The 101,076-nt window shown below is 50.8% G+C and carries 90 protein-coding genes, 4 tRNA genes and 8 pseudogenes; 53 read left to right on the forward strand and 49 right to left on the reverse strand.

What is annotated here, in order from left to right; all coding sequences use genetic code 11:
- Positions 1 to 108: pseudogene (locus ACH0WD_RS18985) on the forward strand (IS110 family transposase); the annotation flags it as partial.
- A 140-nt stretch (positions 109 to 248) separates the two neighbouring features.
- Here ACH0WD_RS18985 and yjcO read toward each other — a convergent pair.
- The 6 genes from yjcO to ACH0WD_RS19015 all read right to left on the reverse strand — a co-directional run bounded on the left by yjcO (position 249) and on the right by ACH0WD_RS19015 (position 6,267).
- A complete protein-coding gene (gene yjcO / locus ACH0WD_RS18990) occupies positions 249 to 938 on the reverse strand; it encodes a Sel1 family TPR-like repeat protein YjcO (RefSeq protein ID WP_000771454.1) in 690 nt (229 codons plus the stop codon).
- A 176-nt stretch (positions 939 to 1,114) separates the two neighbouring features.
- Positions 1,115 to 3,262 carry a formate dehydrogenase H subunit alpha, selenocysteine-containing gene (locus ACH0WD_RS18995; protein ID WP_011233236.1) on the reverse strand — a complete coding sequence of 716 codons (2,148 nt, stop codon included), beginning with the start codon at positions 3,260 to 3,262 and terminating at the stop codon, positions 1,115 to 1,117.
- A 354-nt stretch (positions 3,263 to 3,616) separates the two neighbouring features.
- A complete protein-coding gene (gene lpxO / locus ACH0WD_RS19000) occupies positions 3,617 to 4,525 on the reverse strand; it encodes a lipid A hydroxylase LpxO (RefSeq protein ID WP_000457029.1) in 909 nt (302 codons plus the stop codon).
- A 257-nt stretch (positions 4,526 to 4,782) separates the two neighbouring features.
- Positions 4,783 to 5,217 (reverse strand): aminoalkylphosphonate N-acetyltransferase, encoded by a 435-nt coding sequence (gene phnO / locus ACH0WD_RS19005; RefSeq protein WP_001549776.1) that lies wholly within the window; start codon positions 5,215 to 5,217, stop codon positions 4,783 to 4,785.
- A gap of 151 nt (positions 5,218 to 5,368) precedes the next feature.
- Positions 5,369 to 5,812 (reverse strand): VOC family metalloprotein YjdN, encoded by a 444-nt coding sequence (gene yjdN, locus ACH0WD_RS19010; RefSeq protein WP_001131307.1) that lies wholly within the window; start codon positions 5,810 to 5,812, stop codon positions 5,369 to 5,371.
- Between the two features lie 119 nt (positions 5,813 to 5,931).
- Positions 5,932 to 6,267: a zinc ribbon domain-containing protein YjdM gene (locus ACH0WD_RS19015; RefSeq protein WP_000056482.1), complete on the reverse strand. Its 336-nt coding sequence runs from the start codon at positions 6,265 to 6,267 to the stop codon at positions 5,932 to 5,934.
- Positions 6,268 to 6,734: 467 nt separating this feature from the next.
- Between ACH0WD_RS19015 and proP the strand changes: the two genes are divergently transcribed.
- Complete coding sequence (gene proP, locus ACH0WD_RS19020; protein ID WP_000919710.1) at positions 6,735 to 8,237, forward strand: glycine betaine/L-proline transporter ProP; 1,503 nt, start codon at positions 6,735 to 6,737, stop codon at positions 8,235 to 8,237.
- 69 nt (positions 8,238 to 8,306) lie between these two features.
- Positions 8,307 to 8,396 carry an LpxT activity modulator PmrR gene (gene pmrR / locus ACH0WD_RS19025; protein ID WP_000844399.1) on the forward strand — a complete coding sequence of 30 codons (90 nt, stop codon included), beginning with the start codon at positions 8,307 to 8,309 and terminating at the stop codon, positions 8,394 to 8,396.
- 7 nt (positions 8,397 to 8,403) lie between these two features.
- Here pmrR and pmrB read toward each other — a convergent pair whose 3' ends face one another.
- From pmrB to melR, 7 genes are all read right to left on the reverse strand, one after another.
- Positions 8,404 to 9,474 carry a two-component system sensor histidine kinase PmrB gene (pmrB, locus tag ACH0WD_RS19030; RefSeq protein ID WP_001212189.1) on the reverse strand — a complete coding sequence of 357 codons (1,071 nt, stop codon included), beginning with the start codon at positions 9,472 to 9,474 and terminating at the stop codon, positions 8,404 to 8,406.
- Between the two features lie 9 nt (positions 9,475 to 9,483).
- Positions 9,484 to 10,152: a two-component system response regulator PmrA gene (gene pmrA / locus ACH0WD_RS19035; RefSeq protein ID WP_000697899.1), complete on the reverse strand. Its 669-nt coding sequence runs from the start codon at positions 10,150 to 10,152 to the stop codon at positions 9,484 to 9,486.
- Positions 10,149 to 11,792, reverse strand: a complete 1,644-nt coding sequence (gene eptA, locus ACH0WD_RS19040; RefSeq protein ID WP_000919294.1) for a phosphoethanolamine transferase EptA — start codon at positions 11,790 to 11,792, stop codon at positions 10,149 to 10,151. Before eptA ends, pmrA begins: the two co-directional genes overlap by 4 nt.
- 133 nt (positions 11,793 to 11,925) lie before the next feature.
- Positions 11,926 to 13,263: an arginine/agmatine antiporter gene (gene adiC, locus ACH0WD_RS19045; RefSeq protein WP_000093130.1), complete on the reverse strand. Its 1,338-nt coding sequence runs from the start codon at positions 13,261 to 13,263 to the stop codon at positions 11,926 to 11,928.
- A 139-nt stretch (positions 13,264 to 13,402) separates the two neighbouring features.
- Entirely contained in the window at positions 13,403 to 14,164 is a 762-nt protein-coding gene (locus ACH0WD_RS19050) for an AraC family transcriptional regulator (RefSeq protein ID WP_001217083.1), read from the reverse strand.
- A gap of 297 nt (positions 14,165 to 14,461) precedes the next feature.
- A complete protein-coding gene (adiA, locus tag ACH0WD_RS19055) occupies positions 14,462 to 16,729 on the reverse strand; it encodes an arginine decarboxylase (RefSeq protein WP_001542850.1) in 2,268 nt (755 codons plus the stop codon).
- Between the two features lie 232 nt (positions 16,730 to 16,961).
- Complete coding sequence (gene melR / locus ACH0WD_RS19060) at positions 16,962 to 17,894, reverse strand: transcriptional regulator MelR (RefSeq protein WP_000106992.1); 933 nt, start codon at positions 17,892 to 17,894, stop codon at positions 16,962 to 16,964.
- A 268-nt stretch (positions 17,895 to 18,162) separates the two neighbouring features.
- On the opposite strand from melR, the gene melA reads away from it, so the two are divergent.
- Entirely contained in the window at positions 18,163 to 19,518 is a 1,356-nt protein-coding gene (gene melA / locus ACH0WD_RS19065; RefSeq protein WP_001747720.1) for an alpha-galactosidase, read from the forward strand.
- Between the two features lie 83 nt (positions 19,519 to 19,601).
- Positions 19,602 to 21,032, forward strand: a complete 1,431-nt coding sequence (gene melB, locus ACH0WD_RS19070; RefSeq protein ID WP_000028070.1) for a melibiose:sodium transporter MelB — start codon at positions 19,602 to 19,604, stop codon at positions 21,030 to 21,032.
- Positions 21,033 to 21,129: 97 nt separating this feature from the next.
- Here melB and fumA read toward each other — a convergent pair whose 3' ends face one another.
- From fumA to ACH0WD_RS19095, 5 genes are all read right to left on the reverse strand, one after another.
- Positions 21,130 to 22,776 (reverse strand): class I fumarate hydratase FumA, encoded by a 1,647-nt coding sequence (fumA, locus tag ACH0WD_RS19075; protein WP_000037187.1) that lies wholly within the window; start codon positions 22,774 to 22,776, stop codon positions 21,130 to 21,132.
- A 95-nt stretch (positions 22,777 to 22,871) separates the two neighbouring features.
- A complete protein-coding gene (gene dcuB, locus ACH0WD_RS19080; protein ID WP_000899149.1) occupies positions 22,872 to 24,212 on the reverse strand; it encodes an anaerobic C4-dicarboxylate transporter DcuB in 1,341 nt (446 codons plus the stop codon).
- A 146-nt stretch (positions 24,213 to 24,358) separates the two neighbouring features.
- On the reverse strand, positions 24,359 to 24,625 hold the full coding sequence (locus tag ACH0WD_RS19085) for a hypothetical protein (RefSeq protein WP_001530565.1): 267 nt from the start codon (positions 24,623 to 24,625) through the stop codon (positions 24,359 to 24,361).
- Positions 24,626 to 24,941: 316 nt separating this feature from the next.
- Positions 24,942 to 25,661 (reverse strand): two-component system response regulator DcuR, encoded by a 720-nt coding sequence (gene dcuR, locus ACH0WD_RS19090; protein ID WP_000611307.1) that lies wholly within the window; start codon positions 25,659 to 25,661, stop codon positions 24,942 to 24,944.
- Positions 25,658 to 27,289, reverse strand: a complete 1,632-nt coding sequence (locus ACH0WD_RS19095; protein WP_000682912.1) for a sensor histidine kinase — start codon at positions 27,287 to 27,289, stop codon at positions 25,658 to 25,660. Before ACH0WD_RS19095 ends, dcuR begins: the two co-directional genes overlap by 4 nt.
- 374 nt (positions 27,290 to 27,663) lie before the next feature.
- Here ACH0WD_RS19095 and ACH0WD_RS19100 point away from each other — a divergent pair, with 374 nt between their 5' ends.
- From ACH0WD_RS19100 to ACH0WD_RS19115, 4 genes are all read left to right on the forward strand, one after another.
- On the forward strand, positions 27,664 to 30,093 hold the full coding sequence (locus ACH0WD_RS19100; RefSeq protein WP_000403490.1) for a DMSO/selenate family reductase complex A subunit: 2,430 nt from the start codon (positions 27,664 to 27,666) through the stop codon (positions 30,091 to 30,093).
- A gap of 13 nt (positions 30,094 to 30,106) precedes the next feature.
- Entirely contained in the window at positions 30,107 to 30,733 is a 627-nt protein-coding gene (locus ACH0WD_RS19105; protein WP_000816143.1) for a DMSO/selenate family reductase complex B subunit, read from the forward strand.
- Positions 30,726 to 31,499: a DmsC/YnfH family molybdoenzyme membrane anchor subunit gene (locus ACH0WD_RS19110; RefSeq protein WP_000544929.1), complete on the forward strand. Its 774-nt coding sequence runs from the start codon at positions 30,726 to 30,728 to the stop codon at positions 31,497 to 31,499. Before ACH0WD_RS19105 ends, ACH0WD_RS19110 begins: the two co-directional genes overlap by 8 nt.
- 75 nt (positions 31,500 to 31,574) lie before the next feature.
- Positions 31,575 to 32,168 carry a molecular chaperone gene (locus ACH0WD_RS19115; RefSeq protein ID WP_001519164.1) on the forward strand — a complete coding sequence of 198 codons (594 nt, stop codon included), beginning with the start codon at positions 31,575 to 31,577 and terminating at the stop codon, positions 32,166 to 32,168.
- Positions 32,169 to 32,251: 83 nt separating this feature from the next.
- On the opposite strand, the gene ACH0WD_RS19120 is transcribed toward ACH0WD_RS19115, so the two are convergent.
- Positions 32,252 to 33,652: a DUF1996 domain-containing protein gene (locus ACH0WD_RS19120; protein ID WP_000773799.1), complete on the reverse strand. Its 1,401-nt coding sequence runs from the start codon at positions 33,650 to 33,652 to the stop codon at positions 32,252 to 32,254.
- A gap of 303 nt (positions 33,653 to 33,955) precedes the next feature.
- On the opposite strand from ACH0WD_RS19120, the gene ACH0WD_RS19125 reads away from it, so the two are divergent.
- Positions 33,956 to 34,861, forward strand: a complete 906-nt coding sequence (locus ACH0WD_RS19125; RefSeq protein WP_001268195.1) for an SdiA-regulated domain-containing protein — start codon at positions 33,956 to 33,958, stop codon at positions 34,859 to 34,861.
- Positions 34,862 to 35,155: 294 nt separating this feature from the next.
- Here ACH0WD_RS19125 and ACH0WD_RS19130 read toward each other — a convergent pair.
- Positions 35,156 to 35,332: pseudogene (locus ACH0WD_RS19130) on the reverse strand (hypothetical protein); the annotation flags it as partial.
- Positions 35,333 to 35,397: 65 nt separating this feature from the next.
- Positions 35,398 to 35,497: pseudogene (locus ACH0WD_RS19135) on the reverse strand (hypothetical protein); the annotation flags it as partial.
- A 19-nt stretch (positions 35,498 to 35,516) separates the two neighbouring features.
- Here ACH0WD_RS19135 and ACH0WD_RS19140 point away from each other — a divergent pair.
- Positions 35,517 to 35,699, forward strand: coding sequence for an ATP-binding cassette domain-containing protein (locus ACH0WD_RS19140; RefSeq protein ID WP_001527266.1), 183 nt, complete (start codon positions 35,517 to 35,519; stop codon positions 35,697 to 35,699).
- Here the strand turns inward: ACH0WD_RS19140 and rtsB are convergent.
- The 3 genes from rtsB to ACH0WD_RS19155 all read right to left on the reverse strand — a co-directional run bounded on the left by rtsB (position 35,692) and on the right by ACH0WD_RS19155 (position 37,338).
- On the reverse strand, positions 35,692 to 35,979 hold the full coding sequence (gene rtsB / locus ACH0WD_RS19145) for a transcriptional regulator RtsB (protein ID WP_001269916.1): 288 nt from the start codon (positions 35,977 to 35,979) through the stop codon (positions 35,692 to 35,694). The genes ACH0WD_RS19140 and rtsB overlap by 8 nt on opposite strands.
- Entirely contained in the window at positions 35,976 to 36,851 is an 876-nt protein-coding gene (locus ACH0WD_RS19150; RefSeq protein WP_000921674.1) for an AraC family transcriptional regulator, read from the reverse strand. The genes rtsB and ACH0WD_RS19150 overlap by 4 nt, the downstream gene beginning before the upstream one ends.
- A 265-nt stretch (positions 36,852 to 37,116) precedes the next feature.
- The gene (locus tag ACH0WD_RS19155) at positions 37,117 to 37,338 is read right to left on the reverse strand and encodes a hypothetical protein (protein ID WP_001595143.1); all 222 of its coding nucleotides are present in this window, start codon (positions 37,336 to 37,338) and stop codon (positions 37,117 to 37,119) included.
- A gap of 116 nt (positions 37,339 to 37,454) precedes the next feature.
- Between ACH0WD_RS19155 and ACH0WD_RS19160 the strand changes: the two are divergent.
- Both ACH0WD_RS19160 and ACH0WD_RS19165 read left to right on the forward strand, forming a co-directional pair.
- Positions 37,455 to 38,338, forward strand: a pseudogene (locus tag ACH0WD_RS19160) (IS3 family transposase).
- 337 nt (positions 38,339 to 38,675) lie between these two features.
- Positions 38,676 to 39,677 (forward strand): DUF1202 family protein, encoded by a 1,002-nt coding sequence (locus ACH0WD_RS19165; protein WP_001013446.1) that lies wholly within the window; start codon positions 38,676 to 38,678, stop codon positions 39,675 to 39,677.
- Positions 39,678 to 39,765: 88 nt separating this feature from the next.
- Here the strand turns inward: ACH0WD_RS19165 and ACH0WD_RS19170 are convergent.
- The 3 genes and pseudogenes from ACH0WD_RS19170 to ACH0WD_RS19180 all read right to left on the reverse strand — a co-directional run.
- Positions 39,766 to 40,811: pseudogene (locus ACH0WD_RS19170) on the reverse strand (IS256 family transposase).
- A 142-nt stretch (positions 40,812 to 40,953) separates the two neighbouring features.
- A complete protein-coding gene (locus tag ACH0WD_RS19175) occupies positions 40,954 to 41,706 on the reverse strand; it encodes a non-specific acid phosphatase (protein ID WP_000842426.1) in 753 nt (250 codons plus the stop codon).
- 579 nt (positions 41,707 to 42,285) lie between these two features.
- Positions 42,286 to 43,098 (reverse strand): annotated as a pseudogene (locus ACH0WD_RS19180) (IS3 family transposase); the annotation flags it as partial.
- A gap of 268 nt (positions 43,099 to 43,366) precedes the next feature.
- Here ACH0WD_RS19180 and ACH0WD_RS19185 point away from each other — a divergent pair.
- The 8 genes from ACH0WD_RS19185 to alsE are packed head-to-tail and all read left to right on the forward strand — an operon-like array spanning position 43,367 to position 49,360.
- The gene (locus ACH0WD_RS19185) at positions 43,367 to 43,756 is read left to right on the forward strand and encodes a PTS sugar transporter subunit IIA (RefSeq protein ID WP_001747727.1); all 390 of its coding nucleotides are present in this window, start codon (positions 43,367 to 43,369) and stop codon (positions 43,754 to 43,756) included.
- A gap of 17 nt (positions 43,757 to 43,773) precedes the next feature.
- On the forward strand, positions 43,774 to 44,256 hold the full coding sequence (locus ACH0WD_RS19190; RefSeq protein WP_000108907.1) for a PTS sugar transporter subunit IIB: 483 nt from the start codon (positions 43,774 to 43,776) through the stop codon (positions 44,254 to 44,256).
- Positions 44,257 to 44,308: 52 nt separating this feature from the next.
- On the forward strand, positions 44,309 to 45,058 hold the full coding sequence (locus ACH0WD_RS19195) for a PTS sugar transporter subunit IIC (protein ID WP_001747728.1): 750 nt from the start codon (positions 44,309 to 44,311) through the stop codon (positions 45,056 to 45,058).
- 13 nt (positions 45,059 to 45,071) lie between these two features.
- Positions 45,072 to 45,944 carry a PTS system mannose/fructose/sorbose family transporter subunit IID gene (locus ACH0WD_RS19200; protein WP_000257248.1) on the forward strand — a complete coding sequence of 291 codons (873 nt, stop codon included), beginning with the start codon at positions 45,072 to 45,074 and terminating at the stop codon, positions 45,942 to 45,944.
- Between the two features lie 54 nt (positions 45,945 to 45,998).
- Positions 45,999 to 47,039: a galactitol-1-phosphate 5-dehydrogenase gene (locus tag ACH0WD_RS19205; RefSeq protein ID WP_000866539.1), complete on the forward strand. Its 1,041-nt coding sequence runs from the start codon at positions 45,999 to 46,001 to the stop codon at positions 47,037 to 47,039.
- Positions 47,040 to 47,603, forward strand: a complete 564-nt coding sequence (locus ACH0WD_RS19210) for an SIS domain-containing protein (RefSeq protein ID WP_000201885.1) — start codon at positions 47,040 to 47,042, stop codon at positions 47,601 to 47,603.
- A 28-nt stretch (positions 47,604 to 47,631) separates the two neighbouring features.
- Complete coding sequence (locus tag ACH0WD_RS19215) at positions 47,632 to 48,678, forward strand: galactitol-1-phosphate 5-dehydrogenase (RefSeq protein WP_000869376.1); 1,047 nt, start codon at positions 47,632 to 47,634, stop codon at positions 48,676 to 48,678.
- Between the two features lies 1 nt (position 48,679).
- A complete protein-coding gene (gene alsE, locus ACH0WD_RS19220) occupies positions 48,680 to 49,360 on the forward strand; it encodes a D-allulose 6-phosphate 3-epimerase (RefSeq protein WP_001651305.1) in 681 nt (226 codons plus the stop codon).
- A 41-nt stretch (positions 49,361 to 49,401) separates the two neighbouring features.
- Here the strand turns inward: alsE and ACH0WD_RS19225 are convergent, their stop codons facing one another.
- Complete coding sequence (locus tag ACH0WD_RS19225; RefSeq protein ID WP_001747729.1) at positions 49,402 to 52,122, reverse strand: sigma 54-interacting transcriptional regulator; 2,721 nt, start codon at positions 52,120 to 52,122, stop codon at positions 49,402 to 49,404.
- A 542-nt stretch (positions 52,123 to 52,664) separates the two neighbouring features.
- Here ACH0WD_RS19225 and ACH0WD_RS19230 point away from each other — a divergent pair.
- Both ACH0WD_RS19230 and ACH0WD_RS19235 read left to right on the forward strand, forming a co-directional pair.
- Positions 52,665 to 52,766, forward strand: a pseudogene (locus ACH0WD_RS19230) (hypothetical protein); the annotation flags it as partial.
- A 128-nt stretch (positions 52,767 to 52,894) separates the two neighbouring features.
- Positions 52,895 to 52,951 (forward strand): hypothetical protein, encoded by a 57-nt coding sequence (locus ACH0WD_RS19235; RefSeq protein ID WP_290369650.1) that lies wholly within the window; start codon positions 52,895 to 52,897, stop codon positions 52,949 to 52,951.
- A gap of 79 nt (positions 52,952 to 53,030) precedes the next feature.
- Here the strand turns inward: ACH0WD_RS19235 and ACH0WD_RS19240 are convergent.
- From ACH0WD_RS19240 to aspA, 6 genes are all read right to left on the reverse strand, one after another.
- Positions 53,031 to 53,106 (reverse strand) — tRNA-Phe (locus tag ACH0WD_RS19240).
- 115 nt (positions 53,107 to 53,221) lie between these two features.
- Positions 53,222 to 53,797 carry a transcriptional regulator gene (locus ACH0WD_RS19245; protein WP_001188512.1) on the reverse strand — a complete coding sequence of 192 codons (576 nt, stop codon included), beginning with the start codon at positions 53,795 to 53,797 and terminating at the stop codon, positions 53,222 to 53,224.
- A gap of 36 nt (positions 53,798 to 53,833) precedes the next feature.
- Positions 53,834 to 55,537: a protein-disulfide reductase DsbD gene (locus ACH0WD_RS19250; protein ID WP_000068883.1), complete on the reverse strand. Its 1,704-nt coding sequence runs from the start codon at positions 55,535 to 55,537 to the stop codon at positions 53,834 to 53,836.
- Entirely contained in the window at positions 55,513 to 55,860 is a 348-nt protein-coding gene (gene cutA, locus ACH0WD_RS19255) for a divalent cation tolerance protein CutA (RefSeq protein ID WP_000887832.1), read from the reverse strand. The genes ACH0WD_RS19250 and cutA overlap by 25 nt, the downstream gene beginning before the upstream one ends.
- A 120-nt stretch (positions 55,861 to 55,980) precedes the next feature.
- On the reverse strand, positions 55,981 to 57,282 hold the full coding sequence (gene dcuA / locus ACH0WD_RS19260) for an anaerobic C4-dicarboxylate transporter DcuA (protein WP_000637595.1): 1,302 nt from the start codon (positions 57,280 to 57,282) through the stop codon (positions 55,981 to 55,983).
- A 114-nt stretch (positions 57,283 to 57,396) separates the two neighbouring features.
- Positions 57,397 to 58,833: an aspartate ammonia-lyase gene (gene aspA / locus ACH0WD_RS19265; protein WP_000069440.1), complete on the reverse strand. Its 1,437-nt coding sequence runs from the start codon at positions 58,831 to 58,833 to the stop codon at positions 57,397 to 57,399.
- 340 nt (positions 58,834 to 59,173) lie between these two features.
- Between aspA and ACH0WD_RS19270 the strand changes: the two genes are divergently transcribed.
- Positions 59,174 to 59,650 (forward strand): FxsA family protein, encoded by a 477-nt coding sequence (locus ACH0WD_RS19270; RefSeq protein ID WP_001267291.1) that lies wholly within the window; start codon positions 59,174 to 59,176, stop codon positions 59,648 to 59,650.
- Between the two features lie 58 nt (positions 59,651 to 59,708).
- On the opposite strand, the gene yjeH is transcribed toward ACH0WD_RS19270, so the two are convergent.
- Positions 59,709 to 60,950 carry an L-methionine/branched-chain amino acid transporter gene (gene yjeH, locus ACH0WD_RS19275; RefSeq protein ID WP_001670701.1) on the reverse strand — a complete coding sequence of 414 codons (1,242 nt, stop codon included), beginning with the start codon at positions 60,948 to 60,950 and terminating at the stop codon, positions 59,709 to 59,711.
- Positions 60,951 to 61,225: 275 nt separating this feature from the next.
- Between yjeH and ACH0WD_RS19280 the strand changes: the two genes are divergently transcribed.
- The 3 genes from ACH0WD_RS19280 (at position 61,226) to ACH0WD_RS19290 (ending at position 63,797) form a co-directional block, all read left to right on the forward strand.
- The gene (locus ACH0WD_RS19280; RefSeq protein WP_000027827.1) at positions 61,226 to 61,519 is read left to right on the forward strand and encodes a co-chaperone GroES; all 294 of its coding nucleotides are present in this window, start codon (positions 61,226 to 61,228) and stop codon (positions 61,517 to 61,519) included.
- A 43-nt stretch (positions 61,520 to 61,562) separates the two neighbouring features.
- Positions 61,563 to 63,209, forward strand: a complete 1,647-nt coding sequence (gene groL, locus ACH0WD_RS19285) for a chaperonin GroEL (RefSeq protein ID WP_000729126.1) — start codon at positions 61,563 to 61,565, stop codon at positions 63,207 to 63,209.
- 234 nt (positions 63,210 to 63,443) lie between these two features.
- A complete protein-coding gene (locus ACH0WD_RS19290; RefSeq protein WP_000558210.1) occupies positions 63,444 to 63,797 on the forward strand; it encodes a DUF4156 domain-containing protein in 354 nt (117 codons plus the stop codon).
- A 47-nt stretch (positions 63,798 to 63,844) separates the two neighbouring features.
- On the opposite strand, the gene ACH0WD_RS19295 is transcribed toward ACH0WD_RS19290, so the two are convergent.
- Positions 63,845 to 64,702, reverse strand: coding sequence for a YjeJ family protein (locus tag ACH0WD_RS19295; protein WP_001229227.1), 858 nt, complete (start codon positions 64,700 to 64,702; stop codon positions 63,845 to 63,847).
- A gap of 281 nt (positions 64,703 to 64,983) precedes the next feature.
- Positions 64,984 to 66,012, reverse strand: coding sequence for an EF-P beta-lysylation protein EpmB (gene epmB, locus ACH0WD_RS19300; RefSeq protein ID WP_000940484.1), 1,029 nt, complete (start codon positions 66,010 to 66,012; stop codon positions 64,984 to 64,986).
- Positions 66,013 to 66,052: 40 nt separating this feature from the next.
- Here epmB and efp point away from each other — a divergent pair, with 40 nt between their 5' ends.
- The 3 genes from efp to ecnB all read left to right on the forward strand — a co-directional run bounded on the left by efp (position 66,053) and on the right by ecnB (position 67,068).
- Positions 66,053 to 66,619: an elongation factor P gene (gene efp / locus ACH0WD_RS19305; protein ID WP_000257282.1), complete on the forward strand. Its 567-nt coding sequence runs from the start codon at positions 66,053 to 66,055 to the stop codon at positions 66,617 to 66,619.
- Between the two features lie 60 nt (positions 66,620 to 66,679).
- Entirely contained in the window at positions 66,680 to 66,814 is a 135-nt protein-coding gene (locus ACH0WD_RS19310) for an entericidin A/B family lipoprotein (protein ID WP_000977686.1), read from the forward strand.
- Positions 66,815 to 66,921: 107 nt separating this feature from the next.
- On the forward strand, positions 66,922 to 67,068 hold the full coding sequence (ecnB, locus tag ACH0WD_RS19315; protein WP_000239598.1) for a lipoprotein toxin entericidin B: 147 nt from the start codon (positions 66,922 to 66,924) through the stop codon (positions 67,066 to 67,068).
- A gap of 30 nt (positions 67,069 to 67,098) precedes the next feature.
- On the opposite strand, the gene ACH0WD_RS19320 is transcribed toward ecnB, so the two are convergent.
- Positions 67,099 to 67,686 (reverse strand): LuxR C-terminal-related transcriptional regulator, encoded by a 588-nt coding sequence (locus ACH0WD_RS19320; RefSeq protein ID WP_000912959.1) that lies wholly within the window; start codon positions 67,684 to 67,686, stop codon positions 67,099 to 67,101.
- 256 nt (positions 67,687 to 67,942) lie between these two features.
- On the opposite strand from ACH0WD_RS19320, the gene sugE reads away from it, so the two are divergent.
- Positions 67,943 to 68,260, forward strand: coding sequence for a quaternary ammonium compound efflux SMR transporter SugE (sugE, locus tag ACH0WD_RS19325; RefSeq protein ID WP_000118469.1), 318 nt, complete (start codon positions 67,943 to 67,945; stop codon positions 68,258 to 68,260).
- Positions 68,261 to 68,276: 16 nt separating this feature from the next.
- Here the strand turns inward: sugE and ACH0WD_RS19330 are convergent, their stop codons facing one another.
- The 5 genes from ACH0WD_RS19330 to frdA all read right to left on the reverse strand — a co-directional run bounded on the left by ACH0WD_RS19330 (position 68,277) and on the right by frdA (position 72,215).
- Positions 68,277 to 68,810, reverse strand: coding sequence for a lipocalin family protein (locus tag ACH0WD_RS19330; protein WP_001238396.1), 534 nt, complete (start codon positions 68,808 to 68,810; stop codon positions 68,277 to 68,279).
- Between the two features lie 111 nt (positions 68,811 to 68,921).
- The gene (gene frdD / locus ACH0WD_RS19335; RefSeq protein ID WP_000609650.1) at positions 68,922 to 69,281 is read right to left on the reverse strand and encodes a fumarate reductase subunit FrdD; all 360 of its coding nucleotides are present in this window, start codon (positions 69,279 to 69,281) and stop codon (positions 68,922 to 68,924) included.
- A gap of 10 nt (positions 69,282 to 69,291) precedes the next feature.
- On the reverse strand, positions 69,292 to 69,687 hold the full coding sequence (gene frdC / locus ACH0WD_RS19340; RefSeq protein ID WP_000208749.1) for a fumarate reductase subunit FrdC: 396 nt from the start codon (positions 69,685 to 69,687) through the stop codon (positions 69,292 to 69,294).
- Positions 69,688 to 69,697: 10 nt separating this feature from the next.
- Positions 69,698 to 70,432 carry a fumarate reductase iron-sulfur protein gene (gene frdB, locus ACH0WD_RS19345; protein ID WP_000829509.1) on the reverse strand — a complete coding sequence of 245 codons (735 nt, stop codon included), beginning with the start codon at positions 70,430 to 70,432 and terminating at the stop codon, positions 69,698 to 69,700.
- Positions 70,425 to 72,215 carry a fumarate reductase (quinol) flavoprotein subunit gene (frdA, locus tag ACH0WD_RS19350; RefSeq protein ID WP_001192958.1) on the reverse strand — a complete coding sequence of 597 codons (1,791 nt, stop codon included), beginning with the start codon at positions 72,213 to 72,215 and terminating at the stop codon, positions 70,425 to 70,427. Before frdA ends, frdB begins: the two co-directional genes overlap by 8 nt.
- Positions 72,216 to 72,537: 322 nt before the next feature.
- On the opposite strand from frdA, the gene epmA reads away from it, so the two are divergent.
- The 3 genes from epmA to ACH0WD_RS19365 all read left to right on the forward strand — a co-directional run bounded on the left by epmA (position 72,538) and on the right by ACH0WD_RS19365 (position 75,609).
- On the forward strand, positions 72,538 to 73,515 hold the full coding sequence (gene epmA, locus ACH0WD_RS19355; protein ID WP_000004794.1) for an elongation factor P--(R)-beta-lysine ligase: 978 nt from the start codon (positions 72,538 to 72,540) through the stop codon (positions 73,513 to 73,515).
- Positions 73,516 to 73,740: 225 nt separating this feature from the next.
- Positions 73,741 to 75,243 (forward strand): glutamate/gamma-aminobutyrate family transporter YjeM, encoded by a 1,503-nt coding sequence (gene yjeM, locus ACH0WD_RS19360; protein WP_000149872.1) that lies wholly within the window; start codon positions 73,741 to 73,743, stop codon positions 75,241 to 75,243.
- 51 nt (positions 75,244 to 75,294) lie between these two features.
- A complete protein-coding gene (locus ACH0WD_RS19365; protein ID WP_000074655.1) occupies positions 75,295 to 75,609 on the forward strand; it encodes a YjeO family protein in 315 nt (104 codons plus the stop codon).
- A 66-nt stretch (positions 75,610 to 75,675) separates the two neighbouring features.
- On the opposite strand, the gene mscM is transcribed toward ACH0WD_RS19365, so the two are convergent.
- The 3 genes from mscM to rsgA all read right to left on the reverse strand — a co-directional run bounded on the left by mscM (position 75,676) and on the right by rsgA (position 81,133).
- Positions 75,676 to 79,002, reverse strand: a complete 3,327-nt coding sequence (mscM, locus tag ACH0WD_RS19370; protein WP_001236755.1) for a miniconductance mechanosensitive channel MscM — start codon at positions 79,000 to 79,002, stop codon at positions 75,676 to 75,678.
- Positions 79,003 to 79,020: 18 nt separating this feature from the next.
- Positions 79,021 to 79,989 carry an archaetidylserine decarboxylase gene (asd, locus tag ACH0WD_RS19375; protein ID WP_000934957.1) on the reverse strand — a complete coding sequence of 323 codons (969 nt, stop codon included), beginning with the start codon at positions 79,987 to 79,989 and terminating at the stop codon, positions 79,021 to 79,023.
- Between the two features lie 91 nt (positions 79,990 to 80,080).
- Complete coding sequence (gene rsgA, locus ACH0WD_RS19380) at positions 80,081 to 81,133, reverse strand: small ribosomal subunit biogenesis GTPase RsgA (protein ID WP_000041945.1); 1,053 nt, start codon at positions 81,131 to 81,133, stop codon at positions 80,081 to 80,083.
- Between the two features lie 106 nt (positions 81,134 to 81,239).
- On the opposite strand from rsgA, the gene orn reads away from it, so the two are divergent.
- A complete protein-coding gene (orn, locus tag ACH0WD_RS19385) occupies positions 81,240 to 81,785 on the forward strand; it encodes an oligoribonuclease (protein WP_001271546.1) in 546 nt (181 codons plus the stop codon).
- A gap of 61 nt (positions 81,786 to 81,846) precedes the next feature.
- Here orn and ACH0WD_RS19390 read toward each other — a convergent pair whose 3' ends face one another.
- Positions 81,847 to 82,587 (reverse strand): arginine ABC transporter substrate-binding protein, encoded by a 741-nt coding sequence (locus ACH0WD_RS19390; RefSeq protein ID WP_000727897.1) that lies wholly within the window; start codon positions 82,585 to 82,587, stop codon positions 81,847 to 81,849.
- A gap of 275 nt (positions 82,588 to 82,862) precedes the next feature.
- Between ACH0WD_RS19390 and ACH0WD_RS19395 the strand changes: the two genes are divergently transcribed.
- The 3 genes from ACH0WD_RS19395 (at position 82,863) to ACH0WD_RS19405 (ending at position 83,283) form a co-directional block, all read left to right on the forward strand.
- A tRNA-Gly gene (locus tag ACH0WD_RS19395) sits at positions 82,863 to 82,938 on the forward strand.
- A gap of 156 nt (positions 82,939 to 83,094) precedes the next feature.
- Positions 83,095 to 83,170 (forward strand) — tRNA-Gly (locus tag ACH0WD_RS19400).
- 37 nt (positions 83,171 to 83,207) lie between these two features.
- Positions 83,208 to 83,283, forward strand: a tRNA-Gly gene (locus tag ACH0WD_RS19405).
- A 269-nt stretch (positions 83,284 to 83,552) separates the two neighbouring features.
- Here the strand turns inward: ACH0WD_RS19405 and queG are convergent.
- Positions 83,553 to 84,692 carry a tRNA epoxyqueuosine(34) reductase QueG gene (gene queG, locus ACH0WD_RS19410; protein ID WP_001615111.1) on the reverse strand — a complete coding sequence of 380 codons (1,140 nt, stop codon included), beginning with the start codon at positions 84,690 to 84,692 and terminating at the stop codon, positions 83,553 to 83,555.
- On the opposite strand from queG, the gene nnr reads away from it, so the two are divergent.
- The 15 genes and pseudogenes from nnr to ACH0WD_RS19485 all read left to right on the forward strand — a co-directional run.
- A complete protein-coding gene (nnr, locus tag ACH0WD_RS19415) occupies positions 84,691 to 86,238 on the forward strand; it encodes a bifunctional ADP-dependent NAD(P)H-hydrate dehydratase/NAD(P)H-hydrate epimerase (RefSeq protein WP_000968675.1) in 1,548 nt (515 codons plus the stop codon). The two genes, queG and nnr, sit on opposite strands and share 2 nt — an antisense overlap.
- Positions 86,210 to 86,671: a tRNA (adenosine(37)-N6)-threonylcarbamoyltransferase complex ATPase subunit type 1 TsaE gene (gene tsaE / locus ACH0WD_RS19420; RefSeq protein ID WP_000981990.1), complete on the forward strand. Its 462-nt coding sequence runs from the start codon at positions 86,210 to 86,212 to the stop codon at positions 86,669 to 86,671. Before nnr ends, tsaE begins: the two co-directional genes overlap by 29 nt.
- A 16-nt stretch (positions 86,672 to 86,687) precedes the next feature.
- A complete protein-coding gene (gene amiB, locus ACH0WD_RS19425; RefSeq protein WP_000640354.1) occupies positions 86,688 to 88,010 on the forward strand; it encodes an N-acetylmuramoyl-L-alanine amidase AmiB in 1,323 nt (440 codons plus the stop codon).
- A 9-nt stretch (positions 88,011 to 88,019) separates the two neighbouring features.
- Positions 88,020 to 89,876 carry a DNA mismatch repair endonuclease MutL gene (gene mutL, locus ACH0WD_RS19430; protein ID WP_001122543.1) on the forward strand — a complete coding sequence of 619 codons (1,857 nt, stop codon included), beginning with the start codon at positions 88,020 to 88,022 and terminating at the stop codon, positions 89,874 to 89,876.
- Positions 89,869 to 90,819, forward strand: coding sequence for a tRNA (adenosine(37)-N6)-dimethylallyltransferase MiaA (gene miaA / locus ACH0WD_RS19435; RefSeq protein WP_001000730.1), 951 nt, complete (start codon positions 89,869 to 89,871; stop codon positions 90,817 to 90,819). Before mutL ends, miaA begins: the two co-directional genes overlap by 8 nt.
- A gap of 82 nt (positions 90,820 to 90,901) precedes the next feature.
- A complete protein-coding gene (gene hfq / locus ACH0WD_RS19440) occupies positions 90,902 to 91,210 on the forward strand; it encodes an RNA chaperone Hfq (protein ID WP_001051875.1) in 309 nt (102 codons plus the stop codon).
- Positions 91,211 to 91,281: 71 nt separating this feature from the next.
- Entirely contained in the window at positions 91,282 to 92,562 is a 1,281-nt protein-coding gene (gene hflX, locus ACH0WD_RS19445; protein ID WP_000460338.1) for a ribosome rescue GTPase HflX, read from the forward strand.
- A gap of 214 nt (positions 92,563 to 92,776) precedes the next feature.
- The gene (gene hflK, locus ACH0WD_RS19450) at positions 92,777 to 94,036 is read left to right on the forward strand and encodes an FtsH protease activity modulator HflK (protein WP_000312507.1); all 1,260 of its coding nucleotides are present in this window, start codon (positions 92,777 to 92,779) and stop codon (positions 94,034 to 94,036) included.
- A 2-nt stretch (positions 94,037 to 94,038) separates the two neighbouring features.
- Positions 94,039 to 95,043: a protease modulator HflC gene (hflC, locus tag ACH0WD_RS19455; RefSeq protein WP_001232417.1), complete on the forward strand. Its 1,005-nt coding sequence runs from the start codon at positions 94,039 to 94,041 to the stop codon at positions 95,041 to 95,043.
- A gap of 78 nt (positions 95,044 to 95,121) precedes the next feature.
- Entirely contained in the window at positions 95,122 to 95,319 is a 198-nt protein-coding gene (locus ACH0WD_RS19460; protein WP_001089290.1) for a DUF2065 family protein, read from the forward strand.
- 102 nt (positions 95,320 to 95,421) lie between these two features.
- The gene (gene purA, locus ACH0WD_RS19465; protein ID WP_000527965.1) at positions 95,422 to 96,720 is read left to right on the forward strand and encodes an adenylosuccinate synthase; all 1,299 of its coding nucleotides are present in this window, start codon (positions 95,422 to 95,424) and stop codon (positions 96,718 to 96,720) included.
- A gap of 207 nt (positions 96,721 to 96,927) precedes the next feature.
- Entirely contained in the window at positions 96,928 to 97,353 is a 426-nt protein-coding gene (gene nsrR / locus ACH0WD_RS19470) for a nitric oxide-sensing transcriptional repressor NsrR (RefSeq protein ID WP_001177632.1), read from the forward strand.
- Between the two features lie 37 nt (positions 97,354 to 97,390).
- Positions 97,391 to 99,829: a ribonuclease R gene (gene rnr, locus ACH0WD_RS19475; protein ID WP_000076357.1), complete on the forward strand. Its 2,439-nt coding sequence runs from the start codon at positions 97,391 to 97,393 to the stop codon at positions 99,827 to 99,829.
- A 90-nt stretch (positions 99,830 to 99,919) separates the two neighbouring features.
- Entirely contained in the window at positions 99,920 to 100,651 is a 732-nt protein-coding gene (rlmB, locus tag ACH0WD_RS19480; protein ID WP_001293275.1) for a 23S rRNA (guanosine(2251)-2'-O)-methyltransferase RlmB, read from the forward strand.
- A 131-nt stretch (positions 100,652 to 100,782) separates the two neighbouring features.
- Positions 100,783 to 100,950: pseudogene (locus tag ACH0WD_RS19485) on the forward strand (DUF2170 family protein); the annotation flags it as partial.
- Positions 100,951 to 100,965: 15 nt separating this feature from the next.
- Here the strand turns inward: ACH0WD_RS19485 and ACH0WD_RS19490 are convergent.
- On the reverse strand, positions 100,966 to 101,076 hold a 111-nt coding region (locus tag ACH0WD_RS19490; protein WP_001691633.1), incomplete at its 5' end, for an IS1 family transposase.

A 101,076-nucleotide genomic window follows, 5' to 3' on the forward strand; every position in this document is an offset into this window, starting at 1 on the left:
GCGAAGAAAGCCGCGCTGGGAGCTGTGATGCGCAAACTGGTACATTTATGCTTCGGCGTGTTGAAAACGCGGCTTCCGTGGGATGAAAATTATGTAGCTACCGCTTGACGTTCAAGACGGTAGCTACAGCGAAAGAGAATGTAGGCCGGATAAGGCGTTCACGCCGCCATCCGACAACCTGCTCCGGGTTGCCTGATGGCGCTACGCTTATCAGGCCTACAACGACTACGTTCATCAGGCAATAAACATCAGCCATTTGTTAGCGTTTCGAACTCTTCGCAACCGGTATCAAACCCTTCCAGACAGCTTAGATTCAACCAGTGCAACGCCTTCTGCTTATTCTTTTCAATAAAGCCCGGTTCACCGTTTAAAAACATCATTCCCGCCCAGTATTCTGAATAGCCGGTACGGGAAATGGCGGAACTGCGTTTGAAATACCAGGCGGCTTTTTCATCATCGGCGGCAATGCCCACGCCGTTGGCGTAAATCAGGCCAAGCAACATTTGCGCATCCACCGCGGAGTCGTTATCCAGATCTTCAGAGGCCTTTTGCAGCAGCGAGATGGCTTTTGGGTAGTCCGGACGCCCGGCCTGGGTGTTGACCAGGATCCGCGCCAGCGTAATTTCTCCCGCTTTACTGCCCGCGTTAGCCGCCTTTTCAGCCAGCTTTTTCGCGTCGGGATAATCCAGGCTTACCGGATTAGTGATTTTGATTTGCGCCAGTAGCGCACAGGCGTCGGCGTCGCCACTGTCGGCGGCTTTTTGCGCCCAGTATTCAGCTTTGTTCAAATCGCCATAGCTCAACCAACTGTCGGCCAGAAAATATTGTGCGCGTCTGTCACCTGCCTCTGCTGCCTGCAAATACTGGCTACCCGGCTCAGGATCTGCGGCATGGGCAAAGAATGTCATAAACAACATCAATGCAAGAAGTAGTTTCATTTTGAATTTTATTTAGGGTACGGAAAAGACAGTATAAAGAGATCGTATGGATAAAAAAACAGCCTCCGGGCGGAGGCTGTTATAGGGAAAATGCCTGATGGCGATGCTAATGCATCTTATCAGGCCTACAGTAGACGCAGGCCGAATAAAGCATTCTGATGCCGCCACCCGGCAGATCAACCCATTGCGCTTTCGCGCAGACGGGTTTTCAGCTTGTTGTACTCATCAATCACATACTGCTCGGCGGCTCGCTGATCGGCGATCGGCTCAACGCGTACGGCGCAGTATTTGTACTCCGGCGTTTTGGTAATCGGGCTGAGGTTTTCAGTCACCAGCTCGTTACAGGCGCCAATCCACCACTGGTAGGTCATGTAAATCGCCCCTTTGTTCGGGCGATCGCTGACCTGCGCGCGGGTGATGATTTTGCCTTTGCGCGAATGAACCCACACCAGCGCTTCATCTTCAATGCCCAGACGCGCGGCGTCGGCGGTATTGATTTGCGCATAGCCCGGTTCATCGGCCAGCGCGGCCAGCGCCGCACAGTTACCGGTCATTGAGCGGCAGGAGTAGTGGCCGACTTCGCGCACCGTCGACAGTACCATCGGGTACTCTTCGGTGAGTTTATCGATAGGCGCTACCCAGTCGCAGGTGAAGAACTGCGCCAGACCGTTGGGGGTATCGAACTTCTCTTTAAAGAGGTACGAGGTTCCCTGATCGGCATCCGACGTGTCGCGGCACGGCCACTGGATATACCCCAGCTCGCCCATTTTCTCGTAAGTGGCGCCGTAGAAATCCGGGCACAGATGACGCAACTCATCCCAGATCTCCTGGGTGTTGTTGTAGTGCATCGGATAGCCCATCCGGGTGGCGATTTCACTGATAATCTGCCAGTCGGTTTTCAGGTCCCACTTCGGCTCAACGGCTTTAAAGAAGCGCTGGAAGCCACGGTCAGCCGCAGAGAAGACGCCTTCATGCTCGCCCCATGAGGTAGAGGGTAAAATCACATCCGCCGCCGACGCGGTTTTGGTCATGAAGATATCCTGCACGATGACCAGTTCCAGATCCTCAAACGCTTTACGTACCGCAGAGAGCTCCGCATCGGTTTGCAGCGGATCTTCACCCATAATGTACGCCGCGCGCACTTCGCCATGCGCCGCACGGTGCGGCAGCTCGCTGATGCGATAGCCGGTATGCGCAGGCAGACTTTCTACGCCCCAGGCTTTAGCGAACTTCTCGCGGTTTTCCGGGAACTTAACGTACTGGTAGCCTGGATAAGTATCCGGGAGCGCGCCCATATCGCACGCGCCCTGAACGTTGTTCTGGCCGCGAACCGGGTTAACGCCCGCGCTTGGCTTGCCGAGGTTGCCGGTCAGCATCGCGAGGCTGGTCAGTGAACGCACGGTTTCCACACCCTGATAGAACTGGGTGACGCCCATACCCCACAAGATCGCTGCGCTTTTCGCGCTGGCATACATCCGCGCCGCCTGACGAATTTCCTGTGCGCTCACGCCAGTGATCTCTTCGACGGACTCCGGCGTATAGCCTTCGACAATCTTACTGTACTCTTCAAAACCTTCGGTACGGCTGGCGACAAACGCTTTGTCGTACAGGTTTTCTTCAATAATGACATGCCCCATGGCGTTGAGCAGCGCGATATTCGAGCCGTTTTTCAACGCGATATGCATGTCAGCGATGCGCGCGGTTTCAATTTTGCGCGGATCGCAGACGATAATTTTCGCCCCGTTGCGTTTAGCGTTAATCACATGATTCGCCACGATAGGGTGGGAATCCGCCGGGTTATACCCGAAGACGAACACTAAATCAGTGTTATCAATTTCGTTAATCGCATTACTCATTGCGCCGTTACCGACCGATTGGTGCAGACCTGCAACCGATGGGCCGTGTCAGACGCGAGCGCAGCAGTCAACGTTATTGGTACCAATAACGGCGCGTGCGAATTTTTGCATTACATAGTTGGTTTCATTTCCGGTACCGCGAGAGGAGCCGGTTGTCTGGATTGCATCCGGACCGTACTTCGCTTTGATGGCGCTCAAACGTTCAGCGACGTAATTGAGCGCTTCATCCCAGGAAACAGATTCCAGTTTGCCGCCACGCTGGCGACGGATCATTGGGGTTTTCAGGCGCGGGGTCAGGATCTGGGTATCATTAATAAAATCCCAGCCGTAGTAGCCCTTCAGACACAGGGTACCCTGGTTGGTTTTCCCCTGCGCCGCCTCAGCCCGGACGATTTTGCCGTTATCGACCACCAGATTGATTTTGCAACCTGATGCGCAATACGGGCAAACCGTGACGACTTTTTTCATCGGTTTCGCTCCAGTTAATCAAATCGCGCATACGCGCTGTCGCCCTCAGTATGCATGTTTTATGCCACTTTTTTAGTATGGGCTTTCCCTGATATTACGGGCGAATTTTGCTCAAAACCCTGACGAAAAACAGGCTATCGTCAGTTTTGACGTGTCGAAAGAAAATGCCGCATGACATTTATTATGGGGAGAAACGCGGAGCGCAGGCCAGATAAGGCGGAGCCGCCATCCGGCAATCTGCTCTGCCTGAAGTGGAAATTACCCGGATGGATAGATTCAAGGCCAGGGAACGCGTTGAGACTAACGCCAGGATAGAACAGGCCGCGGCAGGCAGTTTCATACCGCGGCCCGGCTTCAGAGGAGGCTGAAAAGGATTATCGCGGCAAAAATAGCGGCAATAACGAGATATTTCAGCGCGTAATAGAGAGTGCGGTTTTTCTTTTTCAGCCGTTGCCCGGCATCGCGTGCTGCGTGAACGTATTTAAAGATGCGATTAATCGCACCGGTGCGATCGTTCTCGTCGTTTGGCGAACTGGCGGCGGACATCAACGATGCGCCGACCCAGTGGTTTACGCTCTGCGCCCAGCGCCATTTCATTGGGCGCTCAATATCGCAAAAGAGGATAATACGCGTCTGCTCAGTTTTATTTTCCGCCCAATGAACGTAGGTTTCGTCGAAGATGACGGCTTCGCCGTCGCGCCAGCTATGGCGCTGTCGATCAACTTCAATAAAACAGCGGTCGTCATTCGGTGTGCTTAATCCAAGATGGTAACGTACTGAACCGGCATAGGGGTCGCGATGTTTTCCCAGATAGGCCCCGGGAGGCAACTCGGCGAACATCGCCGCTTTAATAGAGGGGATGCTGTTGACCAGCTTTGTCGTTATCGGGCATAACGTTTCCGCCGACGGGTGGGCATCGGAATACCATTTAAGGTAAAACCGTTTCCAGCCGCGCTTGAAAAAGGTGTTGAATCCGGCGTCGTTATTGGCCTGCGCGGCTTTTATGTGATGCTGAAGCCGTAGCGCCTCTTCACGAATCACCTGCCAGTTTTCCGTCAGCTTCTGCAGCTCTGGAAATGCCGTGGTATCAAAGTACGGCTGCTTTGCCGGTAACGTTGAGAAGCGAGTCATGAACATATTGATCGGCGCCATAAACGTCGAGTGGTCAAAGAGCTGACGGGAAAGTTTTTGTTTTTCCACCCCGCGTGAATGCGCATAAATGACGCTGATAATAAAAATACCGATAATGATTGCTGCGAACATAACGTCACTGTCCTTCTAAGAAAACCTCATCCCGGGATTTTCAGGCAACCCTCCCGGTGATGCCAAAGAGAAAAGTGTAGTTCGTTGACAATAAATTTACATTTCTACAACTTAAAAGGGCCATTTTTGCTAAAGAAGCGAGTCAGCTCGTTTAACCTTTATCCAGGCTTGTCGACAGTAGAATTGAGATGGCTCCGCTACTTCACCCGGTGACGGCTGATTACGTTATGCCTTATCTCCTGATGACGGCTGCCCGATCACAATGCTTTCGTAAACCGAAAATGACTTTGCTTGTAACCTTCGCGAAGATAAAAACGGTGTGCATCGCGGCGTTTAATATTTGTGGAAAGCTCCGTTAGCTCGGCGCCCGCCTGACGTGCTTCTTCTTCTGCCCAGGCCAGAAGCTGACTGCCAACTTTTTGTCCCCGCATCTGCGGTAATACCACCAGCTCCTGAATTTCGCCAATCCAGTTGGCATGATGGAGATGAAACTGCATATGCAGGCTGATCATGCCGACTACCTCTCCGTTGCGCAGCGCTAAACGATAATGAACGTTGGGGTCCAGTAAATTAGCGGCAAATCCATCCCTGAAAGCCTGATAATCAAGCTCATTTTTAAGTAACTCACAGATAAGCGCGTAAACAGAATCGGTATCCTCTGTTGTCGCGTGGCGTAATTCACAGACTGGCATAATGTCCTCCCGACGCTTCATCAGGATCAACCATCTTTCGACAGACTGTAGCAAACTACCGTCATTATTTATTCTATGGCAGTTAAACGGCGGATAACGTGCAGCCAAAGATCACTCTGATGGCAAGGGGGAGGGCGAGCCTCCCGGGGAGTTAGGTGGCAGGCTGATGTTTAACCACGTTAATCATCCACGGCACACCGAAACGATCGCTGACCTTGCCGAAACCCTGTGCCCAGAAGGTCTCCTGCCAGTCCATTTCGATTTGCCCTTGTGCGGCAAGGTTATCAAACCAGCGCTTCCCTTCTGCTACATCCTGGGTATCAAGCACCAGCGTAAAGCCGGAATAATGCGACGTTCCCGACGGGCTGGCATCACTCATCATGATATCGCTGCCGGCAATGCGCATGTTGGCGTGGGCGATAGCAGTATCGGGAAAGCGCACTCCTGACGGGCAGCCCTCTTCGTTATCCGCCGCCGAGGGGGGCATTTCACCGAAGCTGAGTTTATAAAGCAGTTCTGCGCCTAACGTTTGTTGATAATACGCGATGGCGTCGGCACAGTTGCCGGCAAAAGAGAGATAGGGACTTAACGGCATGATGGTTACCTCAGGTAAGAGATGCTCGTTAAGTGTAGTTCGAAATTGGCACAATATTGTCGGTGGCAGGGCCGCTCAGGCCCGGTAAGCGAGGCGCTACCGGGCAATGACACGGTAAATCAGTTCTTTTTCACGAACTCGGATTTCAGTTTCATCGGGCCAAAACCATCGATTTTGCAGTCGATGTTATGGTCGCCTTCAACCAGACGAATGTTCTTCACTTTGGTGCCGATTTTCAGCATGGAAGAGCTGCCTTTTACTTTCAGATCTTTCACGATGGTGACGCTATCGCCGTCCGCCAGCAGGTTGCCGTTGGCGTCTTTGACAATCAGCTCATCGCTCTCCTGAGCGGGTTCCGCATCGTTCCATTCGTGAGCGCATTCCGGGCAGATGAACATGCCGTTATCTTCGTAGGTATATTCGGAGTTACATTGCGGGCAGTGGGGTAATGACATGTTGGTATCCTCAAAAAGTCAGCGGGGGCAAACGCGCCCAAAAATGGCAGATCGCCGAAAAAGGCCGCAATTATACACAAAATCCTTAGCATTGTCGGGACTATTGCCGCTTTTATAAAAGGCTCTGCGCCACGCCAGTCAGCAATGGTTTACACTCAAATAACCGCTTTTTTACTGTCACCACAGCGCATTAGGGCGTCCTTATTTACACCTTTTGACCGAATTGACATATATGTGTGAAGTTGATCACATATTTAAACCCTGTTAGGGTAAAAAGGTCATTAACTGCCCATTCAGGCGTCAACAGGTTCGGTTGTACAGTCCGTAACCGGACAGTGTAAGTAAACCTGCTACGCTTGTATGAGGGATAGCGTTCGCGCCCCTCCCTCCGCTCGACGGCGACGCTGGCGCGGTATGCCAGTGCCCGCCGTATATAGCGCTACAGGGCTTAGCCTATGAGGACAGCTATGCTGAAAAGGAAAAAAATAAAACCGATTACACTGGGCGATGTGACCATCATTGATGATGGTAAACTTCGCAAAGCGATTACCGCCGCCTCGCTGGGCAACGCGATGGAGTGGTTTGATTTTGGTGTTTATGGATTTGTTGCCTACGCGTTGGGTAAAGTCTTTTTCCCCGGCGCCGATCCCAGCGTCCAGATGATTGCCGCGCTGGCCACGTTTTCCGTTCCCTTCCTGATTCGTCCGCTCGGCGGGTTATTCTTTGGTATGCTCGGCGATAAATACGGGCGCCAGAAGATCCTGGCGATCACGATTGTGATTATGTCGATCAGTACCTTCTGTATCGGGTTAATCCCCTCTTACGCGACGATCGGTATCTGGGCGCCAATACTGTTGTTGCTGTGTAAAATGGCGCAGGGCTTCTCGGTTGGCGGGGAATATACCGGCGCGTCGATCTTTGTCGCGGAATATTCGCCGGATCGTAAACGCGGATTTATGGGAAGCTGGCTGGATTTTGGTTCCATCGCCGGGTTCGTGCTGGGCGCGGGCGTGGTGGTCTTGATCTCAACGATTGTCGGCGAGGAGAATTTCCTTGAGTGGGGCTGGCGTATTCCGTTCTTTATCGCCCTGCCATTGGGGATTATTGGTCTCTACTTACGCCATGCGCTGGAGGAGACGCCAGCGTTTCAGCAGCACGTGGATAAACTGGAGCAGGGCGACCGCGAAGGGTTGCAGGATGGGCCGAAAGTCTCCTTTAAAGAGATTGCCACCAAACACTGGCGTAGTCTGTTGTCATGTATCGGTCTGGTGATTGCCACCAACGTGACCTACTACATGCTGCTCACCTACATGCCGAGCTATCTGTCGCATAACCTGCACTATTCTGAAGATCACGGCGTGTTGATTATCATCGCCATTATGATCGGGATGCTGTTTGTGCAGCCGGTGATGGGGCTGCTGAGCGACCGTTTCGGTCGTCGTCCGTTTGTGATTATGGGCAGCATTGCGCTGTTCGCGCTGGCGATCCCGGCCTTCATCCTGATTAACAGTAACGTTATTGGCCTGATTTTTGCCGGTTTGTTGATGCTGGCGGTGATTCTGAACTGCTTTACCGGGGTGATGGCCTCGACATTGCCGGCGATGTTTCCGACGCATATTCGTTACAGCGCGCTGGCGGCGGCTTTTAATATCTCTGTATTGATTGCCGGTCTGACGCCAACGCTGGCGGCCTGGCTGGTGGAAAGCTCGCAGGATCTGATGATGCCGGCGTATTATTTGATGGTCATCGCGGTGATAGGCTTGATTACCGGTATTTCCATGAAAGAGACGGCCAATCGTCCGCTAAAAGGCGCAACGCCAGCGGCGTCGGACATTCAGGAAGCGAAGGAAATTCTGGGCGAGCATTACGATAATATTGAGCAGAAAATCGACGACATCGATCAGGAAATTGCGGAGCTGCAGGTCAAACGTTCGCGTCTGGTACAGCAACATCCGCGTATCGATGAATAAATTTCGCGCTTAAGGTTCGCTTAATCTCTCGCGGGCATACTCTCCTCCATACCTTTGGAGGAGAGCGTCATGAAAAGCTATATTTATAAAAGTTTGACGACCCTGTGTAGTGTGCTGATTGTCAGCAGTTTTATCTATGTGTGGGTCACGACGTATTAAACGCCTGTTATGCCTTTTTCAACAGCACCCAGGCACGGGTGCCTGTTCTTTCCGTACGGTTTTGTAGGAAAAACTGCCCCTGATGTAGCTGGGTGATGCGGCTGACGATACTCAGCCCCAGGCCAATTCCGCCATAACGGCTGTCCATCCGCACGAACGCTTCGCTTAGCTTCCCGCATTTGCTTTCATCAATACCCGGCCCCTCGTCTTCGACCGCCATAATAGCGTCGGGGTCGGCGCTAATGTGGATAGTGATATGGGTTCCTTCAGGGCTATAGCGATGCGCGTTTTCCACCAGATTTCGCAGCAGCATACGCAGTAACGTCGCGTCACCGCGCACCACCACGTCCGCCGCGCTTTCCGGCAGCAACAGAGTTTGCTGGCGTGTTTCCAGCATGGTGTTCAGCTCATCGTAGGAGGGGAGGATCACATCTTCCAGCAGTTTTACTTCCTGATAATTCCCGGAAGAGAATGACTGGCCCACGCGCGCCAGTTGCAGAAGCTGGGAGACGCTATCCATCATCTGGTCAAGACGGGCGATAAGCGGCGCGACATCAACATTGTGGGTTTTTGACAATAATTCCAGATGCAAACGCACCCCCGACAGCGGCGTGCGTAGCTCATGGGCCACATCGGCGGTAAAAAGGCGTTCATTGTCGAGCGTGGTGGTCAAACGCGTAACCAGTTGATTGATCGCCGAGACGACGGACTCAATCTCAAGCGTGGAGCTGTGAATGGCGATCGGCGCCAGATTATCCGCCGTCCGCGCTTCCAGCTCTTTTTGCAGTTCGGCGAGCGGACGGGTAATACGCCGTACCGCCTGGTAACAAATTAGCAGCGTCAGGCTAACCATAAATACGCCGGGGACGATCAGGCTGGCGACCGCCTCGCGAATTTCGTGCATGATATGGCGATCGTTGTTGCGATTATCCCGCAGCGCCTGCTCGAACAATTGGATTTGCTCAGTGCTTTCATGCCATAACCAGAAGGTACTGATTAACTGGAACACCAGCAGAATAAGACCAATTGTCAGCATTAAACGCTGGCGAAGGGTCATCGCTCTTCGCTGAAAACGCATTAGGCTCACTTAGCTTTCCTCAGTGGCAACCAGCATGTAGCCAAACCCGCGAACCGTGCGAATGCGCGACTTGCCGACTTTGTCGCGCAAATTATGTATATGCACTTCCAGAGTGTTGGTCGAGGGTTCGTTATCCCAGTTGTAGATATCGTTATAAAGAATTTCCCGGTGCACCGGACTGCCTGCCTTGAGCATCAACCGTGAGAGCAACGCGTACTCCTTAGGCGTCAGGGTCAGTTCCTGTCCATCCCTCCATGCCTGATGGCGGCCTATATTGAGCGTCAGATTGCCAACCGTCAGTTCACTTTCACCCTGGTTATTATGGCGGCGCAGCAGCGCGCGGATGCGGGCGTGCAACTCCTCCAGGGCGAAGGGTTTAACCAGATAATCATCTGCGCCGACATCCAGCCCGGTAATGCGATCGTTGAGCGTATCGCGGGCGGTCAGAATGAGTACCGGCAGGGTGTATTTTTTCTGTCGGATTCGCGTCAGGAAATGCAGGCCATCCTCATCGGGCAGCCCTAAATCCAGCACCATCAGACTGTAATGACCAGACTCCAGACTATGCTCGGCGGCACGCGCTGTCGAAACGCCATCACACGCATAGCCTTCGGTTTGCGCGGCGAGTATTAACCCCTGTAATAATAGCGTGTCGTCTTCAACAATCAGTATCTTCATTCGCTTAGTCTCCTGCACGGTTGCAGAATATCATCTGCGGCCTGGTAATACGTCGTTTGTACGCCGGTTAATCCCAGCATGGTTGAGAAAAGATTGTCCTGTGAATAATCCAGCGTGCTCGCCCGTTTTTGCAGGCAGGCCTGATCCACCTGATAACGCTGTTGATAATCTTTAGAAAGCCAAATGAGCATCGGGACATGTTTTTGCGTATCCGGCGCAATGGAATACGGCAAACCGTGTAAATAAACGCCATTTTCACCCAATGATTCGCCGTGATCGGAAAGATAGACCAGGCTGGTGGTGAATTTATCCTGATGAGATTTCAGCAGGTTAATGGCTTTATCTACAATATAGTCCACGTACAGCACGGTATTATCATAGGTGTTGATCAACTGCTGTTGGGAACAGTTCTGAATTTCGTTAGTGTCACAGGTTGGGGTAAATTTTTTAAACTGCGGTGGATAACGGTTGTAATAGGTTGGGCCGTGGCTGCCGATGGTATGTAATACAATAACGCCATCGCCTTTCAAATGGTCGATATAGTCTTCCAGACCGTGAAATAACACTTCATCGTAGCACTCGCCGTCGATACATTGTCCGGGCAGGTTTAGCTCGGTGACATTTTGATGCGGAACGCGATCGCATGCGCCTTTACAGCCGCCGTCATTATCATTCCACAGTACGTTAATCCCCGCGCGCTGGATAATATCCAGCAACCCTTCCTGGTGATGTGCCAGCTCTTCGTCATAATGTTTGCGCGGCATATCAGAAAACATGCAGGGAACGGAGATCGCGGTCGCCGTACCGCAAGAGGTGGTATGCGGGAAGTAGATCACATCGTCTTTCGCCAGCCGCGGATTGGTGTCGCGCGGATAGCCGCCAAGAGAGAAATCATCGCCGCGCGAGGTTTCGCCAACGATGAGAATCGTCAGGTTTTTGCGATCGCCTTTCAGCATTAATGGATTGCGATGGGCATCCTCGCCAATGCGTACCAGCGGCAAATTCGCCAGCCGTTGATGCGAATACCATGACCAACTGGCGACAATACTGTTCGATGGGCTTAACGCTTTGATCAACTGTTTATTATTTCGAAATAGCGAGGCGTAATCTTTATAGAAAAAGGCGGCGACCAGAATAACTAATAAAATAGAGATCAGGACGCTGACCAGGCGGTAAAGCCCGCTACGTAAGCGCGGCGTCGCCGGACGGATTTTGACCCAGAAGGCAATCACGGCTGCCAGAACGCCGCTTAATCCCAGCGTCAGCACCATTTGCGGCGTCATCAGCGCAAAGGTTTCCGCGGGCGTGGTATCCATCATATTGGCGATCATGGAACGATCGATGATGATGCCGTAAGTCAAAATAAAATACTGCGCGGCAGCTCCGACCAGAATAAAAACGCAGGCCAGCAGTCGGTTTAGCCAAATAAATGAGGCCAGCGTCAGCACACTATTGACCACGCTAAACGCGACGACCGGCATGGAAATAAACACCAGCACATTGCGTAGCGAGTTTAACGGTAGGTCTTGTAGTACCTGCTTGTAGAACGCAATGTTCAGGCAGACGGCAATATAAAAGGAAAAAAGCAGAAGCCAGGCGATTTGCCCAAGAACAGGTCTTTTAAGAAAGCGCTTTAACATGTTGATGCGTCCATCGATTCGGTGACGCTAATCGTGACAAAGTAAAATTAAGTGAACCTTAAGAACTTAATGTTGGAGGTGGCCGGATAACCTGCGCTATCCGGCCTGTTGCGATAACATTAACTACACGTGGTCAATCCTGTTTAACCGGCGCATCCAGCGGATACGGGTTTTTGTGAATACGGTTGTAGTTCAACGCATACAGCGCGGTGATCACCATCAACGTGACGAACGACCACATCACTTCTTTGGCGCCGGAACCGATGACCGCCCAGATGCAATACACAAACGCGACGAAGGTGATCAGCAGATACAGCGGGCGCGCTTTACCAAAGTGACCGTGGCCCAACAGCAACAGCGCGGCACAGGTGTAAAGATAAGGCACCAGGGTGAAGATAACCGACACGGAGGAGACCAGACCAAACTCTTTCGCGGCGTTCGGCGACATACTGCTGAACTGGAAGATAGTCATCAGCACGCCGACGATAAGCAACCCAGCCACTGGCGTACCGGCTTTATTAACCCGCGCGAAGATTGGCGGGAAGAGACCATCGTCCGCCGCCGCTTTTGCGGTTTGACCGGCAAGCAGCGTCCAGCCGCCGAGAGAGCCCAGGCAACCTGCTGCCGCACAGAAGGAAACAATAGCCCCTGCGGTATCGCCCAGCGCCATACGCGCCGCGTCACCGAAAGGCGATGCCGACACACGCAGCGCCGCGTTGGGGATCATCCCCATAATCGCCGTTGTGGAGAGTACATAGCAGACGGCGGCGATCAGTACCCCGCCGATGGTGGCGATAGGCACGTTGCGTTTCGGGTTTTTGACCACACCGGCCGCAACGGAGGCGCTTTCTACCCCGATGAATGACCACAGCGTGACGTTCAACGTGCTTTGAATCGCCCCGAAGGTATTCATGCCGCTCACGTTCCAGGCCGCCATATAGGTTTCGCCTTTAAACCAGAACCAGCCGAAGACCGCAATCCCTACGATAGGCACCAGCGCCAGTACGGTGGCGACGGCCTGTACGCGGGTAATCATTTTCGGCCCGACGATGTTCAGCAGAACAAAAATCCACAGCACCGCGACGCAGGTAAGCGTTAATACCAGCGGATCTTTCAGAATCGGGAAGAAATAGCTCAGATAGCCGACGCCGATAACGACCATCGCGATATTACCGATCCAGCATGCCAGCCAGTACAGCACGTTCGTTTGATAGCCCAAAAACGGCCCGAAGCAGCGGCGTGCGTAGGCATAAGAACCGCCGGGACTGGGATCTAAGGACGACATTTTGGCATAAACCATCGACAGCGCCAGGGCGCCGATGATAGTGACCAGCCATCCGTAGATTGCAATCCCGCCAGTGGCCGCCAGGTTGGCAGGGAGTAAGAATACCCCTGAACCCATAATATTCCCCGATACCATTAAGGTGACGGGGATTAGGCCCACTTTGTGAGCATCAGCATCCGAAGACATAATTTGGACTCCTGAAAAGGTGACTTCGTTACGATAAATTACGTCGTATCATACCCCCTCAGAATGCCGCTGAATTATGTCGGAGACGGGTTATCGCCAATGCTGTTATTATCGTGTCTTATCGTTGAGTGTAGAAAAATTAGGCAGCCGATCGTTCCCGATGTTGGCTAACATAATGCAGGGGGGTCATACCATAAAACTCTTTAAACACGGAAATAAAGTACGATGTGCTGTTATACCCACACAGCTGTGAGACTTGAGAGATATTCTTTCCGTCCATTAATAATTGGTTTACGGCATAACGCATTCGGCAGGTCGTGATTATTTGGCTATAACTGGTATTCTCGTTTTTGAGCTTTTTCTTTAACAAGCTTGGACTCAGGCACAGGCAACTGGCAACGGCGCTCAGATTCCAGTCTTTATGAATATCGCTCTGAATGATGTGGTAAACGCTGTCACTGATACGGCTGCGCAGCATGTGCATTAACAAAGAAATAAATTTTTTGTGGTCAAGAAAGCGGGATAAAACGGTGAAAAGGAGCGCACGGGTACGTTCACTAACAATTTCATCTGGTGTTTCCATCGCGCTGTAGCGGGCGGCGACCCTGAAGATATCCGGCGTCAGACAGTTGGCGGTCAATAAGGGATCGGCGTTGCGTTGCCAGACGGGAAGGTGTGAGAGATCTTTATTCAGGAATTGTAAATAGTCTTTAATATTATTGCGACTCACTTGTATTACTAGCACGCTATTTAATGATGAAATGTCAATAACGTTATTTTCACAAGCCAGAATGGCCATATAATTCGCTTTTAAACTGATTGGCTCCTTACCATTTACTCGTAACCATGTATCTTTTTCGGTTAATAACACTATGCAAGGCTCGTTGCTGCAAATCCTCATACCCGAACTCCTGGAATATGAACATAAAAGACCGGATCTCGCCAAACGGGAGAGATAACGGGGACTGAGTCAATTGTGTGATGAATTGAAACTGCACTAAAATAACTTTCCTGAATAATATTACAATATTTGTACGATGAATTAGGGTGTACAAAAAGTTGTACGCGAGTGGCAACTTGTCATTTTTGTATAAAAAAAGCGCGGGATGGGGCCCGCGCAAAAAGGTATGACAGTATTATTGTTTTGCAGCAATACTCAGGGAATACATGCCATCCTCAAAAAAAAGACTCTTTGTAATTAGGCTTTCACGCACATAACGTGATATACGCCATCAATAATTTCCGTGCCTTCGGTTTCATGCTCAAAGCCAGGGAAGTGATGATCCCAGGATTGCAGTGAGCGTAAGTAACCCACCTGCGGACTGTTTTCATCGCCAAAGTTTTCACCGGAGAGCAGCATCGGGATGCCTGGCGGGTAAGGAATAACGGAGTTCGCCGCAATGCGACCCGGTAGATTTTCAATCGCCACCATTTCAATATTGTTGTTCACAATCGCGTTGTAGGCGTCGCGCGGGGTAATCTCCGCAACCGGCAGGGTGGAATAGGCGGCGTTGAGACGGGCGCCCGGGTTATTTTCACGTAGCCAGGCAAACATTTTATCGCCCAGGTCATGAATACCCATGTTCGCGTAAGTGTCAGGATAATCCTGCACCAGTTCCGGCATCACCTGCGCCAGCGGCGTATTCGCGTCGTAATGATGTTTGAAGGAGCACAGCGTGTTGATCAGCGTTCCCCATTTCCCGCGAGTTACCCCCATAGAGAACAGGAACATAATCTGAAAGTCGGTGGTGCGGGTCGGCACGATACCGTGGCGGCCAAGCCATGCTGTGACCAGCGCAGCAGGTACGCCGGATGCTTCCAGTTCGCCATCGTCGCCCATACCCGGCGCCAGGATACTGACTTTAATCGGGTCCAGCATACTCCAGTTATCCGGCAGGTCTTTAAAGCCGTGCCAGGTTTCCCCGGGGCGCATGACCCAGCAGTTCTGGTCGGTTGCCAGCAGTTTTGCCGGCGCGTCAGCGAAGTCATATGTTTTACCGGTTTGTGGATCGGTGACGACGTCTTTATTCCACGGTTTAAAGAACCAGTCGCCTTCATCGGTAAACTCTTTATAAAGACGCGCCATCGCCTGACGGAAATCAACCGCTTCGTCAATCACCTCTTGAGTCAGGGACAGACCGCTGTTACCGTCCATCATCGATACCGCCACATCGTTGGATGCGCAGATGGCATATAACGGAGAGGTGGTGGCATGCATCATATATGCCTGGTTGAAGCGGGAGAAATTCACCGCGCCACGGCCTTCACGGACGTGAATGTAGGAAGCTTGTGAAAGCGCATTCAGTAGTTTGTGCGTGGAGTGGGTGGCAAACACGGTCGGACCGTTATGGTCGCCTGGCTCGCCGCGCATCGCGTAGTGATCGCAATAAATCGGGTTGAAGCGCGCATAGCCGTACCATGCTTCGTCGAAGTGAATGCGATCGCTGGTTTTTGCCAGCAGATCTTGCGCCTCTTTGGCGTTATAGCATACGCCGTCATAGGTACAGTTGGTCACTACGCTGTAAGACGGTTTCTGTCCGGCTTTAGTTTTGGTCAGCGGGCTGGCGCTGATTTTTTTCTGCAAGGTTTCAGGCTGCATTTCCTGCGGGTAGATTGGCCCGATAATGCCGTAACGGTTACGGCTTGGCACCATATATACCGGTTTGGCCCCAGTGAGGATCAGCCCCTGCTCGATGGATTTATGGCAGTTACGATCCAGTACAACGACATCATTATCCGTCATACAGGCCTGCATAATAGTACGGTTAGAACCGGAGGTCCCGACAACCACGGACCAGGAGCGGTCAGCACCGAATACGCGGGCGGCATTTTTCTCGCTTTCGCCAAACGCGCCGGTATGGTCGAGGAGTGAACCGAGCGTGGTACGCTCAATCCCCATATCGCTGCGGAACAGGTTTTCGCCATAATAATCGTGATAAAAGCGACCGGCAGGCGTTTTAGTGAAACCGACGCCGCCCTGGTGTCCCGGCGCCGCCCATGAATATTCATGAATGTCGCTGTATTTCATCAACGCGTTAAACAGCGGCGGTAACAGTTGCTGACGATACCGGGTCATGGCGGCAACGGCGCGTCCGGCGATAAAGTCAGCGGTGTCTTCCAGAATCCAGGCGAATTCATCGACAAGCTCCAGCAGGTCGCGGTCCAGCGATGCCGTCGCTTTTTCCCTGTCGCCTAACAGGAAAACGGGCACGTTTTGCTGACGCTCGTGAAGCTTACCGATCAATTGCCTGACGCTCAGGTGCTCATCCGGTTGTTCCATTTGGTAGCTAAACATCAGACAGTCAATGGCTTCGTTCGCGGACAAGATGGCATAGCCGTCATCGAAGGATGTCGATTTAATGACGGTAACATTTTGTTGGCTCAAGGCATCCGCCAGACGCTCAACCGCGTTGCCAACCCAGGTGTCCTGATGCAGAAACTCACTTTCAACAATTAATACTTTCATCATCTTTTACCCGGTTGTGGAGGCCGTGCAATTTACGCCTTGCCGACCCGCCGTATGAATGTGACGTGGGCAAGTATTACCCCGTCAAATAGGGGGTGTAAAGTGATGGAATAATGGTCAGTTATTGATATTTATTTTTAATAAACAATGGGTTAATTATTGATAGCGAGCGATTTCACCCGCCGTTTATCGACAGGTGAATTATTTTTTTGGCTGATAGTGGTATCCGGCTTTAGCCGGGCATCGTCTGGCGTCGTTGCTGGCTTAGCTTGCGATATTGTTGCGGAGACATGCCGACAAATTTGCTGAAAGTACTGTAAAAACGGCTGCTGGATCGGAACCCGGCAGTCAGAGCGACATCGAGGATCGTTTTGTCAGTATCGCTCAATAAGGCACGTACGTGATTGATGCGCATCGCCGTGATGTACTGCTTCATCGTCAATTGCATAACCCGCTGGAATATCCCCATCGCGTAATTAGCATTGAGTTTGACATGCTCCGCGACGTCGTTAATGGTGAGCGCCTGATCGTAGTTATCGGCAATAAATCCCAGCATCTGGCTTACGTAAAACTGCGCATGGCGTGAGACGCTATTCTTGTGGGTGCGTGATGTTTTATTGAGCAAAATGGGCTGCCAGCCGGAAAGGCTAAAGCGTTTAAGCATCAAGCCGATTTCATCGATCGCCAACTGGCGAATTTGCTCATTCGGGCTGCTTGTTTCCTGCTGCCAGCGCAACACTTCAAAGGTGCTAAGCTGCTGGGTCGCCAGTGATTTAACCACCATCCCGTGCGTGACATGGTTGATAAGATCGCGATCCAGCGGCCAGGAGAGAAACAGGTGCATCGGCAAACTGAAAATCGCCATCTGGCGGCAGTTGCCGGGGCGGGTAAGCTGGTGTGGCGTACAGGCCCAAAACAGGGTGATATGCCCCTGCTTTATCTGCACGACTTCATTGTTGATTAAATACTCCACATCGCCGTCAAACGGAACATTCACTTCTACTTGCCCATGCCAGTGACTGCTGGCCATTCTGTGCGGCGGCCTCAGTTCAACGTCCAGTCGTTGATATTCGGAATAGAGCGACAGCGGGCTACGGGTTTGCTTTTCATCGCCGTTGCACATGTGCGGGTCGGGCGGGAGGAGGGATATTGCTTGCGTACTCATCGTCACTCCATTTCCTGAATTATCAGAATTATGCCCCTTTAGCCGGGAGGAAACCGGGAATCCGGACACAGAATCCGTCGATATTGTAGAGCGTAGCCTGACTATCAGGCCGAATACTCTGCTTTTTACGCCATTTTGTCCCAAAAACTCAGATCTTCCGCGTGTCAGCATACGATCTGAGTTTTCGGGAATGCTCATCGGGGAAGACGGAGGTTTTCACCGGGAACGCGTGCCACCATGAAGGTGTTCACTACTGTTCTGGAGAGTCATGATGACGGCACCCAAAATTACCTTTATCGGCGCAGGTTCTACGATTTTCGTCAAAAATATCCTCGGCGATGTGTTTCACCGCGAGGCGCTAAAGTCAGCGCATGTCGCCCTGATGGATATTGACGAAACCCGGCTGGAAGAGTCGCACATTGTGGTACGGAAACTGATGGACTCAGCGGGCGCTTCTGGCCGGATTACCTGCCATACCCACCAGAAAGCGGCGCTACAGGATGCGGATTTCGTGGTGGTCGCCTTTCAGATTGGCGGCTATGAACCCTGCACCGTGACCGATTTTGAGGTTTGTAAGCGTCATGGCCTGGAACAGACGATCGCCGATACGCTGGGGCCGGGCGGCATTATGCGCGCGCTGCGGACCATCCCGCATCTGTGGCGGATTTGCGAAGACATGACGGAAGTCTGTCCGAAGGCCACCATGCTCAATTACGTCAACCCGATGGCGATGAATACCTGGGCGATGTATGCCCGTTATCCGCATATCAAACAGGTCGGCCTGTGCCATTCGGTACAGGGAACGGCGGAAGAACTGGCGCGCGACCTGAATATCGATCCCGCCACGCTGCGCTACCGCTGCGCCGGCATTAACCACATGGCGTTTTACCTGGAACTGGAGCGCAAAACGGCTGACGGGACTTATGTCGATCTCTATCCTGAATTGCTGGCGGCCTATGACGCCGGACAGGCGCCGAAGCCCAATATTCACGGCAATGAACGCTGCCAGAACATTGTGCGCTATGAGATGTTCAAAAAGTTGGGCTACTTCGTCACCGAGTCATCAGAGCATTTTGCCGAGTACACGCCGTGGTTTATTAAACCGGGACGCGAGGATCTGATTGCGCGCTACAAGGTGCCGCTGGATGAATATCCGAAACGCTGCGTAGAACAACTGGCGAACTGGCATAAAGAGCTGGAGGAGTATAAAACCGCCGAGCGTATCGGCATCAAACCGTCCCGCGAGTACGCCAGCACCATTATGAACGCTCTGTGGACCGGCGAGCCGAGCGTGATTTACGGCAATGTGCGTAATGAGGGGCTGATTGATAACCTGCCGCAGGGAAGCTGCGTGGAAGTGGCTTGTCTGGTGGATGCCAACGGCATTCAACCGACGAAGGTGGGGACGATCCCTTCTCATCTGGCGGCGATGATGCAGACCAACATCAACGTGCAAACGCTGTTGACCGAAGCCATCCTCACGGAAAACCGCGATCGCGTGTATCACGCGGCGATGATGGACCCTCATACCGCAGCGGTGCTGGGTATCGAAGAAATCTATGCGTTGGTTGACGATCTGATCGCCGCGCATGGCGACTGGCTTCCGGCCTGGTTACGCCGTTAATCTCCAGCCGCGCTGGACGGCAGATCCGGCGTTTAACCTCTACTAACAGAAGGCGGGCGCTGGTAACAGCGACCCGGTACCCTATGAGCATCTCTCTGACAACAAAGCTGAGTTACGGGTTCGGTGCGTTTGGTAAGGATTTCGCCATCGGCATTGTGTATATGTACCTGATGTATTACTACACCGATGTGGTGGGACTCTCGGTCGGCCTCGTCGGCACCCTCTTTCTGGTCGCGCGAATCTGGGATGCGATAAACGATCCCATCATGGGCTGGATTGTCAACGCCACGCGTTCGCGGTGGGGGAAATTTAAGCCGTGGATATTGATCGGCACCTTAACCAATTCGCTGGTGCTTTTCCTGCTGTTCAGCGCCCATCTTTTTGAGGGAACCGCGCAGGTTGTATTTGTCTGCGTAACCTACATCCTGTGGGGCATGACGTATACCATTATGGATATCCCATTTTGGTCGCTGGTGCCGACCATTACGCTTGATAAGCGAGAACGCGAACAACTGGTGCCGTTCCCGCGTTTCTTCGCCAGCCTGGCTGGCTTCGTCACTGCCGGTATAACGCTGCCGTTTGTGAACTACGTTGGCGGAGCGGATCGTGGGTTCGGCTTTCAGATGTTTACGCTGGTACTGATTGCGTTTTTTATCGCCTCGACTATCGTGACATTACGCAACGTCCATGAGGTGTACTCCTCCGACAACGGTGTAACGGCGGGCCGCCCACATCTGACGTTAAAAACGATCGTTGGATTGATATACAAAAACGATCAGCTCTCTTGCCTGTTGGGAATGGCGCTGGCGTATAACATTGCCTCTAATATTATCAATGGCTTTGCGATCTACTACTTCACCTATGTGATTGGCGATGCCGATCTTTTTCCCTATTACCTTTCTTACGCCGGCGCGGCGAATCTGCTGACGCTGATTGTCTTCCCCCGGCTGGTGAAAATGTTATCGCGACGGATATTGTGGGCGGGCGCCTCCGTGATGCCCGTTCTGAGTTGCGCAGGGCTCTTCGCGATGGCGTTGGCGGATGTCCATAATGCCGCTTTAATCGTGGCGGCGGGTATTTTCCTGAATATCGGGACCGCGCTCTTTTGGGTGCTTCAGGTGATCATGGTGGCGGATACGGTCGATTATGGGGAATTTAAGCTCAATATTCGCTGCGAGAGTATCGCTTATTCCGTACAGACGATGGTTGTGAAGGGCGGCTCGGCGTTTGCGGCGTTCTTTATCGCTCTGGTGCTGGGGCTGATTGGCTACACGCCGAACGTGGCGCAGTCTGCGCAAACCCTGCAGGGGATGCAGTTTATTATGATTGTCCTGCCGGTACTGTTTTTCATGATGACGTTGGTTCTCTACTTCCGCTACTACCGTTTGAACGGCGACATGCTGCGCAAGATTCAGATCCACCTGCTGGATAAATACCGGAAAACGCCGCCATTCGTCGAACAGCCGGATAGCCCGGCGATTTCTGTGGTAGCGACCAGCGATGTAAAAGCGTGAGCATGGTCTCTCGTGCAGGCCGGATAAGCCGGATAAGCGTAGCGCCATCCGGCAATTAACCGATAACGCGGCCCGGGAGAACGCCGGGCCTGCCAGGTTATTTCGCGCAGTTAGCGCACTGTTTGCTGACAATCTGCTGGAAGAAATCGTTGCCTTTGTCATCCACCAGGATAAAGGCCGGGAAATCTTCTACTTCAATTTTCCAGATAGCTTCCATGCCGAGTTCCGGATACTCGACGCACTCCAGATGCTTAATGCTCTGCTGTGCCAGTACCGCCGCCGGGCCGCCGATACTGCCCAAATAAAAGCCGCCATGTTTTTTACAGGCATCCGTGACCTGCTGACTACGGTTGCCTTTCGCCAGCATGATCATACTGCCGCCGTGGGATTGCAGCAGATCTACATAAGAGTCCATTCGGCCTGCGGTGGTGGGGCCTAATGAGCCAGATGGATAACCTGCCGGAGTTTTTGCCGGACCTGCGTAATAGATGGGATGGTCTTTAATATACTGCGGCAGGTCTTCGCCGGATTCAATACGCTCTTTTAGCTTCGCGTGGGCGATATCGCGACCTACGATAATGGTGCCCGTCAGCGACAGGCGAGTCGAGACCGGGTACTGCGATAGCTGGGCGAGGATCTCTTTCATCGGACGGTTGAGATCGACTTTCACCGCGTCGCCTTCGCCCGCCTGACGCAGCGCTGGCGGAATATACTGGCCCGGATTGTGCTCCAGTTTTTCGATCCAGATGCCTTCGCGGTTGATTTTCGCTTTGATGTTACGGTCGGCCGAGCAGGAGACGCCCATCCCCACCGGACAGGAAGCGCCGTGACGCGGCAGGCGAATTACGCGAATATCGTGGGCGAAATATTTCCCGCCGAACTGGGCGCCGAGGCCAAGTTTATGCGCTTCTTCCAGCAGTTCCTGTTCCAGGTGGAGATCGCGGAATGCCTGGCCGTGCTCGTTACCTTCCGTCGGCAGCGCGTCGTAATAGTGGGTGCTGGCGAGTTTAACGGTTTTCAGCGTGCTTTCCGCCGAGGTGCCGCCAATGACAAAGGCGATATGGTATGGCGGACAGGCTGCGGTGCCCAGCGTGCGCATTTTCTCAACGAGGAAGTTTTTCAGCTTGCCTGGGGTGAGCAGCGCTTTGGTCTCCTGATAGAGATACGTTTTGTTTGCTGAACCGCCGCCTTTCGCCACGCAAAGGAACTTGTACTCGTCGCCGTCGACGGCATAGAGATCGATTTGCGCTGGCAGGTTGCTGCCGGTATTGACCTCTTTGTACATATCCAGCGGCGCGTTCTGCGAGTAGCGCAGGTTATCTTCGATATAGGTATTAAACACGCCTTTGGAGAGCGCGGCTTCATCGCCGCCGCCCGTCCAGACGCGTTGGCCTTTTTTACCCATGATAATCGCCGTGCCGGTATCCTGGCAGGTCGGCAGAATGCCTTTGGCGGCGATCTCGGAGTTTCTCAGGAATTGCAACGCCACATATTTGTCGTTTTCGCTGGCTTCGGGGTCATGGAGAATGGCGGCGACTTGCTGCTGGTGTTCAGGACGGAGCATAAAAGACGCATCATGGAAGGCCTGCTGAGCCAGCAACGTTAACGCCTGCGGCTCAACGTTGAGGATAGATTCTCCGTTGAATTCACTGACGCTGACATAATCGGAGGTGAGCAGATAATACTCTGTTTTGTCTTCTCCCATCGGGAAAGGCGCCTGATAGATAAACTCTTTTTTCGACATGTGCTTCCAGCCTAATAGTAAGAAAATGTATTAAGAACCTCATGGGCCAGGCTCTAAGTCGCGCGCCGCGCATAACCGGGCGGCGCGCGCGGCCATTACAGGAATCCGTACATTGCGGCAAAGATCCAGCCAAAGACGCAGGAGACGCTCACGCCAATCAAACCCGGCAGAATGAAGCTGTGGTTAATGACGAAGCGGCCAATACGGGTTGTGCCGGAACGGTCAAACTGAATCGCCGCCAGATCGCTTGGGTAGGTCGGCAAGATATAGTAGCCATAACATGCCGGCGCAGAGGCCACGATATACGCCGGATCGACACCGATAGCCAGCGCGACGGGAACAATCGCCGCCAGCGCCGCTGCCTGGGAGTTAACAAACTTGGAGACCAGAAGCAGAACGATGGCATAGGCCCACGGATACTCTTTGACCATTTCGCCCAGCACGCCCTGAATTTCCGACATATGCGCGCCGAACATGGTTTCCGCCATCCAGGCGATCCCGTATACCGCGACAATCGCAATCATACCGGAACGAAAAACTTCGTTTTTTGAGATAGACGCAGGATTGGTTTTGGTCAGGATGATAATGAGCGCCCCGGTCAGCAGCATAAACATCTGAATGACCAGCACCATCGACAACGGTTTGCCGCCGAAGGTTGGACGTAAGTCGGAGTCCGCGCCCAGGAGAGCGACCACGGCAATCGCCGCCAGGAAGATCCACATCGCCAGCCAGTTGCTTTTCGGCAGTTTTTTATCCAGCAGCGTCGCGGTATCGCCGTACACGTACTGACGGTTTTCCGGTACGGAAATAAATTTCTGAAACGCTTCGTCTTTATCCAGATCTTTACCGCGGAACCAACTAAAAATACCGATTGCCAGGATACCGAGCAGGGTAGACGGGATGGTGATCGACAGCAGATCGAGGAACTCCAGATGTTTTCCGTCAAATGTCACGTTGCCCAGCATCGCTACCAGAGAAACAACGGCGACGGAAACCGGACTGGCGATGATACCCATTTGCGCGCCGATAGAACTGGCCGCCATTGGACGTTCCGGACGGATATTATTCTTGATCGCCACGTCATAGATAATCGGCAAAATGGTGTAGACCACGTGGCCTGTCCCACACAGAATCGTCAGGGTACAGGTGACGAACGGCGCCACAATAGAGACGTATTTGGGGTTGCGACGCAGCAGCTTTTCGGCAATCTGCAGCATCACATCCAGCCCGCCTGATGCCTGCAACGTCGCCGACGCGGCGACTACCGCGATAATGACCAGCATTACGTCAACGGGCGGTTTACCTGGCTGGAGATGGAAAACAAACACCAGAATGACCAAACCGATACCGCCCAACAACCCGAGCGCGATGCCGCCCTTTCGGGCGCCATAAAACAGACATATTAATATTATGAGAAGCTGTATACTAAATAACATTTTTATTTATCCTCGCGATAAACCCAGTCAATTTTGATAAATGGATCACAGCCATCTTCTGATTTGTGTGAATGAGCATCAGGAAATGGCGAATATTCAATGCGCCAGTGGCGACGATTAACGATTAAGCTTTTTACAGAGTTGCTTTAAGTAATTATTTTCTTGCGATGGTGATGTTCAGAGGGGAGTACCCTCTGGCGATGGGCAGGTGGAGTCAGCGAGAGCAGTAAATTATGATTTGTCTGTTTTAAAAACAGGCGTTTATTCTTTAATTTTTGTGTCTCGCCATCAGGTAAATCACGAGATAAAGCGAACAGAATGTGACTTATGTGATCATTGTCACGCCATTTTTTTAAATTATTAGTATGGCGTGTGGAGACGCGTATCTGCTCACCAATATACGTATTGTCCATAGGCGTAGCACAAGCTCCATTGCTACAAACATAATTTTATTTAAGTGTCAGGAAAATTCCGGACAAATCCCTTTTTTAATAAAAATACACACTCTCGGCATGGGATAATACTTAATTAACTTTTGTTAGCGTTTTGAAATTAAAAACAGCGCAGAGCGCTGTAATAATAGAAAATAACGTTAACAGGCCTGGGTTGAGTATATTTGATCTGACACAATTTCCCAGGTTTGTTATTAATGTGATAGCGTTTTTATTGGCATTGTTATAATAAATGTTACCAGGATATAACGCTTCGCGTCGGCTTTATGCGGTATCCTTACTGACAATATTGTTTCAGTAAAGAGTAATGTTCCGGCTGAACGCGGTAGCGGTAAACCGGCCTGCCGGTCACGCCGTAATGAATACTGGTAAACAAGATATGGCAATTCACCAGCCAGATGAGATATTTACGGCAGGAGACGCGCGAGATATTCACTTCGTTGGCCAACTCGTCGGTAGAAAATTCCTGCTCCTGATGCGCATCAATCCACTGACATAAGGTGCGTAGCGTTTGCTGCGTCAGCCCTTTTGGCAGCCGGCGAGGCTCCTGCTCGCTGGATGAATTACCGTGAATGAGCAGGTCAAGCTCAGACTGTTCGTAATACTGGCGTTTTTCCATCGCCGTTTTCTTACGTAGCCAGCCGGTCAGCGCTTCTTCAAAGCGCGTGGCCTGAAAAGGCTTGATCAGATAATCCACCACGCCGTAGTGAAGCGAATCTTTAATGGTGGCGGCGTCAGCGGCAGAAGAAATGACAATAACGTCACTTTTGCAGCCTGCGCTGTGCAGGACAGGCAGCAGATCCAATCCGTTTTCCTGCTGCATGTAGATATCCAGCAGGATTAGGTCAATGTGATTTTCACTGTTGAAGATAAACTCTTTCGCTTTTTCCAGCGTCGAAGCGGTTCCACAACAATGAAAACCGGAGATTTGCGCGACATAGCGGCGATTTAACTCCGCGACCATCGCATCGTCATCGACAATTAATACATTGATCATAGGCTGGTCCTTTTTCCATCCCAGGGTAACTGTACAAAAAATTGTGTGAAGATCCCAGGCTCGGACTCCACGGAAATTACGCCGCCAAGCGCTTCAACCTGCTGTTTAACCAGCACTAAACCGACGCCGCGTTCGGCGCCTTTCGACGAGACGCCTTTTTCAAAAATCGCCTCGATGCGCTCAGGTTCGATACCCGGACCGTCATCGCTCACTTCGCAATGCAGCCAGCCATGACGGTAGTGTAACGAGACGCTGATTTCGCCGCCGGATTCCTGGCTCAACGCTTCCAGCGCGTTTTCAATCAAATTACCCAGCGCCGTAATCAGCACCGTAACCTGATCTTCATTGTTATTATCCGGTAACTGGCTGTCGCTGCTTATCACCAGGCTGTGCCCGAAATCAGAGGCGCGAGTAATCTTACTGAGCAAAAAGCCAGCGATAATCGGCGACTTTATTTTACCCAGCAACAAACCGATCTCTTCCTGATAGTTATTGGCCGTCTTGATAATATACGCTTCAAGCTGCTTATAACTCTTCAGGTGCAATAATCCCAGAATCACATGTAATTTGTTCATGAATTCGTGGGATCGTTCACGGAGCGCATCCGCGTAGTTCACCATCCCGTCCAACCGCTGCATCAGTTGGCGAACTTCTGTTTTATCCCTGAAGGTGGATATCGCGCCGATAATTTCGCCGTTGCTGCGCACCGGAACGGTATTCACCAGCAGCAGGCGGCCTTTGACGATGATCTCTTCATCGCGGCGCGGCGTACCGTCACGCAACACTTCGCTAATGTCCACCACCTGCGACCAGGCATGACTCAGGGTGGATAATCTGGCGTCATCCTGCGTTTTTCGATAATCGAGCAGCGCCTGCGCCGCATGGTTAATCAACGTGACTTCGCCGCTATCATCCACGGCGATAACGCCCTCTTTGATTGACTGCAGCATCGCCTGGCGTTGTTCAAACAGGGTTGAGATCTCATAGGGTTCGAGGCCAAACAGGATACGTTTCAGCACCTTGACCAGCGCATACGTGCCTAATAACCCCACCAGAGCGCCGAACAGAATGGACCAGATAATACTGCCGCGGCTATTGTTGATCTGCTGCGTAACGTGACTGAGTTCCAGGCCAATCGCTACCACGCCGATCTGCCGGTGATGTTCATCATAAACCGGTGTGAAAACGCGCAGCGCTTTGGCAAGAAAGCCGCGATTAATGGCAACGTTTTCCTTTCCCTGCAGCGCGAGCAGAATGTCATCGCCTTTGAACGGTTGGCCGATTCGCTGCGTTTCTGGGTGTGAATAACGGATGCCCTGCATGTTGGTCACCACAATAAACAAAAAGCCATTATGCTGGCTCACCGCTTCGGCGAGCGTCTGAATGCCGCTTTCCGCAGGCGGTTTTTTCAGCCCCTCGCGAACTGCCGGAGAGTCCGCCAGCGAGCGAGCCACCGCCAGCGCTTTATCTGCCAGCGCGTCGCGCGTCATGCTGCTGATTTGCGAAAAATAGATCAGATGGACCACAACGAGCACCGAAAACAGAACGGCGCTGACCATCAGAATGACGGTGGTGCCGAGTTTCATGGGGCGTTTGCGTAACGCCCGGCATGGCAGGGAGTGTTTCATAGTGGACCTGAGCGGACGAATCGTAAGGTTATTATCCCTGATGAGGCGTCTAATTCAAAGGCATAGGCGATGTTGCTCCAGTGTTGAAAAGCCCGTCTTGCCTTGCAGGGGGCGCTACCTGCTCATGTCGACTGGCAAACGTCATGTCGTTAATTAATATCGCCGGATACCGTGATTGGTAATTTATTTTCATCAGAATTACATAAAATAATTTTTCATTAATTTTTATAATAACGTATGCGGTATCACATTTTATTTTTACTGACGTTCAGAATGCGTTTGATCACAATCAATCAGCACAAATATTTAATCTATTATGATTAGTTTTCATTACATATTATTAATAATTATGGAAGCAATGTGAGAAATAAAAAATGGAAATAAAAAAATGGCTGAACACAACCATAACCCGACGTGATGCTATTGTCGCTACTGCAAAAGTAGGGGCGGCGGTGACGCTAAGCCAGGCGATTACGCTGCCTTTTGCTACCACTGCCCAGGCGCAGGATACCCCGATACCGAAGGATGCCAACGGCGAAACCGTCAGGCACAGCGCCTGTCTGGTCAACTGTGGCAGTCGATGCCCGCTTAAGGTTATCGTGAAAAATGATCGCATTGTGCGTATTGAACCGGAAGACGCGAAAGATGACGCGGTATTCGGCGAGCATCAGATTCGTCCCTGCCTGCGTGGGCGTTCCAGTCGCTGGCGCGTCTATAGCCCGGATCGCATTAAGTATCCGATGAAAAGAGTGGGAAAACGCGGTGAAGGAAAATTTAAACGTATTTCATGGGATGAGGCTACGGCCTTTATTGCGGCGGAATTAACGCGTGTTAGCGAACAATATGGCCGGGAAGCTATTTATTATAATTATCAATCCGGCGCGTATTATCACACGCAGGGATCGCCCGCATGGAAACGATTGTTAAATCTCACCGGCGGCTATTTAAATTACCATAATACCTACTCGACCGCGCAAATCGCGACGGCAACGCCCTATATGCATGGTACCTATGTCGGTAGCCATTTTACGCAGATCGCGCATTCCGATCTGGTGGTGCTATTTGGCCTGAATCTCTCAGAAACGCGGATGTCCGGCGGCGGTCAGGTTGAAGAGCTGCGCCGGGCGCTGGAAACCTCGAAAGCCCGAGTCATTATTATCGATCCACGCTATACCGATTCGGTGATTACCGAACACGCCGAATGGCTACCGATTCGCCCAACCACGGACGCTGCGTTAGTCGCCGGCATCGCGCATACGCTGATTACCGAACAGCTTCTCGACGAGGCGCTGGTAAACCGCTATTGCGTCGGCTATGACCGTAGCACCTTGCCGGACACGGCTGCGCCTAACGCCAGCTATAAAGATTATGTTCTTGGCACGGGCGATGATGGTATCGCGAAAACCCCGGAATGGGCGGCGGATATCACCGGTATTCCGGCAACGCGTATTCGCCAACTGGCGCGCGAAATCGCCTCGGCGCGCGCCTGCTATATTTGCCAGGGCTGGGGGCCGCAGCGTCATGCCAACGGCGAACAAACCGTGCGTGCTATTCAGACGCTGCCAGCGTTAACCGGCCACTTCGGGCGGCCCGGCACCAACAATGGCAACTGGCCTTACGGTACGCCGTATGGCGTGCCATTGTTGCCCGTCGGTAAGAATCCGATCACAACCTCTATTCCTTGCTATCTGTGGACGGACGCCATTCAGCATCCGGAGAAAATGACCGCGACGACAATGGGTGTGAAAGGCGCGGACAGGCTAAAAACCGGAATTAAGCTGTTTTTCAACCAGGCCGGTAATACCTTGCTGAATCAGCACGGCGAAACGAACCGCACCCGACAAATTCTCGCGGATGAATCGCTGTGTGAAACCATTATCGTGATTGAAAACCATATGACGCCCAGCGCGATGTATGCGGATCTGCTGTTGCCGGAGACCAGCTATCTTGAGGCGGAAGACCTGGTGGACAGCTCCTATGCGGCGGGATCGCATAACTATATGATTGCGATTCAGAAAACCGTTAAACCGATGTGGGAAGTGCGCAGCACGTATGACATCTGCGCGGATATCGCCGGGCATCTTGGACTGCGCGAGCAATATACCGAGGGCCGAACTCAGGCGCAGTGGGCGGAGATGCACTATCAGCAGATCCGTGAAAAACGTCCATACCTGCCGGAGTGGAGCGTGGCGAAAGAGATGGGCGTGATTGACCAGCGTATCGCTACCGAGCAGCAGAGCCTTGCGTTTGCCGATTTCCGCGCCGACGCCGAGGCTAATCCACTCTCCACGCCGTCGGGCAAAATTGAAATTTACTCCCAGGCGCTGGCGGATCTGGCGCAAGCGTGGACGTTGCCAGAAGGCGAGCGAATTCCCGCATTGCCGGAATTTTGTCCGGCGAAAGAGTCGCATCTTAACAAAGCGCTGACGGCGAAGTATCCGTTGCAGTTAAGCGGCTTCCATACCAAAGGGCATACCCACTCGACCTACAGCAATGTGCTGATGCTACATGAGGCGGTGCCGGATGAAGTCTGGATTAACCCGATTGACGCCAGCGCTCGCCAATTGAAGTCCGGCGATCGGGTGCATGTATTCAATGACCGCGGCGTGGTGGAGCTTCCCTGTAAAGTGACCCAGCGCATTTTACCCGGCGTGGCGGCGATGCCGCAGGGCGCGTGGACGCGGCTTGACGGCAACGGCGTTGATGTCGGCGGCTGTATCAATACGCTGACCAGCCACCACCCTTCGCCGCTGGCGAAAGGCAATCCGCAGCATACCAATCTGGTTGAAATTAAACGCGCTTAAGGAGTGATGTACGATGAAACAGTATGGCTTTTATGTTGACTCCTCGCGCTGTTCAGGCTGTAAAACCTGCCAGGTAAGCTGCAAGGATAATAAAGATCTGGATGTCGGTCCGAAACTGCGCCGCGTCTATGAATATGGCGGCGGAAGCTGGGTGAAAGAGGGGGAAAGCTGGCATCACGACACCTTTACCTACTACCTCTCTATTGCTTGTAACCATTGCGATGAGCCGGTATGTGTCTCCGGCTGTCCGACCGGGGCGATGCATAAACGCAAAGAAGATGGTCTGGTCGTGGTGGATGACAGCGTATGCGTCGGCTGTCGCTATTGTGAAATGCGTTGCCCCTACGGCGCGCCGCAGTTTGATACGCAAGCGAACGTGATGCGTAAATGCGACGGTTGTCTTGACCGACTGGAGAACAATCTGCGCCCTATCTGTGTGGATTCTTGCCCGCAGCGAGCGCTGGATTTCGGCCCTGTCGATGAATTACGGGCAAAATATGGCACGGAGAATCAAATCGCGCCGCTGCCTTCAGCGTCGTTCACCCATCCTAACCTCATTATTAAACCGCATCCGAAAGCGAGACCCACGGGCGATACGGAAGGCGCAATCATGAACATTCGGGAGGTGCGCCATGCATGAGTTACCGCTGGTCTTTTTTACGGTCTTTACCCAGAGCGCGGTCGGCGCATTTATTCTGCTGCTGATTGGCGGCGCAATGGGGCTGGTCGCGCCGCGGCGCAAGGCTATTGGTCTGTTCTCGGTGATGTGCCTGTTTGGGCTTGGCGTCATTGTCGGCACCTTCCACGTCGGGCAACCGCTGCGTGCGCTGAATATGCTGCTGCGCGTCGGACATTCGCCGATGAGTAACGAGATTGTCTTGTCGGCGGCTTTTGCGGCGCTCGGCGGGCTGGGGGCGCTCGGTTTGTTGCTGAACCGGGCGACGCCGCTGTGTAACGCGTTGGTATGGTTGGCGGCGATAGTCGGAGTTGTCTTCTTATACGCCGTTCCGCAGATTTACCAACTGCCGACGGTGGCGACCTGGCGTTCATCTTACACCACGGCAATGATGATATTGACGCCGTTGATTGGCGGCGGCGCGTTGGCGGCATTGTTTGGCGTGCGCCGTCTGGGGCTACTGGTCAGCGTGTTGGCGATTTTGGTGAGCTTTTGTCTGCGCCCGGGCTATATGGCGACGCTGATGAGCGCCGATAGCGCTCTGACCGCCGCGCAGCATAGCTGGTTTACCGCCCAGGCGATATTGCTGGCGGCGGGCGTGGTCGGGGTGGTGGTCTGCGCGCGCCTGAAATCGAGCGCTGCGGTGCTGGCCATGACGGCTGTGGTGGTTATCGCGGCGGAGTTGGCGGGTAGGATTGCGTTTTACAATCTGTGGACGCTGCCAATGTAGTTTTTTGCCCGGTTTATGCCATGTAAGCCTGATCAGCGTAGCGTCATCAGGCGAAATATTTCAGGAGCTATTGCTATGCTTTCCCGTGCTGTTTTGCCGCGTATCCTCGGCGCACTGTTTTACTACTCCCCTGAGAGGCCGGAGGTGAAAGCGTTGTTCGATTGTTTGCCAACGTTGCCTGAGCTTTACCCCTGGCGCGATCGCGGACCTATTGAATCACTGTGTGCGTCATGGTCGCTACCGGATGATGATGCGCTTACATGGCAATTTTCTGTGTTGTTTGAAGGCCAGGGAAAGATGCCCGTCCCGCCCTGGGGATCGGTCTATCTGGAAAAAGATAATTTGCTGATGGGGGAAACCACCGCCGATTATCGAGCTTTTTTACAGTCGCAGGGAATGGTATTCACTGACCGTGAACGCGAGCCGGAAGATCAGTTTGGCCTGATGCTATTGGCCTGTAGCGATCTGCTGGCACGAGGCGACAACGTGGCGGCCAACCGGTTACTGGAGGCGCATCTGCTGCCCTGGGGATTCCGCTATCTGGAATTGCTGCAACGCAATACCGTTAGCGCCTTCTATGCCCGGCTTGCCGTCGTAGCGACCTGTTATCTGCAGGATGTTCAGCAGCAACAGGGACTACAGCCTGAGAATAAACGGTTGTTTTTCTGAGGTATTGGTCGGGTTTTGATGGCGTGCCGTAATACTTGTGCCGCCATCGTGCCCGCTGTTGCGTCAGCGGGCACAGTTTACTATTACAGCTCCGGCGTCTTTTTGAAACCGGTCAGCATCAGCACCAGGCTCTGTTTTGAGTCCGCTGGCGTGAAGTCGTAGTGATTTCCCTGACGGTCGCCGCCGATATACCAGGATATTTCCGTTTTCCCTTCCGCCAGCGCTTTGCGCACCGCTTTATCGACATCAACCATGCGATACTCATGTGAATGGTCCAGATATAACACGGCATCGGAACGGTAGTTGATCGCCGGTTTATTGTTCCAGGACACGGTACTGACGTGCCAGTCACTGCTGGTCGGGTAAAAGAAAATTTGATCGGCGCCGTTCGTTTCCGTTTTGCCGCCAAAAAGGCGAATACGGTATTTGAATAGCGAAGCGTCCATATTGGCAGGCAGGGGCGGGATCTTAAATTTCACCAGCGTGAGCGTTTCCGGGTGCTGCGTGCGTCCGCCATTTGTCCAGTCATCCTGTACGTACAAGGTATCGACGCTGGCATGAGGCTTGTCATCTTCGCTGCTTACCCAGGTATTTTCTTCCGCTTTACTGTAGGCGTAAGGAACCGTAGTGCCGCAATCCAGTCCCTGATTCATACACAGATCCGTCATAAACTGCGCGCCATCTTCCGTCCAGCCATTCATAAAATCGGCATGGGCGGTATAAAGACTTCCCCAGCGCTCTTCCCGGGTTTCGCCATGCATTACCGGGTCCATCGACAATTCTACTTTGGACGTATCCAGCGAGGAGATCTGCGGGAGTACCCAGGCGATGTTCATATTAACCGTCGGGATTTTGACCGGATAGTCTGCGGAACATTTCCCGTGGTCGGCATAGATAGCGTTATTGTGGCTATGGGTTGGTTTCAGGTTGACGCCATCCCAACAGTTGGGGAAAGCGATCCCGATATTAAACTGGACGGCATCGCCCGCTTTACGCAGGCCGCATATTTCGCCTACCTTGTTGGTGTAACCTTTGCCGTTGGCACATAAAAAGGTGATTGCGGAACTGGGGCCAGTACCGTGATGATCGCCTGCCAGTAACTCCAGCCCGGCCGGGAATGGATGGAGCGGATATTGCGCTACATTTGTGGATTGATAATAGGTCTTTTGGTAGGCCGGATTTACGATTTCACCATCAGGTAATTTCATGGACGGCGCCCAGTAAGCGGAGCTGTCGGCTTTATTATCACAGGTGGTATCTGGTTGCGCGCGCAACGTCTGGTAGGTAGAGACCGCGTCGGTGTGGGTGTTGCCAAAAAAGTCATGCCACATCGCCTGATTCGATTTACCAAACATCATAATCGCGTCATCGCCCAGCGTGTGGTGATAGCCGCACACGACATGCGCCTGAGGACCGGCATGGGCCGGGAATGCGCCAGCGGCAACGAGCGTAGCCAGGCTGACGGTAATAAGGTTGAGTTTCATTTTTTTGCTGCCCGGTTGAATAGAAGTGGGAGCAGCAATAGCAGATCAGATTGCGGTGTTACATCTCATTAATTATCACTTTTTGTCATTTGCCCTGCATACAGGGGCGAATTTGCAGACGTACTATTTAAATAATTAGCCGAAACTACCCTCCTCTTGATTATGTCAATTTACAAAAAAGGGACGTTAGTGATTAAAATCGGGCTTTTTGTGATAACCCTCACTATTTCATTTTGCCTATGCTAATGGCGCTCGCCATAACCGAATAACGATTCTATCGGACATCGGCTTTATTTTTAAGAAATGCGTTACGACATCAGTCGTGACGCGATCTGCTATGGATTTTTTATGAGATTACTAAAACGCGTTATTGTGGTTGTACTCTTGGGCGTGATTTTATTTATGGTCAGGGACGATATACGCTATGTTTATCAACTGATCCTCAAATATGGTGATAAACCCTCGGCGCTAGCACTGAGTAGCTATAAAGCGGTTATTCAGCAAAAACCAGTCGCAGGAGTTAAGAGTAACCTTTCAGGTTTGACCTACTCCGCCGAAGACAGGATGCTTTTCGCCGTTATTAATAATCCCCCTGAACTGGTCTGGTTAACGACAGAAGGGCAGCTGGTAGGGCGGATGCCGCTGCAGGGCATCCACGACCCGGAGTCTATTGCATGGAGTGGGGGCAACCAGTTCCAGATAGGCAGTGAGAAAGATGGCGCGGTCTATAAAACACAGGTGGATATTCAGCGCGGCGCCATGCAGATAATCTCCATGGTGAAGCTTGAGGGCTATGACAAAGCAAAAAATAAAGGGCTGGAAGGTACGGCATGGGATGCGAAAAATGAGAGATTATATGCCGCCAAAGAAAGAAAACCCATAATGATCAAAGAAGTAGAGATGAGCAAAAATGGTATCACCAGAGCGTTGCCTTCTGCCATCACTGCAAGTGTGAGCGATGTCTCCGGACTTGAATACCATGCCCCAACGGATTCGCTGCTGGTGTTGTCGGACGAGTCAAAAATGATTCTGGAAGTCAGTTCCGAGTGGCGGGTGCGCGATCGATTGTTCCTGACGGCGGAGTGGTCAGGGCTCAGAGACGATATCCCCCAACCAGAAGGGATAGCCATGGATAATGAAAATAATTTGTATATTGTGAGTGAACCAAATCTGTTTTATAAATTTTCGTGTGATATACAGAATGACTAAAATCTATTTTTACTGTCACAGTATGCTAAAACAGAACAAGGTTATTAATACCATGATTTGACGATTGTTTGATTCGTTGATTCATTGTTGGGGATATTTATGTTTTACTTACCTCAGTAACGGATTACTTTGTGGTGTAGCGTAACGGTAATTGTCCTCCTCATATTTGCGGCAGCGTAGTCTGCCGCTTTTTTTTATAAATTAACTCTCCCTGTAATAATTAACAGACAATAAATATTACTCTGTTTTTTTCAGGAGGCCTTCGAAGAGACCTCGCAGGGTGATGTTTAGTTATCAGGCATAATATTCTTCATCAACACTTACCGAATGCCATGTCGCCTCGCTAAGCGAAATCATTTCATCTACGCCGGAACTCTTGTTAACCGGGGTTTCCGTCGGCGATGTGCCTGTAGATGTTCCATTGGCGGTGGCGCTATTACCGGCGGGATCGTTGGCCGTAATGGTGTACTGATTTGCCCCCGACAGAATAGCGGATTGCGGAACAGAAACATGCCAGTTACCGGTATCGTTATCAACACTGGCGGAGTAGAGTCGATCGTCAGCCAGCCGATAGACAGCGAAGAATTACCCCATAGCGTTTGCGGAACGAACACTGATTGAACAGCTTTCATTCACTGCTGTTCCCGGAGATTTTATGGGTATTATCGGTACATCAGGTTCAGGTAAATCTTCTTTAATCAAAGCACTATCAAATTCCAGTCATTGCTATACGGGAACAGTTAAATTAAACAACGTAGATATCACACCGATCTCTGAAGATGATATCCAGAATTGCCTTGCCTACCACTTTGGCAACATTTTAGAAAAAATTACGTAATATCGACTGATATGTAAAACTCATTCAGCATCAAATGGATTAATTCAACATCAGTAGTAATATCCATTTTTTTATAGGCTGATCTCTTTTGTGTTGAAATCGTTTTTATATTTCGATCTAATAAATTTGAGCAACTTTTAACAGATAATCCTGCTGCCACGTAATAAATAACTTTTTTCTCGCTCAGTGTTAGGTCGAATTTTTTAGCGAGCAACAGAATCCCATCTCTTATATTAATATGTTTTGCTTTGTTCTTATACTGCATTGTCAGATATCTCAATTAACATATTGATGACGAGAGGAAGATAAAAACGCTAAAAATTCCGATGGTGTAGTTTTGAAATGTTTTTTAAAAACGCATGTAAAATAAGAAGCACTATCATAACCACACATATAAGCCACTCGAGTAATATTATATTCACTATTGCGTAGAAGTTTTGTCGCTTTATTCATTCGCGCATTAAGGTAAACTTCGCTGAATGAGGTGTGCTCTTGTTTCAATTTCCTTTTTAATGTGGAACAACTCATATAGAGTGAGTCAGAAATATCCTTGAGCGCCCATTTTCGACTTATGTCGCTTATAATAATATTATAGATGTTTTCGGCTAATGTATTTTGCGATAGTTCTCTGAAGAGAGCAAATGCTTCGGGTTCATAGATGAATTCTGAAAGTAGAAATCTTATTAAATATTCCTTTTTATCTTGGGATAGTTTCTGGCTTTTATTTGAAGAGTGTAAGAGGTTGAATACTCTTGCTACGCCTGTTTCTATTGGCGCTAACAGATGTTTTGTCGTCGGTTTTGTTAATGGGGCCGAAAAGTCTGCATGTTCATACAGAAAAAAATTATAAGCATTTTTTATTGACGCAGAATCTAATTCAATTAAATTATAATTTAACTGTTCATGAGTCTCTTCCATAGTGATATGAATAGTTTGATCTTTAGCTAAAAATATTAACATTGGCCCTGATGCCGTAATATACTCCCCGGACGATGTCGTAATTGAAATTTTACCCGTGGTGAGCTTGATGAGTACGGACTGCAGTAAATTTAATCCCTGAAGTGATAAGGATTTCCTCTGCCAGTTTTGCGCTGATTGTAAACATTCAATACTCCCCACCTGGACAGGTGAGGGATTAAATACTTTTAGCATGATAATTTCCTTTTATTAAATGTGCGTGTAAATCAAAAATTATTCTGAAAAATATTTCAAAAGAAAACTAATATATAGCTATATAATTATTTGCGAACTTAAGGTATCAGGTGGCGATCTTTTCATTTTCTATGGAAAATGCTATTTTATATTGCATTTCTACATATTATAGTATCGTTAAAAAACTATGTCGCGTATAAAAAAAAGATGGAAATTTACAAGAATTGGCTCATGTTATTATCAATTTATCTCTTTAAAATTTGAATTAAGTAATAATTGCCTTTAATCTTTTAGAGAATAGCTCTTTAATTTCATGGGGGTAGTTAGCATGAGGTCTAAGATCTGATGTTAATTTGTGATAAGGTTTATCCTGGAGGTAAATATTAACGCTCTCGGCCAGGAAAGGCATACAACGCGGTAAATATATACGGCGGCGGGTAGATGGCGTAGCGATATCCGGAAGTTTGAGGGGAGGGGAAGCATTCAATCGTATGGTTGGCTTTATGAAAAACGGTGTAACACGTTATTGAGGATCTTTGATCTTACCCAGCAATAGTGGTCACGTGACTAAGTGAGTAAACTCTCAAGCAAGAGGTGACTCATATGAAAAAACCAGCATCAACCACCAAAAAGCCACGCAAGCAGCACAGCCTGAATTTCGTCAGGAAGCCCTGAAACTGGCTGAACGCATTGGGGTGGCCGCTACCGTCCGCGAGCTTAACCTGTATGAATCACAACTCTATAACTGACGAAGCAAACAGCAAAATCAGCTCTCTTCTTCTGACCGCGAACAGGCGATGCCCGCAGAGATCGCCCATCTAAAACGTCCACTGGCAGAAGGGGATGAGGAACTGGCCATTCTCCAGAAGGCCGCGGCATACTTCGCGAAGCGCCTGAAATGAAGTATGTCTTCATCGAAAAACATCAGGCTGAATTCAGTATCAAAGCCATGTGCCGTGTACTTCAGGTTGCCCGTAGTGGCTGGTACGTCTGGCATCAGCGTCGTCATCAGATAAACCAGCGTCAGCAGTTCCGCCTTGTCTGTGATAACGTCGTCCGGGAGGCATTCAGTGACGCAAACAGCGCTATGGTGCGCCACGCCTGACGGATGTATAACATAAAAACCGTGGCGGCCAGCCTGCGATGCGTTACAGATGGTGCAATGGCGGCGTAAACGACTGGGAAAAGTCAGCGTGCATACAGACAGAGGTGGTCAGTACTATTCAACGGATTAGCAGAGCTTACTGAAACGACATAATCTGCGGGGGAGTATGAGCGCCAGAGGCTGTTGTTATGACAATGCCTGTGCAGAAAGCTTCTTTCACACGCTGAAGGTGGAATGTATTCACGGAGAGGACTTTGCCAGCTGGGAAATAATGCGGACAGCAGTGTTTAATGATATCGAGTGTGATTACAATCAATGGCGTCGTCACAGTGCCTGTGGCAGTCTCAGTCCGGAACAATTTGAAAACCAGAACCTCGCTTAGGGTTGTGCCCATATTACGCGGGTAGGATCAGTCCATTTCTGTAGTCTGCCTGTTGTTCTTCATCGTCAGTTGAAGTAACAGCTTTACCTCCGGCTACAGTAAGGATGATTGAAAAAATCATTTTAATGGCTTCAGCCAGCCCATTAAAAAATTACTTTCCAACTATCTGATTTATTAGAGGTATTGTCTTTCATTAAGATAGCGAGTCCCGGTGGTTTAAAAATAAAGACACAGTATTATAATGAAAATAACACATCATTAAATATTGAATTTGCTAACTCGTTGTGTGATGCTGAAATGATTTTATTGCATATTATTAATTTCTGGGATGAATGTTATGAATGGAAAATTTTTGTGTGGTTTATTGGTTTCGCTATTAATTAGCGGATGCGGTGACGATAACACCCCTACAGAGAAAGTCTTGAAAGAACAATTTAGTAATCAATTTCATGGGCGTCTTATCCTTGATTCAATTGATATCAAGGAAACATCGGTTGATGGAAATAAGAGAACATATGCTGCTGATGGCTTACTTTCTACTGGCTACGATCTATATACGCCAGTTGCCTCGTTAACTGATTATATTGTTGTTCAAAAATCGTGGGATAAAGGCAAAGATATTAAATTCTCAGCAACTTTGAACAGTCTTGGTAATAAAGATACTGGATGGAAAACAATATTTTCTTCATTACAAATGTCAGAAACACCAAAAGGCAATCCAATTCCTAATGTTGAAACTGACGGTAAATATATCATCATGGATGGAGCAGGTTTTGATGATAAAATAAATGCAATTAAAGATGAATATGCCAGGAAGAAATCAAAACTAAACGAATTAAATAATGATATCGCAAAAATTAAAACTAATATATTAGTTATTAATAAAGAAATCGATGAGTATTGGGGGAAAGGGGAAGATGGAAAAACACAAAGCCGTTATTTTGTTCAGCGTGATTTGAATAAAGAGCTGGAACTCTTTAATAAAGAAAATGCTCCTTATTATTTTGAGAAGAAGTACAATACTGAAGTTTTCGACCCAGCAATGAAGGCTCGCCGGGAAAAATTAAAGAATTACAGATTGAGTGATTTTGATGACATAAGGGCGGAGAAACGTGCTGTATTAGAAAAACATAAAGAAGAATACTCCGTAAAATATAATGAAATTAATGAGAAGATAAAAGCGAAAATGAAGGTGCTCGATGATGGTTTACAAGAGTTGATAGCAAAGAAACGTGGTCTCATACAGCAGCAATCAACCATCTCAGACGAGATTCGCAATCTTGATTATCAATATAAAAATTGGGTAAATTTTATGGAAGAGCTAAATAAAAGAAAATAACTGACTATTATTATGAGTGATAAAAAAGAGACTGAAATCTGGTCTCTTTTTTTGAGCCTGTCAGTAATTCTATATAACTGCCAATATATTAAAGGTGATTGCTCAGGCGGTCACCGAATTCGATAATAAAGCGGCCCATCGCCAGTCGCCAGTTCTGGATCGGCATACTCCATTTTTTTGATGCATCCTTGATTGCCAGATAAATAACTTTTCGTACCGAGTCATCCGTCGGGAACACTTTGCGTTTCTTAATCGTGGCACGGATCACGCTGTTCAGGGATTCGACTGCGTTTGTAGTGTAGATGGTAGATGGTCTTGCGGATATCCGGCGGATAACTGAAGAGCGTATTGAGGTTTTCCCAGTGCGCACGCCAGCTTTTGCTGATTTGCGGATATTTCGGGAAGACGCTGTTTATCGCATCCGGGAAGCCCTTCAGACCGTCCACACAGGCAATCAGGATGTCCTGAAGGCCCCGCTTTTTCAGCTCCGTCAGCACGCTTAGCCAGAACTTTGTGCCTTCATTTCCGGACAGCCACATGCCGGCAACGCTTTCTGACCTTCGGTATTGATCCCCAGCGCAGGGAAAACTGCTTTGTTTATCACACTGCCATTCTGATGAACTTTGACAACATACAGTCCATATAAACAAAGGGATACAGCGTATCCATTTGTCGGTTTTGCCACTCAGTGACCTGCTCTTTTACGGCGTCGGTGACTTTAGATATCAGCGTTGGCGACACATTGGAGTCGTACATTTCTTTGAAGGTGGCAACGATTTCGCGGGTAGTCATGCCTTTGGCGCAGAGGGATAAAATCTGGCTTTCCATCTGCGTAATGCGCGTCTGGTGCTTCTTAATCAGCTGTGGTTCGAAGGTATTTTCACGGTCACGCGGCGTGTTCAGTTCGATCTCGCTGTTATTGCATAACACCGTTTTTGACGAGTAGCCATTGCGGGTGTTTGAGCCTGTTTTGGGCGCATTTTTCTCATACCCGGGGTGGTCAGCCAGCTCCGCATTGAGCACTGTTTCGACGGTAAGCTTCGTCAACATGCGGGAAAAAGCATGGAGATCGGCTTCGGTTTTAAGGCCTTCAGCCACTTCAGCCGCAAGGGCTTTAAGTTTCTTTTCGTCCATAATTGCCTGTCTCTGTTGTTGGAGTGAACATATCAAAAACAGGCAATTACACAATTTTAATTACAGTCTCACGCCCGGTCGTCCCTACGCAGTTGCACTTCCTTTCATTTGCTGTGGCCAGTTTGCGGGAAGACTTTCACCTTCAGTAATTAAGTTCGGGGCGTTCTTCTTTACTCAATAAATTATTTTTGTCGTTCAGCTCCTCACGGACTTTTGCCAGTGACTTCTGAAAAGCCGGGATTGTTTGCAGCCTTGCAAACTCTACTGCTCCCACATAACGGCCAGCATCAACATCGCTTTGCCAGTGAGCACCGCATATCACTCTGCTTTGCCCGAACTCCCATCCTCGTCTGGCGAGCTCCTGCGCGCGTTCCGGTCTGGCCTGGGATAATACTAATGCCAGAAGTGTACCATAAGCAGTATGCCCGGAAGGGTAAGAGCCATCTTTTCGCAAAGTATTCTCATCTTCAGGACGGCAGGTGGAATGATTAAATAAGACAAAGGGACGAGTACGCATATAATATTTTTTTGCCGAAGCAGTAGCGTAGTAGCCGCCCATTGTCAGAAGATTCTTTAACATATTCCAGGTTTCTGGCGTATCTTTGGGGTTAATTTTAGCACCCACTACTGGCGAGAATATTCTGGCTATATTTTCCACGCTTACATCTGCATCCTCAGCAGCTTGTTTCCATCGCGGGGAACCCTTTATCGCATAGCCCTTAAAATAAGCCTCCTTATCATAGCGGAAAGCCGGATCATCATTACCTGGCGGTGGTGGTAAGTAGAACTGACTGTTCACTGATTCTTCAGGAGAATGAAAGGGTTGCACTGTTTCTGCTGATGTATATTTAGCTACGATCAGTGGTAGAAAAAATACTAAATAACGACTTTTCATAAAGACTCACTCCGGATCAGGCAATAATAAACAGATGTAATCCTATAATGATTTATTGCAATGGTTATTCAACATACAGGTAAAAAAGCAGGACGCTGCACTGGTATTATTGTCTGTCCATACCGGACTGACTGCAGCGGACAACAGAACAATACTGGTATTTCCGGCTAACAGCATTTTGTTTAACTTTTCTCCCCGGTTATTTTTTATCTGCGTGCCTGACTGACACGCATTAGGTTAAAATGTTTCCGCAATAACAAACTATGAATAAGTATTTTAAATTATGTGCCCTATTACCCCGACAACTACCATCAGTCATGATGTGCTGAGTATTAATTTATGATTATGAACAAGAGTCGGAAACAGTATTTAAGAATAAAGAAACCGACAAAGAAAAAATGCCAAAATTGGCGAAGGGATTATTGTTGTCAGTGATGGAAAAGTTCATGGCGGAAATATTGGATTCACTTGTCGAGGCTAGCGAACCGTCAGATGGAGTGATACGCGTTATTACTGATAATAATCTCCCTGTAGCTAAGTAAGCTTTTGACCCTGGCCCAAATTCAGTACAGTGCTAAATCAGAGATCTTCGTCTTTCCGGAGACTTCGGATAAATTCAGCCGGAGTCATGTCATTTAATGATGAATGCGTTCTCTCATGATTGTATTCCCTGCGCCAGTTGTCGGGTTTTTCCTGCGCATCTTCCAGTGACAGGAACCAGTGAATGTTCAGGCATTCATCCCGCAGACTGCCGTTAAATGATTCAATAAACAGGTTATCTGTCGGCTTTCCGGGGCGCGAGAAGTCCATTGTGACGCCGTGTTCATACGCCCATTTATCCGGACTTTTTGAGATAAACTCGCTGCCGTTATCCGTCTGGATACGTACCGGCAGCCGCTTATCCGGCACCCGCAGTGCCTCCATTATTCTGACCACATCCTCGCCTTTTAACTATTTTCCGGCATGGATCGCCAGGCATTCCCGACTAAAATTATCCACTACAGTCAGCGCCCAAAAACGCCGCCCGTTAAACAGATTATCTGGCACAAAATCCATACTCCAGCACTGATCGACATGCGTCAGGACCGGGCGCTGCTGACGGCGTGCTACACTGACATGTCTGCGGGGGCGTTTTCTGCGCAGGTTCAGGCCTTCCGGACAATAAATCCGGTGGGTTTTCTTGTGGTTAACAGGCCATCCCTCCCGGCGCAACTGAATATGGATACGCGGGCAACCGTAGCGTATCCGGGGTTCCGCTATTTCCCGGATACGCAGGGTTATCGCCCGATCGTCACGCTGGCTCTGCCAGTGGTAAACGATTCTGCTCTGCATCAGCAACCCGCATCCCCGCCGGACGCTGATACGGTAAGCCTCCAGCAAAAATGTCACCACGACCCGCTACTCTCTGACCCTAAAAGGATTCTTCGTTATTGCTATCAACCAAATCAGTTATGAGGTGATACAAAACTGTCGAAACACTGTCATCTAGCCAAGTGATACACAAAATACACAGTGAAACACTAACTCGTATCTATATGATAAATATAAAAATAAAAAAGTTGGCACGCATAATGCTGAACAGCATGTAACAGTATCTTTTGCCATAGACCATCAATTAAATGAGTCAGGTAAAGTAGAGACAGATAAAGAGGGCATTAGAATGGATTGTACGGTAATTGTGGCAACTCATGGAAAGCTGGCAAACGAATTGATTGAAACAGTCGCAATGCTGGTAGGGCGTTATGAAGACGTTAGGACGCTTGATTTTATGCCCGGAGAAAATGTTGAAGGTCTTATTTTAAAAATGAAACGTGTGGTGGATGCCGTTCCCGGGGATATGCCAGTTTTGTTTGTGGTAGATATGTTCTCAGGGAGTCCGTTTAATGCATCTACTTACTTTGTTAAGCAACGAAAAAATACCAGGGTTGTCGCAGGTGTAAATATTCCTATGCTTGTTAATATTTTTCTTGAACGTCAGGAGTCTACATCGCTTGATCACCTCGTGGATATTGCCATCACCGTGGGACAAACTTCAATTAAACCATTGTAAAACCAAGAGGCCAGAAAATGTCTACTGTATCCTTACTTCGCATTGATGACAGATTAATTCACGGCCAGGTAATGACTGGCTGGGTAAAACATATCAATGCAACTAAAATTATTATTATTGATGATGAGCTCGTCCATGATGATTTTATGATTTCTGTATTGGAAATGGCTGTACCCAACCATATGACACTGAACATTTTTAATGTTGCCCAGGCAATCGACGTGCTGAGTAATGTTAAAGACGATGGCGAAGATGACAAAATTATTATTCTTGTAAAAAGTCCGATTCCGGTACTGGCACTACTACAAGGCGGTGTTAATTTTGAAGAATTAATCGTTGGTGGCATGGGTGTAAATGAAAAGCGCTCTCGACTATATCGTAATCTGGCAGCGTCAGACGTTGAACGTGCGGCATTTAGAGAAATCAATCAGTTAGGAGTACCAATTAATATAAAGGTATTGCCCAGCGATGCCCCAATGGAGCTAATACCTTACTTATAAGTACGATCATAATAACGCAAATATACTCTACAAATATAAAGGATAATATATTATGCTTCTCTCAGCTATTTTAGTCGCCCTCATTGCTATTCTCAGCAATTGGTGGGTTAGCCATTTGCTGACTCGTTCGTGGCTTTATCCAATTATATCGGGTTTTCTTGTCGCACTTGCACTTGGTTCCCCTATCGAGGGGATGAAAGCCGCGGCCTACATTAACCTTGCCTACCTCGGGTGGATGACAGTGGGCGGTACGATGCCCGGTAACCTGCCGGTAGCATCGGTTTTTGGTACGGCGATGACCATTTTAAGTGGTGCCGCGCCTTCAACCGCAGTGGTATTTGCCGTCCCATTTTCTCTGCTGGGGATCCTGACTTTTCAGGCATCGATGAGTTTTAACGCCCTGTGGGTTCACAAAGCAGAAGCGATGCTGGATCGCGGCAATATTACCGGTATGCGGATGATGAACTATATCCCATCCTTTTTTGTAAATATGGTGCTGGTCGGTATTCCTGCATTCTGCATGGTCTATTTTGGCGCGGATTTTATGAAGAACATGCTGACGATGATTCCGCAGAGCCTGGTTAATGCATTTGAGGTTATCGGCGGTATTATGCCAGCGCTGGGTATTGCAATGCTGGTCTCTTTCCTCGGTAAAAAACGTCTGATGCCATTCTTCTTTCTTGGTTTCTTCCTGGTTGCATATCTGAATCTGGGAATCATGGCAATTGCTGTATTTGCGGTTATCGCTGCGGTGATTATGAACATCAATGCTGAACAAAAAGTTTCTGCAACGAAGGGATAAGGGAGAAATTAAAATGGCAACATATCAGACTCTAAATGAATCTCAGCCCAACGAAACTCCAAATACCTCTACGCTTACCCGTAAAGAGTTGCTTAAAACATGGGCTTTAAACTATTCATCCGAAACCTGTTATAACTATGAACGTTTACAGGCTCTTGGACAAACCAGCGCCATGGTGCCGGTTATCCGTAAACTGTATCCAAATGACAAAGCCAGGCAAGTACAAGAGTTAAAAAAGTATCTTAACTTTTTTAATACCGAGCCTTCATTTTGTGGTCATGTGATCACCGGTGTTTCAGTTGCAATGGAAGAACAACGGGCCAATGGTGCCCAGCTACCACCAGAGGCCATTACGTCACTACGCTCAGGCTTAATGGGGCCGGTAGCCGGTATTGGTGATACTCTGCAAGCAATCGTATATTCCATTCTGGCGGCCATTGCCTGTAATCTTGCTATACAGGGAAATATAGCGGGTCCGATACTGTTTGAAGTTTTCTATAAATTCATCATGATATTCTGTAGCCTGAATATGTTCTTTCTGGGATACAGTAAAGGTCGTACCGTTATCCTTGATATTCTGAAAAAAGGATTAATGGATAAATTAACCGACGCATTTGGACTCATTGGTCTGATGGTGGTTGGTGGTATGGCGGCATCCAGAGTTAATATTATCACTCCGGCCTCAATTAACTTAAACGGAGTTACGGTAGTCTTCCAAGATATTTTAAATACATTGCTGCCATCGCTGATTCCATTATTGATAACGCTAGGTATCCTGAAAATGGTAAATAGAAAAATGAAGCCTAATACTGTAATCGCGGTTATCTTTATTGTCGGTATTATCTCCTCTTATCTGGGGATACTGGCAGTGCCTGTTACAAAATAATTGATTACTACTAATACTAGTGCCTGCGGGCACTAGTCTCTGAGGAAAAAAAGTATGAAAGTGTTATCATTAACTGAACTCGGTAAATTCGAGTTGCAGGAAAGAGCTATTCCTACGCCAGGAGCTGGAGAGGTTTTAGTTAAAATAGGTGCGGCAGGTATCTGTGGATCTGATATTCCAAGAGCATTTGTCAATGGTCCTTATCATTATCCTATTGTTTTGGGGCACGAATTTTCTGGTCATATTGTGGCAGTCGGCGAAGGGGTTAAAGAGGATCTGGTCGGTCGTAAAACTGCTATTTTCCCACTTATTCCTTGTAATGAATGTGCATTTTGTAAAGAGCGTTACTATGCGAAATGTACACATTACAGCTATTTTGGCTCACGTCAGGATGGTGGGTTTAGCGAATACCTCAGCGTGCCTGAATTTAACCTGGTATTGCTTGATGATGATGCAGATTTACGTGAAGCCGCTATGCTCGAACCGGCTGTTGTTGGTTTACATGTAATGCGTCGCGCGCATCTGGATCTTAATGATAGCGTCGTGATTTATGGCATGGGGCCAATCGGGATTATGATTGCACGCTGGGCGGCGATCTATGGTGCTAAGAAAGTATTGCTGGTTGATATTGACCAGAAGAAAATAGAGTTTTGTCGCGCCCTGGGATTCACAGATATCTGCGACGCAAGCCAGACAGATCCTGTCGAGTGGGTGATGCAACAGACAGAAGGCTATGGTGCTGATGTCTGTATTGAGGGCAGTGGCTCCTCCTCGGGATTCATTAACTCTCTGATGTCCTGTCGGGTATTTGGCAAAGTATTGATGCTGGGGAACCCACACGCTGACGTCAATATTCCGCGCGAAATCTACGATAAATTTATGCGTAAAGAAGCGCAGATTATGGGCGTCTTTAACTCTATTTATTCACAACGGCCACATGATGAGTGGAAAGATGCTGCTGCGGCTATTCAGTCCGGCAAGCTAAAAGTGAGCGATCTGATCACCCATGCCGTTCCGATGGAAGAGTTGTCTGCCTTATTTAATCTTATTCGCGACAGTAAAGTCCCCTTTTGTAAGGGAATGATGGTGATGTAAATGGCAACGAAAAATTATCGTGAAAATGTCGGAATAATCGAAAAAGAACTCTCAATGGTTCTGAGCAGAATTGATGAACGGCAAATTGATGAATATATTTCAACACTATTGCAGGCTGAAAAAGTTTTCTTTGTTGGCGTAGGGCGCGTTTTACTCGCACTTGAAATGACCGTCAAGCGTCTTAACCATCTGGGCATCAACGCCTGTGTCGTTGGGGCAGTTAATGAACCCCCTATTGGACCTAAAGATATTTTGGTAGTGGGCTCGGGGTCTGGTGAATCAATCTTTCCAAAGCATATTACTGCCTGTGCTAAACGCTATGATGCAAAAATTGTTCATCTGACTTCCAGCCCGACAAGTTCAATTGCTCAGCTTGCGGACGTTATTGTCGATTTTCACTGTGGCTCAAAAGGTGGAACAGGGGAATATATTTCGATTCAACCAATGACCACACTATTTGAACAATCTTTGGTCCTGTTTGGCGATCTTGTTTGTCTTGAGATTATGGCTATCAAGCAATTATCGCTGGCTAATGTGAAGCTTAATCATGCAAACCTTGAATAGTCGCCGTTGAAAACGGAGGAGAAGCAGAATGAAAGTAGTTGCATTGACGGCCATTGGTCACCTCGAGTTACAGGAACGTAACATGCCAGTCCCTCAAGCGGGTGAGGTATTGCTGAAAGTGATGGCTTCCGGGTTGTGTGGTTCGGATGTGCCAAGGGCGTATCAAACAGGCACGCTGAGTTTTCCGCGCGTACTGGGGCATGAGTTCGCCGGTCGGGTTGAGGCGGTTGGTTTGGGCGGCGATCCTGCATTGATTGGCAAGCGGATGGCCGTATTCCCAATTGTACCGTGCATGACGTGCGAGTTTTGCCAGCAGCACCACTATCCTCGCTGCCTGAACTACAGCTCTTACGGTTCCCGTCGTGACGGTGGTTTTAGTGAATATTTAACGGTTCCGGAATTTAATCTCGTCGAATTCCCTGATCATGTCAGCTACAGCGCAGTGGCCATGCTTGAACCGGCTACCATTGCTTTGCATGTCATACGGCGTGCTAACCTGGATCTGAATGACAGTATCGTCATTATTGGCGCAGGTCCGATAGGGCTAATGGCAGCGCGTTGGGCGACGATTTACGGTGCGCAAAAAGTCATGCTGATTGATGTGGATTCGAAAAAAGTCGAGTTCTGCCGCGAACTGGGATTCGAACATGTGTGCCTCGCCACTGAAGAGGATGCGGTTGAGTGGGTGTTGAAAGAGACTGATGGTTTTGGTGCGCATGTCACGATTGAAGGAAGTGGTTCATGCGCCGGATTAACCCAGGCGCTGTTAGCCTGTCGTGTTTACGGCAAAGTGATGCTGATGGGCAATCCGCATGGTGATATGCAAATTCCACGTGAAGTATATGACAAAGTAATGCGTAAAGAAGCGGTTATCGCCAGTGTTTATAACTCAGTTTATAAACAAATGCCGCACGACGAATGGGCTGATGCAGCCGCCGCGATTAGTTCAGGGAAATTACAGGTCAATGACTTAATTTCTCATCAGGTAGAAATCGACAGCGTTATAGATCTTTTTGACACATTCCACCATCGTCGTGGTTTTACCTGTAAAGGTATGATGGTTACAAAGGAGTAATATGATGAAATCCCCTTTAATCGCCCCCTCGCTAATGTGCATGGATTTATTACGGCTTGAAGAGCAAGTTAGTTTTCTGAACGATAAAATCGGTTATTTCCATGTCGATATTATGGATGGTCACTATGTTCCAAATTTGACACTATCGCCGTTTTTTGTATCGCAGATGAAGCGGGTGGCAAGCGCCCCCATTGATTGCCATCTCATGGTGACTAACCCGCAAGATTATATCAGTACCCTGGCCGACGCCGGCGCATCCATGGTGAGCTTTCATGCTGAAACGGCAAATGGGCAGGCATTCCGTCTGATTGACAATATTCGCTCAGCGGGAATGAAATGTGGATTAGTTGTAAACCCGGAAACCCAACTCGACATCGTTACGTTATATCTGGATCGTGTGGATAAAGTGACTATTATGACGGTGGATCCGGGTTTTGCCGGACAAGCATTTATATCCGCAATGCTGAAAAAGATTGCTGCCTTTGCAGAATATCGGCAGCAGCATCAACTGGAATTTTTAATTGAAGTTGACGGCTCTTGTAATAAAAACACCTATAGTGCATTAGTGGAAGCCGGGGCTGATGTGCTGATTGTCGGTTCCAGCGGTCTTTTCGGTCACTCAGAAGATATTGGTGAAGCCTGGCAGATTATGCAACGAGATCTGGCAGAAGCGCTGGCATAAGGCTCTAACAGGCGTTGGCATCCCGACGCCTGATAATCTTTTTACTCTTTTTCCAGCATATCAATAATGAAAAGTAGCTCGTCATCATTGAGTTTGACATCAAGTTTATCCTCCAGTATCTCATTGGCCTTTTGATATATTTTAAATAATTCGCTCATCAAGTATGCTTCCCGATTAAGTTTGTTATACGTTATGGTTTCATTACGAACCGAACGCTCTATCGCAACGCAGGTATGCACAATCATATTGAGTAAATTGGAACCGAATTCATCAAAGTGACGTTGTTCTTTCAACTGCTGCAGAAAAAGCATGACGATGGGCACGATTTTTTTCGGATTCAGGTAAGTTAAAAACTCTTGTAGGTATTGTTCAGCCAGTTTAGTAAGCGTTACCGGGTTTTTATTTTCAACCATCACCGGAAAAGCCCCACCGATGATGGTCTGGAATGTCAATTCACCTTTTGGTGAAAAGAAATCTGGCAGTGAAATATAGGGTACATCCAGTCCGGGGTTAATCACGCCAATTGAAAGCAACACCTGATATTCAGTAGTGATTTTATGCTTCGTATTGAGCACCTCTTCAACCGACAGGTTAATGATATGGATATCTTTACGATTCATCTCTTCCAGTACTGAGCTTAATAAATTTTTAAGTTTCCGGGCAATCCCTTCGCCAGAAGAGCAAATAGCCAGTACTGCCAATGGTTTATTGCCAGTAACTACCGCATTGTGTTCACTGACGCCGTAACCTTTGAAATGTTGCAGGCTCAAATAAATGTCATCCAGATCGGCATCCAGCAGTGCCGAGCGTCTAAGTGCTTCAATCACTAAGGGAGTAGAAACCATGTCCAGAGTTCTGACGGGGACATTACACTCTTGTGATAAGAGATATCCCGCCTGGATGAGCGATCCCATATCCACTAATAATAAAAATCCTTTTGCATTTGAGTAAGCTGTGATGGTTTGCTTGATTTGCGCAATGGCCTGGTTCGGGCGGATATCCAACGGCATATTGACGGCTGATATATTATCTTCAGCAATTAATATTTTTGCTATGTCGACCATGTTGCTGGCGATCATATCGCCATGGGTCGCAACGATAACGTGGATATGCTTATCACGTTCACGAACCACCAGCGAGGCCAAAAGAATGGTCAGATAGACAACTTCATCATCATTAATATCAATATCAAATTCTTTATACAGTCGTTTTTTGATTGTCAGCGCAGATTCATATTCTTCAAGGTTATCAACGCGATAATGTCTTATCCAGGTATTCGTGCGTGAGCGGGTTCTTTTTTGTATAATATTATTCAAATGGTACCCCAAAGACAGCAGAAATCCATGGCTGAACTCTTTATTCAACTGAAGCTCTAATTCATTTTTTAACGACTGACAGAAGACTAGTGTCGCATTCGGTAAACCGTGATCAACATGTTCAAGCTTTTTGGGTAAACTCAAGTCGATATACTGGTTGATTTCAGAAGTGATGTAATTATTTATATCAGTATCTGAAAACTTTTGCTCCAGCATGAATTGGATTTTCTTATCAATAACATCATAGACCTGAAAAGGAGTATTATGTTTATTTACATCAATATCTGTGTATAAGTCCAGGCCCGAATGTGAGTTATCAGGCATGATCGTGATAGTACCAGCCAGTGCATGCTGCAACCCAACCAGATAATCGTTGTCACGCGCCAGATTAAAAATTCCCACTTTGATATCAGAGATGAGTTTATCGTAAGTAATATTAAGCTGGTTAGGATTATTATCTTCGATAAAAAAGTGGGCGCATACGGACTGGATAGTCGATTTTAATTTACCCACGTTACCAGAGAAAGACGAGCCGATGATTGCTTTAGCACTGTCGGTATCAATAGTTATGGCGCAGTTGATTTTTCTGGCTTCGATTTCCAGCAGATATTTTAACAGATCGACCTGATCGCCAGGTGAACGTTCGGCAAGATTAGGAATATTGATTTTGATTGGGATACGCCGCAGAAAAGTGGAAAGCAGCGTAGAATTAGGCTCTTCGGTGGTGGCGCAAATAAGTAATATTTGTGCCTTACGACTACGCTGTGTCTCCCCTAGCAACCCATAAGTGCCTGTATCCATAAAATAAAATATCATTTCTTGCCCTTCAGGCGGCAAGCGATGAACTTCATCAAGAAATAACATTCCACCATCTGCTTCACTGAGTAGGCCAAATTTATCTCTGGTAGCACCGGTAAAAGCGCCTTTTACATGGCCAAAGATATGAGAAACCAATAATTGCGGATTACTGGCATAATCAGCACAGTTAAAAACGATAAACGGTGAATTTTTATCAAGCGCATTCTGATAAACAGCGTAATTATACATCAGACTGGCAAAAAGACTTTTCCCTACACCAGTGTCCCCCGTTAACAGCGTATGCAATCCATGCGGAGGATACATAACAGCAGCTTTAGCCTGATTGATTTGTTTTTTAATACTTCCGTTATACCCCAGAAAATACTGGAAAGGCTCTTTTTGTACATCAGGCACAGGCAGATTAGCACTCTGATGAATGGTTTTAAGGTTTTCTTTTTTGATAGAGTAAAGTACTGGGCGAGTGCCGGATTTGACTATTTTATTCTCTTTAATAAATTGATTTAAATAATTACTAACATTGGGCCTGGCAATATTTGTATATAGTGCAATCTGCTCAGTTGTCAATCCATTAGGAAAAGTGATACAAAGCTCACAAACTGCCTGAAATATTTTCTCTTTTCTGTTCATCGGAGATCACATTTTTTATAGGGTATTATGTTTGGCGCGCGCTTTTGTGTTGTTTTAGCGCAATTTCTATATTGAGCACGCCAATCGTGTAAACGGGAATGATATACATTGTTATAATCAACAACCGATCATTTCATAACAATGAAACGAATAAGTTGATGCTACATACCACAACCACATTGAAAGCGGCACTTCGTTTCAATGGGATTTCTACAATAGATATACACCTAAAGAGGAATTTTTACTATGACAATCAGTCTGCTATTTTCTTGTTGCTGGTAGGTAAGGTTGCAATAACCCGGCGCAACTAAAACGTTTCGCTTCTTCCCGGACCAATTACTTCTTGATGAACAATAGAACATAGCAAAAAAACGAGTTAATAAAATAGTAATACTGATCTCTTAAATCCTGTCAGTAGCACTGAGTACCTTTCAGACACAAATAAATCATTGTGATCGCGCTCGCATCGTGAACAATGTTGAGCCATGAGTTATATCAATATCAATGAAATCGATAGTTTTATTGAAGTTATGGGATGGACAATGGACAGCAATACTCAGGGATTCACTTCATACTGGCGTAATAGCTTAGCTGATGCCGAGTCTGGAAAAGGGGCATTCGAGCGTAAAGATGAAGATTCATTCAATGACCTGACGGTCAACCTTTACAAACTCTGGAACCGAATGGCATCCGGGAGCTACTTCCCACCGCCAGTTCGGCGGGTGGAAATTCCCAAAAGTGGTGGTGACCCAGGCCCAAAGATGAGCGGCTGATCGCCGAAGCGCTGGGCGTTGCGCCAGAGAAAATCTGGCCTTCTGGTTATAGCTAGTCAGGCCGGAGATGGGGGCTACGGATTTCCATTCCCAGAAAAGCAAAAACCCAGCCATAGGCTGGGTTTTCTGAATAAGTGGTGCCCGGACTCGGAATCGAACCAAGGACACGGGGATTTTCAATCCCCTGCTCTACCGACTGAGCTATCCGGGCAACGGGGCGCATTAAACCGTAAAGGGGCGCGGTCGTCAACGGCTTTACACGAAAAAAGTGATAAAAGCGCGCTGACTGCCTGCTTTTCAGGCAAAATGCATAAAATCAGTACCCGTCAGGTGAGCGCGCCACCCTGACGGCACTGTGCAAAACGCAGAATATCTTCCGCCAACCGCTGAGCGGTATCTACATCAGCCTGACTGCGGTTGACCAGCATTCGGCTGAGACAACCTTCCAGCACCAGCTCCATTTGCCTTGCAACCATCGCCGGATCGTCAATTTCCAGCGTGGTCAGTAGCTCATGGGTAAAATCATGTGCCGCGCGTTTTTGTTGATTAGCCAGTTGGTGAATAGGATGGGTTGAGTCGGGATAAAACGTACAGGCGGCAATGAACAAGCAACCAGGATAACGGTTATTACTGACACATTCCGAAAGCGCGCTGTAGCGTGCCAGTAGCTTTTGTTCAGCAGAAAGCGTCTCATCAAGAAGAAGCTGGCGTCGCCAGATATCTACCTGCTGACTCAGATAACGTAGCGCGTCATATAAAATGGCTTCTTTATCTGGCCAGAAACGCTGTAATGTGTCGAGTGGGCGATTTACGCGCTCCGCCACCATTTCCAGTGTAGTATCGGCTATCCCTTGCGTCTCCAGTAATTTCAGGGCTTCTCCCAGAATATCTTCACGTTGCACGGTATTCTCCTCCGTCTTTGCTTTTGCAAGTGTCGCTCACGGTTGGCGATCGTGCAAATGCGCGCTAAAGGTGGCGGCGTCCATAAAGCCGGTGACTCGCGCTTGCGGCTGTTCCTGGCCTTGGGCATCAAAGAACAGAATGGTGGGCAGCCCGAGAACTTGCAGATGCTTTAACAGCGCGACGTCCTGCGCATTGTTAGCGGTGACGTTAGCCTGCAAGAGCACCGTGTCGCCGAGCGCCTGCTGAACCCGCGGATCGCTGAAGGTATACTTTTCAAACTCTTTACAGGCCACACACCAGTCGGCGTAGAAATCCAGCATAACGGGTTTGCCTTTGGCCTGCGCCAGCGCCTGATTGAGCTCGTCCACGGTAGAAATAGCCGTGAAATTGAGGTGCGCTGGAGCTTGCGCGGATGGCGATCCGAACGCCCAATCCTGTAGAGGCCGCACGCTAATGAGCGCTGCCGCCAGTAGGATAATCTGTACGATACGCATCCACGCTCGTCTGGCCTGAAGGCTGGTGATAAAGGCCCAACCAAAGAAAGCGACGCCCAGCAGCGACCACAGACGTAAACCCCAAGCCTCGCCAATAATCCGCTCCAGTAAAAAGACCGGTAACGCGAGGATCACGAAACCAAAAGCGGTTTTAACATGCGCCATCCACGGGCCGCTTTTCGGTAGCAGACGGTTGCCAAACACGGTGACCAGCATTAGCGGCAGACCCATACCTAATGCATACAAATACAGCGTACCGCCGCCCAGCCACATGTTGCCGCTCTGAGCGATATAAAGCAGGATCGCGCTTAATGGCGCTGTGGTACAGGGCGAGCAAATTAATCCGGCAATCGCTCCCATAACAAAAACACCGCCGGGCGAACCGCCTTGCTGACGATTACTCATTAATGTCAGCCGGGTTTGCAGTGAGGAGGGGAGCTGTAGTGTGAACAGGCCAAACATCGACAACGCAAGCAGGGTGAACACGATGGCAAGGCCGATTAACACATAAGGGTGCTGCAGCGCCGCCTGAAACTGTAATCCCGCTGCGGCGACGACCAGACCCAGTGCGGTATAGGTCAGCGCCATCCCTTGTACATAGATAAAGGCCAGCAGCAGTGCGCGCCCCGTCGACAAACGTTGCCTTCCCCCCAGGACAATACCGGAAATCAGCGGATACATGGGTAAAACGCAGGGCGTAAAGGCGATACCGATGCCGATCAGCAGCGCCCAGAGCGCGGAAAAAGGTAGCTGGGCGGCGGGTTTTGACGTCTCACTCGTCTGGGTGACAGCAGGCGTCGGCGTGGCGTCTATTGCCGCGGCGACTTCACTTAGCGGCACCGTTTTCGTTTCCGGCGGATAACAGAATCCCGCATCGGCGCACCCCTGGTACGTTATCGTTAATGTCGCGCCAGCCGCCGCCTGGTTAACCGTTACCGGAACGTTTAGCCGCTTACGGTAGATTTCGCTTTTCCCGTAGAACTCATCTTCATGCCAGACGCCTGCCGGGAGTTGGACTGCGGCGATATCCGCTTTCGTCGGCGTGATACTGATTTGTTTACGGTAAAGGTAGTAACCCTCTTTTACCTGCCAGGAGAGGGTAAGATCGTGTTGATTTTGCTGAAAATCAAAAACAAACGCCCGGTCGGCAGGGACGAACTGCGAGCGACCCGGCGCGTCGAATAATCCGGCGAAGGCGGATGTGCTGCACAGCAGCAGGATCAGCGTAAAGATGCGTTGAGCCATGAGAGGTAATCAGTATCTCCGTGAGTAACAGGTAAAACCAGAAGTTCAGGCGTTTGATACGGGTGATGAGACTTCAGGCAGTCGATAAGCGCTTGCTGATGTGAAACGGTGGTTTTTAAGATCATTTGAACTTCATACTCCTGCTCCAGTTTGCCTTCCCAGTAGTACAGCGATGTCGCGCCGGGGAGGAGGGTGGCGCAGGCGGCCAGTTTTTCCGCCAGCACTTTGGCGGCCAGATCCTGGGCGGTAGCTTCATCCGGGGCGGTACAAAGCACCACAACGGCCTCGGGGATGGAAATATCCTGACTCTTAACATCAAGCATAAACACCTCGAAAGAACAAAAAGACCCGCAAGTGAACGGTCACTATACAACGGACGAGGGCAGGATGTTAGTCAAAGGGCGGGAGAATGCGGGGCGTGATACGCCCCGCGGGTGAAACACTTACAGCATAAAGCTGCCCAGCAGGAAGCCGAAGCAGACAGCCAGAACGACGCCCAGGGTGCCTGGGATGAAGAACGGGTGGTTAAAGACGAATTTACCGATACGGGTTGTACCGGTGTCATCCATCTGTACCGCCGCAACCAGAGTCGGGTAGGTCGGCAAAATGAACAGGCCGGAAACGGCGGCGAAGGAAGCGACTGCCGTCAGCGGAGAGACGTTCAGCGCCAGCGCCATCGGCATCAGCGCTTTCGCCGTTGCCGCCTGAGAGTAGAGCAGCGCGGAAGCAAAGAAGAAGATGACGGCCAGCAGCCACGGATGCCCCTGGATGACGCTACCCGCAGTGTCTTTGATCCAGTCGATGTTAGCGGATACGAAAGTATCGCCCAGCCACGCCACGCCCAGAATACAGATACAGGCGCTCATCCCTGCTTTAAAGGTACTGGAGTTGAGGATGGCGTCAGTTTCCACTTTACACAGGATGGTGGTCAGCGTTGCGACGCTCAACATGATGATCAAAATAGCGTTGGTGGTGTTCATCAGCGGTTTCTCAACCAGGCCGAGGCTCGGACTGTTAACAATCGCATAAACAACCACGCAAATAACGCCCAGCAGGAACAGCCAGACGGAATTTTTTGCCATCGGTTTGATTTCAATCTGCTTTTCACCACGCAGTTCAATCAGCCCTTCTTCCAGACGCTTGCGGTAAATCGGGTCGTCAGACAGTTTGGAGTTGAACAGCATCGTGACCAGGAAGGACATCACCAGCACCGCCAGCAGCGTAGAGGGGATAACTACGGACAGCAGGTGAATGTAGCTAATGCCATGACCTTCCATAACAGAAGACATATACACCACGGCCGCAGAAATCGGCGAGGCGGTAATCGCAATCTGCGCGGATACCACGGCGGTCGAGAGCGGACGGCAAGGTTTGATTCCCTGCTCCTTCGCGACTTCAGCAATAACCGGCAGCGTTGCCAGGGAAATGTTCCCGGTACCAGCAAAAATAGTCAGGAAATAGGTCACAATCGGTGCGAGGATAGTGATGTATTTCGGGTTCTTACGCAGCAGTTTTTCCGTCTGGTTTACCAAATAATCCAGACCGCCCGCGACCTGCATAGCAGAGATCGCGGCGATAACCGCCATGATGATGGAAATGACATCGAATGGAATTGTCCCTGGCTTCACGCCGATGGCGGCAAGTACCAGAACACCCAGCCCACCTGCGAATCCAATACCGATGCCCCCAAGTCTGGCGCCCAAAAAGATTGCCAGCAAAACAATGATAAGTTCGACAACTATCATATTAGCCTTCCTTGTTGTTTAACAAGTTGATATTAAATTGTTGTTATTTGGTAACTTCTTGTAAGAAAAAAGGCACGTCATCGTGACGTGCCTCTTTGGTACTACCCTGTACGATTACTGTTCGCTTTCATCAGTATAACGTTTAGCTTTATAAGCCGGGTGCATCAAGTTCTGTACGGAGAAAATATCGTCCAGCTCGGCTTCCGTTAACAGGCCGCGCTCCAGCACAACTTCACGTACGCTCTTACCGGTTTCAGCACAGATTTTACCGACGATGTCGCCGTTGTGGTGGCCGATGAACGGGTTGAGGTAAGTGACGATACCGATGGAGTTATAAACGTACCCTTCGCACACTTCTTTATTCGCGGTAATGCCGTTAACGCATTTTTCCAGCAGGTTGTAGCACGCGTTGCTCAGAATGTGGATGGATTCGAACATCGCCTGGCCGATAACCGGTTCCATAACGTTCAACTGCAACTGACCGGCTTCCGCCGCCATCGTAACGGTGGTGTCGTTACCGATGACTTTAAAGCATACCTGGTTTACGACTTCCGGTACAACCGGGTTCACTTTGGCTGGCATGATGGAAGAGCCCGCCTGCAGTTCCGGCAGGTTGATCTCGTTCAGGCCGGCACGAGGACCAGAAGAGAGCAAGCGCAGGTCGTTACAGATTTTGGACATCTTCACTGCCAGACGTTTCAGCGCGCTGTGAACCATAACATATGCGCCACAGTCAGACGTCGCCTCAATCAGATCTTCAGCCGGAACACAGGCGAAACCAGTGACTTCAGCCAGTTTTTTCACCGCCAGCGGAGAGTATTCTTTCGGCGTGTTCAGACCAGTACCGATTGCCGTTGCGCCAAGGTTGACTTCCAGCAGCAGCTCAGCAGTACGCTCGATGCTTTTCACTTCTTCTTTCAGCAGGATGCTGAACGCACGGAATTCTTGACCAAGCGTCATCGGTACGGCGTCCTGCAACTGGGTACGACCCATTTTCAGGATGTCCTGGAATTCAACCGCTTTACGTTCGAAACCTTCACGCAACTGGTTGATGGCATCGATCAGTTTGACGATAGAGGCGTAAACCGCTACACGGAAGCCTGTCGGATAGGCGTCGTTAGTGGATTGACATTTATTCACGTGGTCGTTCGGGTTCAGGTACTGATATTCACCTTTCTGATGACCCATCAGTTCCAGCCCGATGTTGGCCAGCACTTCGTTGGTATTCATGTTGACGGAAGTGCCCGCGCCGCCCTGATAGACATCTACCGGGAACTGGTCCATGCACTTACCGTTGTTAAGGACTTCATCACATGCGGCAATGATGGCGTTCGCCACACTCTTAGGAATGGTTTGCAGCTCTTTGTTGGCCAGCGCCGCCGCTTTTTTTACCATAACCATGCCACGCACAAATTCAGGGATGTCGCTGATTTTGTTATTGCTAATGTAGAAGTTTTCAATCGCTCTCAGAGTGTGAACACCATAGTAGGCTTCAGCTGGAACTTCCCTGGTACCCAACAGATCTTCTTCGATACGAATGTTGTTTGACATGTGAACCTTCTTTTTCAAGCTGCCAATGATTTTTACTTTAAAACACACAGGATATATGTGATTTCGAATGTTTTCTGACCGACGATTATCCCCTCCATCGGCCTGATAAACGAGATCATATGCTGGTTCAGAATTCCTACCGTAATCTGGATCACTTAAAGTGTGGGAATTTACCCCTTATTTATTATTTTGTGAAATAGGTCACCGCTTTAGTATTACTACCTAAAATAGGTGTACAAACCACTTGAAATTTTGCTACGCACCACCATATCGAATCGATGCGAATCGCAACCCCATTCAAATGGTCGTCGCAGACGGCCATGACTTACAGGAGAGTCCTTTGCGCTGGATACCCTTTTTAGCTGTCTTTCTCTATGTTTACATTGAGATTTCTATCTTTATCCAGGTCGCCCATGTGCTTGGCGTCCTGATGACGTTAATCCTGGTGATTTTTACGTCTGTTATCGGTATGTCGCTGGTACGTAACCAGGGTTTTAAAAACTTTTTGCTGATGCAACAAAAAATGGCGGCCGGTGAGAGCCCGGCGGCAGAAATGATTAAGAGTGTATCGCTGATCATCGCTGGCTTACTGCTCCTGTTGCCGGGATTTTTCACCGATTTTCTCGGCCTTCTCCTTTTGTTACCGCCAGTGCAAAAACATTTGACGCTGAAGTTGCTGCCGCATTTACGTTTTTCCCGGATGCCGGGCGGCGGGTTTAGCGCGGGTACTGGCGGTGGCGAAACATTTGACGGCGAGTATCAGCGTAAAGATGACGATCGCGATCGTATTGAACATAAAGACGATCGTCGGGATTAAAGGTAGAGATGCTGGCCGGATAAGTCGCGTGAGGCGTTATCCGGCCAACAGATACGTCTTACGCCATGCGTTTTCGCTTCGGTAAAAACAGCCATAATGCTGCCAGCATGATAATGGCATATAAGCTTTTCCACCCCAGCATTACCAGCAATAACAGGCACAGTAGACAACCCGTCACCGCCAGTGCATAGCAGCGCCCTTTCAATAGTCGACAGCCCGCCAGCATACAAAGCAGATAGAGCATAATAAAAATACCGTTAGCATAGACGATCAGCGCATTGAGGTTAATCTTCAGGGCGTAGACGACCAGGGAACTCACGCAACAACAGGCCAGAATAACGTTTAACGCGTGCAAGGGAAGGCGCCCGGGAGAGAGTTGAGCCAGATAGTGATCGGGCTGATATTGCATTTGCGTCCATATCAGACGCGCAAAACTCTGAGCATACACATTCAGGCTGGCAAAGCAGGTGAGATAACCAATAATGCAGGCTATCCACAACGCCTGGATACCGAAGAGATGAACAATAATAAGCGGTAGCGATGCTGTTGCCGCTATCTTGTCGCTATAGACGCCAAAATGCAGCACCACGGCGGTACAGGTCCAATAAATGGAGCCGGCCAGCATCAGGCCAATGATCAATGCGCGCGGAAAATCACGTTCAGGATTTTTAAATTCAGACGACAAATGCGTAAAAGCCTCAATTCCCACAAATCCCCAGAACATGATCGCCAGGGCGGTACACAGCCGGGAAAAGGTGATTTCGTTTGCGGCTGGGAAGGTGATATCTGCAGGTTTAATCGCGCCTTTCCACAGAATGGCGGCAATAAGCGCGATAATTAATCCAGCGATAATGGCTTGCAGGTTGGCGCTGGAGCTGGCGCCGCGCGATCCCATAAACCATAGTAAACCTAGAGTACCCAGCTCCCCAAATAAGAGCTGTTCGCTTTGCCAGCCAAACAGCGCCTGGCCGAAACCCACCGCAATATGCAAGGCTGCGGGAAAACTAACAGGAATGACTGATAAAAACAGCCAACTGATCACTCGTTGCAGACGCGGGCCAAATGCCATCCCGACAAAATGCGCTACGCCGCCAGCGTGTGGAAAGTGACGCCCCAGCACAGCAAAGACAATCGCAATAGGGAAAATCAAAATAATGAGCAGCGGCCATGCCCAAAGGCTGATGTCGCCTGCCGCCAGCGCAGCCAGCTCCGGAAGCGCAAAAACGCCAGTCCCTAATAATGATGTGGTTAACAAGATAACGCCCTGAACCAACCCAAGCTCTTTTTTTAGTTCATTCATCAGCTCATTATCCGGCGGCATTGTAACGTCAGGTGACGACAGACATTTTTAAGCGTATCACACACGCCTTTTCTTATAGCAGGATGTTCTAAACCTTGGGTAAACGTGAGATAAGTAGCGTTTTTACCGCTTTTTTCGCTCAGAAGAATTTTTTTTCATCTCCCCCCTTGAAGGGGCAAAACCCCATCCCCATCTCTCTGGTCACCAGCCGGGAAACCGTTTACGGGCCGGCGTCACCCATAACTGATAATGACTTTCTCAAAGGAGAGCTATCAATGAGTATTCGTCCGTTACATGATCGTGTGATCGTCAAACGTAAAGAAGTTGAGTCTAAATCTGCTGGCGGCATCGTACTGACCGGTTCCGCAGCGGGTAAATCAACTCGTGGCGAAATCATCGCTGTCGGTAAGGGTCGCATCCTGGACAACGGTACTGTACAGCCGCTGGACGTGAAAGTTGGCGACATCGTTATTTTTAACGATGGCTACGGTGTGAAATCTGAAAAGATCGACAATGAAGAAGTGTTGATCATGTCTGAAAGCGACATTCTGGCAATTGTTGAAGCGTAATCCGCGAACGACACTGAACATACGAATTTAAGGGAAAGAGAAAATGGCAGCTAAAGACGTAAAATTCGGTAACGACGCTCGTGTGAAAATGCTGCGCGGCGTAAACGTACTGGCAGATGCAGTGAAAGTAACCCTCGGTCCGAAAGGCCGTAACGTGGTTCTGGATAAATCTTTCGGTGCGCCGACTATCACTAAAGATGGTGTTTCCGTAGCGCGTGAAATCGAACTGGAAGACAAGTTTGAAAACATGGGCGCGCAGATGGTGAAAGAAGTTGCCTCTAAAGCGAACGATGCTGCAGGCGACGGCACCACCACCGCGACCGTACTGGCGCAGTCCATCATTACCGAAGGCTTGAAAGCCGTTGCTGCGGGCATGAACCCGATGGACCTGAAACGTGGTATCGACAAAGCGGTTGCTGCGGCGGTTGAAGAGCTGAAAGCCCTGTCCGTACCGTGCTCCGACTCTAAAGCGATTGCTCAGGTAGGTACTATCTCCGCTAACTCCGACGAAACCGTAGGTAAACTGATTGCGGAAGCGATGGATAAAGTCGGTAAAGAAGGCGTCATCACCGTTGAAGACGGTACCGGTCTGCAGGACGAACTGGACGTGGTTGAAGGTATGCAGTTTGACCGCGGCTACCTGTCTCCTTACTTCATCAACAAGCCGGAAACTGGCGCAGTAGAGCTGGAAAGCCCGTTCATCCTGCTGGCTGATAAGAAAATCTCCAACATCCGCGAAATGCTGCCGGTTCTGGAAGCCGTTGCAAAAGCAGGCAAACCGCTGCTGATCATCGCTGAAGATGTTGAAGGCGAAGCGCTGGCTACCCTGGTAGTGAACACCATGCGTGGCATCGTGAAAGTGGCTGCTGTTAAGGCACCGGGCTTCGGCGATCGTCGTAAGGCGATGCTGCAGGATATCGCTACCCTGACCGGCGGTACCGTAATCTCTGAAGAGATCGGTATGGAGCTGGAAAAAGCAACCCTGGAAGACCTGGGTCAGGCGAAACGTGTTGTGATCAACAAAGACACCACCACCATCATCGATGGCGTGGGTGAAGAAGCTGCCATCCAGGGCCGTGTTGCTCAGATCCGTCAGCAGATTGAAGAAGCGACCTCCGACTACGATCGTGAAAAACTGCAGGAGCGCGTAGCGAAACTGGCAGGCGGCGTTGCGGTTATCAAAGTTGGCGCTGCGACCGAAGTTGAAATGAAAGAGAAGAAAGCCCGCGTTGAAGATGCCCTGCACGCGACCCGTGCTGCGGTAGAAGAAGGCGTGGTTGCTGGTGGTGGCGTTGCGCTGATCCGCGTTGCTTCTAAAATTGCTGACCTGAAAGGCCAGAACGAAGACCAGAACGTGGGTATCAAAGTTGCGCTGCGCGCAATGGAAGCTCCGCTGCGTCAGATCGTGCTGAACTGCGGCGAAGAGCCGTCTGTTGTCGCTAACACCGTTAAAGGCGGCGACGGTAACTACGGTTACAACGCAGCAACTGAAGAATACGGCAACATGATCGATATGGGTATCCTGGACCCAACCAAAGTTACCCGTTCTGCGCTGCAGTACGCGGCTTCTGTGGCTGGTCTGATGATCACTACCGAGTGCATGGTGACCGACCTGCCGAAAAGCGATGCTCCTGATTTAGGCGCTGCTGGCGGCATGGGGGGTATGGGTGGTATGGGCGGCATGATGTAATTGCCCACACCCTGCATCCTTCAGGCTGCAGATGCGTTGGCTAACCCCAGTCACTTACTTGAGTAAGTGACTGGGGATTACCGCCTTCCTGCAACCAGAATGATTTGGATGTTTATCTCCCAGAATTGAGAAACCCCCGGGCAGAAATGACCGGGGGTTTTTCTTTTAGTCATCTTTTTAGTATAAGATTCAGATACGGACAAAACGTCCAGCTCATTGATTATGGGGAATAACATGCACGTGAAATATTTAGCAGGGATCGTTGGCGCCGCGCTGCTGATGGCGGGTTGTAGCTCCAGCAACGAACTCACCGCTGCCGGCCAAAATGTACGCTTTGTCGAAGATAAGCCAGGCGCGGAATGCCAGCTAATTGGTACGGCAACCGGTAAACAGAGTAACTGGTTTTCAGGCCAGCACGGCGAAGAGGGTGGCTCAATGCGTGGCGCAGCGAACGATCTGCGTAATCAGGCAGCCGCGATGGGTGGAAACGTGCTGTATGGCGTAAGTAGTCCGTCGCAGGGCATGTTGTCCAGTTTTGTCCCGACGGCCAGCGAGATGAACGGCCAGGTTTATAAATGTCCGAATTGATATGTCTGAATCGTAACGCCCTCTGAAAGATTCAGAGGGCGATATGGTTAGCGTTTTTCCTGCGATGATGCCATGCGTAGATTATGCAACGCGCGCATGCATTGATCTTGCGTCAGACGCGCTGCTTTACCGGTTCCAAGCGTTCTGACAAAAACCTTACACGGTTTTCCTTCCAGCTTTTTAAGACGCGGGCTGAAATTCAGCAAGCGGCGTGATATCGCTTCAGCTTCTTTAGAGCCTGACTGACTACGGGTCTTAATGATGGTGCCGCAATCATGCGATTGTCCTGCCTCATCCGTATAACGATAAACGAGCGCTAAATAATGGTTATACAGATTATGTTTCCAGTCAGGCTGGTTATAGGTATCGAATTCGATATTACCGTTTTCCAGGCAGTCAGCATCGTATAATGGTAAAAAGTCCAGCATTGAAGAAATACGCAATGCGAGCTCACGCATTTCGGCATTATTAATGGCGTGAATAATAGCCATCACCAGAACTTCAACCTGCCACTCACCGACCTGTAAATCAAGATGGCTACCATTGTGCAGCTTTAACGTAAAGGTTAATACTTTTTCTGTATTATCGCTCAACGCTAAAGATTCAACACGCTGATTAACATCGGCGTTTTCCAGCTCTTCACGGAGTATTGCCGGAATATTCTCATGCATTTTAAGCACATGACTGCTTTTGGCTTTCTGGCGTTTTTCCTGCTCTTGTTCCGGCAGCGAGTGTTGTAAATAAAGCCGGTGTTCAAGGCCGATCAACAAGTCTCGCAGCGCGAGCACAGGAAAGAAAAGCAGTGTTTCTTTATTTCTCAGTGACTTCACCTTAAGCGCCAGCGCGATAAACTTATCATTGTGACGAATAACGCCGGTATTTAGTCCCTTAATCGTTAAGGCCATGTCAATTCTCCACAAATATAAAATAATTAAATGTTTTACTGCAATGTATTTGATATATAAATTGTTTATGCCGTCCTATAAAAAGGAGAACCAGTATAATTCGAAAATGCAGTACACGCTAAGCGAGTCCTAAAACGGACTTTATTGAAAAGAGAGGACCGGAAAGGTGTATTTAACGAAGGTTAGTTTATCCTCGCCAAAGGGTGAGGAGAATCGCGGGGGAGTCTCCTCGTAATATTGCGCGGTAATATTTTTCGTCGTCCCTGACGCGCCCGCGAGGATTAGCACTGCCGAAGCTGTAAATCCAGCGGTGTTTTGCTCGGTTCGCCGCCGATTTCACGCGCCAGTCTTGGCACCATATAGCCGGATACCAGCGTGAGCAGTTCGCGCATGATTTGCCGGGCTTCGTCATCGGTGACCATAAAATGCGCGGCGCCCTGCACTTTATCCAGCACATGCAGGTAATAGGGCATCACGCCGGCGTCAAATAGCGCGTTGCTCAGATTCGCCAGCGTTCGCGCGTTATCATTCACGCCACGCAGCAGGACGCTCTGGTTGAGAAGCGTGACGCCCACGTGGCGCAGTTTCTTCATCGCCAGGCCGAACGCCTCGTCCACTTCATTAGCGTGGTTGATATGGTTCACCAACAAAATTTGCAGACGTGACTGGTCAAAGCGGGCGACCAGTTCGTCAGTAATGCGTGCCGGGATGACGATAGGCAACCGACTGTGGATGCGTAGCCGCTTGACGTGCTTAATGGCTTCCAGTTGCGTGAGCAGCCAGTCCAGCTCATGATCTTTCGCCATCAGCGGATCGCCGCCGGAAAAGATGATCTCATCCAGTTCCGGGTGTGCGGCGATATACTCCAGCGCGACTGTCCAGTTGCGCTTATTGCCTTGATTCTCCGCATACGGGAAGTGACGACGGAAACAGTAGCGGCAATTTACCGCACATCCGCCTTTTACCAGCAATAGCGCCCGGTTTTGGTATTTATGCAATAATCCTGGCACCACGCTGTGTTGCTCTTCCAGCGGGTCGGTGGAGAAACCGGGGGCGACAATAAATTCATCCCGGGACGTCAGTACTTGACGTAAAAGAGGATCGTCAGGGTTGCCCTTCTCCATGCGCGCAATAAAAGCGCGCGGCACGCGGAGGGCAAACAAGCGCCTGGCGTCCTGTCCTGCCCGGAGGTTTTCATCAGCTTCAATCTGTAAAAGATGCAGCAGTTCGTCGGGATTGGTCACAACATCGGCAAGTTGCGCTAACCAATCTTCTCGCAATGGGGTATTTAGGGTTACAATATGCGCCATTTTGTGGCTTAGCTACCAGTTAACAATTTCAGAGGGCCTTATGGCGACTTACTATAGCAACGATTTTCGTTCCGGTCTTAAAATCATGTTGGATGGCGAACCTTATGCGGTTGAATCCAGTGAATTCGTGAAACCGGGTAAAGGCCAGGCGTTTGCCCGCGTTAAGCTGCGCCGTCTGCTGACCGGCACGCGCGTTGAGAAAACCTTCAAATCGACCGATTCCGCTGAAGGCGCGGATGTAGTCGATATGAACCTGACTTACCTGTACAACGACGGTGAGTTCTGGCATTTCATGAACAACGAAACCTTCGAGCAGCTGTCTGCAGATGCCAAGGCTATCGGCGACAACGCAAAATGGCTGTTGGATCAGGCGGAATGCATCGTAACCCTGTGGAACGGTCAGCCTATCTCTGTCACTCCGCCGAACTTTGTTGAACTGGAAATTGTTGATACCGACCCAGGTTTGAAGGGCGATACCGCAGGTACTGGCGGCAAACCAGCCACGCTGTCTACTGGCGCAGTGGTTAAAGTTCCGCTGTTCGTGCAGATTGGCGAAGTGATCAAAGTCGATACCCGTTCCGGCGAATACGTATCCCGCGTAAAATAATTTACGTTATCGGGAAAAATGGTGCAGCGTATGCTGCGCCATCCTATTTTTCGCGCCTCAATGATGAAACGCTTTATCGGTCTTGTCGCGCTGGTTCTTCTTACCGGCACATTATTAACGGCATGTAATACCGCCCGCGGCTTCGGCGAAGATATTCAGCATCTTGGCCACGCCATCTCCCGCGCAGCCAGCTAATCGCTTCTCGTCTTCCTAAAATTAGTCGATCGCCCGTCATTTTCTGGGATGTTGTCTATTATTAAGTTGCTATACACAAACAACATTGGCTAGAAAAGGAAGACATTATGGTTAAAAAGACAATTGCAGCGATCTTTTCTGTTTTGGTACTTTCCACTGTATTAACTGCTTGTAATACCACGCGCGGCGTGGGCGAGGACATCTCGGACGGTGGTAGTGCGATCTCTGGCGCTGCAACCAGAGCTCAGCAGTAATCATCAACGGTACGGCATGGCGTCGTACCGTTAATCGATTTTCTCCGGAAGCATAAGAAAGGGAGAATACCGGTTATCCATATGAAGTTTCATACGGATATTACGTTTATAGGTGTAAACCGTTTTCCCGTGAATGCCAAGCGCATACGCAATCTCTTTATTGCTGGTGCCTTCCGTCCACATCGCGAGCACTTTTTCCTCCTGCGGAGAGAGCAATGGCGTGGCGCTTTCCGGCGCTTCCTGCAGTGGATGAGTATATAGCGCTCCTTTAATTCGTTGTGCAAGCTCATGTAAAGGCGTGTGTTTAGATAACACCGCATGACTGGCATATTGCGGTCTGTACGGCATATTCCCTGACTGTAATAATACCAACGGCGTCATCCTGCAGGCGGCAAAAAATGCATTGATAGGCTGTTCGGGTAAGGCATCGTTGAGAAAACCATATAAATCAGCGATAACCAGGTGGGGCTTCCATTGCAGAATATGTTCTTTCGCCAGTATAAGGTTATTCATCCCGGATACCAGCAGTGAAGAACTGAGCACATCAGTGTGATTAAGCCAGGCCTCCATGCCCGTACGGGTAAAGTGGCATCGGTCTATCACTAAAATTTTCAACATAGTTTTTTGCACCCGGAAGTAGATAAAGCACTTTCTTTCCCAGAAGGCGTTCCATCATAGAGAACTCCTGTGGGCGCTAAATGCGAAAACTACGCGGCTTAAAAGGGCCAATTCCCGCCTTTAGACGGAAAAAAATAAAAAGGTTGAAATTCATTTTCTCTCAGGCAAGAATGGCTTTTCATCCGTATACGTTACAGGACGACCTGTAAACGCTATTCTCACCGGGGACGGCCCCATTAATTATCTGGAGCCTGCTATGTCCTGGATCATTCTATTAATCGCTGGTTTACTTGAAGTGGTATGGGCTGTCGGCCTGAAGTATACCCACGGTTTTTCTCGTCTGACCCCCAGTATTATCACCATTACGGCCATGGTTATCAGTATGGCGTTACTTTCCTGGGCAATGAAAACGCTGCCTGTTGGAACGGCGTACGCCATCTGGACCGGCATCGGCGCCGTTGGGGCGGCAATCACTGGTATCCTTCTGCTGGGCGAGTCTGCCTCACCGGCGCGTTTGCTCAGTCTTGGCTTGATCGTCGCGGGTATCATTGGGCTAAAACTCAGTGCGCATTAATTCGTCGCTGATATTGCTACGAACCTGATTGTTTTACCCAAATTAATTTATTGACGTCAAACCCCTCCCGGGTCGCGACGGCCAGCATTTGCTGTTTTATTTCCTCAGAAAGCGTTGGCGTGCGAGAGAGTATCCACAGATAGTCGCGATCCGGGCCGCACACCAGCGCATGACGGTATTCCCGGTCAAGCGCAATCACGTTATAGCCGCCGTAGAACGGGCCGAAAAAAGAGACCTTGAGCGCGGCGCGGTTTGGACTACCGGTAAAATACGCTTTGCCTTCTGTTTTTTGCCACATTTCCCGATCCGGGTTATAGCCTTTATTGATGACATTAATCCCGCCATCGTCACGCAGACTATAGGTGGCCGTGACTTGTTCCAGTCCACGTTCAAATCGATGATCGAGGCGTGCGATCTCATACCAGGTGCCGAGGTAACGTTTGGCATCAAAGTTATTTACCACGGTAACGCCTTTAGGCGGGGTAGGCGAACTACAGGCGACAACCAAAAATGCCGCAGTAACCGCAGCAACGACGGGCAGCAAGCGCATAGCGTTTTTCCTTCCAGTGTTTTTTCTAAGTGTAGAACCTGGCGGGAAAATGAGAGGCAGGAAAAGAAAAAATGCCCTCTTATCGGGTAGATAAGAGGGCGTCGTGGCAACTTAGAGAGTGATAACGCCAATCGCCGTCACAACGGTCAGGATTGCCGCCAGACCGTAGAAGACCCATTTGCCCGCAGGCACGTGGATTTTCAGGTCATGCATCGCGTGGTGCATACGGTGTAGGCCACACCATAGCGGCAGCACGATCATCAGGAATAGAAAAACGCGACCAATAAAGCTTTGGGCGAACGTCAGTACGCGCTCAAAACTCAGGGCATCGCCCGGAAATAGCCCCAGCGGCAGCATGATGCCAACCAGTAGCACGATCACCGGCGCGATGATCGCGCCCCACATACCGCCTGCGCCAAACAGTCCCCAGAATACGGGTTCATCAGAACGTTTTGGGTTTGGATTAATCATCCGGGACTCCTTACCAGAACAGGGCAACATACAGAATGACTACGGTGACTACCGCAGTGACCACCCAAAGCCCTTTGATGATTGGCTCTGGCCCCATTTTTTCGTCTTTTACAATGATATTGGCCGCCTTCGGCGCCAGTTCAAACCAGGTTTTGGTGTGCAGCAGCGCGGCCGCCAGAGTGATCAGGTTTAAGATCACTACCACCGGGTTTTGTAAAAAGCCGACGAATCCCATCCAGGATTCCGCGCCGTGTTTGAGCGCAAACAGACCGAAAATCAGTTCAATACTGAACCAGACTGCCGGCACCGCTGTGCCTTCGCGCAGCATATAAAAGCGATAAAACGGCAGTTTTTTCCACCAGGTGGACGTCATCGGCCGCACATAGGGTTTGCGTTTAGTCGTCATGTTGCACTCCTTAGCGTGGTTTCAGGGTGGCGATAAGAAAGTCTTTCGAGCTTTCCACTTTACCCTGCTGAATGGCCGCAGCCGGATCGACATGTTTTGGACAGACTTCGGAGCAGTAGCCCACGAAAGTACAGGTCCATACGCCGTTCGGACTGTTCAACTGCGCCATACGCTCCTTCTTACCGTGATCGCGGCTATCTTCGTTATAGCGATGCGCCAGCGTAATCGCAGCCGGTCCGATAAACTCAGGATTCAGACCGAACTGCGGGCACGCGGCGTAGCACAGACCACAGTTGATGCAACCGGAGAACTGGTGATACTTCGCCATTTGCGCCGGGGTCTGGACATTCGGCCCCTGATCTGGCGTGCGAGAGTTGCCAATAATGTACGGTTTAATCGCTTCCAGGCTTTCGATAAAGTGCGTCATATCGACAACCAGATCGCGCTCAATCGGGAAGTTCGCCAGCGCTTCCACCTTCATACCGTTGGTGTAATCGCGCAGGAAGGTTTTACACGCCAGTTTAGGGACGTTGTTGACCATCATGCCGCAAGAGCCGCAGATCGCCATACGGCAGGACCAGCGGTAGCTCAGGTCTGGCGACAGGTTATCTTTGATGTAGCCCAACGCGTCCAGTAGCGATGTTGTTTCATCATAAGGAACTTCATAGAAAGCACTGTGCGGCGCGGTATCGGTTTCCGGGTTATAGCGCACCACCTCAACTTTCAGGTTTTTCATCTCAGCCATTCGCCTTCTCCTTCTTATCGGCTGCTTCCGCTTCACCGCCGTAAACACGTTTGGCTGGCGGCAGGGTGGTGATTTTCACGTCGCTGTATTCCAGACGGGTCGTGCCATCAGCATCGCGGAAGGCGAGGGTGTGCTTGAGGAAGTTCACATCGTCGCGCTCGGTACAGCCTTCATCCAGACGCTGATGCGCTCCGCGGGACTCTTTACGCGCCAGCGCAGAGTGCGCCATACATTCCGCTACGTTCAGACCATGACCCAGTTCGATGGTATACAGCAGGTCAGTGTTGAACACGCTGGAGGTATCGGAGATACGTACGCGCTTGAAGCGCTCCTGAAGCTCGGCCAGTTTATCAACGGTTTTCTGCATCAGTTCCGGGGTACGGTAAATACCGCAACCTTCTTCCATAGACAGACCCATCTCATCGCGGATCTTCGACCAGTTTTCGTTGCCTTCCTGGTTCACCAGATTTTTCAGACGCTGTTCAATATCGGCAACCTGGGCGTCGAGCGCGGCGCTATTTGCGGTGCCTGCCGTAGCAGCGCGTTCCATTGCTTGTTCGCCAGCCAGACGACCAAACACCACCAGTTCCGCTAGTGAGTTGGAACCGAGGCGGTTCGCGCCATGCAGGCCAACAGAGGAGCATTCGCCAACGGCAAACAGCCCTTTGACACGGCTTTCACAGTTCTGGTCGGTTTCAATGCCGCCCATGGTGTAGTGCGCGGTCGGACGTACTGGAATCGGTTCTTTAACCGGATCGACGCCGACATAGGCTTTCGCCAGTTCGCAAATGAACGGCAGACGTTCATGCAGTTTCTTCTCGCCGAGATGACGCAGGTCGAGGTGAACCACATCGCCGCGCGGCGTGGAGATGGTGTTGCCTTTACGCCATTCGTGCCAGAAAGCCTGGGATACTTTGTCGCGTGGCCCCAGTTCCATATATTTGTTTTTCGGCTCGCCCAGCGGCGTTTCGGGGCCCATGCCGTAGTCTTGCAGGTAACGGTAGCCATTTTTATTGACCAGAATACCGCCTTCGCCGCGGCAACCTTCGGTCATCAGGATACCGGAACCTGGCAGGCCGGTCGGGTGATACTGAACGAATTCCATATCACGCAGCGGAACGCCGTGGCTCAGCGCCATGCCCATCCCGTCGCCGGTGACGATGCCGCCATTGGTGTTATAGCGGTATACGCGGCCTGCGCCGCCTGTCGCCATGACCACGGCGTTGGCACGGATTTGCACCAGCGTGCCTTCCATCATGTTCATTGCCACCAGGCCGCGCGCATGGTTGTCATCAACCAGAATATCCAGCACGAAATGTTCGTCAAAGCGCTGGATTTGTGGGAACTGCAGGGAAGTCTGGAACAGGGTATGCAGCATATGGAAGCCGGTTTTATCCGCGGCGAACCAGGTACGCTCGATTTTCATACCACCGAAGCGACGCACGTTAACGCTACCGTCCGGACGGCGGCTCCACGGGCAGCCCCATTGCTCCAGCTGCGTCATCTCAGTGGGACAATGGTGGACAAAGTAATCCACGACATCCTGCTCACACAGCCAGTCTCCGCCTGCTACCGTATCGTGAAAATGGTAGTCAAAGCTGTCATGATCCTGGGCGACAGCGGCTGAACCCCCTTCGGCAGCGACGGTGTGGCTGCGCATCGGGTACACTTTTGAGATCAGTGCGATTTTAGCATTGGGATTCGCCTGTGCGGCAGCAATTGCAGCACGTAATCCCGCGCCACCGGCGCCTATAATGGCAAGATCGGCTTGAAAGGTTTGCACGACATTCCTCCAGATTATTGTAATTTCACCCTCGCGCAGCCAGATAAAGCCTCTGGGTTCTGCGAAGTATGAATGCGTTTCCACTGCTCCTTTATGGGTACAACAGTATAGTCTCAGGGATGTGAGGGAAATTTGACGTGTTCGATTTTTTTAGCGTATCAGAGGGATGAATTATCATTGATTTTGATTAATTTAATTACTAAACCATCTGAAATCACTTTTTTTACCCTCCAGAAGGCGCCCGATACGCCTGCGCAAAATTTGTTTCGCCCGCGCGTTGCGAGTAGACTTCGTGACCTTGTCTTAAACTGGAGAAAGAATCATGAGCGAAACGGCAACCTGGCAGCCGAGCGCGTCCATCCCCAATTTATTAAAACGTGCGGCGATTATGGCGGAAATCCGTCGTTTCTTTGCCGATCGTGGAGTGCTTGAGGTTGAGACGCCCTGCATGAGTCAGGCGACGGTCACAGACATTCATCTGTTCCCGTTCGAAACGCGTTTCGTCGGACCTGGCCATTCCCAGGGGATCAACCTCTATTTAATGACCAGTCCGGAATACCATATGAAACGCCTGCTGGCGGCAGGGTGCGGTCCGGTTTTCCAGCTATGCCGCAGTTTCCGTAATGAAGAGATGGGACGACATCATAATCCGGAATTCACCATGCTGGAGTGGTATCGCCCGCATTACGATATGTACCGCCTGATGAATGAAGTGGATGATTTGCTTCAGCAAGTGCTGGATTGTCAACCTGCGGAAAGTCTCTCCTATCAACAGGCGTTTCAGCGCCATCTGGAGATTGACCCGTTATCAGCAGATAAAACGCAACTGCGTGAGGCGGCGGCAAAGCTTGATTTAAGCAATATCGCCGATACGGAAGAAGACCGTGATACGTTGCTGCAACTGTTGTTCACGATGGGGGTTGAGCCGCATATAGGTAAAGAAAAGCCGACCTTTATTTATCACTTTCCGGCAAGTCAGGCATCGCTGGCACAAATCAGTACCGAGGATCATCGCGTCGCCGAGCGCTTTGAGGTGTACTACAAAGGTATTGAGCTGGCGAATGGTTTCCACGAACTGACGGACGCACGTGAGCAACAACAGCGCTTTGAACAGGACAATCGTAAGCGCGCCGCTCGCGGTCTGCCGCAGCAGCCGATTGACCAAAATCTGCTGGATGCGCTGGCCGCCGGTCTACCGGATTGTTCCGGCGTGGCGCTGGGTGTCGATCGTCTGGTGATGCTGGCACTGGGAGCAGAAAGCCTGGCGGACGTGATTGCTTTTACGGTCGATCGGGCGTAAATCTGAAATTCACTCTTTCGCGAGATAAAATGGCGCAATAAGCGCCATTTTGTAGCATATTTTTTCAATTATCCTCTATTTGCCACAACATAAGGCTGGAACTTTGATGCCATTTAGGTATCAATCCTGTGTTGATTTTTTTATCGCTGACCTTTGTAAAAAAGAAGGCGGCGTCAATCGGTGAGCGGCGTCTGGCAAACGCGCTCGAGAGTAAGGGATGGTTGAATGACCCACACGATAAAAAAGATGAGCCTTATTGGGCTTATCCTGATGATTTTTACTTCTGTTTTTGGTTTTGCGAATAGCCCGTCGGCGTTTTATTTAATGGGGTATAGCGCAATCCCGTGGTATATATTTTCTGCCTTGCTGTTTTTTATTCCATTCGCCTTAATGATGGCTGAAATGGGTTCCGCTTATCGCAAAGAAGAGGGCGGGATCTATTCGTGGATGAATAATAGCGTGGGGCCGCGTTACGCGTTTATTGGCACGTTTATGTGGTTTTCATCGTATGTCATATGGATGGTAAGTACGGCGGCAAAAATTTGGGTACCGTTTTCTACTTTTGTTTTTGGTGCCGATATGACGCAGCACTGGCGTATTGCGGGGCTTGAGCCTACGCAGGTTGTCGGGCTGCTCGCCGTTGGCTGGATGATTCTGGTGACGTGTGTCGCCGCCAGAGGGATCAATAAAATTGCGCGAATTACGGCGGTCGGAGGTATTGCCGTAATGTGTCTTAATTTAGTTTTATTGTTAGTGAGTGTCGCTATTTTGTTATTAAATGGTGGGCATTTTGCACAAGAAATTAATTTTACCTCGTCACCGAATCCGGGTTATCACTCCGGCCTGGCAATGTTGTCATTTGTGGTATTTGCTATTTTTGCTTATGGCGGTATTGAGGCTGTCGGCGGACTGGTGGATAAAACCGAGAAACCGGAAAAGAATTTTGCGAAAGGTATTGTTTTCGCGGCTATTGTGATTTCAATTGGTTATTCTTTGGCGATCTTTTTATGGGGCGTCAGCACTAACTGGCAACAGATATTAAGTAATAGCGCCGTTAACTTAGGGAATATTACCTACATTTTGATGTCGAGTTTAGGCACGACATTAGGTAACGCGTTAAACCTTTCTCCGGACGCAGCGATGACGGTGGGCGTCTGGTTTGCGCGTATCACCGGCCTTTCTATGTTTCTGGCTTATACCGGCGCGTTTTTTACGTTGAGCTATTCACCGCTGAAAGCCATTATTCAGGGGACGCCAAAAGCGTTGTGGCCCGCGCCGATGACGACACTGAACGCTAACGGTATGCCGGCGACCGCTATGTGGCTACAGTGCGTGCTGGTGAGTCTGTTTATTTTGCTGGTCTCTTTTGGCGGTGACACTGCATCGGCGTTTTATAACAAACTCACGCTGATGGCGAACGTCTCAATGACCTTGCCATACCTGTTCCTTGCGCTGGCATTTCCCTTCTTTAAAGCGCGTCAGGATCTGGAGCGGCCATTTGTTCTCTTTAAAACCAAAGCCTCTACCCTGGTCGCGACGGGTGTTGTGGTGCTGGTGGTGACGTTTGCCAACGTCTTTACCATCATCCAGCCGGTGATTGAAGCTGGGGACTGGGACAGTGCCTTGTGGATGATCGGCGGCCCGATCTTCTTCTCGCTGCTGGCGATGGCGATTTATCAGAATTACAGCAGCCGCATGAGCGCTGATCCGGAGTGGGCGGCGGAGTAATCTTTGTCCGGATAGCGTTAGCTCATCAGCTTTATGAAAAGGATATTTATAATGAGTCCGAAAATGTTTGCATTGTGCGCTATCTGGATTTTACTGGCTATCCCACTCATCGCTGTATTTTCAGTCCTGGATAAAGAGTGGATGATTGGCGAGAGTGGGATAAACAACATTTGTGATGTGATGAGAACTGTCGAAAATGATGATTCCAGAGGTTTTGGCGCGATGATGACGCTGCCCCTGTTTTTCCCGTTTTTTTACGTTACTGTGTATAAGAAAATACGTAGTTGGTTTTTGTACTGTGTCGCGTTGGTGATATTTGCTTACTGGTCCTGGCAATTCTTCCTGCGCTATCAGTTTTGTGTGTGATCTATGCTAAAAGACCTGATAAGCCTATGTCATCGAGTCTTTTAGCGTCATCCGGCGCCATTGCGTTTACAAACTGCCCGCCGGGCGGCTGGTTTTACCCGCTGACGTTAACGTTCTCCCCGTTTGTTTACCGCCGAGGCTCTCCAGACGCATCTGGAACGGCGGAAACGGCATATCAATACCGTGCTCGCGGAAGCCCGCCAGAATCAATTGGTGGATCTCATGGCGTAATGGCATACGGTGTCCCATTTCCGCGGCATAGATACGCAGTTCGAAAATTTGAATACCCTGCTGGAGATCCACCAGAAAGATTTCAGGCGGCGGGTTGTCCAGCACCAAAGAACAGCGCTGCGCCGCCGTCAGCAGAATTTGCGTCACCTCTTCGCTATTGGCATCCGCTGGCGCCGGGATGGTTAACACCACGCGCGTAACGGAGTCAGACAGCGACCAGTTGATAAACTGTTCGGTGATAAAGGCTTTATTCGGCACGATAATCTCTTTACGATCCCAGTCGCTGATGGTGGTGGCGCGGGTATTGATTTTGGTCACGCTGCCGGTGAGATCGCGAATGGTCACCGTATCGCCGATACGAATCGGCTTTTCAAACAAAATAATCAGGCCGGAGATAAAGTTAGCGAAAATTTCTTGCAGGCCAAAACCAAGCCCAACGCCGAGCGCGGCAACCAGCCATTGTAGCTTCGACCACTCAATGCCGATCATCGAGAAACCGACCAGTCCGCCAATCAGCATTAACAGATATTTGGTGATGGTCGTGATGGCGTAACCGGTACCAGGCGTTAAATCGAGATGCTGTAATAACGCCAGTTCCAGCAGCGCAGGCAGATTACGCACCAACTGCGTGGTGATGATAAAGACCAGAATCGCAATGAGCACCGCCCCGAGGGTAATCGGCTCCAGGCTTTCCACGCCTTGCACCGTAGAGGTGACATCCCACAGCGAAATATTCTCCAGGAAGCCGAATGCCGAGTGGATTTCCGACCACAGTACAATTACCGATAGCAGGGCGATAAGCATCAGAATTGAGCGGACCAGACGCAGCGACTGAGCGCTAATAGCGTCAAGATCGATTTCACTTTCATCGATGTCGACCGCGCCTTCCAGGCTGGAGGAGTGCGCCGGTTCTTCTTCGCCGCGCGCGCGCTGCGCCAGCATTTCCGCCCGACGATGTTTGGCGCGGTCAAAAGCCAGTCGGCGTCGTTGGATCAGCATCCAGCGGCGAATGACGTGATAGATGACCAGCAACAGGAACCAGATGGCGACCGAGGTTTCCAGTCTCGCCAGTAGCGCCTGCGCCGTGGCCAGATAACCCACCGCCGCCGCCAGAATCGCGATAAGCGGCGCGCCCATCAGCATATTCCACAGCAGGCTGTTGACCATGTTGTCGCCGTTGCCTTCTTTATCAAGATAGAGCGGGATGCCCGCTTTTTTCAGACTCAGCGTGACCAGCGCCAGCGCGCCGCATATCAGGATGAAGCAAAGGCGGCCCAACGAGCCGGAAAACTCCCGATCGTTAAGATTATCAAACATGATCACTGCCATGATGAGCGGCACGATCAGCCCAATGCTCATCAGGTAGTAGCGCATCGCTTTCGCTACCCGGTTTCGCGGCCAGCCGAAATGCGCCACAAACAGGCCATTAGGGCGGGCAAACGCGGCGCAAATCATGACTACCCACAACAGCGGTACTGTCGCCGTCACGCCATCGCCGATGGCGACGGCCAGCGGATACGGCCAGGCTTCCTGCAGACCATAGCCGAGCGTCGCCCACAAGACGGGCAGCGGCGAGGCGACCAGAATCGACCAGAACACCGTTCGCAGCGTCAGCGAGAAGTGATCCTGGGTGACTTTCCCGACGCGCGAGGCCGAGCGCTCAAGGAACCGGTTGAAGTGTTGGCGTGAATAGAGGCTAAACCCGACCAGCGCCAGCGCGCCGAATAACGGCAGCAGCGTCTCTTTGCTGGTCAGCATCATGATGCTGGCTTTACCTAACTGATTAAACGTATCTAATGAGATAAGCCGACGTAAATCCTGAACCAAATCAACAGGCCAGGAGAGCGATAGCGGGCTAACGTCAGCGGTCCAGAACAGATAACGGTGGGTCGCTTCATTAACCTCTTTAAGCGCATCCTCCAGTTGGCTGTTGGAGACTTTCAGTTTGGTCAGCTCCAGGATCAGCGTATCGCCGCCCTGTAACAACGAGTTGAGCAGCTCGCGCTGAGTGCGAAGCTGGGCGTCAAGAATCTGGTTTTGCTCGGCGGTCAGCGGCTGTCCATTGGCCTGACGTATTTGCCGTAGCTGCGGCTGCTTATTGAGTAACTCTTCATAGCGCATACGGTGAACGCGTAGCTGCGCCATTTCCGTATCAAGCTGCTGCGGTTTAGGCATCTCTGGCAGACGGGCGACCTGCGCGCGCAGCGCTTCGCCAAGCATGTTGGACACGCCAAGCCATTGCGACTGCTCCCGCAGCGTATTGAGCGCCTGGCGCACCTGTAACGTTTGGCTGGTGGCCTGTCGCTGCTGCGAGGCGACCAGATCCATCCGCTGCGCTTGTTGATTGAGCGCCTGTGACAGCTCGCGGTTGACTTTAAATTGTTCGACGATGCCTTCCGGCAAACCGGCGCTGTTTTCCGCCAGCAGCTCAGTGCTTTCCAGCGCGCGTTCCGCTTCACGTTGACGCAGGCTGTTGAGCTGATTGCGCAGCGCCTGAAGATACGCATCCAATTGCTGACTCTGTTTTTCCGCCAGCTCGGAACGCAGACGAGCCAGTTCCTGCCGGTTGTTGGCGGACAGTTGCGCCAACTCCAGTTCGTCGACTAACGCTTTTAGTTTGGCGGACTCCGCCTGCATACTGAGACTTTGCGCCTGGCTAAGCGCGGCACTTCCGCCTGCGGCGCCGAGTCGTCGCTCAATCTCATTAAGCTGGCGGCGGGCGTCGTTTTGCTGTTGGGGAAGCTGGCTGAGCGAGTCGGCGATCTCCCTGACGCGCTCCTGCTCCTGTTGCGCCTCGCGGGTTTTATCCAGTAGCTGGCTGCTAACCTGCAAGATCTCCTGATTTAACGCTTCGGTGGACATCTCTGGCGGTACGCTGCGAGGTTCATCGCGCAGATTATTCAACTGGGCGCGCAAGGTGGCGGATAGCTTAGGGAAATTATCAATAACGTGTTGATATTGTTTCGCGCGCTCAAGCGAGCCTTTTCGCTCTTCAAGCGCGTTTAACGCAGTCTGGAGCGCCTCAACGGCTTCCGGCTGAGCGGGCTTCGCCGCTTTTGCCTGCTCCAGTTCCTGCGTGATTTGTTTGGCGTCGGGGGCCGTTGCGGCGAACGCCCCCGTGCTGAGGCACCAGGCCATCAGAAAAGCGATAATCAGGCGCACGTCAGCATTCTCTCTTGATTAGGTGTCGTCTTTTTTATTGTCAACCAGCGGGCTGGCGTCGTGTTCGGCTTTAATTTCTTCTGTCGGCAGCGGAGCAGGTTCTACCTCCGGCGCGACGAATGTTTCGGTCGACGTCGCCAGCGGTTGGCCAATTTTGGTAACGGACAGGCTTGCCAGCGACGCGATCAGATTCACTTTCCCCGGTGCAAATAAGTTGATGACCGTGGAACCCAGTTTAAAGCGCCCCATCTCCTGGCCTTTCAACAAGGCGACAGACCCTTCATGTTCGCCTTCTGGCCAGGTCCAGCGCTTGATGATGCCTTCGCGCGGCGGGGTAATGGTCCCCGCCCAGACGGTTTCGATACTGCCGACAATAGTTGCGCCGACCAGAATCTGCGCCATAGGGCCGAACTCGGTATCAAACAGACAGATAACGCGCTCGTTGCGGGCAAACAGGTTGGGGACGTTTTGCGCGGTCAGATGGTTAACGGAGAACAGATCGCCCGGTACGTAGATCATTTCACGCAGGATGCCGTTGCATGGCATGTGCACGCGATGGTAGTCGCGAGGGGAGAGGTAAGTGGTCACAAACGTGCCGTTGCGGAACTTATCCGCCATCAGGTAGTTACCCGCCAGCAACGCTTCAAGGCTGTAATTATGGCCTTTGGCCTGCAAAATTTTCTCTTCTTCGATACGACCCAACTGGCTTATCACGCCGTCAGCAGGCATCACCAGGATGTTAGGATCGGTATTGAGCGGACGCACGTCATCACGCAGCGGACGAACAAAGAAATCATTGAACGTACGATAGCTGGCGGTATCGGGTTTTTGCGCCTCGGTCATATCGACTTTGTAATACTTTACGAAGAGATCTATAACCAGTTTTGTCAGCCATCCTGCTCGTTTGCTTGCGCCCCAGCCCGCCAGGCGAGTGAGCCATAGTTTCGGCAGAATGTATTGTAGCGAAAGTTTAAATGAGTTTAACAAGGTAGCCTCCAGGCCATTGTTGTTCCTGAACCGGCAGTTATACCGGTATCCTGAAAAAAGGGGACGATTCTAACGACGCCTAGCGTATCTGTCAGTCGTCCGTATCAGAAAAGTTTTTACGCGTTTTTACCTGCGCCATACTTTCAAGAATTCGGTGATAATTTTCGAAACGGGTTTCCGCAATAGCGCCGTTCTCTACCGCTTCGCGAATGGCGCAGCCTGGATCGGCGTCATGCTTGCAGTCCCGGTATTTGCAATGTCCCAAATAGTCATGAAATTCGACAAAGCCCTGGGTGATTTGTTCCGGCTCCAGATGCCATAAGCCGAACTCGCGCACGCCGGGGGAATCAATGACATCGCCACCATGCGGGAAATGATACAGACGAGCAGCGGTAGTGGTATGTTGACCCAGACCGGAGACATTCGACACATCGTTCGTCAGAATCTCGTTCTGTAAGCCGAGTAGAGCGTTTAGCAGGCTGGATTTTCCGACGCCGGACTGCCCGGCAAAAATACTGATGCGACCGGTTAACGCTTCTTCCAGCGGTTTCAGACCATCCTGCGTATGGCTGGAGACCATCAGCACGCGATAGCCGATATTGCGGTAGATATCCATCTGCTCATTAACGAAGTCCATACCTTCGTCGTCCAGCAGATCAATTTTATTGAGTACGATAAGCGGCTCAACCTGTAGGGTTTCACAGCCGACCAGATAGCGATCGATGATATTCAGCGACAGCTCCGGCAAAATCGCGGAGACGATAACGATTTGGTCAATGTTGGCGGCAATAGGCTTCACGCCGTCGTAGAAGTCCGGGCGCGTCAATACCGAGGTGCGCTCATGCACCGCTTCAACGATGCCTTTTACGTTGACGCCCTCTGCGGCGGCTTTGCCCGGACGCCAGACGACGCGATCGCCCGTCACCAGCGAACGGATAGTGCGGCGGATATTGCAACGGTGAACCTCGCCGTCAGCAGACTCCACATCGGCATGCATACCAAAACGGCTAATGACGATACCTTCTGCAGGCTCGCCAAACAGGTTGTCATCGTAGTCGGCTTTCTCCGCGGACGTTTTTAAACGACGCTGGTGATTGGCGTTCACACGGCGCTGCTGGCCTTTGGAGAGTTTATTTTTGCTCAATCGTACTGGCTCCTGGTCGCCCATAGTGGGCAAAACATCTATGATACACGCAATTGTAGATGAATATAGTCACAGTGAATGTGACCTCTGAAGGGTGGAAAATAGCATGAGTGCCGATGAAAACAACCTGATTTGGATCGATCTGGAGATGACAGGTCTGGACCCCGAGCGCGATCGCATTATTGAGATAGCCACGCTGGTGACGGATGCCAGTCTGAATATTCTGGCGGAAGGGCCGACGATTGCGGTACATCAATCCGATGCGCAACTGGCGTTAATGGATGACTGGAACGTGCGCACCCATACCGGCAGCGGCCTGGTAGATCGCGTTAAGGCAAGTACGATGGGCGAACGAGACGCTGAACTGGCGACGATTGAATTTCTGAAAACGTGGGTGCCTGCGGGTAAGTCGCCGATTTGCGGTAACAGCATCGGTCAGGATCGTCGTTTTCTGTTTAAATATATGCCGGAACTGGAGGCCTACTTCCACTATCGCTATCTGGATGTCAGTACGCTCAAGGAACTGGCGCGCCGCTGGAAGCCGGAGATTCTGGCCGGCTTTACCAAGCAGGGCACGCACCAGGCGATGGATGATATTCGCGAGTCGGTGGCGGAGCTGGCTTACTACCGCGAGCATTTCATTAAGCTGTGAGGCGTAACATGCCGGATGGCAACGCCAGAGCGTCTCATCCGGCAGCTCTCCCGCCACTGAATTACTGCGTAAACCATTTCTCCTGCATCTGCGCATATTCCGGCGACGCTTTCACCTTGTCGAGCGCGGCATTAATTTCTTGCAATAGCGCGTCGTTGCCTTTGCGTACCGCAATGCCTAACCCTTTTCCGTAGTAGTCAGGATCGCTGGCGCGTTCATCCATGATGGCGTAATCCGGATTGTTTTTTAGCCACTTACCAATCGCGGCGACATCGCCAAACACGCCCTCAAGACGGTTGTTTTTCAGATCGGTAAAGGCGTTTAGATAGCTGTCATAGGCGACAGGCGTGATAGCTTGTTGTTTATCCTGCAAATAGCGCTGATGCGTTGTACCGTTTTCCAGACCGACTTTTTTGCCTTTCAGATCGGCAAAAGTGTGATAAGCCCCTTTACGCGTGACGACTACCGCCGATAGACCTTCGTAATAGGGTTGGCTAAAGGAGACCTGCTGCTCACGTTTGGGCGTCATATCCATACCGGCGATCACCGCATCAAACTTTTTGAAGCGTAGGCTGGGGATCAGACTATCAAAGCTCTGGTTAGTAAATGAGCACTCCGCTTGCATCTCTTTGCAGACCGCGTTGGCGACATCAATATCGAAACCAACAATTTTATTATCGGCATCGACAAACTCATAGGGCGCATAGGTGGCGGAGGTGCCAAAATGTAATGTTCTGGCGGAAACGGAAGCGGCGTGAACGGAGAGGCTGGCTAACAGCATGACAATAAGTTTTTTTTTCATCTTGATCCCTGATATCAATTGGATGTTGTGGTCACCGTGCTATTCTTTTTTTGGCGCAGGGTGCTATTCTGATTCTGTGCCTTTAGGCGTGGCGTGAAAAGTTTTTTGTTGCATAGCGCACGCTTTGCTCGTTTTTTGTCTTGTTTGGTGATTTAATCAGCATTCAAACAAAAATCGCGAAAAAATGCGTTCAGGGGCTTGCAGCTAAATGGATTTCTCGTATAATGCGCCTCCCGTAACGACGCAGAAATGCGAATTACGACAGCAACAAATTTGCGGGAATAGCTCAGTTGGTAGAGCACGACCTTGCCAAGGTCGGGGTCGCGAGTTCGAGTCTCGTTTCCCGCTCCAAAATTTGAAAGTACTTGTTAAGTACAAACCACCAATCGCAGGATTTCGAATTGCGACAAGGCGGCAACTGAACGAGTCCTCAGGAGCTTACTGAAGTAAGTGACTCAGGCGAGTGAAGGCAGCCAACGCAGTAGCGGTTCGAAAGACGAAGATTATGCGGGAATAGCTCAGTTGGTAGAGCACGACCTTGCCAAGGTCGGGGTCGCGAGTTCGAGTCTCGTTTCCCGCTCCAAAATTTGAAAGTGCTTGTTAAGCACAGACGCACCCAAGCGGGAATAGCTCAGTTGGTAGAGCACGACCTTGCCAAGGTCGGGGTCGCGAGTTCGAGTCTCGTTTCCCGCTCCAATTCTTATCTACAGTGAAATTATCCACAACGAATATCGCGTTGGGGCACGTTTTGTTCCGCTTTCGTCAGATCCTTGTAAACAGACTTATCCACAGGACGGCCCATTACTCCTGGAATGCAAAAAATCATACCTGACGCGTAGAATTTCTATAATTTACTGAAAAGTATAGAAAAAATAAGATTTCAAAACGTTAGCGTTATTGTCTGTTCCTTTTTTCCCTCTTGAATCGCAATGTGTTTTTATTTTTATACACAGCCTGTGAATAATTCAGGCATCGCGCACCAGCCCTTTTTCAATCACCCTGACCAGACGCTGTTTTTTCGGTAGCTGCACTTCAATGATGCAGGCGTTGCGCTTTTCAATTTGTTGCGCAATCGCCCATTCGATATGCTCATCGAGAAGTGGATGCTCACCCTTGCGGCTTTCCAGCGCCGTAATGACGGCATTACTCCACGGCGCATTCCCCAGCGCGACGGCAACATTGCGCAGCCAGCGTAAATGACCAATGCGCCGAATCGCAGAACCTTCAGTGACTTTCAGAAACTGCGCTTCGCTCCAGCTAAACAACTCAACCAAATCTGGGTTATGCAGCGCCTTGCGTGGGCTAAAATCTGCTTCGTCGGTCAACTGAGAGTAACGATTCCACGGACAGATAAGCTGGCAGTCATCGCAGCCGTAAATACGGTTGCCTATCAGTGGGCGAAATGCTTCAGGAATAGCGCCTTCCAGCTCAATGGTGAGATAAGAAATACAGCGCCGCGCGTCCACCGTATACGGTTCGACAATCGCCCCGGTCGGGCAAATGGTCATACAGGCGACGCATTTGCCGCAACCTTCCTCGACCGGCTGGTCGACCGGCAGCGGTAAATCAATCAACAATTCCCCCAGGAAAAAGAATGAGCCGGCCTCCCGATTAAGGATAAGTGAGTGCTTACCCGTCCAGCCAAGTCCGGCTTTTTCCGCTAATGGGCGTTCAAGAATAGGCGCAGAGTCGACAAACGGTCTAAAATTCAGCGAACCGCAGTACTGCTGGATCTGCTCGCCCAGTTTTTTAAGGCGGCTGCGTAACAGCTTGTGATAATCACGCCCCAGCGCATATCGGCTAACGTAGCCCAGCGTGGGATCCTTCAACGTACTGGCAAACGCGGCGTTGGCGGGCAGATAGTTCATGCGCACGCTGATGACACGTAGCGTACCGGGTAAGAGTTCATGAGGCCGGGCGCGCATCATACCGTGGCGCGCCATCCATGCCATCTCGCCGTGGTATTGTTTGTCCAGCCACGCCTGCAGCGCAGGTTCGGATGCGCGCAGATCGGTATCAGTAATACCGACCTGCTGAAAGCCCAGCTCCAGCCCCCACTGCTTAATATTTTGCGCTAACTGATTGAGATCGAGGGGCTTTGACATGATGGACCATAACATGAAGAAAAACCCTGTAAGTATACCACACTCCATTTGGCCCGCCGATGACATCAAACGGCTGGAACGCGATGCGGCGGATGCCTTCGGACTCACACTCTATGAATTGATGCTGCGCGCTGGCGACGCGGCATTTCGGGTAGCCCGTGACAGTTATCCTGACACCCGACACTGGCTGGTGTTGTGTGGTCATGGCAACAACGGCGGCGATGGTTACGTCGTGGCGCGACTAGCGCAAGCGGCGGGCATTAGCGTAACGTTGCTGGCGCAGGAGAGCGACAAACCGTTACCTGAAGAAGCGGCGCAGGCGCGCGATGCCTGGCTGAATGCCGGCGGCATTATCCATGCTGCCGATATTATCTGGCCGGAAGCGACGGATCTAATTATCGACGCGCTGCTTGGCACCGGCATAGCCCAGGCGCCGCGCGACCCGGTAGCCGGTCTGATTGAACAGGCGAACGCCCATCCTGCGCCGGTTGTCGCCGTCGATATCCCGTCAGGCCTGCTGGCGCAAACGGGCGCCACGCCTGGCGCGGTGATAAGCGCCGCGCATACGGTCACGTTTATCGCCCTGAAACCAGGCCTGCTGACCGGCAAAGCGCGTGACGTTACCGGCATACTGCATTATGACGCGTTGGGACTGGAAGGCTGGCTGGCAAGCCAGACGCCGCCGCTCCGGCGTTTTGACGCGACGCAGTTGGGGCAATGGCTAACGCCGCGTCGACCGACCTCGCATAAGGGCGATCATGGTCGTCTGGCGATTATCGGCGGCGACCAGGGAACAGCGGGCGCAATTCGGATGGCTGGCGAGGCGGCGCTGCGTACGGGGGCTGGGTTGGTCAGAGTACTGACTCGCGGTGAAAACATCGCGCCGTTGCTGACGGCCCGCCCGGAACTGATGGTACATGAACTCACGCCTCAGTCGCTGGAAGAGAGCCTGACCTGGGCTGACGTTGTGGTGATCGGCCCGGGGCTTGGGCAGCAGGAATGGGGCAAAAAAGCCTTACAGAAAGTAGAAAACGTCCGTAAACCTATGCTGTGGGATGCGGATGCGTTGAACCTACTGGCAATCAATCCTGATAAACGTCACAATCGCGTGATTACGCCGCATCCGGGAGAAGCTGCCCGCCTGTTAGGATGTTCTGTGGCAGAAATTGAAAGTGATCGCTTACTTTCAGCACAGCGTCTGGTAAAACGGTACGGAGGCGTGGTCGTGTTAAAAGGCGCAGGAACGATTATCGCCGCTGAACACCACCCTCTGGCTATCATTGACGCTGGTAATGCAGGGATGGCGAGCGGCGGGATGGGCGATGTCCTGTCCGGCATCATCGGCGCATTGCTCGGACAGAAGTTTACCCCGTATGATGCGGCATGTGTGGGATGTGTGGCTCACGGCGCGGCGGCGGACTTACTGGCAGCGCGTTATGGCGCTCGCGGCATGTTGGCGACCGATCTTTTTACTACGCTGCGGCGTATTGTTAACCCTGATGTGATTGACGTAAACCATGATGAATCGAGTAATTCCGCTACCTGACGAACAGGCGACGCTAGACCTGGGGCAACGGGTAGCCAACGCCTGCGATGGCGCGACCGTTATTTATCTGTATGGCGATTTAGGTGCCGGTAAAACGACGTTTAGCCGGGGATTTTTACAGGCGTTAGGCCATAACGGTAATGTAAAAAGCCCCACCTATACGCTGGTAGAGCCTTATACGCTTGATAACATGATGGTATATCACTTCGACTTATACCGTCTTGCGGATCCGGAGGAGCTGGAGTTTATGGGCATTCGCGATTATTTCGCCAACGACGCCATTTGTCTGGTGGAGTGGCCGCAACAAGGTAAAGGCGTTCTCCCCGACCCGGACGTCGAAATCCATATTGATTACCAGGCGCAGGGGCGTGAGGCTCGCGTAAGCGCGGTATCCTCATCGGGTCATTCGTTACTGGCGCGTTTAGCCGATTAGCTATAAAGGTGGCGGGATGATTTATCGCATCAAAAATGCCGTAATAGCAGCCTTAATCCTGCTGTGCGCGCAGGCGGGCGCCGCCAGTCTCTCTGATATTCAGGTTTCCAACGGCGAGCAGCAGGCGCGCATTACGCTGAGTTTTATCGGCGAGCCGGAATATGCTTACTCACAGGACGGTAAACGGACCGTGGCGCTGGATATCAGGCAGACCGGCGTGATTCAGGGGCTGCCGCTTCAGTTTAGCGGTAACAATCTGGTAAAAACGATCCGTGCCGGAACGCCGAAAGATGCGCAATCTTTACGGTTGCTTGTCGATCTGACGGAAAATGGTAAAACCGAGGCGGTGAAGCGGCAAAACGGCGGCAACTATACGGTCATTTTCACCATTAATGCCGATGTTCCGCCGCCACCACCACCGCCTGTCGTCGCGAAACGGGTTGAAAGCGCGCCCCGTCCGACGGAGCCTGCCCGTAATCCGTTTAAATCTTCTGATGATCGCCTGACCGGCGTAACCAGCAGCAATACCGTTACGCGGCCTGCGGCGCGCGCGTCGGCAGGCGCTGGCGATAAAGTGGTGATTGCTATTGATGCCGGACATGGAGGCCAGGACCCCGGTGCGATAGGCCCGGGCGGTACGCGCGAGAAAAATGTCACCATCGCCATCGCGCGTAAGTTACGCACATTGCTGAATAACGATCCGATGTTTAAAGGCGTGCTGACGCGTGACGGCGACTATTTTATTTCGGTGATGGGGCGGTCTGATGTGGCGCGTAAGCAAAACGCCAACTTCCTTGTCTCTATTCATGCGGATGCCGCGCCAAATCGCGACGCCACCGGCGCCTCCGTCTGGGTATTGTCCAATCGTCGCGCGAACAGCGAAATGGCAAACTGGCTTGAGCAGCATGAAAAGCAATCCGAACTGTTAGGCGGCGCTGGCGATGTGCTGGCGAACAGTCAGTCAGACCCTTACCTGAGCCAGGCGGTACTGGATTTGCAATTCGGTCATTCGCAGCGGGTAGGGTATGATGTGGCGACGAACGTACTAAGCCAACTCGACGGCGTGGGGTCGCTGCATAAACGCCGCCCGGAACACGCTAGCCTGGGCGTGTTGCGTTCGCCGGATATCCCGTCCATTTTGGTGGAGACGGGCTTTATCAGTAATCACGGCGAAGAGCGATTGCTGGCGAGCGACCGCTATCAGCAGCAGATTGCTGACGCTATATACCGGGGGTTGCGTAAGTACTTTGCAGCGCATCCGATCCAGTCTGCGCCGCAGGGCGGCCCAGGCCAGACGGCCAGTACCAACCAGCCTGGCGCCATAACTGCCGCGAATTAAGGAGATTTCATGCCGATTCAGGTTCTGCCGCCGCAGCTTGCGAACCAAATCGCCGCTGGCGAAGTGGTGGAACGCCCTGCGTCGGTTGTTAAAGAGCTGGTAGAGAATAGTCTGGATGCAGGCGCCACCCGCGTTGATATCGACATCGAGCGTGGCGGCGCGAAGCTTATTCGTATTCGCGACAATGGCTGCGGCATTAAAAAAGAGGAGCTGGCGCTGGCGCTGGCCCGTCATGCCACCAGTAAAATCGCCTCGCTTGACGATCTGGAAGCGATTATCAGTCTGGGATTTCGCGGCGAAGCGCTGGCCAGTATCAGTTCGGTCTCGCGTTTGACGCTAACGTCGCGCACGGCGGAGCAGGCGGAAGCCTGGCAGGCGTATGCGGAAGGGCGCGACATGGACGTGACGGTAAAACCCGCCGCGCACCCGGTCGGCACCACCCTGGAAGTTCTGGATCTCTTTTATAATACGCCCGCCCGGCGTAAATTCATGCGTACCGAAAAAACGGAATTTAATCACATCGATGAGATCATCCGTCGTATTGCATTGGCCCGTTTTGACGTCACGCTTAACCTGTCGCACAACGGCAAATTGGTACGGCAGTATCGCGCTGTCGCAAAGGACGGGCAAAAAGAGCGCCGGTTAGGCGCCATCTGCGGCACGCCGTTTCTCGAACAGGCACTGGCGATCGAGTGGCAGCATGGCGATCTGACCCTGCGCGGCTGGGTCGCCGATCCGAATCACACCACCACGGCGTTAACGGAGATCCAGTACTGCTATGTGAATGGCCGCATGATGCGCGACCGCTTGATCAATCATGCCATTCGCCAGGCCTGTGAAGATAAACTGGGCGCGGACCAACAGCCTGCGTTTGTGTTGTATCTGGAGATTGACCCGCATCAGGTGGATGTCAATGTTCATCCCGCCAAGCACGAAGTGCGTTTTCATCAATCCCGGCTGGTGCACGACTTCATCTATCAAGGGGTGCTGAGCGTTCTGCAACAGCAGACGGAAACGACGCTGCCGCTTGAGGACATTGCGCCAGCGCCGCGGCATGTCCCGGAAAACCGTATCGCCGCCGGGCGCAACCATTTTGCTGTACCCGCCGAGCCAACTGCGGCGCGCGAGCCCGCGACACCGCGTTATTCCGGCGGCACATCGGGCGGTAACGGCGGGCGTCAGTCCGCAGGTGGTTGGCCGCACGCGCAGCCAGGTTATCAGAAGCCGCAGGGCGAGGTTTATCGCACGCTTTTACAGACGCCGGCGACGAGCCCCGCGCCGGAGCCGGTTGCGCCTGCGCTTGACGGACATAGCCAGAGTTTTGGTCGCGTACTGACGATAGTCGGCGGTGACTGCGCGTTGCTGGAACACGCGGGGACTATCCAGCTCTTGTCGCTGCCGGTTGCGGAGCGTTGGCTGCGTCAGGCGCAGCTTACACCGGGTCAAAGCCCGGTTTGCGCGCAGCCGTTGCTGATTCCGCTGCGTTTAAAAGTGAGCGCCGATGAAAAAGCCGCGCTGCAACAAGCCCAATCTTTGTTGGGAGAATTGGGTATTGAATTTCAGTCAGATGCGCAGCATGTGACCATTCGGGCGGTGCCTTTACCCTTACGACAACAAAATTTACAAATCTTGATTCCTGAACTGATAGGCTACCTGGCGCAGCAGACCACATTTGCAACGGTCAATATTGCACAATGGATAGCGCGTAATGTGCAGAGCGAACATCCGCAGTGGTCGATGGCGCAGGCCATATCGCTGCTGGCGGATGTTGAGCGGCTATGTCCGCAGCTGGTAAAAGCGCCGCCGGGTGGCCTGTTACAACCTGTTGATTTACATTCGGCGATGAACGCCCTGAAGCATGAATGATGTAAGCAAGGCGAGCCTGCCTAAGGCGATATTTTTGATGGGGCCGACGGCCTCCGGCAAAACGGCGCTGGCGATAGCACTGCGTAAAGTTTTGCCAGTAGAGTTGATAAGCGTTGATTCCGCCCTCATTTATCGGGGAATGGATATTGGCACGGCTAAGCCGAATGCCGATGAGCTGAAAGCGGCGCCGCATCGACTGCTGGATATACGCGACCCGTCGCAGGCGTATTCGGCGGCGGATTTTCGCCGCGACGCGTTAGCGCAAATGGCGGAGATCACCGCTGCGGGGCGTATCCCGCTGTTAGTGGGCGGTACCATGCTGTATTTTAAGGCATTGCTGGAAGGGTTATCGCCGCTGCCTTCAGCAGATCCGGAAGTCAGATCCCGGATAGAGCAGCAAGCAGCGGAGCTTGGATGGGAGGCGTTGCATCAGCAACTTCAGAAGATAGATCCAGTTGCCGCCGCGCGAATTCATCCAAATGATCCGCAAAGACTTTCCCGGGCACTGGAAGTTTTTTTCATTTCGGGTAAAACTTTAACGGAGCTAACGCAAACGTCAGGAGACGCGCTACCGTACCAGGTGCATCAGTTCGCTATCGCCCCGGCGAGCCGTGAACTGCTCCATCAGCGCATTGAACTGCGTTTTCATCAGATGTTGGCTTCAGGTTTTGAAGCAGAAGTCCGGGCGCTTTTTGCCCGAGGAGATTTGCATACGGACTTGCCTTCCATCCGTTGTGTGGGATACCGCCAGATGTGGTCATACATTGAGGGCGAAATCTCATATGATGAAATGGTTTATAGAGGTGTTTGCGCCACGAGACAGTTGGCGAAGCGCCAGATGACCTGGTTGCGCGGTTGGGAAGGGGTGCGCTGGCTTGACAGTGAGAATCCCGATCGGGCGCGAAAAGAAGTATTACAGGTTGTTGGTGCTATCGCAGACTGAATGTGTACAATTGAGACGTATCGTGCGCAATTTTTCAGAATCGAAAGGTTCAAAGTACAAATAAGCATATAAGGAAAAGAGAATGGCTAAGGGGCAATCTTTACAAGATCCGTTCCTGAACGCATTGCGTCGGGAACGTGTTCCAGTTTCTATTTATTTGGTGAATGGTATTAAGCTGCAAGGTCAAATCGAGTCCTTTGATCAGTTCGTGATCCTGTTGAAGAACACGGTCAGCCAGATGGTTTATAAGCACGCGATTTCTACTGTTGTCCCGTCTCGCCCGGTTTCCCATCACAGCAACAATGCCGGTGGCGGCGCCAGCAATAACTACCATCACGGTAGCAACGCGCAGGGTTCTACTGCGCAACAGGACAGCGAAGAGACTGAATAAGTTCACGCGCTGTTTATCCATGTCGGGGGCGTCGGATAATCGCCCCCGCTGGTTATTAAGAGGGTTTACGCTTGTTTGACCGTTATGATGCCGGTGAGCAGGCGGTACTGGTACACATCTATTTTTCGCAAGACAAAGATATGGAAGACCTCCAGGAGTTTGAATCTCTGGTCTCTTCCGCCGGTGTCGAAGCAATGCAGGTGATTACCGGTAGCCGTAAAGCACCGCACCCGAAGTACTTTGTAGGTGAAGGTAAGGCAGTTGAAATTGCGGAAGCCGTGAAAGCGACTGGCGCAGCGGTCGTATTGTTTGATCATGCATTGAGTCCAGCCCAGGAGCGAAACCTGGAGCGTTTGTGCGAGTGCCGGGTTATCGATCGCACCGGTCTTATCTTAGATATTTTTGCCCAACGTGCGCGAACCCACGAAGGTAAGTTGCAGGTTGAGCTGGCGCAGCTACGCCATCTGGCTACGCGTCTGGTGCGTGGCTGGACCCACCTTGAACGTCAGAAAGGCGGGATTGGTTTGCGCGGTCCGGGTGAAACCCAGCTCGAAACCGACCGTCGTTTACTGCGTAATCGCATTGTGCAGATTCAGTCGCGCCTGGAGAAAGTTGAGAAGCAACGTGAGCAGGGGCGGCAGTCGCGCATCAAGGCCGATGTTCCGACGGTATCGCTGGTGGGCTATACCAACGCCGGAAAATCCACCCTTTTTAATCAGATCACTGAAGCGCGGGTCTATGCGGCAGATCAGCTATTTGCGACGCTGGACCCGACGTTACGTCGTATTGATGTAGCGGATGTCGGTGAAACCGTTCTGGCGGATACGGTAGGCTTTATCCGCCATTTACCGCACGATCTGGTGGCTGCCTTTAAAGCTACCCTGCAGGAGACGCGTCAGGCGACGCTGCTGCTGCATGTGGTCGATGCGGCGGATGTTCGCGTGCAGGAAAACATCGAGGCGGTAAACACCGTTCTCGAAGAGATTGACGCTCACGAAATCCCCACCTTAATGGTGATGAACAAAATCGATATGCTGGACGACTTTGAACCGCGTATTGACAGAGATGAAGAGAATAAACCCATCCGCGTTTGGCTTTCAGCGCAAAGCGGCGTGGGGATACCACAGCTTTTTCAGGCTTTGACGGAGCGTCTTTCCGGCGAGGTGGCGCAGCATACGCTGCGTTTGCCGCCGCAGGAAGGGCGTCTGAGAAGCCGGTTTTATCAGCTTCAGGCAATAGAAAAAGAGTGGATGGAGGAAGACGGTAGCGTCAGTCTGCAGGTACGAATGCCGATTGTCGACTGGCGTCGCCTCTGTAAACAAGAACCGGCGTTGATCGAATACGTGATCTAGACGCGAAGTCATTCAGGTCGTATTGAGGCGGTAGCTGAGAGAATCTCAGGAGCTCACAACTAAGTGACCTGGGGTAAAAAAGCCGCCACTCAAGACGCAGCCTGAAAGATGATGTCTGTAACGGCGGTTCGTCTGAAGCATGGAGTAATTTCGCCTTATCCTCTGAGGTCGAAAGACAACGGGGATCACCGCATAACAAATATGGAGCACAAACATGGCGTGGAATCAGCCCGGTAATAACGGACAGGACCGCGACCCGTGGGGAAGCAGCAAACCTGGCAGCAACTCTGGGGGAAATGGAAACAAAGGTGGCCGCGATCAGGGACCTCCCGATCTGGATGATATCTTCCGTAAGCTGAGTAAAAAACTCGGTGGTTTTGGGGGCGGTAAAGGCACCGGTTCCGGCGGCGGTAGCTCATCGCAAGGCCCGCGTCCGCAACTGGGAGGCCGTATTGTCGCCATCGCCGCGGCGGCAGTAGTCATTATCTGGGCGGCCAGCGGTTTTTATACCATTAAAGAAGCCGAGCGTGGCGTTGTGACGCGTTTTGGTAAATTCAGCCATCTGGTAGAGCCAGGTCTGAACTGGAAGCCGACATTTATTGACGACGTCACGCCGGTGAACGTCGAAGCGGTGCGCGAACTGGCGGCGTCAGGCGTGATGCTGACGTCTGATGAAAACGTCGTGCGCGTTGAAATGAACGTGCAATACCGCGTCACCGATCCACAGAAATATCTGTTTAGCGTGACCAGCCCGGACGATAGCCTGCGTCAGGCCACCGACAGCGCGCTGCGTGGCGTCATTGGTAAATACACGATGGATCGCATCCTGACCGAAGGTCGTACCGTTATTCGTAGCGATACCCAACGCGAGCTGGAAGAGACTATTAAACCGTACAACATGGGGATTACCCTGCTGGACGTGAACTTCCAGGCTGCGCGTCCGCCGGAAGAGGTGAAAGCCGCCTTTGACGACGCGATTGCCGCACGTGAAAACGAGCAGCAGTACATTCGTGAAGCGGAAGCGTATACCAACGAAGTTCAGCCGCGCGCCAACGGTCAGGCGCAGCGTATTCTGGAAGAGGCACGCGCCTATAAAACCCAGACTATCCTGGAAGCGCAGGGTGAAGTCGCCCGGTTTGCGAAGATTTTGCCGGAATATAAAGCCGCGCCGCAGATTACACGCGAGCGTCTGTATATTGAAACGATGGAAAAAGTGTTGAGCCATACCCGTAAAGTACTGGTTAACGACAAGAGCGGTAATTTAATGGTGCTGCCGTTAGATCAGATGCTGAAAGGCGGGAATGCGCCGGCGGCAAAGAGCGACAATAGCGCCACCAACCTGCTGCGCCTGCCGCCGTCCACAAAGTCTAACGCCAGCGGAGCAAGCAACACGTCGTCCTCAAATCAGGGCGATATTATGGACCAACGCCGCGCGAATGCGCAGCGTAACGACTACCAGCGTCAGGGGGAATAACGATGCGTAAGTCAGTTATTGCGATTATCATCATCGTGCTGGTAGTGCTCTACATGTCCGTCTTTGTGGTCAAAGAGGGCGAGCGCGGCATTACGCTGCGTTTTGGTAAAGTTCTGCGTGACGATGAGAACAAACCGCTGGTTTACGCGCCGGGTCTGCACTTTAAGATCCCGTTTATTGAATCAGTGAAAATGCTTGATGCGCGTATCCAGACGATGGATAACCAGGCCGATCGCTTTGTGACTAAAGAGAAGAAAGACCTGATTGTCGACTCCTACATCAAATGGCGTATCAGCGACTTTAGCCGTTACTATCTGGCGACCGGCGGCGGCGATATTTCGCAAGCCGAAGTGCTGTTAAAACGTAAATTCTCGGACCGTTTGCGTTCTGAGATTGGTCGCCTGGACGTAAAAGACATCGTGACCGATTCTCGTGGTCGTCTGACTCTGGAAGTGCGCGACGCGCTGAACTCCGGTTCAGCCGGTACCGATGATGAAGTGGCGACCCCGGCGGCGGATGACGCGATTGCCGAAGCGGCGGAACGCGTCACGGCGGAAACCAAAGGTAAAGTACCGGTCATCAACCCGAACAGTATGGCGGCGTTGGGTATCGAAGTGGTCGATGTGCGTATTAAGCAGATCAACCTGCCGACCGAGGTTTCTGAGGCGATTTACAACCGTATGCGCGCCGAGCGTGAAGCGGTCGCGCGTCGTCATCGCTCACAAGGCCAGGAAGAAGCGGAAAAACTGCGTGCGGCTGCTGACTATGAGGTGACGAAAACTCTGGCGGAAGCCGAGCGTCAGGGGCGTATCATGCGTGGTGAAGGTGATGCTGAAGCCGCGAAGCTGTTTGCCGACGCGTTCAGTCAGGACCCTGATTTCTACGCGTTCATTCGTAGTCTGCGCGCTTACGAGAAGAGCTTCGAAGGTAATCAGGACGTGATGGTATTGAGCCCGGACAGCGATTTCTTCCGCTACATGAAGACACCGAGTTCGACGACACGCTAAAATAGCGTCAGCGGTTTTAGACCAGCAAAACCACCGCATCCAAAGGATGCCGGTGGTTTTCTTTTATAAGGGCGATAAATGAATTCAACAATCTGGTTGGCGCTTGCTCTGGTATTAGTCCTCGAAGGGCTGGGACCGATGCTGTATCCCGGCGCATGGAAAAAAATGGTTTCGGCACTGGCGCAACTGCCGGAAAATGTTTTACGCCGTTTTGGCGGCGGACTTGTGGTTGCGGGAGTTGTGGTCTACTACATGTTGAGGAAAACGATTGGCTGAACAAAAAGTGGTCGGATTTGCCGCAGATTGAGTGCAAAAAGTGCTGTATATCTGAAAAAGCGATGGTAGAATCCATTTTTAAGCAAACGGTGATTTTGAAAAATGGGTAACAACGTCGTCGTACTGGGCACCCAATGGGGTGACGAAGGTAAAGGAAAGATCGTCGATCTTCTGACTGAACGGGCTAAATATGTTGTACGCTACCAGGGCGGTCACAACGCAGGCCATACTCTCGTAATCAACGGTGAAAAAACCGTTCTCCATCTTATTCCATCAGGTATTCTTCGCGAGAATGTAACCAGCATCATCGGTAACGGTGTTGTGCTGTCTCCGGCCGCGCTGATGAAAGAGATGAAAGAACTGGAAGACCGTGGCATCCCCGTTCGTGAGCGTCTGCTGCTGTCTGAAGCCTGTCCGCTGATCCTTGATTATCACGTTGCGCTGGATAACGCGCGTGAGAAAGCGCGTGGCGCGAAAGCGATCGGCACCACCGGTCGTGGAATCGGGCCTGCTTATGAAGATAAAGTGGCACGTCGCGGTCTGCGTGTTGGTGACCTTTTCGACAAAGAAACCTTCGCTGAAAAACTGAAAGAAGTGATGGAATATCACAACTTCCAGTTGGTTAACTACTACAAAGTTGAAGCGGTTGATTACCAGAAAGTTCTGGATGATACGATGGCTGTTGCCGACATCCTGACTTCTATGGTTGTTGACGTTTCGGACCTGCTCGACCAGGCGCGTCAGCGTGGCGATTTCGTCATGTTTGAAGGTGCGCAGGGTACCCTGCTGGATATCGACCACGGTACTTATCCGTACGTAACTTCTTCTAACACCACAGCAGGTGGCGTGGCGACCGGTTCCGGCCTGGGCCCGCGTTATGTTGATTACGTTCTGGGTATCCTCAAAGCTTACTCCACTCGTGTAGGTGCAGGTCCGTTCCCGACCGAACTGTTTGATGAAACCGGCGAGTTCCTCTGCAAGCAGGGTAACGAATACGGCGCCACTACTGGCCGTCGTCGTCGTACCGGCTGGCTGGACACCGTTGCCGTTCGTCGTGCGGTACAGCTGAACTCCCTGTCTGGCTTCTGCCTGACCAAACTGGACGTGCTGGATGGCCTGAAAGAGGTGAAACTCTGCGTGGCTTACCGTATGCCGGATGGCCGCGAAGTGACTACCACTCCGCTGGCAGCTGACGACTGGAAAGGTGTAGAGCCGATTTACGAAACCATGCCGGGCTGGTCTGAATCCACCTTCGGCGTGAAAGATCGTAGCGGCCTGCCGCAGGCGGCGCTGAACTACATCAAACGTATCGAAGAACTGACCGGCGTGCCGATTGATATTATTTCTACCGGCCCCGATCGTACTGAGACGATGATTCTGCGCGACCCGTTCGACGCGTAAATCTGGTACGCCTGGCAGATATTTTGCTTGCCGGGCTAACAGTGTGATACATTGCTGTGTCGGGTAAGCCATTACGCTATCCGACACAGTGCTAAATCCTCGCTTTTTTCCTTCCCCGAACTGAAATAAATTAGCGACACAGCTTGTGGCTGGTTTATCATCAATACAGATAAGTTATATCCCGTTTTCCCTTTTCCTGAGGTTGATGTGCAGTTAACGAGTTTCACCGATTACGGCTTACGTGCGCTAATCTATATGGCGTCGTTACCAGATGGACGAATGACCAGCATTTCTGAGGTGACAGAAGTCTACGGCGTGTCCCGTAATCATATGGTCAAAATTATCAATCAGCTTAGCCGGGCGGGCTTTGTCACCGCCGTTCGGGGAAAAAATGGCGGTATCCGCCTGGGTAAACCGGCTAATACTATTTGTATTGGCGATGTGGTGCGTGAGCTGGAACCCTTATCACTGGTCAACTGTAGCAGCGAATTTTGCCACATCACCCCTGCCTGTCGTCTGAAACAGGCGCTTTCTAAGGCCGTGCAGAGTTTTCTCAAGGAGCTGGATAACTACACGCTTGCCGATTTGGTTGAAGAGAATCAACCGCTTTATAAATTATTACTGGTGGAGTGAAGTAAACTTCATTAGAGATGACAATGGAGGAACCTCAATGTCACAAGATCCTTTCCAGGAACGCGAAGCAGAAAAATACGCGAATCCTATCCCGAGCCGGGAATTTATCCTCGAACATTTAACGAAACGTGAAAAACCGGCCAGTCGCGAAGAACTGGCCGTAGAACTGAATATTGAAGGCGAAGAGCAGCTTGAAGCCTTGCGTCGCCGCCTGCGCGCGATGGAGCGCGATGGACAACTGGTCTTTACCCGCCGCCAGTGCTATGCGCTGCCGGAACGCCTCGACCTGCTGAAAGGCACCGTGATCGGTCATCGTGATGGTTACGGTTTCTTACGTGTCGAAGGCCGCAAAGACGATCTGTATCTTTCCAGCGAGCAGATGAAAACCTGTATTCATGGCGATCAGGTGCTGGCGCAGCCGCTGGGCGCCGATCGTAAAGGTCGCCGCGAAGCGCGTATCGTCCGTGTACTGGTACCGAAAACCAGTCAGATAGTCGGGCGTTATTTCACCGATGCGGGCGTCGGCTTTGTGGTGCCGGACGACAGCCGTCTCAGCTTCGACATTCTTATCCCGCCAGAAGACGTCATGGGCGCGCGGATGGGGTTCGTGGTCGTGGTTGAACTGACCCAACGTCCAACTCGCCGTACTAAAGCGGTAGGGAAAATCGTCGAAGTGCTGGGCGACAATATGGGCACCGGTATGGCAGTTGATATGGCGCTGCGTACCCATGAAATACCTTACATCTGGCCGCAGGCGGTAGAGCAGCAGGTCGCCGGGCTGAAAGAAGAGGTGCCGGAAGAGGCGAAAGTAGGTCGTGTCGATCTGCGCGATTTGCCGCTGGTCACGATTGATGGCGAAGATGCCCGTGACTTTGACGACGCGGTTTACTGTGAGAAAAAACGCGGCGGCGGCTGGCGTTTGTGGGTCGCTATTGCTGACGTGAGCTATTATGTACGGCCGCCAACGCCGTTGGATCGCGAGGCGCGCAATCGCGGCACGTCGGTTTACTTCCCGTCACAGGTTGTCCCAATGTTGCCGGAGGTGCTCTCCAACGGTCTGTGTTCGCTAAACCCGCAGGTTGACAGGCTGTGTATGGTCTGTGAAATGACCATCTCAGCGAAAGGTCGGCTGACCGGCTACAAATTCTATGAAGCGGTGATGAGCTCCCATGCGCGTCTGACCTATACCAAAGTCTGGCATATGCTGCAGGGCGATCAGGATCTGCGTGAACAATATGCGCCGCTGGTGAAGCATATTGAAGAGCTGCACAACCTCTACAAAGTGCTGGATAAAGCGCGTGAAGAACGCGGGGGGATCTCGTTTGAGAGCGAAGAGGCGAAGTTTATCTTTAACGCCGAGCGTCGCATTGAGCGTATCGAACAGACCCAGCGTAATGACGCGCATAAGCTTATCGAAGAGTGCATGATCATGGCGAATATCTCGGCGGCGCGCTTTGTCGAAAAAGCTAAAGAGCCGGCGTTATTCCGTATTCATGATAAGCCCACCACCGAAGCGATCACCTCATTCCGCTCCGTACTGGCGGAGCTGGGGTTGGAGCTGCCGGGCGGAAACAAACCGGAACCGCGCGATTATGCCGAACTGCTTGAATCGATTGCCGACCGGCCGGACGCCGAAATGCTGCAAACTATGCTGCTGCGTTCAATGAAGCAGGCGATTTACGATCCGGAAAACCGCGGGCACTTTGGCCTGGCGTTGCAGTCTTATGCGCACTTTACCTCGCCGATTCGCCGCTATCCGGATCTTTCTTTGCACCGCGCCATTAAGTACCTGCTGGCGAAAGAGCAAGGGAACAAGGGCAACACCACAGAAACGGGCGGTTATCACTACTCGATGGAAGAGATGTTGCAGCTCGGCCAGCACTGTTCGATGGCGGAACGCCGCGCTGATGAAGCGACGCGTGATGTCTCCGACTGGCTGAAATGTGACTTTATGCTGGATCAGGTAGGCAACGTCTTTAAGGGCGTGATTGCCAGCGTCACCGGTTTCGGCTTCTTTGTCCGTCTTGATGAACTGTTTATCGATGGGCTGGTACACGTTTCCTCACTGGATAACGATTACTATCGCTTCGATCAGGTAGGGCAACGTCTGATTGGCGAGTCCGGCGGGCAGACATATCGCCTGGGCGACCGGGTCGAGGTACGCGTCGAAGCGGTGAATATGGACGAACGGAAAATTGACTTTAGCCTGATCTCCAGCGAGCGCGCACCGCGTAACGTCGGCAAAACGGCGCGTGAAAAAGCGAAAAAAGGTGAAAGTAAAAACGCCGGTAAACGTCGTCAGGTAGGTAAAAAAGTTAACTTCGAGCCTGATAGCGCCTTCCGCGGCGAGAAAAAAGCGAAGCCGAAAGCAGCGAAAAAAGACGCGAGAAAAGCAAAAAAGCCATCGGCTAAAACGCAGAAAATAGCCGCAGCGACCAAAGCGAAGCGTGCGGCGAAGAAAAAAGCGGCAGAGTGAGCAATACCCTCTTCAAACAGAAGAGCGTGAATTATCTGTAGGCCGGGCAAGCGTAGCGCCCCCGGCAAAACGTAAACAATGAGTACATTAATGAGCGAAATGATTTACGGCATCCACGCAGTGCAGGCCCTGCTGGAGCGCGCCCCTGAACGTTTTCAGGAAGTCTTTATTTTAAAAGGCCGTGAAGATAAACGTCTGTTGCCGCTGATTCACGCCCTTGAGTCCCAGGGCGTGGTTATCCAGCTGGCAAACCGCCAATATCTCGACGAGAAAAGCGACGGTGCCGTGCATCAGGGTATTATCGCTCGCGTGAAACCAGGCCGGCAGTATCAGGAAAACGATCTGCCGGATCTGATCGCATTACACGATCGCCCTTTTTTGTTGATCCTCGATGGCGTCACCGATCCGCATAATCTTGGCGCCTGTCTGCGCAGCGCCGATGCCGCAGGCGTACATGCGGTAATCGTGCCGAAAGACCGCTCCGCGCAACTTAACGCGACGGCGAAGAAAGTCGCCTGCGGCGCAGCGGAAAGCGTGCCGTTGATCCGCGTCACCAACCTGGCGCGCACGATGCGCATGTTGCGGGAAGAGAATATCTGGATTGTCGGAACGGCGGGCGAGGCTGACCATACGCTGTATCAGAGCAAAATGCCTGGCCGCATGGCGCTGGTCATGGGCGCAGAAGGTGAAGGTATGCGTCGTTTGACCCGTGAGCACTGCGATGAGCTGATCAGCATTCCTATGGCCGGTAGCGTGTCGTCGCTGAATGTCTCTGTGGCGACCGGGATTTGTCTGTTTGAAGCCGTTCGCCAGCGAACCTGACGCTAATAGTATTTTTTAAGAAAAAACCATCCATAATCGGATGGTTTTTTTTTATCTCTGGCTGGTAATATAAAAAGAAAAACCTACCCTGTAATTTCTTTTATTTATAAAAATGAGATAGAGATAAAAATATGGCATGGACTCCACGGACGCTGGCGGATGCATTAAACAACATCGCCGAATTAGATATTGATATAGAAAATAATGAATCTTCATTAATAATAAAAATGAATGATTATGGCGATTTACCACTGGCGGTTTTATTTACCTCGCAACAAATAGTTATCGAGACTTATATCGGTAATGACTCCAACTTACTGATAGTGTTTTATGTTCAGATAATGCCCGATGACTTTGTCATGCAGCTCCACCGATTTTGAGAACGACAGCGACTTCCGTCCCAGCCGTGCCAGGTGCTGCCTCAG

It is taken from the genome of Salmonella sp. 2020_1395 (assembly GCF_043848115.1).
Lineage (GTDB): Bacteria > Pseudomonadota > Gammaproteobacteria > Enterobacterales > Enterobacteriaceae > Salmonella > Salmonella enterica.

Excerpts from the sequence above, each read along its gene's own strand:
- yjcO (WP_000771454.1), bottom strand. The coding sequence starts at position 938 with ATGAAACTACTTCTTGCATTGATGTTGTTTATGACATTCTTTGCCCAT.
- lpxO (WP_000457029.1), bottom strand. The coding sequence starts at position 4,525 with ATGTTCGCAGCAATCATTATCGGTATTTTTATTATCAGCGTCATTTAT.
- phnO (WP_001549776.1), bottom strand. The coding sequence starts at position 5,217 with ATGCCAGTCTGTGAATTACGCCACGCGACAACAGAGGATACCGATTCT.
- yjdN (WP_001131307.1), bottom strand. The coding sequence starts at position 5,812 with ATGCCGTTAAGTCCCTATCTCTCTTTTGCCGGCAACTGTGCCGACGCC.
- ACH0WD_RS19015 (WP_000056482.1), bottom strand. The coding sequence starts at position 6,267 with ATGTCATTACCCCACTGCCCGCAATGTAACTCCGAATATACCTACGAA.
- proP (WP_000919710.1), top strand. The coding sequence starts at position 6,735 with ATGCTGAAAAGGAAAAAAATAAAACCGATTACACTGGGCGATGTGACC.
- pmrR (WP_000844399.1), top strand. The coding sequence starts at position 8,307 with ATGAAAAGCTATATTTATAAAAGTTTGACGACCCTGTGTAGTGTGCTG.
- pmrB (WP_001212189.1), bottom strand. The coding sequence starts at position 9,474 with ATGCGTTTTCAGCGAAGAGCGATGACCCTTCGCCAGCGTTTAATGCTG.
- pmrA (WP_000697899.1), bottom strand. The coding sequence starts at position 10,152 with ATGAAGATACTGATTGTTGAAGACGACACGCTATTATTACAGGGGTTA.
- eptA (WP_000919294.1), bottom strand. The coding sequence starts at position 11,792 with ATGTTAAAGCGCTTTCTTAAAAGACCTGTTCTTGGGCAAATCGCCTGG.
- adiC (WP_000093130.1), bottom strand. The coding sequence starts at position 13,263 with ATGTCTTCGGATGCTGATGCTCACAAAGTGGGCCTAATCCCCGTCACC.
- ACH0WD_RS19050 (WP_001217083.1), bottom strand. The coding sequence starts at position 14,164 with ATGAGGATTTGCAGCAACGAGCCTTGCATAGTGTTATTAACCGAAAAA.
- adiA (WP_001542850.1), bottom strand. The coding sequence starts at position 16,729 with ATGAAAGTATTAATTGTTGAAAGTGAGTTTCTGCATCAGGACACCTGG.
- melR (WP_000106992.1), bottom strand. The coding sequence starts at position 17,894 with ATGAGTACGCAAGCAATATCCCTCCTCCCGCCCGACCCGCACATGTGC.
- melA (WP_001747720.1), top strand. The coding sequence starts at position 18,163 with ATGATGACGGCACCCAAAATTACCTTTATCGGCGCAGGTTCTACGATT.
- melB (WP_000028070.1), top strand. The coding sequence starts at position 19,602 with ATGAGCATCTCTCTGACAACAAAGCTGAGTTACGGGTTCGGTGCGTTT.
- fumA (WP_000037187.1), bottom strand. The coding sequence starts at position 22,776 with ATGTCGAAAAAAGAGTTTATCTATCAGGCGCCTTTCCCGATGGGAGAA.
- dcuB (WP_000899149.1), bottom strand. The coding sequence starts at position 24,212 with ATGTTATTTAGTATACAGCTTCTCATAATATTAATATGTCTGTTTTAT.
- ACH0WD_RS19085 (WP_001530565.1), bottom strand. The coding sequence starts at position 24,625 with ATGGACAATACGTATATTGGTGAGCAGATACGCGTCTCCACACGCCAT.
- dcuR (WP_000611307.1), bottom strand. The coding sequence starts at position 25,661 with ATGATCAATGTATTAATTGTCGATGACGATGCGATGGTCGCGGAGTTA.
- ACH0WD_RS19095 (WP_000682912.1), bottom strand. The coding sequence starts at position 27,289 with ATGAAACACTCCCTGCCATGCCGGGCGTTACGCAAACGCCCCATGAAA.
- ACH0WD_RS19100 (WP_000403490.1), top strand. The coding sequence starts at position 27,664 with ATGGAAATAAAAAAATGGCTGAACACAACCATAACCCGACGTGATGCT.
- ACH0WD_RS19105 (WP_000816143.1), top strand. The coding sequence starts at position 30,107 with ATGAAACAGTATGGCTTTTATGTTGACTCCTCGCGCTGTTCAGGCTGT.
- ACH0WD_RS19110 (WP_000544929.1), top strand. The coding sequence starts at position 30,726 with ATGCATGAGTTACCGCTGGTCTTTTTTACGGTCTTTACCCAGAGCGCG.
- ACH0WD_RS19115 (WP_001519164.1), top strand. The coding sequence starts at position 31,575 with ATGCTTTCCCGTGCTGTTTTGCCGCGTATCCTCGGCGCACTGTTTTAC.
- ACH0WD_RS19120 (WP_000773799.1), bottom strand. The coding sequence starts at position 33,652 with ATGAAACTCAACCTTATTACCGTCAGCCTGGCTACGCTCGTTGCCGCT.
- ACH0WD_RS19125 (WP_001268195.1), top strand. The coding sequence starts at position 33,956 with ATGCGTTACGACATCAGTCGTGACGCGATCTGCTATGGATTTTTTATG.
- ACH0WD_RS19140 (WP_001527266.1), top strand. The coding sequence starts at position 35,517 with ATGGGTATTATCGGTACATCAGGTTCAGGTAAATCTTCTTTAATCAAA.
- ACH0WD_RS19150 (WP_000921674.1), bottom strand. The coding sequence starts at position 36,851 with ATGCTAAAAGTATTTAATCCCTCACCTGTCCAGGTGGGGAGTATTGAA.
- ACH0WD_RS19165 (WP_001013446.1), top strand. The coding sequence starts at position 38,676 with ATGAATGGAAAATTTTTGTGTGGTTTATTGGTTTCGCTATTAATTAGC.
- ACH0WD_RS19175 (WP_000842426.1), bottom strand. The coding sequence starts at position 41,706 with ATGAAAAGTCGTTATTTAGTATTTTTTCTACCACTGATCGTAGCTAAA.
- ACH0WD_RS19185 (WP_001747727.1), top strand. The coding sequence starts at position 43,367 with ATGGATTGTACGGTAATTGTGGCAACTCATGGAAAGCTGGCAAACGAA.
- ACH0WD_RS19190 (WP_000108907.1), top strand. The coding sequence starts at position 43,774 with ATGTCTACTGTATCCTTACTTCGCATTGATGACAGATTAATTCACGGC.
- ACH0WD_RS19195 (WP_001747728.1), top strand. The coding sequence starts at position 44,309 with ATGCTTCTCTCAGCTATTTTAGTCGCCCTCATTGCTATTCTCAGCAAT.
- ACH0WD_RS19200 (WP_000257248.1), top strand. The coding sequence starts at position 45,072 with ATGGCAACATATCAGACTCTAAATGAATCTCAGCCCAACGAAACTCCA.
- ACH0WD_RS19205 (WP_000866539.1), top strand. The coding sequence starts at position 45,999 with ATGAAAGTGTTATCATTAACTGAACTCGGTAAATTCGAGTTGCAGGAA.
- ACH0WD_RS19210 (WP_000201885.1), top strand. The coding sequence starts at position 47,040 with ATGGCAACGAAAAATTATCGTGAAAATGTCGGAATAATCGAAAAAGAA.
- ACH0WD_RS19215 (WP_000869376.1), top strand. The coding sequence starts at position 47,632 with ATGAAAGTAGTTGCATTGACGGCCATTGGTCACCTCGAGTTACAGGAA.
- alsE (WP_001651305.1), top strand. The coding sequence starts at position 48,680 with ATGATGAAATCCCCTTTAATCGCCCCCTCGCTAATGTGCATGGATTTA.
- ACH0WD_RS19225 (WP_001747729.1), bottom strand. The coding sequence starts at position 52,122 with ATGAACAGAAAAGAGAAAATATTTCAGGCAGTTTGTGAGCTTTGTATC.
- ACH0WD_RS19250 (WP_000068883.1), bottom strand. The coding sequence starts at position 55,537 with ATGGCTCAACGCATCTTTACGCTGATCCTGCTGCTGTGCAGCACATCC.
- cutA (WP_000887832.1), bottom strand. The coding sequence starts at position 55,860 with ATGCTTGATGTTAAGAGTCAGGATATTTCCATCCCCGAGGCCGTTGTG.
- dcuA (WP_000637595.1), bottom strand. The coding sequence starts at position 57,282 with ATGATAGTTGTCGAACTTATCATTGTTTTGCTGGCAATCTTTTTGGGC.
- aspA (WP_000069440.1), bottom strand. The coding sequence starts at position 58,833 with ATGTCAAACAACATTCGTATCGAAGAAGATCTGTTGGGTACCAGGGAA.
- yjeH (WP_001670701.1), bottom strand. The coding sequence starts at position 60,950 with ATGAATGAACTAAAAAAAGAGCTTGGGTTGGTTCAGGGCGTTATCTTG.
- ACH0WD_RS19280 (WP_000027827.1), top strand. The coding sequence starts at position 61,226 with ATGAGTATTCGTCCGTTACATGATCGTGTGATCGTCAAACGTAAAGAA.
- groL (WP_000729126.1), top strand. The coding sequence starts at position 61,563 with ATGGCAGCTAAAGACGTAAAATTCGGTAACGACGCTCGTGTGAAAATG.
- ACH0WD_RS19290 (WP_000558210.1), top strand. The coding sequence starts at position 63,444 with ATGCACGTGAAATATTTAGCAGGGATCGTTGGCGCCGCGCTGCTGATG.
- ACH0WD_RS19295 (WP_001229227.1), bottom strand. The coding sequence starts at position 64,702 with ATGGCCTTAACGATTAAGGGACTAAATACCGGCGTTATTCGTCACAAT.
- epmB (WP_000940484.1), bottom strand. The coding sequence starts at position 66,012 with ATGGCGCATATTGTAACCCTAAATACCCCATTGCGAGAAGATTGGTTA.
- efp (WP_000257282.1), top strand. The coding sequence starts at position 66,053 with ATGGCGACTTACTATAGCAACGATTTTCGTTCCGGTCTTAAAATCATG.
- ACH0WD_RS19310 (WP_000977686.1), top strand. The coding sequence starts at position 66,680 with ATGATGAAACGCTTTATCGGTCTTGTCGCGCTGGTTCTTCTTACCGGC.
- ecnB (WP_000239598.1), top strand. The coding sequence starts at position 66,922 with ATGGTTAAAAAGACAATTGCAGCGATCTTTTCTGTTTTGGTACTTTCC.
- ACH0WD_RS19320 (WP_000912959.1), bottom strand. The coding sequence starts at position 67,686 with ATGTTGAAAATTTTAGTGATAGACCGATGCCACTTTACCCGTACGGGC.
- sugE (WP_000118469.1), top strand. The coding sequence starts at position 67,943 with ATGTCCTGGATCATTCTATTAATCGCTGGTTTACTTGAAGTGGTATGG.
- ACH0WD_RS19330 (WP_001238396.1), bottom strand. The coding sequence starts at position 68,810 with ATGCGCTTGCTGCCCGTCGTTGCTGCGGTTACTGCGGCATTTTTGGTT.
- frdD (WP_000609650.1), bottom strand. The coding sequence starts at position 69,281 with ATGATTAATCCAAACCCAAAACGTTCTGATGAACCCGTATTCTGGGGA.
- frdC (WP_000208749.1), bottom strand. The coding sequence starts at position 69,687 with ATGACGACTAAACGCAAACCCTATGTGCGGCCGATGACGTCCACCTGG.
- frdB (WP_000829509.1), bottom strand. The coding sequence starts at position 70,432 with ATGGCTGAGATGAAAAACCTGAAAGTTGAGGTGGTGCGCTATAACCCG.
- epmA (WP_000004794.1), top strand. The coding sequence starts at position 72,538 with ATGAGCGAAACGGCAACCTGGCAGCCGAGCGCGTCCATCCCCAATTTA.
- yjeM (WP_000149872.1), top strand. The coding sequence starts at position 73,741 with ATGACCCACACGATAAAAAAGATGAGCCTTATTGGGCTTATCCTGATG.
- ACH0WD_RS19365 (WP_000074655.1), top strand. The coding sequence starts at position 75,295 with ATGAGTCCGAAAATGTTTGCATTGTGCGCTATCTGGATTTTACTGGCT.
- orn (WP_001271546.1), top strand. The coding sequence starts at position 81,240 with ATGAGTGCCGATGAAAACAACCTGATTTGGATCGATCTGGAGATGACA.
- ACH0WD_RS19390 (WP_000727897.1), bottom strand. The coding sequence starts at position 82,587 with ATGAAAAAAAAACTTATTGTCATGCTGTTAGCCAGCCTCTCCGTTCAC.
- nnr (WP_000968675.1), top strand. The coding sequence starts at position 84,691 with ATGATGGACCATAACATGAAGAAAAACCCTGTAAGTATACCACACTCC.
- queG (WP_001615111.1), bottom strand. The coding sequence starts at position 84,692 with ATGTCAAAGCCCCTCGATCTCAATCAGTTAGCGCAAAATATTAAGCAG.
- tsaE (WP_000981990.1), top strand. The coding sequence starts at position 86,210 with ATGATGAATCGAGTAATTCCGCTACCTGACGAACAGGCGACGCTAGAC.
- amiB (WP_000640354.1), top strand. The coding sequence starts at position 86,688 with ATGATTTATCGCATCAAAAATGCCGTAATAGCAGCCTTAATCCTGCTG.
- mutL (WP_001122543.1), top strand. The coding sequence starts at position 88,020 with ATGCCGATTCAGGTTCTGCCGCCGCAGCTTGCGAACCAAATCGCCGCT.
- miaA (WP_001000730.1), top strand. The coding sequence starts at position 89,869 with ATGAATGATGTAAGCAAGGCGAGCCTGCCTAAGGCGATATTTTTGATG.
- hfq (WP_001051875.1), top strand. The coding sequence starts at position 90,902 with ATGGCTAAGGGGCAATCTTTACAAGATCCGTTCCTGAACGCATTGCGT.
- hflK (WP_000312507.1), top strand. The coding sequence starts at position 92,777 with ATGGCGTGGAATCAGCCCGGTAATAACGGACAGGACCGCGACCCGTGG.
- hflC (WP_001232417.1), top strand. The coding sequence starts at position 94,039 with ATGCGTAAGTCAGTTATTGCGATTATCATCATCGTGCTGGTAGTGCTC.
- ACH0WD_RS19460 (WP_001089290.1), top strand. The coding sequence starts at position 95,122 with ATGAATTCAACAATCTGGTTGGCGCTTGCTCTGGTATTAGTCCTCGAA.
- purA (WP_000527965.1), top strand. The coding sequence starts at position 95,422 with ATGGGTAACAACGTCGTCGTACTGGGCACCCAATGGGGTGACGAAGGT.
- rnr (WP_000076357.1), top strand. The coding sequence starts at position 97,391 with ATGTCACAAGATCCTTTCCAGGAACGCGAAGCAGAAAAATACGCGAAT.
- rlmB (WP_001293275.1), top strand. The coding sequence starts at position 99,920 with ATGAGCGAAATGATTTACGGCATCCACGCAGTGCAGGCCCTGCTGGAG.